This window comes from Cyanobium usitatum str. Tous (assembly GCF_003011885.1).
Classification (GTDB): domain Bacteria; phylum Cyanobacteriota; class Cyanobacteriia; order PCC-6307; family Cyanobiaceae; genus Cyanobium_A; species Cyanobium_A usitatum.
The window spans coordinates 1-109,930 of sequence record NZ_PXXO01000006.1; the positions used below are offsets into that span (position 1 = coordinate 1).

The following is a 109,930-nucleotide window of genomic DNA, read 5'->3' on the forward strand; positions in this document are numbered from 1 at the left end:
GAAGGCAACCAGCAGGCAACGGACGACCTCGGGAAAGCTGCAGATGGGCCAGAGGATAAGAACTGGGGAACGCTAAGTATACATGCATCGTGCAAGACAGCCGACATCACCTATCCGACTGATCTCAAGTTGCTTAATGAGGCGAGGGCCTCAACCGAGCAGATCATTGATGATCTGTACAGCCAACACTCAAAACTTCACATACACAAGCCCAGATATGATCGTGGTAGGGCACGTGCTGCTTTTCTGAATGTAGCCAAATCGAAAAAGCCACGGCGACGCAAAATAAAAGCCGCCATTCGCCGTCAGCTTGACTATCTGCAGCGGAATCTTGATGCCATCGACGCCCTGATCACATCTGGTGCAATGCTTTCGGGCTTGAAGACCCATTGGTGGCACAAGCTTCTTGTGATCAGCGAGCTGCACCGCCAGCAAAGCATCCTGTTGCACTCCAAGACGCGCAGCATGCCCGATCGCATTGTGAACTTGGTTCGGAGACACGTACGGCCCATTGTTCGAGGCAATGCGAGAGCTGCTGTTGAGTTTGGCACCAAGATTAGTGTGTCTGTGCGAAACGGCTTTGCTTTCCTGCACAGGATTAGCTGGGATCCATACAATGAGGCTGAAGACTTAATCCCACAAGCCAAGAAATATAAGCAAGAGTATGGATGCTACCCCGAGCGAATCTGCTCAGATCGCATCTACATCAATACCAAGAGCCGAACTTCTGCACGCGGAACGATATGCGGCTATCTGGTAAGCGATTGGGGAGGCCGCCGAAGAATGCAGAGATCAGTGCTGCACAAAAGCAGCAGCTAAGCGCAGACCAGCGAAGGCGAAACGAAGTGGAAGGATGCTTTGGATCAGGAATGAGAAAGTATTCACTAGATTTGATTATGGCTCGGCTGAGCAAAGGTGCAGAAAACTCGATTTCCATGGCCTTTGTGGTGATGTGCGCAGAGAAGATCCGGAGGCTCCTCCGCCTCTTTTTATCACTATTTTTGCCTGGTTATGCAACTGGAAATGGCCAGGTTGTCTCTGGATGGGACTCAGGAACATTTGGCAGTTTGAAACACACAAATCACTGGCCACTGGATAACCGTGAGTTTGGGCTGCCTACACCCTGCTATTTGGCTGCAATCGAATCCAGCGTGCGGTTCGCCTTTTCAGGAGTCCCCAATTAGCAGGAGCCCAGTACCGACGCAAAGCAAGCGATTTAGCGTGATTGCGATGGCCATGCCCAGACCAGGTCCAACACCAACCTATGGGCTGATTTGGTCGCTGCCAACCCCGGCGTAGTGGCTATTGCCGTTGGGCATCCAGTAACTGAGGTCGTTGTGCCAGAACAGGCGGCCAGGAAGCTGCTGGGTGCTCAGTTTGGTGCTGGCCATCGCAGAGATCAGCTGGCCCATCTCCACTGGCGAAAGATCGGTTTTGATGTCTTCGCCGGCGACTTTCAGCAGTTCCGGTAGCTGGGCTAGGGTGGAGGGATGGGCTAGTTTGGAAAAAACCTTTGCCAGCACTAGTTTCTGGCGCTCCATCCGGCCTAGATCGCCCATTTCGTCATGGCGGAAGCGCAGGAAGCCCTCCAATTGCTCCCCTTTCAGCACCTGCACTCCTGGATAGAGGTCGATGTATAGGTTCTGGGCATTATCTACGTAATACATCCGCTTAGGCACATCAACTTCCACGCCGCCAATGGCATCGGCTAGGTGCTCCACAGCGCGCATATTCACCCGCACATAGCGATCCACTGGAGCATTCAGCAGGCTGGTGAGCTCCTGTTTAAGGGCACCCATGCCGCCAAATGCATAGAGGGCATTGGCTTTAATTACGCCGAACTCGGCCGATTCCACGAAGGTGTCGCGCGGCACCTGGGTGAGCTTGGTGACACCGTCTTTGAGCTGCACCGTGAACATCACATCGGTGTTTTCGCCCACCTTGTCTGTGCCAATCACAAGAACGCGCCGGTTGCTGCCCCCGAATGGGTTGATCAGGCTGCTGAGCTGGCTGGGTCCGTGCAACATGGCTGCCCAAACCCCTGAGGCCATTTGCGGCAGGGGCCCGGCAAGTCCATAGCCCAGGCCGATACCTAGTAAGAAGGCCAGAACTGGCGGTTTGCGTCGTCGAGGATTTGGAGCTGTTTGGGGTTTGATGTTGGTGGTTGGCGCTGCTTGACGCAGCTCGCGACGGTTGCGCAGGTCGGTGACCACAGCCCCGCGGCTGCTTTCGCGTCGGCTGCGACGCGGGCGGGGCTGGGCCTGGCTCATATCGGCTCCTATTCAGCGCACCTTAAGGGCCGGATCCCTGCTGCACCAGGGGGTGAGCGCCGCTTGTTCAGCTGGAGGCCCGCACCTGGATGTGGGCTGCGGCCGTGTCTGCTTTGCGGCGGGCCTCCTCCTCACTGCTGCCGCGGGCCAGGGCTACGCCCATGCGCCGCTGGGGCCGGGCGTGTTGCTTGCCGAAAAGCAGCACCTCCGTATCGGTTTCGCTGAGGGCCTGCGCTACGCCGCTATAGGAGACCTCGGCTCCGTCGCTGTTGGCCAGAATTACCCGGCTGGCAGCTGCTCCCAGGCTTTGGATCGACGGGATCGGCAGGCCCAGCACCGCCCGCAGGTGTAGTTCGAATTCGCTCAGGTTCTGGCCAACCATCGTCACCAGGCCGGTGTCATGGGGGCGCGGTGAGAGCTCGGAGAAAACCACCTCAAGTTCATCTGGCTGACCGGCGCTGCTGCTGGACTTTTTGCATAGGAAAAATTCAACGCCAAACAGGCCGGCGCCGCCCAGGTTGTCGGTGAGGCCGCGGGCCATGACCTGGGCTGCCTCTAGAGCGGCGGCTGGCATCTGGGCTGGCTGCCAGCTGCACTGGTAGTCGCCCCGCTCCTGGATGTGGCCGATCGGCGGGCAGAAGAGCGTTGGCCCTTGCCATTGCTTCACGGTGAGCAGGGTTATTTCGAGCTCGAAGTGCAGGAACTCCTCCACGATCACCAGCTCCCCGGCACCTCGGGCACCCGCCATCGCGTTCTCCCAGGCGGCGGCAATTTCTTCTGGACCCCGCACCACGCTTTGGCCCTTACCCGAGGAGCTCATCACCGGTTTGACCACCACGGGCCAGCCCAGGCCGGCAGCGGCGCTTGCCAGATCACTGGCGTTGCCGGCGTAGGCAAAGCGGGCTGTGCGCAGCCCCAGCTCAGTGGTTGCCAGGTCGCGGATGCGGTCGCGATTCATGGTCACGGCCGTGGCCCGGGCTGTGGGAATCACGCAGATGCCTTCCGCCTCCAGCTGCGCGAGGGCATCAACCGCAAGAGCTTCTATCTCTGGAATCACCAGATCGGGCCGGTGCTGGCGCACCACCGCCTTGAGGGCTTCTGGGTCGGTCATGGCGACCACCTCAGCGACATCAGCCACCTGCATGGCCGGGGCGTTGGCGTAGCGATCCACTGCGATCACCCGGCAGCCAAGCCGCTGGGCTGCGATGGCCACCTCCTTACCAAGCTCACCGCTGCCGAGCAGCATCAAGGTGGCCGGAAGAGTGGCAGGGGTGGGAAAGGTCATGGTGGTCGCCCGGATCGCGGGCAGGACAGCAAGATGGAACTGATCTTTTTGCACACCGGGGCGCGTTGATGGCTTGGCTGTTGGGATTGCCCTTGGGTTTCAGTACGGCTGGGGACGCTGCCAACGGCCTGTTATTTGGCTGGGACATCGCCACCTTGCAGAAATGGGCCCTGATCTACCTAGGTCTTTCATCCCTGGCTTTTGTGGTGGTGTGGCTGGTGGGCTATTTGCGTCGAAACTGATTAGTTCAGCAACGTCAGCTGTCGCACCGGCGATTCCTCGTTGATGAAGCCATAGGCCTCAAATACGTTTGGATCGGGGTGGGTGATGTGCTGGCCATCGCTGTGGCGCTCCAGCTGAAAGCCCTCGCTGGCCATGCGGCGCATCAGGGCAGCGGCCTCCTCGAAGCGGGCAGCCATGGCGGCCAGGCTGGCGCAGTCGGAGCTGAGGCCGGTTTCCTTCCAGGTGAAGTAAGCCATGGGTGATAAGCGAGGGCAGGGCTTAGGGCAACAGCACTAAACCCAATCCCACCAGTAGCAGGCTGGCGAGCCAAAAGCGGATTACGACCACTTGTTCGTTGAGCCCACCAAGCTCGAAGTGGTGGTGCAGCGGCGCCATCTTGAACAGGCGCCGGCCCTGGCCCGTGGCTGGGTCTTTGGTGGCCTTGAACACCCACACCTGCAGGATCACCGACAGCGATTCCGCTAGGAAGACGCCGCCCATCAGCAGCAGGGGCCAGAGGCTATTGGAGAGCAAGGCGACGGCGCTGAGGGCTGCGCCCATGGCCAGCGAGCCGGTGTCGCCCATGAACACTCGAGCCGGGTGGCGGTTGTGGACGAGAAAGCCCAGCCAGCAGCCAGCCAGCGCGGCGCAGAAACCGGCCATAGCCGCATCGCCTTCATGGCCGCGCAGCATCAGCTGCAGCCCCATGCCTGTGAACACCACGGCGCCGCAGCCTGCGGCCAGGCCGTCGAGGCCATCGGTGAGGTTGGTGGCGTTGCTTTCGGCCATAAACACAAACAACCCCAGCGGCCAGATCAGCAAACCGATCGGCAGCACCCAGCCCAGGGGCAGGGCGATGTCGCCGGGAGAGGCCCCACCCAGCCACTGGCCCGCTGCGGCCCAGATCAGAAACAACAGGGCCGCGCCGGCCTGGAGCAGCAATTTTCCCCGGGGCGTGAGGCCCGTGTTGGTGCGGCGGGTGAGGCTGCGCCAGTCATCGATGGCCCCGATCGCCATGTAGGCCAGGGTTACGGCGGCAACAGCAAGCAGGCGGGGATCGCTTGGGCTCAGCAGGCCGCCCACCAGCACCCCCACGGGCACCGCCAGCAGTCCGCCCATGGTGGGTGTGCCTGCCTTGCTGAGGTGGCCCTGGGGCCCCTCTGCGCGAATCACCTGACCGAGCTTGAGCTGCCGCAGTCGCGGCACCCCCCAACCGGTGACTCCAGCGCTGATCAGGCCGGCAACTAGCAGCGGCAAGGTGAGCTGGGGCGCGCCGCTAAGCCAGTCGCACAGCAGACAGGCCAGCAACAACAAACTGCTGAGTAGGGCAGCCGGGGTCGAAACAACCAAGGGAAAGGGACGGCGACCGCCCCAGTTTCCCCTGCGGAACTCAGTCTTCCCAGTCTTCGTCCTGTTGTTCGTCGTCCTTGTTGTAGTCCTCCTTCTCGCCCATCAGGGCGGAAAGCTCCTCCTCTTCCACCGTGCTCACTTCGGTGCTGGCGGTTTCTTCATCCGCCACCAGGCGGCCACTGCTCTCAAGCCAGCTCAGCAGATCGGGCTCATCGCGCAGGGGCAGCACCGGAGCTGGATCGCTGCGCCGGTAGCGGGTCAGCGAGGGATTGATTGTGTCGAGTCGACTGCTGTCACTGGTCGCGAGTGTGCTCATGCGTGCGCCTACCGGTAGCTAGGTCTGGGGCTAGGCCCATACAGACCAATCAGTCACCATAGCTGCAAAGCAAATGCAGCCCTCGAGCCCATGCCCACCAGCAGCCAAAAGGCCAGCCCCCTTGCCGGGGTGCTGAGGGTCTGGGCCCTGGCCCTGGCCATCAGTGCCGCGCTGGCCGCAGCGGGCGAGCGTTGGCCCCAGCCGTTGCCCCTGCAGCAGGGGGTGGTGTGGTTGCTGGTGGGCCTGCCGCCCCTGCTAGTGGGGTTGTGGTTGCTGACCCACTGGTCCCTGCCACACCCCGACAGGGGAGAATCGAGCAACTAAACGCATGGAGAGGCGTTGATGGGTCGGGCGAAGAAGGCGGTGCTGGCCTATTCCGGCGGCGTAGACACCAGTGTCTGCATTCCCTACCTGAAGCAGGAGTGGGGCGTGGAGGAGGTGATCACCTTCGCCGCCGACCTGGGCCAGGGCGACGAGCTGGAGCCGATTCGCCAGAAGGCGCTCGATTCAGGGGCCAGCCAGTCGATCGTGGGTGACCTGATCGAGCCCTTCATCACCGAATTCGCCTTCCCGGCTATTCGGGCTAACGCCCTTTATGAAGGCCGCTATCCCCTCTCCACAGCCCTGGCCCGGCCCCTGATCGCCCGGCGACTGGTGGAGATTGCCCGCGAGGTGGGCGCCGATGCGGTGGCCCACGGCTGCACGGGCAAGGGCAACGATCAGGTGCGCTTCGATGTGGCCATCGGCGCCCTCGCCCCCGACCTCAAGGTGCTCACCCCGGCGCGGGAGTGGGGCATGAGCCGCGAGCAAACCATCGCCTACGGCGAGCGCTGTGGCATTCCCTCGCCGGTGAGCAAGAAATCGCCCTATTCGATCGACCTCAACCTGCTGGGCCGCTCGATCGAAGCCGGCCCCCTCGAGGATCCCAACGTGGAGCCGCCCGAGGAGATCTACGCCATGACCGTGTCAGTGGCTGCGGCGCCGGATCAGGCCCAGACCATTGAGATCGGCTTTGAGCAGGGCAACCCGGTGAGCATCGACGGCCTGCGCCTCGATCCGGTGAGCATGATCCGCCAGGCAAATGCCCTGGCCGGCAGCCACGGCTTCGGCCGCCTCGACATGGTCGAAAACCGGGTGGTAGGTATCAAAAGCAGGGAGATCTATGAAACCCCTGGCCTGCTGCTGTTGATTAAGGCCCACCAGGAGCTGGAGAGCCTCACCCTGGCGGCCGATGTGCTGCGCACTAAGCGCCAGCTTGAGCAGCAGTGGGCGGATCTGGTGTATCAGGGCCTTTGGTATGGCCCGCTCAAGGATGCGCTTGATGGCTTCATGGAGCGCACCCAGCAAACCGTGAACGGCACGGTGCGGCTGAAGTTGCACAAGGGCAATGCCACCGTGGTTGGCCGTAGCAGTGCCAGCCACAGCCTCTATGATCCCGATATGGCCACCTACGGCGCCGAAGATCAATTCGACCACAAGGCTGCCGAGGGCTTTATCTACGTGTGGGGTCTGCCCACCCGCCTCTGGGCGGCCAATCAGCGCCGGCGCTAGGGCTCCTGGTTCGGGCTGAAGCCGAAGGCATGGAGTAGGGCTTGGCGCAGTCGTGGTCTGGCAGGCTTCTGCTGGGGCAGCAGCAGACGCTGGGTACTCGTATCGCTGCCAGGCTGTAACTGCAGCAGGTGCTGGCTCAGGTTGGCGTTGTCGCTGAGCAGCCGCTGTTGCTGGTCGAGCATCGGCTGCAATCGCTGCTGAAATTTGTCTTCAAAGAGGCCGGGTAGGTCTTCGAGCAGGGCCTGCATGGCCAGAAGCTCTTCCCGAGTTTTGGCAAGTTCCTGTTCCAGCTCGTTTTGGCGCTCTTGCTGCTGCTGCCACGAAAAAACCGAAGTGACAGACGGCTGCCACTTCGGTGCTGGTGGTATGGCGTCAGGCTCCATCGGCGGAGATTACGAGCGGGCCCAATTTTTTACAAGCCAGGCCTGTATTAGCTCCGCACCTATCTGGATTCCCAAAGTTAAACTGAATACTCAGGTCAAACTGGGTCCCGGTCAGACGGTGGCTGGTTCCATGGGAGCGGCTTCAGTGCTGGCGCCGGGCAGGGTGCGTGGTGCCGGCATCGGGCCGTCTTGCTTGACGGTGAGATAGCGAATCACATCTTCCGAAAGACGCATGGCCCGCTCCAGCGGACCTACCTGCTGGCCGTCGCCGTTGTGGTTGAGCTGCACATAGATGCCCTCGCGGTGCTTGGCGATGGAATAGGCCAGGCGGCGCTTGCCGCGCATCTGGCAATCCAGCACTTCACCACCGGATTCGGTGACCAGATCGCGGTACTTGGCGACATGGGTTTCCACCTCTTCCTCCGGAATATCCGGACGAAGGATGTACATGGTCTCGTAGTAGGGCTGCGTCATGGTCGCTTCGGGGTTGTCGCCTCAGGAATTGGGGCAGCGGCCGGCGGGCTGATGCCCACCAGCGACGGATCAAACACCTTACAGCTGCATCCGAACGGCTTCCGAGAGGCTGGGAATATCGGCTTCCTTACCCCGCAGGTTTTGCACTACAGCAAACAGCACCAGCACCAAAATGCCGATAAAAACTGTGTTGCTGAGGGTTCTGCCGACGAAGTCCAGGGCGCCGAGCTGCAGCACCTGGAAGGCCAGGCTCACCAGCACCACCACGATGTCGATCAGGATCGCCTGCAGCACGTTGAAGCGGATCACGTAGGGCACCTTGTTGTTGCGCACCACCGCCAGGAACAGCACTAGGAAAAGCACCAGCCCGCCAAAGGGCACCGCCTGCTCCAGCAGGGCGATCGGCAGGATCGGCACCCCAAGCCACTGCAGCGCCGGGAACAGGCCGAACAGCCCCCGACCGAAGGAGAAGGCGTCGCTCCAGGGCAACAGGTAGGCCAGGGCCGCCAGCACTCGCTGCCAGATCGGGGGATCCTGCATGGATGGAGAAACTTCCAGGGCCTTCAGGCTAGGGGCCCAGCTGGGCCAGGGCTGCCGCGCGCATCGCTGCCACCGGCACTTGCTCAAGTCCGCTCCAGCGCCGCAGGGAGGCGGCCCCCTGCTGCACCAGCATCTCCAGGCCATCTAGGCCCCGGCAGCCCCGCTGGCTCGCCGCCAGCAGCAGGGCCGTGGGTCTGGGTGTGTAGATCAGGTCGTACACGGTGGAGCCCGGTTGCAGGGCTTCCAGTTCGCCGGGGCTGAGGGGGCAGTGCCGGGCCGCATCTGGATTGCCGGCAGCAGCCATGCCCACGGGTGTGGTGTTGACCACTAGGTCTGCCAGGGCCAGGGCCTCGGCTAGGGCCGCGCTGCCCTCAGCCCATTCCAGCCCCCGCAGTTGGGGCGCCCAGCTGTGGCAGGTGGCCAGCAGGGCCGCGAGGCGATCGCTGCTGCGGCCTGCCATGGCGATCGAGCTGCAGCCCAGTTCCACCAGGGCTGCCACCACAGCCCGGGCACTGCCGCCACAGCCCAGCACCACCGCTCGCCGCCCCTGCCAGTTCTGCTCAGTGCTGCGTAGGGGAGCCAAGAAGCCCTCCACATCTGTGTTTTCCCCCAGCCAGCCCCCCTGCTGGTGCCGCACCAAGGTGTTCACCGCACCCACCCGTTGCGCCAGGGGCGAGAGGCTGCGGCAGAGGCCAGCCACGGCCTGCTTGTGGGGCAGGGTCACGTTGAGACCGCGGCAGTCAATGGCCTCCAGCCCTTGCACCACCACCGCCAGCTGGTCTGCCCTGGTGGGCATGGCCAAGTACACCCAGTTGAGCCCCAGCTCCGCCAGGGCGGCGTTGTGCATTGCCGGCGATAGGGAGTGGCGCACCGGATCCCCGAGAACCCCAGCAAGGGCAGTGCTTCCGGAGATCGGCTGGGGCATGAAGGTGGGCTGGCTGGCTGGACCTGTTCGGGAACCACCCCTCGCCTGGGATGGCCCCAGCTGCTGAAGATGCTCCCAGTCAGATCCACTCACCGTAAGGAGTTAGTAACCCATGGGCAAGGTTGTTGGCATTGATTTAGGCACCACAAACAGCTGTGTCGCCGTTATGGAGGGCGGCAAGCCCACCGTGATTGCCAACGCTGAAGGGTTTCGCACCACACCCTCCGTGGTGGCATACACCAAAAACCAGGATCAGCTGGTGGGCCAAATCGCTAAGCGTCAGGCGGTGATGAACCCGGAGAATACCTTCTATTCGGTGAAGCGCTTCATCGGACGTCGCGTTGATGAAGTCAACGAAGAATCGAAGGAAGTGAGCTATGGCGTTGAAAAGGCCGGCGCCAATGTGAAGGTGAAGTGCCCCGTTCTCAATAAGCAGTTCGCCCCCGAGGAGGTGAGCGCCCAGGTGTTGCGCAAGCTCGCCGAAGACGCTGGCAAGTATCTCGGAGAGACGGTGACCCAAGCGGTGATCACCGTTCCCGCCTATTTCAATGACTCCCAGCGCCAAGCCACCAAGGACGCCGGCAAAATCGCTGGCCTTGAGGTGCTGCGCATCATCAACGAGCCGACTGCGGCTGCCTTGGCCTACGGCCTCGATCGCAAGAGCAATGAGCGCATCTTGGTGTTTGACCTGGGCGGCGGCACCTTCGACGTCTCCGTGCTCGAGGTGGGCGACGGTGTGTTCGAGGTGCTCTCCACTTCCGGTGACACCCACCTGGGCGGCGATGACTTTGACAAGGTGATCGTTGATTACCTGGCCGCCAGCTTTAAAGCCAATGAGGGCATTGATCTGCGCCAGGACAAGCAGGCGCTGCAGCGTCTCACCGAAGCGGCAGAGAAGGCCAAAATCGAGCTTTCAAGCGCTACCCAGAGCGAAATCAACCTGCCGTTCATTACGGCCACCCCAGAGGGTCCTAAGCACCTCGACCTCACCCTCACCCGGGCCAAGTTTGAGGAGTTGGCTTCCAAACTGATCGACCGTTGCCGCGTGCCGGTGGAGCAGGCCCTTAAGGACGCCAAGCTCTCTTCTGCTGAACTCGATGAAATCGTGATGGTGGGTGGCTCCACCCGCATCCCGGCGGTGCTTGAGCTGGTCAAGCGGGTTACCGGCAAGGACCCCAACCAAACCGTCAACCCAGATGAAGTGGTGGCCGTTGGTGCCGCGATTCAGGGCGGTGTGTTGGCCGGTGAGGTCAAGGACATCCTGCTGTTGGACGTCACCCCCCTGTCCCTTGGCGTTGAGACTCTTGGCGGCGTGATGACCAAGATGATCACCCGCAACACCACCATCCCCACCAAGAAAACCGAGGTGTATTCCACGGCGGTGGATGGTCAGACCAACGTGGAGATCCACGTGCTCCAAGGTGAGCGCGAGATGGCCAGCGACAACAAGTCGCTCGGCACCTTCCGCCTCGACGGCATTCCTCCTTCACCCCGCGGCGTGCCCCAGATCGAGGTCACCTTCGATATCGATGCCAATGGCATCCTCAGCGTCACCGCTAAGGACAAGGGCAGCGGCAAGGAGCAGAGCATCTCGATCACCGGAGCCTCCACCCTCAGCGACAACGAGGTGGAGAAGATGGTCAAGGATGCCGAGACCAACGCTGCTACCGATAAGGAGAAGCGCGAGAAGATCGACCTGAAGAACCAGGCCGAAACCCTCGTTTATCAGTCGGAGAAGCAGCTCGGCGAGCTCGGCGACAAGGTGGGCGCTGAGGACAAGGCCAAGGTGGATTCCTCCTCCGTCAAGCTCAAGGAGGCGATCGCTAAGGAAGACTTCGACACCATGAAGTCTGAGCTCGAGATCCTGCAGCAGGCCCTTTATGCCGCTGGTGCCGCCGTGTACCAGCAGGCTGCAGGAGCTGAGGCAGGCGGCGCGGCCCCTGGGGGCAATGGTGCTGGTGCCGATGCGGCTAGCTCTGCCTCCAGCGACGACGTGATCGACGCTGAATTCACCGAGAGCAAGTGATCAGAATCACTGAGCGCATTTAGGTGATCTTTATTTAGCCCTCCGTAAGGGGGGCTTTTTGCTGGACTCAGGGGCCTGGCTGGTTTGTCAGCCTTGCTCCAGCTGGTCGGCCACCCATTCCGCTGTTGCCGGTGCCAGCAGCACGCCATTGCGGTAGTGGCCGCTGGCCAGCACCAGGCCTGGCTCCAGTTGCTCGAGCAGGGGCGCAGGGCGGCCGATCGGATGGGGCCTGTGGCCCTGCCACTGGCGCACCACTTTGGCCTGTTGCAGCCACTCTGGCGCGGCACCACCTAGCTGTTGCAGGTTGGCGAGGGCGGCCGGATCGGCTTGATCGCCAGGCTCCAGGGTGGCCCCAAGCCAAAGCTTGCCGCTGGCACGGGGCACCAGGTTGAGTCGCTGCCATACCACTGCCCCAGGCCAGGAGAGTGCCCCAGGCCAGGGTCTGGCGCCGTTCCAGTTTGTGGGGAGTGGCAACTCCAGTTCCAGGGCCTGGCCTAACACCGGCTCCATGGGCACCTGGTGGCCTATGTCCGCCAGCAGAGCGGTACTGGCCCCCCCGGCGCTCAGCGCCAAAGCATCCACCTTCAGAAGCTCGCCGCGGCGAGTGTGCACGCTCCAGCCACCGGGGCGTTGCTCGAGGCGCTCAACCCAATCGCAGCAGGTCTGCAGACCCAGCCGCAGGCCATCGGCTAGCAGGGCTGCGAGGGCGGGCCCGGGATCCAGCTGCCCGTCGGCCGGGGAGTAGAGCCCGCCCAGGGCTCCGATCGGCAGGGCTGGAGCCAGGGCGTCAAGCCGGGGCTGGTCCCAGAGCTCCAAGGCAAATCCCTGCTGCCGCCGGCTTGCCACCAACTGGCGCTGGCGCTCCAGTTCCTCAGGCGTGCTGGCCAGCAGCAGCAAGCCGGGCCGCCAGGGCAGCTCCCAGCCCTGGCCCTGCAACTGCTGACGCCATTGGCCCCAGAGCTCCAGGCTGCGTTGACGCAACCGCCAGGCTCGGCCGCTGTTGCGGTGAAACACCTGGGCCATGAGCACCCCCAGGGCCGCCTCGCTGCCTGAGCTGGGGTCGCGCTGGCCGTCCAGGCCAGGATCAATCAGCAAAACTCGGTGGCCACGCTGCAGCAGTAGCCAGGCGCAGGCCCGGCCCACTAAGCCGGCGCCGATTACAGCGATCGAAAGGCGCCTAACGGCTGATCCGACGGGATGGGTCTGCTTAATCAGATCTGCTTGAGGTCTTCCTGCACTTGGGTGGGCAACACCTGGGCATAGAGACCAAAACCGCTCGCCACCTTGATGTAACCCTTACGCAGCTTGTCGCCGTCTTGAAGGCGGGCCGCCTCATCGAGCTGGGCTAGGGCCGTTTTCAGGGCGGTGGCAAGCTTCTCGGCCTCGGGGCGGTCGGCGGGCAGCAGCCTTTGGTTGATGTAGCTCATTTCCCGGCCCACTTCCTGCATGGGGCCGTGGATCAAGTTGGCGGTGAATACCCAGTTGCGTTCATTTACGAGGGCGGCCAACTCGGGCAGGCGGTTGCGGGCTGCCAGGAAGCCCTCGGCTTGGCGCTCGATCAGGGCCATGTCCTCTGGGCTGATGGTCGGCGGCTTCTTGCCCTGGCTGCCGTCACAGGCGCTCAGGCCGAGGCAGAGCACGGTGGCAAGGCAGAGCACCACTAAACGGCGCAGCTGCTGGCCGAAAGCGGTTTGGGTGAAAGCAGTTTTACTGAAAGCAGTTTGGCTGAAAGCAGTGAAAACCGCAGGAATCCGCGCAGAAGCCATCAGCAGGTACCAATACCTTTTCGTGGGCGTGAGTTTATCGGGGCGAGCTGGCTCTTCCGGCCTGTCTGTTGCCCCTCGCAACCTGGCCCTACATGCCGCCGAGGTGCTACCTCTGAACTGACGTTGACCATGGCCATGACTACCGCCACTGCCATCCTGCAGATGATCTGCCCGGATAAACCCGGACTGGTGCGGGAATTGTCTGGCTGGGTGGCGGCTAACGGCGGCAACATCGTGCACGCCGACCACCACAGCGATCAAGGCGCCGGCTTGTTTTTGAGCCGAATCGAGTGGCAGCTTGAGGGTTTCGGGCTGCCGCGGGAGGCGATCTGTCCCACGGCCAGCGCCCTGGCGGAGCGCCTGGGAGGCCAATACAAGGTGAACTTCTCAGATGTGCGCCCGCCGGTGGCGATCTTCGTGAGCAAGCAGGACCACTGCCTGCTGGATTTGCTGTGGCGCACGCGCACGGGCGAGTTGCCGATGCAGGTGCCGCTTGTGATCTCCAACCATCCCGACCTTGGCGCCCTGGCCGAGGAATTTGGGGCCCGCTTTGCCCATGTGCCCATCTCGGCCGCCAACCGGGAGGAGGCTGAGGCACGGCACTTGGAGCTGCTTGCCGAGCACGGCATCGAGCTAGTGATCCTGGCCAAGTACATGCAGGTGCTGACGCCGGCATTTTTGGACAGCTTTGATCCACCGGATGCTTTCCATCGAGTGATCAACATCCACCACTCTTTCCTGCCTGCCTTCCAGGGCGCCCAGCCCTATCACCGGGCCTGGGAGCGGGGCGTGAAGCTGATCGGTGCCACCGGTCACTACGTGACCGAGCAGCTGGATGGGGGGCCGATCATTGCCCAATCCACCGTGCCCGTGGGCCACCGCGATGAGGTCCCCGACCTGATCCGCCTCGGCCGCGACTGCGAACGCCTGGCCCTAGCCCGGGCCGTGCGCTTGCACCTCAAGCGCCAGGTGATGGTTTACCGGGGGCGGACGGCGGTGTTTGCTTGAGGTTCAGGCAGCTTCGCCGAGCGCATCAAGCCTGTGTTTGGCGAGAGTTGCCGCAGGCAGCGGTCCCTCCAGGTGCGCCCAGGGCAGCACCCGCTCGCTGTTCCAGGTGGCGTGGATTACTTCCTCCCAGGCTGGTGGGCTCTCGGGGCCTGAGGTTTGCTCCCGCACCGCCCGATATGCCTGCTTCCAGCCCCCCAGGCTCTCGTGTTTGCCGCGGGCGGCGGCGATCACCGGTGCTAGGCGCCGGTCGCTGCGCGACAGCAGGGCCTGGATCACGCTCCAGCCATAGCTTTCGGGGCGCAGCTCGATGCCCTTGGGCTTGAGCCGCTTGGCCAGCAGCTTGAGTCGCTTGTCGGCTTCGGGCCGCACCCCCTGCCACTGGAACGGGGTGTGGGCCTTGGGCACGAAGCTGCTCACTCCCAGGGTGAGCCTCAGTCCGGGAGTGGCTTTTTTCAGAGCTAGCAGCAGCTCGGCGGTTGCTTCCACATCGGTGTCTTCTTCCGTAGGCAGGCCCACCATTCCGTAGAGCTTCAGGCCCGTGAGCCCGCCCTCCTTGGCGTAGCGGGCTGCTGAGTAGATCTCCTCGCTGCTGAGCTTCTTGTTCACCACCTGGCGCATGCGCTCGCTGCCGCTCTCGATGGCGATCGTGAGCGATTTGCTGCCCCGTTTGGCCAGAATTCGGCCCAGCTCGGCGGTCACGGTGGCGGCCCGCACCGAGCTGACGCTCACCCGCGTGCCTTCAAAGCGGTCCTGGTCGAGCCAGGCCAGCAGGTCGGCGAATTGGGGGTGCTGGGTTACTGAGGCCCCCAGCAATCCAAGGCGTTGGGTGGCGACCAAACCCTTCTCTACCGCTGGGATCAGGCCGTCTTCCAGGCTGGGGGTGCGAAACGGCAGGGTGAGGTAGCTGGCCAGACAGAAGCGGCACAGCTCCGGACAGCTGCGCACCACTTCCACCATGTGGATCGAGGGCCAGGCCGCCTCCGGGGTGATCACAGCCGAGTGGCTCAAGGTGTTGCCGCGCCAGGTCTGCTTGGCCACCGTGGCCGGGATACCCGCTTCTGTTGGCTCCACCGCGAGCAGATCGCCTTCGGGGCTGTAGCGGGGGGCATAGAGGCTGGGCACATAGACGCCGGGTACGGCCGCCAGCTGCCTGAGCCGTTCGGCCCGGGGAGCGTCCCGGCCGGCTTGCAGGGCATCGATGAAGGCTGGCAGCAACAGCTCGCCATCGCCCAGCAACACCACATCAAAAAATGGTGCCAGGGGCTCGGGGTTGGCGGTGAGTACCGGCCCACCGCCGAAAACGATCGGATCGTCGTCGCCGCGCTCGGCCGCCCAGATTGGGATGCGCTGCTGCTCCAGCAGATCCAGCAGCACCGGCCCATCCAGCTCCCAGCTCAGCGACAGGCCAAACAGGTCGCAGTGGCGGTGCGCTGGATCGCCCTGGTCGGTGAATAGGCGGCGTACATCCACATCGGCCCGTTGGGCCAGGGTGGCCCACACCACCTGATACCCCAGGCTGGTGATGCCCACCGTGTAAGTGCTGGGAAAGGCCAGCACGGCACGCAGGGCACCGGCTTCAGCTGGGGCGGGTTCGAACAGCAGGATTTCCTGGTTCAGATGAGACGACGGCTGTAGGCATCCAGCGTCTCACCACGGCAGGCACGACTTACTTACCGGCTAGGGCGGAAAGGGGGCCAAGCAGGCCACTGATGGCGGTGTTGGCATCGGCAGCTGATGGAGTGCCCTTGCTGAAGGTGCCGCTTAAGCCTTGGGCAGCGCTTTCGATGGAGGCCCACTTATCCCCGGCCAGGGGCTTAACCACTGGTGCGGCCTTCTCCCAGATGGCCTGGAAGCCGCCCATGGAGGCTGCGGCACCGGCTAGATCGCCGGAGGCCACCTTGCTTTGGCCCTGCTTGAGCAGGTCGAGCACCGGGGTCACGGCCGGCCCTAGGGCCGGCTGGGCGGCACCCGTGGCAGCGGAGGTGGCGGCGTCCTTGGCGCTCTGGGTGACCTGGTTACAGCCGGTGAGGCTTAGGCCACCCGCGAGGGCTAGGGCGATGCCGCCGGCGAGCAGAGAAATGCGACGCATGGGGATGCTGATCAGCAAGCCTCTGGACCCTAGGGACGTCAGTTAGGCCAGCTGATTTCTCTGGTTCGTTGTACGGGTTGATACCAAACTGCGCCAGGTTGTGCAGTGGACGCAGCCCTATTCCCTCACACCCCCGCCAGCACCTTCGCCTCGTCCTCGGCGCTAAGCACGCGGCCGCTGTCTTCAAAGCCTTCGATCTGGTCGAAGTTGAGGTAGCGGTAGAGCTCAGCGCCGAAGGGATCGATCTTTTCGGCGGCGACTTTCAGGTATTCGTTTCTGGAGGGAATGCGGCCCAGCTGGGCGCACACCGCCGCTAGTTCGGCGCTGCCCAGGTACACCTGGGCTCCGTTGCCGAGGCGGTTGTTGAAGTTGCGGGTGCTGGTGGAAAACACCGTGGTGTTGTCGTCCACGCGGGCCTGGTTGCCCATGCACAACGAGCAGCCCGGCATCTCCATGCGCGAGCCGGCCGCTTCGAAGGTTGCGTAGTAGCCCTCCTGCTTCAGCATCTCCTCGTCCATGCGGGTGGGCGGGCACACCCAGAGGCGGGCGGAGTTCTGCCCCTGGCCTTCGAGCACGTTGGCCGCGGCGCGGTAGTGGCCGATGTTGGTCATGCAGCTGCCGATGAACACCTCATCGATAGGTGCGCCGGCTACTTCGGAGAGGGTTTTGACGTTGTCGGGGTCGTTGGGGCAGGCCAGGATCGGCTCTGTGATCTGATCGAGATCGATTTCGATCACGGCGGCGTACTCAGCATCTGCATCGGCTTCCAGCAGCTCCGGGTTGGCCAGCCAGGCCTCCATCGCCTTGATGCGGCGGGCCATGGTGCGGGCATCGCCGTAACCGCGGGCGATCATGTTTTTCAGCAGTGCCACGTTGCTGCTTAGGTATTCGCTCACCGTTTCGGCGCTGAGCTTGATGGTGCTGCCGGCACAGGAGCGCTCCGCAGTTGCGTCTGTAAGTTCAAAGGCCTGCTCAAGCTTGAGATCGGGTAGGCCTTCGATCTCCATGATCCGGCCGTTGAATACATTTTTCTTGCCTTCTTTGGCCACCGTGAGCAGGCCCTGCTGGATCGCCACGTAGGGAATCGCATTCACCACATCGCGCAGGGTCACACCTGGCTGCAGGGAGCCTGAAAATTTCACCAGCACCGATTCGGGCATATCGAGGGGCATGGCGCCGATGGCCGCGGCGAAGGCCACCAGGCCCGAGCCGGCCGGGAAGGAGATGCCGAGCGGGAAGCGGGTGTGGCTGTCGCCGCCGGTGCCCACGGTGTCTGGCAGGAGCATGCGGTTTAGCCAGCTGTGGATGATGCCGTCGCCGGGGCGCAGGGCCACGCCGCCGCGCGACGCCATGAAATCCGGCAGCTCGGCGTGGGTTTTGAGATCCACCGGCTTCGGATAGGCGGCGGTGTGGCAGAAGCTCTGCATCACCAGATCGGCGCTGAAGCCCAGGCAGGCCAGCTCCTTCATCTCATCGCGGGTCATGGGCCCGGTGGTGTCCTGGGAGCCCACGGTGGTCATCAGCGGCTCGCAACTGCTGCCGGGGCGCACGCCCGCCAGGCCGCAGGCCTTGCCCACCATCTTCTGGGCCAGGGTGTAGCCCTTGCCGGTGTCGGCCGGGGCCACCGGGCGGATGAACAGCTCGCTGGCGGCCAGCCCCAGCTGGGCGCGCAACTTATCGGTGAGCGAGCGGCCAATCAACAGGGGGATGCGGCCGCCGGCGCGCACCTCATCGGTGATCGTGCTGGGCTTGAGCTCGAAGCGGGCCACGATCTCGCCGGCATTCGCTTCGCCGCTCGCCCGCTCGATCGTGCCGGCGTAGGGGCGGATCGTGATCACATCGCCGGAGTTGAGCGCGGACACGTCGCACTCGATCGGCAGGGCGCCGGAATCCTCGGCGGTGTTGAAGAAGATTGGTGCGATCTTGCCGCCCAGGATTACCCCGCCGCCGCGTTTGTTGGGCACGTGGGGGATGTCGCTGCCGGTGTGCCAGAGCACGGAATTGATCGCGGATTTGCGCGAGCTGCCGGTGCCCACCACATCACCCACGTAGGCCACCGGGTGACCTTTGGTTTTGAGCTGGCTGATCAGCTCCAGGCCGCCAGGCATGCGGGTTTCCAGCATCGCCATGGCGTGCAGGGGGATGTCGGGACGGGTGGTGGCGTGGGTGGCGGGGGAGAGATCGTCGGTGTTGGTTTCACCCTCCACCTTGAACACGGTCACGGTGATCTCGGCGGGCAGCTCGGCTTTGGCGGTGAACCACTCGGCGGCGGTCCAGCTGTCGATCACCTGCTGGGCATAGGGGTTGCTGGAGGCCAGCTCCAGCACCTCGTTGTAGGCGTCGTAGACGAGCAGCGTGGTGCTCAGCCCTTCGACGGCGGCACTGGCGATGGCCGGATCGGAGTTGCTGAGCAGCTCGATCAAGGCGCTGACGTTGTAGCCGCCGATCATCGTGGCCAGAAGCTTCACTGCCGTCACTGGGTTCACCAGGGGGCTAGTAGCCGTGCCCTGGGCCACAGCCGCGAGCCAGTCGGCCTTCACGTAGGCCGCCTCGTCCACTCCCGGCGGGATGCGCTCACTTAGTAAGTGCAGCAGGAAGTTTTCTTCGCCGGCGGGCGGTGCGCTCAGCAGCTCCGTGAGTGCACTGGCTTGTGTGGCGCTCAGGGGCAGGGCCGGCACCCCCAGGGCTTCGCGCTCGGCCGCAGCGGCGCGGTAGCTGGGGAGGAAGGTGGCTGCAGACATGCCCGGTCGCGTCGATCTACACCCCATTGTTCTTGGCAGCCGGCCCCTTGGTGGTCGCAATCGCTGCTGACTAGGGTGGAAGGCGACTCCGCGTCGCCGTTCTGACGGCCTCTGGCCCATGACCACCACCACCTCCGATTTGCATGTGGTGGAAACCCGGCCGCTGGTGCCTCCGGCGCTGTTGCACCGCGAACTGCCGATCAGCGATCGTTCAACGGCAACGGTCCAGCAAGCCAGGGAACGTATTAAGGCGATCCTGCATGGCCGCGATTCCCGCCTGCTGGTGATCGTGGGGCCCTGCTCGGTGCACGATGTGGCCGCGGCCCACGAATACGCCGCGGCAATTGCCGAGGCCCATGAGCGTTATAAAGACGCGCTCGAGATCGTGATGCGGGTTTATTTCGAGAAGCCCCGCACCACCGTGGGCTGGAAGGGCCTGATCAATGACCCCCACCTCGATGGCAGCTACGACATCAATACGGGACTGCGGGTGGCTCGCGGCCTTTTGCTGCATTTAGCCGAGATGGGCCTGCCGGCGGCTACCGAGCTGCTCGATCCGGTAGTGCCCCAATACATCGCCGATCTGATCAGCTGGACGGCCATCGGCGCCCGCACCACCGAAAGCCAGACCCACCGGGAGATGGCTTCGGGTTTGTCGATGCCGATCGGCTTCAAAAATGGCACCGACGGCAGTGCCATTACCGCTATCAATGCCATGGAAGCGGCGGCAAAGACCCACCATTTCCTGGGCATCAACCACGACGGTCACGCCGCCATCGTGACCACCACGGGCAATCCCGATGGCCATCTGGTCTTGCGGGGTGGCAAGCGCGGCACTAACTACCACCCAGAGGCGGTGCAGGAAGCCGCTGCTGAGCTGGCTAAAGCCGGTCTGCCGCCTCGGGTGATGGTGGATTGCAGCCATGGCAACTCCAACAAGGACTATCGCCGCCAGGGCGAGGTGGCAGCCCAGGTGGCCGCACAGCTGCGCGCCGGCTCTGGCCACGTGATGGGCGTGATGCTGGAGAGCCATCTGGTGGCTGGTTGCCAGAAGATTCCGTCAGACCTAAGCCAGCTCACCTACGGCCAGAGCATCACCGATGCCTGCATCGATCTGGCTACCACCGCGGAGGTGCTCGAAACTCTGGCTGAGGCGGTGCGCTAGCTCAGCCGTTGCCAGAGCCAGCCGGCCGCCAGCGGCACGGTGAAGTTGTCGAGGCCCCCCACCGCCACCTGCTCCAGCACCACTGCAGTGGCGCTAATGGCCAGCAGGGCGGGCAGCTCTGGGTGGGGCAGGCCAGCCGCGATCGCCAGCTGGCGAACCAGCAGCAGCATGGCCAGGCTGCCAGCGGCCATGGCGCCGGTGCCAACTACGGATTTGCGCTGGCCCCACACCAGCCAGCAAGGGGAGCTCACCAGGGGACCCAGCAGTCCGGCGAGGCCATCACCCACGGCCATCACCAGCACGCCAGCGGCTACGGCAGCGGGTTGCTGTGGCCAAAACTGCAGCAGCAGCAGGGTGATTGAGGCTCCATAGGCGATGGTGCCGTAGCTGGCCCTACCCACATCTTCGATGGCTGGCAGCAGGCGGAAGCGATGGTTCATTGCCGCCAGCAGCGTGATCAGGCCGGCGGCGGGGATGGCGATCAGGCGATCGATGCCGCTGGCCCAGGCGATCGGCACGACGGCGCCGGTGCCGATGTGCACCAACTTGCGACTCCATTCCCGTTGACCATTCCAGCGCCGCCGCACCTGCAGCGCCCCTAGCGCCAACAGGGCCAGCCAGCCAGCAACGGCCGCCACTCCCAGCAGCTGCTGCGACCATCCAGCGGCCATGGGCTCAAGCGGCCTGCTGGTAGTTGCTCATCAGGCGCAGCTTCATGATTGCCTTTGCCTCCAGTTGCCGCACCCGCTCCCGAGACACATTGATCAGCCGGCCAATCTCCGCGAGGGTGAGAGGTTCGGCCCCTTCCAGGCCGAAGCGCAGCTTGAGGATTTGCTGTTCCCGGTCGTTTAGCTGGGAGAGCCAGGTGCCCAGGTGCTCCTTTTGGATGTGCCGGTCCATCGAGTCCAGGTGCTCGTTGCTGGCCGGATCGGCGATCAGTTCGCCCAGGGTGCTGCGATCTTCTTCGCCGCGGGCGTGGGCATCGAGGGAGGCGCAGGGAGCGCTTTGGGCCATCAGCTCTTCGAGGTCCCGCGGGGCTATGTCCATGGCATGGGCAAGCTCGAGGCGATTCGGCTGGCGGCCGAGGCGATGGGAAAGCTCCCGGCTGATCCGCCGCATCTTCGACAGCTTTTCGCTGATGTGAATCGGCAGACGAATCGTGCGGGCGCTGTTGTCGATGGCCCGGGTCATCCCCTGACGGATCCACCAATAGGCGTAGGTCGAAAATTTGTAGCCCATTGCTGGGTCGAACTTGTCAACGGCTCGCTCTAGGCCGATCGCCCCTTCTTGCACCAGATCCAGCAGCTCAAGCCCCTGGTTTTGATACTTTTTGGCAACGCTCACCACCAGGCGCAGGTTGGCGGCCATCATGCGATCACGGGCTCGCTGGGCCATGCGCAGCTGGCGCTTGTGCTTGGGGGTGTGCTCCCCTGCAGGCAGCTCAAGCAAGCGTTTGCCAGCCTGCACGTGGTGGGCCAGCTCAATTTCTTCGGCGGCCGTGAGCAGGGGCACCCGGCCAATGGTGCCTAAATACCAGCCGATTGAATCGGCACTAAGCCGGCCCCCGGCTTTAGGGCCTGTGGCGGCGCGTCCCTTTGCCGAGGCAGATTTGCTAGCTGCAGCATTTGGCGCCATCAATGATGGCGCCTGCTTCGAGACGCTGTTGTCAACAGCGTCTGAAGCGGATTGCAAAGGCGTCCCCACACCCAAGCCTCCGTATTGAATTTGGCCGAAATGTAGCACTGTTGCGTTGGTTGTGACTCCTTGATTTGGAAGATTTCCTGTATGGAATGCTGCAGATCAAGCCATCAAACCACCGCGCCAGCGACGCATCATCTCCCGCTGAACCAGATGTTGTTCGCCTTCGAGCTGTCGTTGACTGAACTTTCCTTGATTGTCCATGTGCCAGGCACTGGTGTCATTCAGGTAGAGATCGATGACCTGCTCAAGCTGATGGCGCAGTTTTGGATCTTCGACCGGGGCTACCGCTTCCACTCGTCTGTCCAGGTTGCGAGGCATCCAGTCGGCGCTGCCGAAGAAAAGTTCGGGTTCGCCGCCATTACCAAACCAAAACAGCCGCGAGTGTTCCAGGAAGCGACCGATCACACTCACAACTTGGATGTTGTCGCTGATGCCCTCTAGTTGGGGTCGCAGGCTGCACATGCCACGCACCACCAGCTCGATCATGACGCCGGCCTGAGAGGCCTCGTAGAGCAGGGCGATGATCGACGGATCCACTAGGGAGTTCATCTTTGCCCGGATATGGCCGCCCCTGCCGGCTTGGGCATGCTCGATTTCGCGGCGGATCAAGCCTTCCATGCGGCTGCGCAGCGTCACTGGAGCCACCAGTAAGCGGCGGAAGCTTTGCTGTTTTGAGAAACCGGTGAGGTAGTTGAACAACTCCACTAAGTCTGCACCGAATTCCGGCCTGGCCGTGAGTAGGCCGATATCGGTGTAGAGGCTGGAGGTTTTGGAGTTGTAGTTGCCTGTGCCTATGTGCACGTAGCTGTTAAGGCGCTCTTTTTCTTTGCGTACTACCAGCAGGATCTTGGTGTGGGTTTTAAGGCCCAGCACGCCGTAGACGACGTGCACTCCAGATGCCTCCAACTGCTTGGCCCACTGGATGTTGTTGTCTTCATCGAAGCGGGCTTTTAATTCAACAAGGGCCATCACCTGCTTGCCGTTTTCGGCGGCCCGGATCAGTGCTGCCACCACCGCTGAATCCTTAGAGGTGCGGTAGAGGGTCATTTTGATGGCCAATACCGAGGGGTCATCGGCGGCCTGGTTGAGGAATTCCTCTACCGATGTGGAAAACAGGTCGTAGGGGTGATGCAGCAGCACATCACCTCGGCGGATCACCGAGAAGATGCTTTCAAACTCCTCCGCCTTGATCGAGCCGTCTTCCAGCTGGCTCTTCTGGGTGCGGGCCAGGGCTGGTGTGGTGCGGCCCTTGTGGGGCTTCTCCTTTAGTTGGGGTAAGGGAATGGCCAGCAGGCTCATCAGATCGTCAAGGCCTAGGGGCCCATTGATCCGGTATACGTCTTCGGCCTCGACGGCGGTGCCCTCCATCAGTAGCTGCACCACCGCTTCCGGCATTTCATCGGCCACCTCCAGCCGCACCACCTCACCGCCGCGGCGACGTTTGCGCAGGCCCTCCTCAAGGGCCTCCATCAGATCGTCGGCCTCTAGGTCGCGCAATTCCAGGTCTGCGTCACGGGTGACGCGGAAGAAGTAGTGACCCTCCACGTGCATGCCTGGGAACAGCAGGCCGAGGTTGAAGGCCACCACCTGCTCCAGAGGCACGGCCGTATAAACGGCTTCGGGTTGCTTGCCGCTCAGATGGGGGGGGATCTGGACGAAGCGGGGCAGGTTTTTCTGCGGCACCTTCACCCGGGCGAATTCCTGTTGACCCGTATCGGGGTCGCGCACCAGGGCGGCCACGTTGAGGCTCAGGTTGCTGATGAAGGGAAAGGGGTGGGAGGGATCCACCGCCAGGGGGGTGAGTACCGGGAAAATGGCGCTCTGGAAGTAGGCGTTGAGCCAATCGCGCTGGGGACCGTTGAGATTGGCGTAGTCGGTGAGGTGAACGCCGTAGTCGGAGAGATGGCTCTTAAGGGAGTGGCGGTAGTGCTGCTGCTGCATTTCCAGCAGGGGGCGCAGCTTGGAGCGGATCGCCTGAAGCTGTTGCTGGGCGGTGAGTCCGTCATCGCTGAGACTGCTCACCCCGGCATCGATCTGGGACTTCAGCGAGGCCACCCTCACCATGAAGAACTCATCGAGGTTGTTGCTGAAGATGGCGCTGAACTTCGCCTGTTCAAGTAGCGGTGTGTGCTCGTCTAGGGCTTGTGCCAGCACCCGGTAGTTGAATTCCAGCCAGCTAAGTTCACGGTTTAAATAAAGCTCGGGTGCGAGCTGGGTTTCAGCCGTTGATTCCGCCATGCCGCATCCTGACTGTGATTAGCGGCAAGGTAGCAATCTCAACTGTCAGATCCGTGTAGTCCTGCTGTCATCGCTGAATTTCGGCCAGGTAGGCCACCGGCCACCAGCAGGGCCACGCCCACAAGCAAGGCGATGCCAAGCCAGAAGGGGCTCTGGCGCCCGGTGGTTTCGTAGGCCAGGCCCGCCAGCGGTGGGCCAACGAAGCTTCCCAGGCTCTGCAGCCCCTGGAGGCTGCCTAGGGCTGCGCCCTGGCCTTCGCTGTCGAGGCGGCGGGAGACCAGGCTTCGCAGGCAGGGGGTGACCAGGCCGGTGCCCAGGGCCAGGATCGCCACGGCGCTGAATACCACTGGTTGGGCGTTGGCCCGGGTGGCCAGGGGAATCAACAGGCAGCCGGCGATCACAAAGCCCAATCCAGCGAGGGTGAGGCGCCATTCGCCGAAGCGTTTCACCAGCGGGCCGATCAGGCCGCCCTGCACCACCGTGGCCACCACCCCCACCACCAGAAAAGCTGAGGCCGCGAGGCCGGGGCCCCAGTTGAAGGCCTGCTTGAAATAGAGCACCAGCACGGCGGTGAAGCCGTTGAAGGCCAGGAAGAAAAGGAAGAAGGCCACGCATAGCCGCCGCACCTGGGGGTTGGTGAACACCCGTTGCAAGGCGGCAAATGGGTTGAGATCCCGTTTGCGCGGCATGGCCCGGCGGGCATCTGGCGGGTGGGTTTCTGGCAGCACGGTGAGCACCAGCACCAGGTTGAGCATGGCTATGGCTACGGCAACCAGCAGCGGCAGGGTGACGTTGATCTGGCCGAGCAGCCCGCCCAGGGCCGGACCAAGAATGAAGCCAAGACCAAAGGCCACCCCGATCAGGCCGAAGGCCTTAGCCCGTTTTTCCGGCGGCGAGATGTCGGCCAGCACGGCGCTGGCTGTGGCGGCGGTGCCGCCGCTCACTCCATCTATCAACCGAGCCCCGAACAGCAGGGCCAGGGGCAACCCGGCGGCCTGGGCGGCGGGCCAGAGGCTGGCCCAGGGCAGGCTGATCGTGAGAGCAAACAGGGCCAGGCCCAGCACCGAGCCCGCCACGCAGACGCTGATTACCGGTTTGCGGCCGTAGTGGTCGCTGAGGGCGCCAATGAGGGGCGTGAAGGCGAACTGAGCCACCGCATAACTACCCGCCAGTAGCCCCAGCACCCGGCCATCGCTGGTGAAGCCCGCCAGCAAAAAGGGCAGCAGCGGAAACACGATGCTTTCCCCCAGCCGGTCGTTTAGCAGGGTGAGGAAGGCGCAGAAGAAGGTGGAGGGGCGGGGTAATGACAAGGGGGGCGCTCAGGGCTTGGGCAAGTTGGGGCAGGGGTTGGGGCCGAACATGCCGCTTAGTTTCTGGCTGCCCATCGCATAGATCTGCTGGGCCTGGGCCGGGTTGCCCTGGGCGCCCTGCAGCTTGCTCGCAAACTCCTGGCAGGCCTGAGCCTGCTGGGGATTGGCGGGCTTGGCGGTGACTGGTGCGGTGACTGGTGCAGGTGCCGGGGTAGCTGGAGCAGCTGCGGTGGGTGCAGGGATGTCGCCACAGGGGTTTTCGCCGAAGGTTTCAACCAGCTTCAGCACTCCCTGCTGGTACACCAGTTGGGCCTGCTGGGGATTGGCGGATGCGGTCTGGAGTTTGACGGCGAATTCCTGGCAGGCCTTGCGTTCCTGGGCGCGGCGCAGCAGCGGGCCGGCCTGGGCGTTGGGTGGCGCCAGGGGTGCGAGGCCGGCGGCCAGGAGCAGCAGGACCGGGATGGTGCGGCGAGCGGTCATCACGAGGGGGAATCGACCCTCACGTTATGGGGGAAGGTGAGGACTTTTGGCGTCGGGCAATCCATGCTTGGGCCTGGCGCTCGGTTTGAGGACGAGGAGATGTCTGCACCCCAGTTGAGCCACCTCAATGCCGCCGGCGAGGTGCACATGGTGGAGGTGGGCGATCGGCCTGCCACTGCCCGTGAGGCGCAGGCCGAGGGCTTTATCAGCATGGAACCGGTCACTCTGGCCCTGGTGCTGGAGGGCCGGGCCCCCAAGGGCGATGTGCTGGCGGTGGCGCGGGTGGCGGCGATCCAGGCTGCCAAACGCACCTGGGAACTGATTCCGCTCTGCCACCCGATCGCACTCAGCGGCGTGAGCGTGGAGCTGGAGCCCGCCGCCGATGGCTTCGGCCTGCGGCTGCTCGCCACCGCCCGCACCATCGGTCCCACCGGGGTGGAGATGGAGGCGCTCACGGCCGTGCAGGTGGGCTTGCTCACCCTCTACGACATGCTCAAGGCCGTGGATCCAGCGATGACGATCGGTCCGGTTCGCCTGCTGCGCAAAAGTGGCGGCCGCAGCGGGGATTGGCAACGGCATGACTGAACCCTTCGGCCCGGAGGGCCTGCCGTTGGAGCTGGCCCGAGAGCGGATTCTGGAGCAGCTGCAGCCCCTGGGGCTGGTGGAACAGCTGCCGTTGGCGGCCTGTCTGGGCCGCATCACCGCTGAACCGGTGCTGGCGGCGGCAGCCGTGCCGGGTTTCCGGGCTTCGATCATGGATGGCTACGCCATCGCCGGATCCGAGCAGCCGCTGGTGGGTGCCCGCTGGCGCCTGCGGGGCACTTCGGCCGCCGGTGCCCCCTATGGCGCGGCCGTGGCAGCGGCTGAGGCGGTGCGGATCCTCACCGGTGCCGTGGTGCCCGCGGGCAGTGGTTGGGTGCTGCCCCAGGAGTTGGTGCAACCGCGCGAGCTGCCCCAAGGTCCCGGCCTGGAGCTGGTGCGCCCGGCCGGTCCTAACCCCTGGATCCGCGGGCCAGAGGAGGAGGCCGGGGCCGGGCAGGAGTTGGTAGCGGCGGGCTGCCGGCTGGGTGCTGCCGAGCTGGGGAGGCTGGCCAGTTGCGGGGTGACCCAGTTGATGGTGACCCAGCGGCCGCGGCTGGGTTTGCTGATCAGTGGTGATGAGTTGTTGCCGCCAGGGAGGCAGCGGGCCCCGGGCCAGATCTGGGAGAGCAATTCGGTCCTGCTTGCCGCTTTGCTGGAGCAGCTGGGTTATGGGGTGACGCAGCAGCGGGTGGTGGCCGATCAGCCCGAGCCCCTGCGCCAGGCCCTGCGGGAGCTCGCCGGCTGCTGCGACGTGGTGGTGAGTACTGGTGGCGTCTCCGCTGGCGACAGCGACTGGATTCGCCAATTGGTGGGGGAGTTGGGGGAGGTGAGCTTCTGGAAGCTGTTCCTCAAGCCGGGGCGGCCCTTTGCCTGGGGAGAGGTGGCCGGGGTGCCATTTTTTGGTTTGCCGGGTAATCCGGTGGCGGCGGCGATCACGGCCCTGCAGTTGCTCTGGCCGGCGCTGCAGCGGTTAGAGGGCGGCGCGATCCAGGTGCTCCCCCGTCTGCGGGTGCGGCTGGAGCAGGGGCTGCGGCGCGGGGCGGGGCGGCCGGAACTGGCACGCGCCCGGTTGGTGGTGGCGGCTGATGGGGGCTTGCTGGCCCGGGTGGAGGGTTCCCAGGCCTCCTCCCGCATCGGCTCGCTGCAGGGGGCCGATCTGCTGCTGGAGATCCCGGCGGAGCTGGGCAATCTTGAGGCGGGATCGCAGCTCTGGGCCCAGCTGCTGCGGTTGCCGATCTTCTGAGCCGCGCGCCGGCCGCGGCCCCAACTGCTCAGCTGGCAGGCAGCACGGAGTAGTGATCCACCACCAGCCCCTTGCGTTGTTCCGGGCGACCTTCCATGCCCCCTGGAAGATCGATCTGGGGCAGGAGGGTGGCTTCAGCCCAGCTCTCGTATTGCGCCTGCCCTTCCCAAAGGGACACGATCATCAGACCCCCTTCCACCTCCGCCACCGTGCGCAGCAGTTGGGCCTGAGGTTGCTCCTTGCCCTCCAGTTGGGCCAGTTCCACTTGGAATTGCTCCAGAGTCGCCCCGGGCCAAAAATTCGCCACCATGTGCATGGCTAGCTCTCCAAGTTTTTGTGCCCATGAATGTGGCACAGACAGCTGGGGTCTGCTGAGTCGCGTACTTCTTCCTGGGCCCGAGCTTCATAGGGGCGTATTGCCCGTGATCCAGCTGCCCACCCCCTGGCTCCACTCCCGTTTCCAGAAGGGGGCTTCGTGCTTGAGGGCCTCCAGCAGCTCCTGGCAGCAGCGCTGGGCCGGGCCGCGGCGATCGGCCGCTACAGCCACCAGCACGATTGCGTCTCCCGGCAACACCAGACCGATCCGATGTATCACCAGCACTGCAGTCGCTCCGTGCTGGCCTGCGGCGGCGGCCGCCAGGGAGGCGATGCAGGCCTCGGTCATGCCGGGGTAGTGCTCCAGCTCCAGAGCTGTGAGGGGCGCGTCGTTGGCGCCGCTGGGGCGCACTCGGCCCACGAAATGACTCTCGGCCGCTGGCCGTATTCCCAGCCGTGCAGCCAGCAATTGATGCCACTCGGCCAGGGCCGACAGCGGCTCGAACTGCTCGGCTTCCAGCTGGATTGCCAACATCGCTTTAACCACCACTGATTGGCGGCAGGAAGGCCAGCTCATCGCCAGCGGCCAGGCTTGAGTCCCAGGTGGCGAACTGCTGATTGATTGCTACCCGCACGCCGGCGGGGGGATTGGTGGGCTGCAGGTTTAGCTGCCGCCAGAGCTGCTCAGGTGTTGGGCCAGCAGTGTTATTTCCCCCAGCGGCTGGGGCTAGCTCGACCAGTTGCTCGCTCCAGCCCATCGCTTCTCGCAAGCCGGCGAAGAGGCGCACCTGCACTTGCGATTCCGGATCGGTGGAGACGGCCATGGCTTGCGGCAGCAGGGTTCGGGCTAAATGATCGCTAGGGAGCTCCTAGCTGCGCCACTCAGAATGCTCCAAACGCCTGAGCCCTGCCCGTGAGCCTCGCCATCGCCCTGCTCACGGTGTCGGACACGCGCACCTTGGCTGAGGACTGCAGTGGTGATGCCCTGCAGCAGCGCCTGGAGGCGGCCGGTCACCGGCTGGTGCAGCGCCTGCTGGTGCCAGACGATCGCTACCAGATCCGCTCCGAAGTGAGCCGCTGGATTGCCGATCCGGCCGTGCAGGTGGTGATCAGCAGTGGCGGCACCGGGCTCACCGGCCGGGATGGCACCCCGGAGGCGGTGGCACCCCTGCTCGATAAGACGATCGATGGTTTTGGTGAGTTGTTTCGGGTGCTCTCCTTTGAAACGATTGGCACCAGCAGCCTGCAGAGCCGCTGCCTGGCGGGGGTGGCTAATGGCACCGTGATTTTTGTGCTGCCGGGTTCCCTTGATGCGGTGCAGACAGCCTGGGACCGGCTGATTGCTGCCCAGTTGAATGCAGATACCCGCCCTTGCAATCTGGTGCAGCTGCTGCCGCGGTTGCGGGAGGTATGAGCCTTGTCCTTAGATGTCAGACAAGACGGGTGTTTTTACTCACCTCTGAACTCAATATGGCTCCTTAGCCTGAATACAGATAGTTGAGGAAAGTGAGATGACTACCTTCCAAGCCCAATCCACCGTTGCTCTGCACGATCTCAAAGAGCTTGTGCGGCGCGATCCTGCGTTTACTGCCGCTTTGCTAGCCACCCGGTCTACCCAGGAGGCCGCTGAGTTGGCAGCCGCCAACCACATCTCCGTCACTCCGGAGGCGCTATGGCGCAATCGGGGCACCTTCATGGCTGGAGGTATGCCCACTTGGCGAGGCTGAAGCTGTTTAGTTATCTATTCAGCCTCCTAGGTAGGCCATTTCGGCGTGTTTGCTGTTGGCAGATTTTGTAGTGTTGCGCTCTTCGCTATAGCGGTCGCTTCGTTGATTCCAGAGGGCGGCTATGGCCAGCTTGAGTTCTGCGGCGCTTGACTCCTCCTTCAGCCATGGCTTGAGATCCAAGCCGCTGCCCGGGGCGGCAAAAAGGCAGGAGTACGCCACGCCATCTGCGGTAACCCGCAGCCGGTTGCAGTCCCCGCAGAAAGGAGCACTCACCGATGCCACTACGGCCAGGCTGCCTCGCCCATCCTGGTAGCGCCAGCGGCTAGCGGTGGCGTGGGCGGTGCGGCCCAGCGGCTCAAGCGGCCAGCTGCTGCCGATTTGTTCCAGCATCTCGGCGGCGCTCAGCACCGCCTCGGACTGCCAGCCGTTGCGGCTGCCCACGTCCATGAACTCGATCAGCCGTAGCTCCAGCCCCCGCTCCCGTGCCAGAGCCGCCAGGGGCAGCACCTGGTCATCGTTGGCGCCGCGATGAATCACAGCGTTGAGCTTGAGGGCGCCGCGGGCGGGATCAAACCCGGCGGCGCGGGCGTGCTCGATCGCCGCCAGCACCGCCGCCAAGGCCCGCTCGCCGGCGGCGGTATCGGCAAGGCCAGTCATGCGAGCAACCGACCCAGCCGTGGTGCCATCGAGGCTGAGGGTGATCCGGTCGAGGCCTGCGGCGCGTAGGAGCTGGGCTCGCTCAGCGGTTAGCAGTAGGCCATTGCTGGTGAGAGCGATCTCGCGCAAGCCGGGACGTTCCGGGTGTGTGGCGCGCAGGGGCTGCACAGCGGCGATCAGCTCCTCCAAGCCCCCGTGCAGCAGCGGCTCTCCGCCGGTGAGCCGCAGGCTGCGGGCTCCCAGGTTCACCGCCGCCCCGATCACCCCTAGCCGTTGCTCCAGCGTCAGCAGGCCCGGTGGCTCCTTGCCATCCGGCAGACAGTATGGGCAGGCCAGGTTGCAGCGGGCCGTGAGCGACAGCCGCAGCACCCCAAGTGGCCGGCCCAGTCGGTCGTTTGGGCGGACGTGGCTGGCTACGGTTTTTGGATGGTTAGTGGCGCTGGCCATGGCCGCAACGCTATAGCTCCAGCCCAGCCCCAGTTACCACTACGGGGCTTCGGGCGCTGCATGCTGCGCCGGCAGGGCTGCGATTTATAAAGAGCGACCTTGCCATACCCCTAGGCTCAGAAAACACCGGCAGTAGCAGCCATGGCGCCTGAGCAATCTGGTTCGCCAGCCGCTTCCCAGTCAAAGGCATCGTCTGAGCTACCGGCCCCAGAAGACGCCGATAGCGGTGGCGGCTGGCCCCTGATCGATGGCTGGGCCCGCGCCACCCTCTCACCCACGGGGTTGCGGCTTTGGCAGACCCTCAACCATAAAAGCGCCTGCCTGAGTTGCGCCTGGGGCACGGGCGGCCAGAGCGGCGGCTTTCGCGATGAACTGGGTGAGCGGCTGCAGCGCTGCCTGAAGAGTGTGGAGGCGATCGGAGCTGAACTGCAGTCCGCGGTGCCAGCGGAGGTGTTTGCAGGCCGCAGCCTGGCCGAGCTGCAGCAGCTCAGTTCCGCCGAATGCGACCAGCTGGGCCGGCTCGATCGACCCCTGATCCAGCGAGCCGGCAGCGACCACTACCAGCCGATCAGCTGGGAAGAAGTGCAAGACATCAGCGCTGCGGCCTTCGCTAGGCCGTCGCCGGAGCGGGTTGCTTCCTACAGCTCTGGGCGCTCCTCCAATGAGGCCGCCTACCTGCTGCAACTGCTGCTGCGGGCCCTCGGCTCCAACAACCTGGCCGACTGCTCTGACCTCTGCCACGCCCCCTCCAGCATCGGGCTCAGCCGGGTGTTTGGCAGTGGCACCTCGATGGTGAGCCTCGAGAGCCTCCAGCAAGCCGATGGTGTGGTGTTGGTGGGCTCCAATGCGCCGGCCAACCACCCGCGGCTGATGAACGAGCTGATCCGTCTGCGGGAGCGCGGCGGCACGGTGATCGTGATCAATCCGGTGCTGGAGGCGGGGCTGCTCAAGTTCGGCTCGCCCGCCTTCCCGATTCGCTCCATGCTCGGCGGCGGCAGCGAGATCGCCTCCCTGTTCCTGCAGCCGATTCCCGGCTCCGACACCGCCGTGTTTCTTGGGCTGCAGAAGGCCCTGCTGGACAGCGGGGCCATCGACTGGGAGTTTGTGAAGGCCCATGCCGATGGTTGGCAGGCCCTGATCGAGCAGATCGAGACCACCAGCTGGGAGGCGATCACGGGCTGTTGCGGCCTTAGCCGCGAGGAGCTCGAGCACACCGCTGCCCGGCTGGCTGCGTGTAAGGCGGTGGTGTTCGCCTGGGCGATGGGCATCACCCACCACGCCAACGGCACCGCCAACGTGCAGGCGATCGCCAACACGGCCGTGCTTACGGGCAACGTGGCCCGGCCGGGGGCGGGCACGATGCCGATCCGAGGCCACTCCAACGTGCAGGGGTTCGGCTCGATGGGGGTTACGGTGAATTTGCGCGAGCCGATGCGGCTGGCGCTCGAGCAGTTGCTCGGCCGGCCCCTTAGCCCCACCCGGGGCTACGACACCCGCGCCCTGATCGAGGCGGCCGCTGCCGGCGCCGTCGATTCCCTGCTGTGTCTGGGCGGCAACCTGTACGGCGCCAACCCCGACAGCCGCCAGGCCCAGGCCGCCCTCGGCCGCATAGACACGATCATCTATCTGGCCACCAAGCCCAACACCGGCCACTTCCACGGCCTGGCGGCGCGCCAGACCCTGCTGCTGCCGGTGTTCAACCGTTTCGAGACGCCCCACCGCACGACAGTGGAATCGGGCAACAACTGGGTGCGCCTCAATGAGCCCGGCAGCACCCATCTGGGCAGCGGCCAGCTGATCAGCGAGGTGGAGTTCTTGGCCGAGCTGGCCCACCGCCTGCACGGCACCGAGCCGATCGACTGGCGGCGGCTGCAGGATCCCGTGTATGTGCGCGAGCTGATCGCCCGCACCGTGCCCGGTTACGCCGCGATCGCCGAGATCGACTCCAGTAAGAAGGAATTCGAGGTGGCCGGCCGGGTGTTCCAGGAGCCCTGTTTCGCCACCGCCACTGGCCGGGCCCAGCTGGCGGTCACGCCGCTGCCCGAGCTCGGATTGCCGAATGCGAATCATTTTGGCGGGCTGGCCGCCGGCGAGCAGGGACTGGTGCTGAACCTGATCACCGCCCGCAGTTACGGCCAGCACAACACGGTTGTCTACAAGCAGGGCGACAGCTATCGGGGCATGCCGCACCGCCAGACGATCCTGGTCAACCCGGAGGATCTGGCTGCCTGTGGGCTGCGGGCCAACCAGCGGGTGACCGTGCAGGGCGAAGCGGGCCAGCTGGATGGGATCGAGCTGATCCCCGGCTCGGTGCGGCCTGGTGCAGCGCTGATGTTCTACCCGGAGGCCAATGTGTTGATGCGGGCGGTGAGCGATCCCGAGAGCGGCACGCCGGCCTTCAAGCGGGTGCCTGTGCTGGTGCGGGCCTGATCGGGATCCATGCAGGGTTGGTGGCTGCTGGCTCTGGGCGCTGTGGCCTTCCTCTATGGCGCAGTGGGCCATGCTGGCGCCTCCGACTACATCGCCGTCCTGGCTCTGGCAGGTCTGCCGGCGGAGCAGATCAAGCCGCTTGCCCTGATCCTGAACACGGTGGTGGCGGCCCAGGGCCGCTGGCAGTTCGTGCGAGCCGGCCACCTGCGCTGGCGGCTGTTCTGGCCGGTGTTGCTGGTCGGCCTGCCGATGGCCTTTCTGGGGGGCTGGCTCGATCTGCCCACGCTCTGGTTTCAGCGGTTGGTCGCACTGGTGCTGCTGGCCGGCCTGATGCTGGCCCGCCAGCCATCTGGGGCCCTGCTGCCGTCCCTGCCGTCCCAGCTGGGCTGGATGGTGCTGCTGGTGCTGCTGGCCGCCTTGAAGCTCCTGGGTTTCGGGGGCTGATGTTGGCGGTAGCGTTTCAGCATGGTCGCCTCCGCTGCCGAGCGTTTCACGCCGCCCCCCATCCCCTGGCGCCATTCCCTGGCGCTGGAGCTGGCTCCTGAGCTGGGTCCGGGGTTGGATCCCCAGAGGTCTGGGGAAGCCTTGGTGCGTCTTTGCGCCGAACCCGATGTGCAGGCGGTGATCGCCTTTGGTTCGCGGGCCAGGGGTGAGGCGCGCCCAGACTCAGATCTGGATCTTGCAGTGATCGTGGGCCAGCCCCAGCTCACGCCGGCCGAGAAGCTGGCCTGCTGGAAGCGCTTCAACCGAGCGCTGGGTCGGCAGGGAGTACCTGTCGACCTAGTGGTGGCGGGCAGCGCTGATGCCGAGCGCCTGAGCGGCTCCCGTTGGCATGTGTTCGGCGATGTGGCTCGTGAGGGCCGGGTGTTGTATGTCGCCCGCTGAAGACGCGCTGCTGCTCCTGGCGATTGTGCGCCGCCATCTGCGCAGCCTGGGGCTGACCCTTGACCCTGCCTATCCAGAAGAAGACTGGGGTTTCACCGCCCAGCAAGCGGTGCAAAAAACTACTCAAGGCCTGGATAGTGCTGGCCGACCGGCGGCCGCCCCGGGTCCATGACCTCGAAGATCTGGTCGCTCTGGCTGGTCAGCAGCTTGACCCCCTTCTGCTTGAGCTGCAGGTGTTTGCGGTGGAGGCCCGCTCCGAGGAGGGGCCCTTCCCGCTCCCCGCACCGAGGCAGGAGCTGTTGGCACTGGTCGAGGCGGAGCTGGAGCGTTGTGAGCGGATTGTGGCGGAGCAGGGCGAATCGGCTGCCTGACTTGGCTTAGGCCATCTGACTTGGCTCGGGCCGGTTCACGTTGCGGATAGCCCGGGGATCCAGCGGCACAGCCTGGCAGGGCAGCGTCGCTAGCCAGCTCTGCAGGCGCCGTTCGCCCCGCTGTACCGCCGCGGCCAGGTGGGCGCGGATCGGTGGGCTGCTCGGATACAGGCCCAGCAATGGTTGCAGCCGCTCACCGTCGTGGGCCAGATGGAGCCTGGTCGGGCTCCCTGTTGCTGCGTCCGCCAGCAGGGTTTGCAGGGCGGCCAGGCTGAGATGCGGCATGTCCACTGGGCAGAGCAGTAGCTGCTCGTTTGGGTGTTGCTGCATCAGCCGGTGCAGGGCCAGCAGCGGCCCCTCCCAGGGTGGTGGTTCGGCCAGGGCCGTCATCGGCGAGCCCGGGGCCAGCTCGAGGGCCAGTTCTTCCGCCAGCTCTAGGTGCGCCCCATGCCGGCTCAGCAGGCTGATCGGCATCTCCAGCTGGGCCAGCATGCGCAAGCTGCGCTCCAGCCAGGTGCCGCCTTCCGGGTGGGGCAGCAGCGCCTTGTCGCCGCCCATGCGCCGGCTTTCGCCACCGCTGAGCAGGCAGGCGCGTAGGGGCAGGCTCACACCAGTAGCCCGAACTCCGCCAGGGCCCGCGGCAGGTTGCGGTGCTCGTGGCCGGGGTGACTGAGCTTGACCAGGGCGAAGCGCTGCAGTTCGTCCAGCTCCGCCCAGCCGCCGCTGCGCAGCTCAAGGTCCAGCTGGGCGCAGGAGGAGGCGAGCACCGCGGGCAGTTGCTCGGCCTGCTGCCAGGGCTCCCCGCAGGGCCGCGGCAGCTCCTTGGCCTGGCCGGCGCTGAGGGCGGCGCTGCGCGCCAGCAGGTTCTCACGCAACACCTCGATGGCGGCGGCATCGTCGGCCCAGGCCAGCAGTTCGCCGCGCTCGGCCTCCCCCAGCTCGCTCCAGTGCTGCAGCTTCAGCTTCACGCCGGCCAGATCCAGCTTGCGCCGCACGGCCATCGGAATGCAGCGCAGGTCGGCGCTGAAGTCGGCCTCGAAGCCGAAGCAGGTGCTGGCCAGGAGAGAGCCCAGGGGAACTGCGGTAACAACTGCCACCATCATGGGGCGCTCCGGCTTGATCCAATGGCCCCATGGCCAGTGATCCCGCCAGCCCGGCCGCCAGTCCAGCTGCCCTAGCCCAGTGCCCCTACTGCGGCGTGGGCTGCGGTCTGGAGCTGAAGCCTCCAGATGAGTCCGGCGGCGCCTGGATCGCTCGCGGCGACCGCCACCATCCCTCGTCGCTGGGTCAGGTGTGCATCAAGGGCGCCACCGTGGGCGAAACCCTGCACCCCAACCGCCTCACCACGCCCCTGTGGCGTGCGCGCATCGACCAGCCCCTTGAGCCGATCAGCTGGCAGCGGGCCTTCACCATCTTGGTGGAGCGCATCCAGGCCACCTTGGCCACCAAGGGGCCGCAGGCGTTGGCGATCTACGGCTCTGGTCAGTTCCTATGTGAGGACTACTACGCAGCCAACAAGCTGCTCAAGGGCGCCCTGGGCAGCAACAACTTCGACGCCAACTCGCGCCTCTGCATGAGTTCGGCGGTGGCCGGCTATGCCCGCAGCCTCGGCTCCGATGGCCCGCCCTGCTGCTACGACGACCTCGATCTGGCCGATCTGGTGCTGCTGATCGGCACCAACACGGCCGAGTGCCATCCGGTGCTGTTCCAGCGGCTGCTCAAGCGCCGGCGCAAGGGGAATGGGCTGCGCCTGGTGGTGGTGGATCCACGGGCCACCGCTACCAGCGATGCCGCCGACCTGCACCTGGCGATCGCCCCCGGCAGCGACCTGGCCCTGCTCTGTGGCCTGGGTCACCTGCTGCTTGAGCATGGCGGTGTGGATCAGGCCTGCGTGGCAGCCCACACCGAGGGTTTCGCCGAGCTGGAGATCCTTTGGCGGGCCTGGCAGCCGGCGCGGGCGGCGGCGGTGTGCGGCATCGCCGAGGCCGACCTGCGCCAGCTGGCTGAGTGGTGGTGCCAAGCCACCGGCGCGCTCAGCCTTTGGTCGATGGGGGTGAACCAGAGCCGCGAGGGCAGCGCCACCGTGGCCGGGATTTGCAACCTGCACCTGGTGAGCGGCCAGATCGGTCGCCCCGGCGCCGGACCTTTCTCGCTTACCGGCCAGCCCAACGCCATGGGGGGCCGCGAGGTGGGCGGCTTGGCCCAGCTGTTGCCCGGTTACCGCGCCGTAGGTGATCCAGCGCACCGGGCCGAGGTGGAGAGCCACTGGGGTTTTGCTGCTGGCTCGATTTCGCCAGAGCCCGGTTTGGCGGTGTGGCAGCAGATCGAGGCGATGGAGCGCGGCGAGCTCGACCTCTGGTGGGTGGCGGGAACCAACCCGCTGGTAAGCCTGCCCAGCCTCGATCGGGTGAGGGCGGCGGTGGCGAACTGCCCGCTGGTGGTGTTGAGCGAGGCCTATGCCGGCACGGAAACCGAGGCGCTGGCCCACCTGGTGCTGCCGGCGGCCCAGTGGAGTGAGAAGACTGGCGTAATGGTGAACTCCGAGCGCCGAGTCACCCTCTGCTCTGCCTTCCGCCAGCCCCCCGGCGAAGCCCGGGCCGACTGGGCGATCTTTGCGGAGTTGGGCCGGCGCCTTGGTTTTGTCGATCAGTTCAGCTACGCCTCCGCTGCGGAGGTGTATGCCGAATTCGTAGCACTCACGGCCGGCCGGCTCTGCGATAGCAGCGGTCTCAGCCACAGGCTCTTGGCCGAGCACGGCCCCCAGCAGTGGCCCTTCCCCGCCGGCACCGCCCCCGGCGTCGGCGCAGCGCGCCTCTATGTGGATCTGGCCTTCCCTACCCCTTCCGGCAAGGCACGCCTCTGGGCTGATCCGCCCCTGGGCTTGGCCGAACCCCCCTGTGACTCCTATCCACTGGTGCTCACGGTGGGGCGGGTGCTGGGCCATTGGCACACCATGACCCGCACGGCCCATGTGGCGCGGGCGCTCAAGGCCCACCCCGAGCCGCTGCTGGAGGTGCATCCAAGCGATGCGGCTCACGCCGGCTTGGTGGATGGGGCCCGGGCCCAGGTGTGGTCGCGCCGCGGTGCGGTGTCGGTGAAGGTGCAAATAACCGATCGCATTCGGCCCGGCACCGTGTTTTTGCCGATGCATTGGGGCGCCTCCCAAGGCGAGCTGGCTTGCGAGGCCAATCGACTGATGCATGAACTGGGCTGCCCGATTTCGATGCAACCGGAGCTCAAGGCAGCGGCGGTGGCGCTGACGCCGGCCTGACCTAATCCACGTCGTGGGCGAAGCGGCGATAGAGAAAATCGAGGGCGTGGTTGCGCAGTTGGCCGTAGCGGGGGTCGACCTGGATCGCTTCGTAGCGGCGCGGCCGCTCGAAGGGCACCTCAAGGATTTCGCCGATGCCGGCGGCAGGGCCGTTGGTCATCATCACGACCCGGTCGGCCAGAAATAGGGCCTCGTCGATGTCGTGGGTGATCATCAACACAGTGGGTTTCTGCTCGCGCCAGATCGCCAGCAGCTCTTCTTGGAGCTCCTCCTTGGTGATGGCATCGAGGGCGCCGAAGGGTTCATCCAGCACCAGCACCGCTGGTGACACGGCCAAGGCGCGGGCGATAGCCACCCGTTGCTTCATGCCTCCAGAGATTTGGCCGGGGCGCTGATCGGCTGCGTTGCTGAGGTGGACCATCTCCAAGTGATGCTCCACCACCTGGCGGCTTGACGCCGGGTCCAGTTCGGGCCGTGCTGCCTTGACCGCGAGTTCCACGTTCTGGCGCACGGTCTTCCAGGGCAGCAGGGAATAGTTTTGAAATACCACCATTCGATCGGGGCCTGGAGATTCAATGGCGGCCCCTTGCATCGTGACGCTTCCGCTTGTGGGATGTAGGAAGCCCGACACCATATTGAGCAGGGTTGATTTGCCGCAGCCTGAATGGCCAATCACGCAAACGAATTCACCGCGGCTCACGGTTAGGTTGATGTTGCGTAGAGCCTCAAACCCACCTGAGCGGCTCTTAAAGACTTGCCCTACTCCTTCAAAATGGAGAAAGGGCTGGTCCTGTCCCGAAGAGAGTGGGCTGATGGGTGGTGGCAGTTGGCTAGTTTCTGGCATAGGTCTAGCTCAGGCAGTGGGAATCAATACGGGTTGTCTGGTGGACGCGGCTGGGAGCTCTGCATGTCCCATAGGTGGAGCCGATCCCTGAAGTTGGGTTTTCAGGTAGGGGATCGGCTCGTCCGCGTTGAAGGGGATGCCATCAGCCAGCGCAAAGGTGGAACGCGGAGCAGGCAAGGCTTGGAAGCCTGCTGCGACCAGGGCTTGATCACAAATATCTTGGCGGTAGGTCAGCGCGAGCAATTCTTGTCTGTTGGTTGGGAATGGGCACCAACCCCAACGGCTGAACTGGGTGAGTAACCAGGTGCCTTCAGAACGATTAGGAATGTGGGCCCGATCGGCATGGAACTGGTTGAATCGCAGGAGTTCAGGGCTCGAATCCCCCAGGCCGGTTTTGAACTGCCGTGTCAGGGCAATGCCGGAACGGGTTCCGAGCCACTGGGGTTGGCTTAGAACGCGTGTCATTTCATCGCGATGATTGCTGTTGTCGCAGCGTGCAGCTGCCTGCATGAGGCCACTGCAGATGGCAACTAGGGCATCGGGATGGGCAGCGGCCCACGCTTCTGATGTGGTGAGCACTTTTTCAGGATGCCCACTCCAGATGTCGAGGTCGGTGGCTAGGACATAGCCATGCCGATCTTCAACGGCTTCAGCAACCCGATAGCGGCCTGCACAAAACGCATCGATGGCCCCGGTTCGCAAAGCCCAAACCATGGCCATCGGTGACAGCATCGTGAACACAATGTGCTCTTCAACATTGAGCCCGCCAGCCGTTAACCAGTGACGTAGTAATAGCTCGGCGATGCCGTGATGTTGAGGGATGCCAATGGTGAAGGGCTTGTCCCTGTCTTGAATCCACTCCACCAAGCTTGCGCGATCCCCAATGCCCTGATCCATGAAATGGCGGGCAAGGCAGAGGGCGTTGCCATTACGGCTGACGGTCATCGGTGTGATGGCCGCCCAGGGAGTTCGCTTTTGACCGGGCCGGTTACCCAGTCCCAGGTTCAATTGCAAAGGGGTGGTGGCTGAGGTGATCGCCATGTCCAAGCCACCTTCTACCAAGCGATCCTCGAGTCGACGCCAGTCGGCGAAGGATTCGGGGATGAGTTGCACCACAGAGGAATCAAACAACTTGCTGTCGATCGCCATCGCCAGGGGAGCGATATCGAGTCCTGGTAAGTAACCCAACCGCACAACTGTGGCTATGCGGCTTGGAGCGGCGGGTGTGGCTGCGGTCACTGCTGTGCGCCGTTCCCGCATCCGCCGTTGTTGCTGCAAAAAACCAATCAGTTCAATCCGTAACTGGTAATAATCGGGATGTTCCATTACCTCGAGCCGTTGCCGGGGCCGAGGTAGGTGTACGTTGAGAATTTGTCCAATTTCTGCTTCCGGTCCATTGGTGAGCATGACCACCCGATCGGAGAGAAGTAGCGCCTCGTCGACGTCGTGGGTCACCATCACGGTGGTGACACCCGCCTCCTGGCAGATCTGCATCAACTGCTGTTGCAGGTTCCCGCGGGTTAGGGCATCCAGTGCTCCGAAGGGTTCATCGAGCAACAGCAGGCGTGGCTGGATGGCCAGTGCTCTGGCAATGGCGACCCGTTGCTTCATACCCCCAGACAATTCGCGGGGATACTTTTCGGCAGCGGTACTGAGGCCAACCGTCTTCAATTGCTTGTCAACTAGTTCTCTGCGTTCTTCCCTGGAGAGATGACGCAGTACGTTCGTTACAGCTAGCTCAATATTTTGTCGAACGGTTTGCCATGGCAGCAGAGAATAGTTCTGAAACACCACCATCCTGTCGGGCCCAGGGGAGGTGACTTGACGGCCATCCATCAAGATCCCACCCTTTGTCGCTAAAGTGAGACCTGCTAGTAGATTGAGCAAGGTTGATTTGCCGCAACCAGAATGGCCGATAAGCGATACGAATTCCCCTTCCTTAATCTCAAGACTAATGTCTTTAAGCGCTACGTACTGACCTCCGTCTTGTAGGGCAAATGTTTGGGTAACATTGTCAATGGTGACCAGTGAAGTCATCTCAGCGTCCACCACCACTAATGCGATCACCCACCATGCCCACCAGGCGATCAAGGATCAGGCCAACAACACCCACATAGAAGATGGCCAGGATGATTTGACTTGTGCTGCTATCCCCACCGGCATTGTAGGCATCCCAGATGAAGAAGCCAATCCCGCCATCGGCCTTCAGCATCTCCGCAGCCACGATGGCAAGCCAAGCCAGACCCACAGAGATGCGCAGGCCAGTAAAAACGTAGGGGGCCGTAGCTGGCAGCAGGATGTCGCGCAGATAACTGCGCTTGCGCAACCTAAGAACCCGAGCCACATTGGTGTAGTCCTGGGGAATTTCGCGGATTCCCACAGCCGTGTTGATGATAATTGGCCAAATTGCTGTGATAAAGATCACGAAGATGGCTGCCGCATCAGCCTGCTGGAGTAGGAGAAGGGAGATCGGTAGCCAGGCCAGGGGCGGCACGGTGCGCAGGACCTGAATCAGGGGATCAAAGCCCCGCCGTAGAAATTCATTCAGGCCGATCGCAAGTCCAGCGGCGATGCCAACAATTGCCGCCATGCTATAGCCAATGACGACCCGTTGAAGGGAGATCAGAATCTGTAGGCCCAATCCCTTTGCCGTGCCGCCATCGTCATAGAAGGGTTGGCTGATGTAGGGGGTCCAGGTTTGGGTTATCACTTGGATCGGCCCGGGGAAGCCATCCGGATTGGGAAGGCACATGAGCTGCCAGAGGGCCAAGGTAAGGCCGATGCAAACCACCGGGGCTTTCAGCTGACGAGCCAAGGGCGAATGCAGCCAAGAGATTCTTGGTCGCCGTGGCTTGCGGCTTTTCGCGAGGGCGGGGGTCATTAAAGGAGCGTGGTTTTAAAGGAAGTCAGAAAGGAGACCCGGCAGGGCCTCCTTGGGATCAGGATCAGCGACCTGTCGGCTTACTTCATCGCCTTGATCTTTTGGCTGTTGAGGTAGGCCTTGGGATTATTGGGATCAAACTTGATCCCATCAAAGAAGGTTTCTACGCCCCTCGAATCGCTAGTGGGAACATCGGTGTAGCCGTTGGCCTTAGCTGCTGCACGCCAGAGGTCAGCTCGGTTTACTTTGTCGACGAGCGCCTTTATATTGGTGCTTGAGGGCAAATAACCCCAGCGGATATCTTCTGTGATGAACCAGGCGTCATGGCTCTTATAGGGGAAAGAGGCATTGCTGGCCCAGAACTTCATCTTGTAGCGGCTGTTTTTCACCACCTTGCCTCTGCCGTAGTCAATGGTGCCCTGGAGACGGGGGAGCAGATCATCAACGCTGGCCTTGACGTATTTGTCTTGGGCAAGCATTTTGGCCAACTCACTAGTGTTGGCTGGGTTGTCGGCCCATTTCTGGGCCTGCTGCACGGCCATCAATAGCCTGAGAGCAGCGTTGGGGTTTTTCTTCACCCAATCTGCCCGCATGGCAAAGGCTTTTTCAGGGTGGTCGCGCCAGAGCTCACCGGTGATGAGAGCCGTGTATCCCAGTTTCTTGTTTACAAGGCGCTCGTTCCATGGCTCACCCACGCAGAAGGTATCCATGGTTCCCGATTGCATGTTTGCAACCATTTGGGGCGGGGGAATCACCACAAGGTTGGCGTCTTTATTGGGGTTGACTCCATTGGCGGCCAGCCAATAGCGCATCCACAGATCATGGGTGCCACCCGGGAAAGTAACAGCAGCTTTGAACTTGTCTCCAGTGGCATTCTTCTTGGCCACGGTTTTGACTAAGACAGGGGCCTTAACGGTGAGCTTATCGCTCAAGAATTCTTTGGATACGGAGATGGCTTGCCCATTCAAATTAAGCCTGGCCAAGAGGTTCATTGGCACCGGCTTTTTGCTTTTGCTGATTGCCCCAGTGGTCAGCAGGTAGGCCATCGGGCTGAGCAGGTGTGCCCCATCAATCCCTCCTCCGGAGCTACCAAGCTCGAGGTTGTCGCGGGTGACCGCCCAGGAGGTTTGTTTTTTGAGCTCCACCCCGGTCATGCCTTGCTTTGCGAAGAAGCCCTTCTCTTTGGCAACAATCAGCGGAGCGGCATCGGTGAGGGCAATAAAGCCCAGGGTTGCCGAGGTGGTTTCCGGCTTGCCCGGTGCAGCGTGGGCGGCGTTGGTGATTAGCAGGCTGGCAATTCCACCCACCTGGAATGCAAGCACCGCTGTTGTGGTGGCTGTGCGAAGCAGAAATTGGCGGCGTGATGCGTTTGTCATTGGTTAAAACTCCGGTTCGGGGCACGAAATAGCCGCCAATCCCTATTGGGTCAGCGGTGCGGAATTTGGGTTGCCTGTTTGATGCCAGCGCAATCACCGGTCACTGAGGGCCTTTTGATTCCCCTCAATGAAATGCGCTGGCGCGAAAGCTCACCAACTCGCTTAGAACAACACACGGCCCGAGCTCGCTCCCGTCGCAGTTGCTACAGATCTGCCATTTGCTGCCGCAGCCGTTCGCCGCTGCGGGCCTGCAGCAGCGCCCGGCTTTGTTCCAGTGCCGCTGGTAGTGAGCTGCAGGCACCGGCCTGCCAAAGGTAGGCGGCTAGGTTCCAGGCCAGCCCTTCCGCCAAGGGCCCCTCGCCTGCTAATGCAGCCAGGGCCTGGTCCCTCCAAGTTTCAAGGCAGACCCAAGCCACTTCGTCTGCCTCAATGCCGTGGTCGCGGGGGTGCATCAAGATCCGCTCGACCTCACCGTTTTGAACTCTGGCCGTAATTCCTGCCCGTGTGGTGGGGAGATCGGTGGATCCTTCCAGCCCTTTAATGGTGAGTACATCGGTTTCGCCAAAGGCGCTGAGGGCTTCCCAGGCCCTCTTTTCTGTGGGGGGGTGCACGAAACCGCTGATCAGCAGGTGTTCCCCTTGGTGTGGGGTCCACAGCAACTCCAAACTGGCCACGGGCGGTCGCTTGCCGATCGCGTCGCGAATGGGGAGAAGGGTTTCTGCCGCTGGAAAGTGATCGGGTTGGTGGGTGAGGGCAAGACCAAACCCGTCTAGCCGCTCTTGGATGGTTTCAAGACTGTGCCCAGACCAGCCAATGCCTATGGATCCAAACAGCTCGGCAAGGGTGATTCCGTATTTCACGGGCATGGGTTTGCCTCCGTGAAGCACCACGGGCAGGCCGGAGGAGGCGAGTACGAGAGCCACAAGGGGAGCCAACGGAGCTGTTCGTGACCTGCCGTCGTATGGCACGCAAAAGCAGAGGGCTTTTTGGCCTTGGGTTTTCAGCTTCGGCCCATGGCGCCGATAGCTATCGAGCATCCCGGTGAGCTCAATCGGGGCGGGCCTGCGAATCCTGTGTGCGATCAGGAAGGCCCCCATTTGGGCATCACTCGCTTCCCCGCTGAGCATGAGGTCCATGGCCTCGCAGGCCTCGTCTCGGTCGAGGCCCGTACTCGTGTGTTCACCGCTGCCTACTTTGGCGATCAGTAGCCGAAATCGCTCCTGGGCCCCACTGAGTTGGCTAGTAGGCCGTTGAACCAACCCTCCGGTAATTGGTAGTGATTGCGACATTGCGGAGGTTGGCGCTCCGGGACTATCACCTGATCTTCCTGTACGGCCAGCTCAAGCCTTATAAAAATGGACCCCCTGGCCAAGCCCAGCAAGATCGAACAGGCCAAGGCAGAGCTTTGTGGCCTGGATCTAGCTCCTCGCTTGGGTGATTTGGCGAGCCAGGGCTGGGAGTCGCTGGACGAGGCAACCCTCACCATCCGGCTGAAATGGCTGGGGATCTTCTTCCGTCCGGTGACCCCGGGGCGCTTCATGGTGCGGCTGCGGCTGCCCAATGGCGTGATCTCAGCCGACCAGCTGGAGCTGCTGGCTGAGGTGATCGATCGTTGTGGTGATCAGGGCAGTGCCGACATCACCACCCGCCAAAATCTCCAACTCCGAGGCCTGCTGCTGGAGGACATGGCGCCCCTTCTGCAGGCCCTGGAGGCTGGGGGTCTGACCAGCCGCCAATCGGGTCACGACAACCCTCGCAACATCACCGGCAACCCGCTGGCGGGCATTGACCCAGAGGAGATCGTCGACACCCGCCCCCTGGTGGAGGTGATTCAGGCGAGGCTGCTGGGGCCGGCCGGTCCCCGCAACCTGCCACGCAAATTCAATGTGGCCGTGGGAGGCGCGCCAGATAGCTTCCTGCTGCACAACGACCTGGCCTTCCTGCCGGCTGAGCACAACGGTCAGCTCGGTTTCACCGTGCTGGTGGGGGGCTTCTTCTCAGCCCAGCGGAACGAGTTGGCAGTGCCCCTGGGCCTGTGGCTGCGGCCTGAGCAGCTGGCCGACTTCACCCTGGCCTTGCTGTGCCATTTCGAGCGCCACGGCAACCGCCAGCAGCGCAATAAGAGCCGGCTGATGTATCTGATCGACCAGCTCGGGATCGACGCCTATCGGGAGGAGCTGGTTGAAGCCTTCGCCGAACCCGTGCACCCCCACGACGGCTCCCACTTGGTAAGTCGTGCCCCCCGCTCAGGACTGGGCGTCCATGCCCAGAAGCAGGAGGGGCTCCACTGGGTGGGTCTGCACGTGCCCATGGGCCGGCTGGACGCGGCTTCGATGCAGGAGCTTGCCGCTTTGGCGCGCACCTATGGCAGCGGCGAGCTGCGTCTCACCGAGGCCCAGAACGCCTTGATCGTTGATGTGCCCTGCGATCGCATCGAGGACCTGCTGGCCGAACCCCTGCTGCAGCGCTTGCGCCCCGACCCCTCGACCCTTCAGGCAGAAGCGGTGAGTTGCACCGGCAACGCCTACTGCAGCTTCGCTTTGATCCCCACCAAGGGCGTGGCCCAGCAGGTGCTCGAAGAGCTGGAGCAGCGCATCGAATTGCCCGAGGCGGTGCGCATGCACTGGACCGGCTGCCCCAATGCCTGCGGCCAGCCCTACATGGGTCAGATCGGGCTGATGGGGGCCAAGGCCCGTAAGGATGGTCAGATGGTGGAAGCGGCCAAGATCTTTCTTGGCGGCTCCATGGGCGCCGAGCCCAAGCTGGCCGAGCTGCATGAAAAAGGCGTACCCCTCAGTGATCTTGCCGATGTGCTGGAGCTGCTGCTGCTGGAGCAATTTGGAGCCCGGCGCCGCGAGCCAGCGGGCTTCTGAGCGCGGAGGGCGGCTTTGAGATCTGCCCTGCCCCAGTGGGAGCCGGCCCAGCTGCCGGCCTGCGGCTCCCCGGATCGCTGGGGCTGGCTGCAACAGCTGCGCAACCAGCCCGAGCTGGATCCTGAACCTTGGCTGCTGGCGCTGGAAAACGGCAGCCTCAGCATCGCCCCAGACCTGCTTGCCGTGCTGGCGGAGCGGCTGGATCCGCCGGCCCAGTTGCGCCTGCTGCGCTGGTGGCGCCAGCAGCCCGATCCGGATCCAGGCTTGCCCAGCCAGGTACTGCGCCACCGCGATGGAGCTAGTGCCGCTTGGCTGCTGGAGCAATTGGCCCCGGGTCCGGTGGCCCTTGGCTTTGCTTTGCCCCTCTCGGCTTTGCCCCAAGTTGTGGCGGCAGCCCTGCTGCCCCTGTTGGGTCACCAGCGCCAGGTTGCGGCTTGGCCCGTGCTGCTGTGCTGGATGCGGGCCCCAATCGCCACCCCATTGCGGCGCGCCGCTCTCGAAGGGGTAGCCCGTGGTTTGTCGGTGTGGCCCCGGTCCCAGTTGGTGGCTGGCCTCAGCGCCCTGGCCGGCGACCTCGATCCCCAGCTGGCTGCCCCGGCGGTGGATCTGCTGGCCCGCTTGCCAGGAGCCCGCCGCGCCTTGGTGCCCCTGCGGCGCTGCGGGCTCGATCCGCGGGTGGCCGAGCGCTTGGGGCGCCGCTTGGCTGCTACGCCGGCCCAACCCCTGCTGCTGGTGGTGCATGGCCGAGCGGGCGGCCAGCTGCCTGCCGAGTTGGTGGCGCTGGCCGCCGAGCTGGAGTGCCGCCGTGGTGCGCCCGTGCGGCTACAGGCCCTTTCGGCTGCGGCGCCGGCTGCGGTGCCGGCGGTGGCGAGCGAGCTGCTGCAGCCAGGTCAGGTCCTCGGCTTGGTGCCGCTACTGCTGCTGCCCGGCGGCCATGTGCGCCACGATTTGCCGGCGATCGTGCGCCATTGGTCGGCTTTCGCCCGGGTGCAGCACTGGCCCTTCCTGGGGGCCTGGCCCCGCTGGCAGGCCGCCCTCGCTAGGGAGCTAGCCGAATTGGCGATGCAGGATTACAAGCCAGCGGCCCGGCCCCTGCTGCTGCATCACCCCCTGGAGGGCCCCCTGGCAGCCCGCTACCTCACCACTTTGGAGCGGCGCACCGGCGCCCAGTGCGTCGCCACTCCATACAGTGCAGAACACCTCGCGGAGCTGAAGCTGACCCTTGCCGCTCCAGACCTTGCCGCTCCAGCCTTGGCCGCTCCAGCACTGCCTCTGGCTCTGGCCGCCAACCGGCTCACCGACCAGCTAGCCGAGCAGGTGGGTCCGCCGTTGCTGCAGCGGCCTGGCCTGCGGCAGCTGCTGCTGGCTGAACTCGAGGCCCTGCCATGAGTGCCCCAGCCCAGCTCGGCACGGTTTACCTGGTGGGGGCGGGTCCCGGTGATCCGGAGCTGCTCACCCTCAAGGCCCACCGGCTGCTGCGGCAGTGCGATGCCCTTGTCTACGACTCCTTGGTGCCGCAGGCCGTGCTGAATCTGGTGCCCCAAGGCTGCGAGCTCCACTTTGTCGGCAAGCGCCGCGGACACCATTCTGTGCCGCAGCCAAGCACCAACGCGGTGCTTGTGGAACTGGCCAGCCGCCATCGCCTGATCGTGCGGCTTAAGGGCGGTGATCCCTTTTTGTTTGGCCGCGGCGGCGAGGAGGCGGCCCACTTAGCCGCCAGGGGCGTGCCGGTGCAGGTGGTGCCTGGGGTAACGGCTGGCATCGCGGCTCCGGCCTATGCGGGCATTCCCGTTACCCACCGCCGCGCCGGCTCCAGTGTCACCTTCGTGACGGGCCATGAGGAGATCGACAAGGGCCGGCCCGGTGTGAACTGGCGCGGCCTGGCCCAGACCAGTGATGGCTTGGTGATCTACATGGGCCTGCACAACCTGCGCCGCATCGCCGAGGAGCTGATGGCGGGTGGCCTGGCGGCCGACACGCCCGCGGCCGTGATTCAGCAGGGCACCGTGCGGGGGCAGCGGCAGTTGATCAGCGTGCTGGGTGAGCTGGCCGACCGGGCTGAGGAGCAGGATTTTGCTTCGCCCTCAATCGTGGTGCTGGGCGAAGTGGTGGCCCAGCGGGTGCCGGTCTGTGCCCCCGAGCCGGCTGATGTGGAGATGCCGATCCCCTTTTGAGCCAAGCCAGATTCCTTGATGGGTAGTGGTTGCGACGGCCGGCCCCCCGGTGGTGAGTTTCATTAGGCCTTGATCTGGCAGCACCCGCTGCTCTTACCCGAATGTCTGCCCTTCCCCTGGCTGGCCCTTCCCGGTCTGCGCCGATGTTTGAGCTGATTCCCTACGAGAAGTTCCGCGATACCCCCGCTGTTCGTTTCTTTGATATCACCGTTGCCAGCTCCAATGCCCGCGATCTGGTGATCCATGCCGGTCCGGCGGTGAGCCCTCCGGATGAGGAGAAGACTGGTGCCTGGCAGTTTTATCTGCACCCCCACCAGGAAGATAATTTGTTGGCCCTGAACGGCGGTCGAACTTTTTACTTGGTCAATTTGGGTTGGAATTATCCGTATCACATTGTTCGCCTAGAAACAGGTGGCGACATCCTGCGCATTCCTCCGGGAACGTTTCACCGCTCCGTTTCTGATCACGATGGTTCGGTGGTGCTTAATCAGGCTGTGCGTGAGGAGGGTGCCAGCGTGGTGCGGGAGTTTCGGGTATACAACAGCCGCCTCATTCCCCGATTATTTGCTACAACTTTTAAAACGGCCCCCCTGCCTAAGTTGCATGGGGTTAGCTGGTAGGCCTTTAGTGAAACTCGGCTAAGTAGTGGGCCATAGCAGCCACCGACATCGGCCGGCTGAATAGGTTGCCCTGACCATGCTTATAGCCGTTCTGCACCAGCCAGGCGCGTTGAGAGTCGGTTTCGACCCCTTCAGCGGTACTTTCCAGTCCTAAATCGGCGCAGAGATTCTGGATTGTTTTTAGCAACTGGTTGCTGGGATTGCTACTGTCATCGATGCGCTCTACAAAGCTGCAATCAACCTTCACCGTGCGCACTGGATAGTTGTGGAGGCGGCTGAGCGAGGAATAACCCGTGCCGAAGTCGTCGATTGCGATGGCAACTCCCAGGCGGCGCAGGGAGTTGAGGAAGATTCCAAGTTCCGAGCCATTGTCATGTAAATAATCCTCGACCAGTTCTACTAGCAGCTGCCAATCTTTTGGCAAGGGGGTGGAGCGGATCAGTTGCAGCAACCGTTGGCGCTGGCCCTCACTTTCCAGCAGTAGGCCGGAGAGATTCACTGAGAGTTGCAGCGGCTGCCCTGGTGCAGCGCTTGCTAGTTCATGGCTGGCTTGGATTGCTTTCTGGATTATCTGAAGATCAAGTTCACCGCTGAGCCCGGCCAGGTGAGATATCGGCAAAAAATTATTGGGCAGCATCATTTCGCCGCTGTCGGTGCGCCAGCGCATCAGGCATTCCAGGCCTACAGGCTTGCCCGTGACGAGATCAACAATCGGTTGCAGGTAGGGGGTGATTTCGTTGCGTCGGATAGCGCGACGTAGATCGGTTTCCACTTGGTAGTGCTGCTGTGCCGCCAGTCGTGCGGGCAGATCGATGAAGTTGAAATTGCTGTTTTTGCTGCGATCGGTGATGGCTATGCGTTGGGCGATGCTGGCGTCAGAGAGTAGAGAATCAACATCGCTATAGTTTTTTTGAAGATTGCAATGCCCATGTTCATTCCCAGCTCTATGTCGCGGTCGTTTAGTTTTAATGGTGCCTCAAGGCTCGCCATGCATCTTTCTGCAACCGCTGTGATAGCACTTTCTTCTGAGAGTTGTGGTAGCACGATTGCTATCTCGTCATCTGAGAAGTAGGCGGTTGATGCTTGAGCAGGTAGACAGTCCCGTAGGCGCTCTAAGCCAGTTTGGATTAGGTTTTTCGCCGCAGCGCTCCCAATGGTGGCGCTGACGCGGGAATACTCCTTGAACTTGCAGCGCGCCAGTGCAAAGCAGGGTGGTTGATCTAGGCCTAGCAGCAGGCTCAGCATCTGCTGTAGCTGCTCCCGATTCATTACTGGATTGATTTCACTAAGCAGCTGGATGCCTGGCTTGACCTGCCCATTTCCCCCTTGGGCCTGCAGTGCTAATTCGGCGGATTGCAGTAGGTGGGCTTCTCGCCGCAGTTCCATTTGGCTAACCACTTGGCGAGCCAGTCGCTCTAGGGAGGTGACCTGCTTAGGTGTAAGGGCCTTCGGTTCGATATCAATGGCGCAAAGACTGCCCAATGCCATGCCGTTGGCGGCGATTAAGGGGAAGCCGGCATAAAAACGGATGCGAGGCTCACCTAATACAAGTGGATTATCGGCAAAGCGATCATCTTCAAGGGCGTCGTTTACAATTAAGGGCCGGCGCTGAACGATTGTGTGGCCGCAAAGCGAAATATTTCTGGGCGTTTCCTTGGGTGCGTCGTCGAGGCCAACGCAAGACTTAAACCACTGACGATTTTCGTCGATAAGGCTTATAACTCCTATTTTTGCGCCAGTAATATCTTGAACTAGGTGGGTGATATCGTCGAAGATTGCCTCAGATTGTGTATCAAGAACGCCGTAGCTATGCAGTTCCTTGAGGCGAGCCGAATCATCTTCGGGTATGGGCGCTTCTTGCACGCGTGCTAGATGTTAAAACCTCACCACAACATTAACTTAGCTGTTCGCATTTTGTCTAGCATGGCGTAGGTCCGCATCCGAGCGGGCTAGCAGGATATCGGGTTTGAGTTCATCCCCCTCCAGGCTGCTGATCCCAGTGGTGATGCTGGTGGGAACAAGTTCCTGCTTGCTTGCCAGCCTCAGCTGGCTTACAAGGGCTTGCAGCTCTTCAGCCATTTCATGGGCTGCAGCTCCATTGCAATCGGTGGCCACCACCACGAACTCATCCCCGCCGCTACGGAATAAGTGGTCGGTGATGCGCAGCCTTTGGCGTACCGCACTGGCCACTCGCTTCAGAACTAGGTCGCCGATTTCATGACCAAAGCGGTCGTTGATATCGGTGAGATTATCAATGTCGATGGTGATGCAGCTGAGGGCTTCGCCGGTGCGGCGGCAGCGTAGGCATTCCTCTTTTAGCCTTAAGAAGAGGACATTGCGATTGCCGCAGCCGGTGAGTATGTCGCTTGAGCTGACCTGTTCGAGTTCGTCGCGAGAGCGGCGTAGGGCCAGGTTTGTCTCTTGCAGATCAAAGGTCAGCAAACGCACTTGCTGGATTCTTTGGTTGATCAACAGCACCATTACGCGCAGTTCGTTGATCAGAGATGGGGCAAGAGTGCTCAGACCGTCTGGGCTAGTAAGCATCGGCTTCAGCAATTTATTGATTTCGCGCTCAAACAATGCCCCAAGCGTCATGCTGGCGGCAGTGCCAAGCAATAGTGTGGTTAGAACGACAACCAGTAGCTGTGAGATTTGATCTTGCATCCGTTTAACAAGTGTGCCTGCTGGCTGCACTACTTGAATCAATACGGATGGTTGACCTGGGCTGGCATGAAGTTGGCTGTAACTCCAGTAGCCATTTACCCATTTCCTCAGCCCGGCCATGGGTTGCTTGGAGATCAGCACCGCTAATTCGCGGGGATGCACATTGGCGCGTCCCCCATCGGTGTAGTCCTTGTCGAGCTGACTGAACAGTTCAGCATCGGAGCTGGTGCTGTTGCCATTGGCCTCGACACGTCGGTAGGCCACATCTCCGCCTGGTATTTCAGACCATGGTTTGGATGCGGCAACAGCCCGATTTACTACTTTTAGATTGTCAAGCTCCGCTTGCTGCATCGCCAGCACTAGCTGGTAGCCGGAGCTCATAGTGATGATTAGGGCTGGCACGGTCATGGTGATCAGCACCAGTCCCACGATTAGCCCCCGCAATGAGATGCCATTGCCGTGCCCCTTGCGGTTTTGCAGCGCGCTGATCACCATGAACAGCACGAATGCAATTGTGGCGTTAAGGACCCCATTGACAACTTGTTTCAACGCGGTGACAGTCACGTTGCTGGGGTCTATTTGAAGTATTAGGCCATAAAAGATGGCTACCATGGGTGCTCCTAGCAGAAGCCAGTAGCTGATCGCCAGGGGGATAACTGCGCCAGTGCTTACTTGATCGTTGCGGCGGCTAAGGCGTTGTAGGCCGAGGGTTAGCCAGGTGATTTCGGCGCTGAAGATCACTACCGCCCAAGGATGGCCCCATGCTTTCCAGGTCACCAGGCTGGCGATGCAGCCCACCGGAATTACCCAGCCGGTGCGCCAGAGCAGCAAGGCCAGGATCGGCAGGATCGAGCCCAGTAGCACTTGGATGCCATAGAAGAGTGGCAGGGGCTGCAGGTTCAGCAGTACCGCCAGGCCTGCCGTAAGGGCCAGAACAAGTCCTTGCCTACGAGTTGGCGGCGCAAACAGCGCGCCCCACGGGGATGGGGCAGGGGAACCAGTTATCGATGCCATTAGGTAAACGTAGTCGTAGTGTCTGTCAGGGTGCGAGATATGAAGTTTTTGGTAAGAAGCCAATCATTTCCTTAGACTCTCTTGGCGTTAAACCCCTTACTGGCTACCCCTTGGCCGGCATGAGTTTGTCGTTTCTTTCCTGGTTTTACGCCAATGGGCATTTGCCTGTCTCCGGGCTTGGGTCGCCAGCTGTTCACTCTGGCTGCAACTGGCTTCGCCTGGGCGGCAGTTGCAGGCTGCGCCGCTAAGCCTGAGGAGGTCAATGTGCCCATATCCAGCTGGCCGGGATATGAGTATTTTTATTTGGCTGAGCGCCGTGGCCTGGCTGAGCGTTACGGCTTTAAATTAACGACATCCCAGTTTGCGGATCCCCAGGAAATTGTTCATTCCTATCTGCGGGGTGAACTTAATGTGGCTCAGCTCACCACTGTGGAGCTTGTCGATATTTGTGAGAAGATTCCTGAACGCTGCCCTGTGGTGGTGCTGATTCTGGATGAATCACGTGGTGGCGATATCATTGCAGCGCGCCATGGCGTAGATACTTTGCAGGACCTCGCTGGTAAGCGTATCGGTACAACCTTTTCATCCCTCGGTCCCTATTTTGTTAGTCGGGCTCTGCAGCGTTCTGGGTTGAGCCTCGATCAGGTCGAGGTCCGTAATATGCCGTTGGCGGAGATGCCCGCTGCCCTGAAGCAGGGCAGCGTTGATGCAGTTGCCTTTTACCCACCGTTTAGTGACTACGCAGCCCGCGATGGCCATTCCAGGGTGCTATTTGACAGCCGGCAAACCCCTGGGGAGATTTTTGATATATTGGTGATTGATCCTTCATATCTTCATAGTAATTCGGTTGTGCTGACTAAATTGGTTAAGGCCTGGCAAGACGCCCACCAACTGGCTCAAGCTCACCCAAAGCAGTCGATAGGGCTAATGGCTGACCGGCAGAAAGTGAGCGCCAAAGAGTTTCAGCAGGCTGAAAACGGCTTGGTTTATTACGGGCTTGCTGAGCAGAAAGTAATGTTGGCTCCCGGCGGTGTGATGGAGCGTAATCTTAAGTCTGTCCAAAAGGTGCAACAGGAGCTGAAGCTGGTGCGGATTGGCGCCCAGCTGCCTTCAGTCACTAACCGCTTAGTGGAAGCTGCCCTGCGATGACAATTCAGCGACCTAGTCACCAGCGTCCCTGGGTTCGGAGTCCTTGGATATCGGGTTTGGTTGGTTTGGTTTCCCTGGCAGCTGTTTTGGCTGCCTGGCGAACCCTGAATTCCCAGTCACGGCTTTCTGTGGCGATTACCAGTTGGCCTGGCTATGAGTATCTGTATTTGGCTGAGCAGCGGCGGCTGGGGCAGCGCTATGGGCTCGATTTGCGGGTGCGGCAATACAACTCCCTTGAGGACCAGCGCTTTGCGTACGGACGTGGAGAAGTTGAGGTTATTGCTACGACGCTTCCAGATGCTGTGGCTATTTGCCAGGAGGTGCCGAAGCGTTGTCCCGAGTTGTTTTTAGTGATTGACGAATCCCACGGTGCGGATGTGATTATCAGCAAGAGCGATATCGGACATGTACGTGGTTTGGTTGGTCAGACGGTGGGGCTGGAGCGCACTGTTCTTGCTGAATACCTGCTTTTGCGAGCTTTTGAAACCAAGCAAGTGCCATTTGACCAGGTGCGCTTCATGCACGAAGGGCCCATCGCCCTTGTTAGCGCGCTGAGTAAGGGCAAGGTTGCCGCGATTGTTACCTATCCTCCCCATGCAAACTCCCTGCGTGAGGATTCTCTCTACCGGGTTCTATTTAGTTCTGCTCAAATCCCCGGGGAGATTGTTAATGTCTTGGCTGTAAATCCTGTTTTTGCTAAGCGCCATCCGGGCATGATTAGGGCACTAGTGCGCACTTGGTGGGCGGCTCAGGCCCTGGCCAGGGCCGAACCAACTTCCTCCCTTGCCCTTATGGCCAAACGTGAGCAGGTAAGCCCGGCAGAGTTTGTCGCCTCAGAGCGCGGCATTCGTTATCTAGGACCAGCCGATCAGTCGGAAATGCTTGCCCCAACTGGCTCGGTAGCGCGCGTGCTTGCCCGCATGGCAGACCAAATGGTTTCGGCAGGGCGCCTTTCGGCCAAGGCGCCACTGCCCATGCCCACCCAGGCTTTTCTGCCAAAGCCTTAAAAAAGAATTACCTTTTTAATGAAATAGTCAAAATCCGCTGATTTTCCTTATAAGTTACGTCTATTGGCTTGGTCTGGAGAATAATTGTCAGGAGTGTCTCTGCTCAAGGGCCGGATTAATCGACAGCTTTGGCTGTTGGTGGCTCTCACAGGGGCTGCTGGATCAGCATTAATGGCTCTTCTTGCGGGATCCTTGGTGCTCTCATACAACGCCAGGGAAATTGAGCGGAGTGCCACCAATTTGGAGCGGATCCTCAGCGCGAGCATGACTGGCTACCGCCCGTTGCACGATCTGCAGCGGGATTTGCAGCGAGCAGCTGTCAATCAGGGCCTAGAGAGCGCCCTAGTTGTAGATGCTCGCGGGGTTGTGTTGGTGGCCTCAAATAATGCCTTGGTGAACCTGCCCCTGCCCCATGTGTTGCAGCTGACCGGTGAGCAGCCTTTGAGGGCGTTATTCACCGATTGCCCTAGTAAAGACGGGGTGGTGAGCTGTCTCAACCAGGACCGGCGCGTTTTTGTAGGTCCCCTGCCCTGGCTTGGTGGCGATTTCTTAGTGACGATGCGGCAGTCACCGCTGGCTCTGGAGGGCCAGGGGGGTGGTTTTGGCGATCGAGCCACGCTGATCACCGTTGTCAACCTGGACGCTCAGCGTAATGAGGCGCTTACTTTTGTGCTGCTGGTGTTTATTGCTGGCACCTTGCCCCTGATCTTTGGCTCCCTGGGTTTGTTGTTGATGCTGCGGCGCCACTTACTGCCCCAGTTGCTCAATATGGCTCAGATTGATGCCCTTTCTGGCATCTTTAATCGCCGAACTTTTATGGAGACTGCTAGAGAAGTGCTCGCTAAGGCGCGGCAAGTGGGTGTGCCTTGCTCCATGGCTTTGATCGATGTGGATCACTTCAAAGCTATCAACGACAACAATGGTCATGAAGTGGGGGACCAGGTGATTCGCCACGTCTCTAAGTTTTTGGCTGAGGCAGGACGCAGCACAGACCTGGTGGGGAGATTAGGTGGAGATGAATTCATAATCCTGTTGCAAAATCCCCGCGACCGAGCTGTGCAGATGTTGGATCGCACTCGTCAGCAGTTGCAGGTGAGCCCGCTGCGCAAGCACGACGGCGGCGTGGTGGAGGTGGAGCTTTCCGTTGGAGTTGCCTCTACGGCAGGTGCCAGCGGCTTCGACTTGGAGTTGTTAATGGCCGCTGCCGATGCCGCGCTTTACGTGGCTAAGGATCGTGGCCGCCATCAGGTGGTTTGTCTGGAAATGGAGGACACCCAATAGCAGGCACCTTATGCCTAGGCGGACTGCATGGTTGCGGCCGGCTCTTGGATGTCTGCCTCAATGCTCCATTCCAGCAGGCTTTCGACGCCATTCGGCCCCGAAAAGCTGCCGGTGACTGCGGCGGTCAGCTCCGGTCTGGAGGAGGTGGCCAAGGTGATGTAGCGATCGTCGATCACGCCTATGCCGCTCGGATCAAAGCCCCGCCAGCCGGCACCTGGCAGATACACCTCGGCCCAGGCGTGCAGGTCGTAGCTGTCCGGCTTTGGTTCCACCAGGTGGTAGCCGCTCACGAAGCGGGCCGGTAAACCCACGCAGCGACAGGCTTCCACCATCAGCATGGCCAGATCGCGGCAGGATCCCACCCTTTCCTTGAGGGTGCGGCCGGCGGGCCAGGCCGGACCCACGTGTCGCTGGGTGTATTTGACCCGGTCTTGGATGATTTCTACCAGCTGTTGCAAAAACATCAGCGCCCTTTGATCGCTGCCCATCAGCGCTTCCTGGGCCATGTCCACCGCGGCTGGGTCGTGCTGGCCGTTGGGTAGCCAGCCCTCCAGGCTGCCGGCCAGGTCACCGTTCAGGTGGCCCACTGGGTAGGGCAGCATCGGTTCGTTGCCCTCCAGGCAAACCTGCAGCAGCGGTGCCGGTTCCGTTTCCACCAGGCTGCTGGCCCGCACTATGAACACATCTGTTGGCCCATTGAATCGGGCCCGCAGGATTTCATCGCCGCTGGCTGCCACCAAGGGGTAGAGCCGCCCAGGCTCCGGCGTCACTACCAGCTGGAAGTCCAGTAGCCGCTGAAAGCCGTGGCCCCGTGGCTTGAGGCAGAACCGGTGCGGACCCAGCAGCACCGGGGCGCTGTAGCGGTAGGTGAAGGTGTGGGTTACGCGGGCACGCATGCGTGGTCGGCGATGAAGTAGCGCTGTTCGATCAGATCATGGAGCCGGTTGAGGTCGCTTTGCAGGCCGTCGATCGACTCGTGCAAACCTCCCGCAATCAGTTCATCGATGCGGCTGTAGCTCCAGCGGGCCAGGGTGAGGCCGCTGAGGCATTCGAGCTCGTCTGGAGCTCCTGGCACCGCCTGGCCTCGCACGATTCTCAAGGTTTCGTGGATGCGCTCCAGGCAGTAGCGCACCGAGCGCGGAAAGATCGGGTCGAGCAGCAGGAAGCTGGCCACCGCCTTGGGTTCGATCGCCTGCTGGCGCGATTGACGGAACATTTGATAGGCCCCAGCGCTGCGCAGCAGGGAGATCCACTGCAGTTCATCGAGCACGCCGCCCACCTCATCAGGTGAAGGCAGCAGCAGGAAGTACTTCACATCGAGGATGCGGGTGGTTTTTTCAGCCCGCTCCAGCACCCGCCCCAGGCGGCTGAATTGCCAGGAGAGGTCGCGGCTGAGGGTGGCATCCGTGATGCCATAAAAAAGTTGGCAGGCCCGGCGGATGTCCCGAAGTTGCTCCTGGGGAGGCTGACCCCAGAACCACTTGTTGTCGAACAGGGTCCAATAGATGTCGTTGAGCTGCTCCCACATTTCGGTGGTGATTACATCGCGGATCTGGCGAGCGTTTTCGCGGGAGATGGCGATGCAGTTCACCACGCTGTTGGGATTGGCCTCGGCCCGCACCAGAAATTCCACCACCTGCTCCGGGCGTCCTTCTGGATAAAGACGGTCGAAGAGTTCCCGATCACCACTGGCATCAACCAGGGGCAGCCAGGGCTCGGCGCTGCCGGGCGGGCAGTCGAGGGCCATCGCTTCGCTCACCTCCACAAACCGGGAGATGTTTTCGGCCCGCTCCACATAGCGGTTGATCCAATAAAGGGAGTCGGCGACGCGGCTCAGCATGGTTGTTCACTCACGATCCAGGTGTCCTTGCAGCCGCCACCTTGGGAAGAGTTGACCACCAGGGAACCGCGGCGCAGGGCCACCCGGGTGAGACCGCCCGGGCTTACCCAGGCTCCCCTGCCGCGCAGCACATAGGGCCGTAGATCCACGTGACAGGGGAACAGTTCGCCCTCGCTCAGCGAGGGCACGGTGGAGAGCTCGAGGGTGGGCTGGGCTACGTAGTTGCGGGGATCGGCCTGGATCTTGACGGCAAACTCGGCGATCTCCTCGCTGCTTGCGTGGGGGCCGATGAGCATGCCGTAGCCACCGGCTTCGGCCACCGCTTTCACCACCAGCTCACTGAGGTGGGCCAGCACGTAGGCCCGGTCATCCTCCCTGGAGCAGAGGTAGGTGGGTACGTTTTCAATTATTGGATCTTCGCCGAGGTAGTAGCGGACCATCTCCGGCAGGTAGGCGTAGATCAGCTTGTCGTCGGCTACGCCGGTGCCTGGTGCGTTGGCGATTGCCACCCGGCCGGCCCGGTAAGCCGCCATCAGGCCCCGCACCCCCAGCATCGAATCGCTGCGGAATACGGCCGGGTCGAGGAAGTCGTCGTCGATGCGCCGGTAGATCACATCCACCGCTTCGGGCCCGGCAGTGCTGCGCATCCACACCCGGTCGTCCTGGCAGATCAGGTCGCGGCCCTCCACCAGCTGGATGCCCATCTGCTGGGCCAGGTAGCTGTGCTCGAAGTAGGCGCTGTTGAACACCCCGGGGGTGAGCAGCACCACCTTGGGGGTATCGGTCCAGGGGGCCAGCTCCCGCAGGGTCTGCAGCAGGTGGGAGGGGTAATCGTCGATGGGTTGCACGGTGCGGCCGGCAAACAGGCTCGGGAACATCCGCTTCATCACCCGGCGGTTTTCCAGGAAGTAGGCCACGCCGGAGGGACAGCGCAGGTTGTCTTCCAGCACTCGCCAGGTGCCCTGGCCATCGCGCACCAGATCCAAACCGGAGATGTGGCACCAGCGGCCCAGGGGCGGCTGGAAGCCCTGCAGTTGGGGTCGCCAGCCCTGGGAGCTCTCCACGTCCTGCCGCGGAATTACGCCGTCGTTCAGGATTTTTTGGGGTCCATAGACATCGGCCAGAAATAGGTCGATCGCCTCTAGCCGCTGGAACAGACCTGCCTCGAGGCGTTGCCAGTCCGCGCTACCGATCAGCCGCGGCAGGGGGTCGAAGGGAAGGATGCGCTCACTCCCCTGGCGGCCCGAGTCATTGAGGCGAAAGGTGGCCCCCAGCCGCCGCAGCAACACTCCAGCGGCCGCGTGATTACGGTTCAGTTCATCGAGGCCCAGCTGGCCCAGGGAGGAGAGCAGGGGCCGCAGGGTGCTGCGGGGTTGGTCAGGTGCACTGAAGTATTCGTCGTAGCCCCGATTTGGTCTGTATTCCCCAAACATGCTCCATCACCTGCCATGGGGGGATCATGTCCACCCGTTGGGTTGACGCCGGTGTGGGTTGATACGGAAGGCCAGCTCCGTCCATGGCCTCTATCTTCCTTCGCCAGTAGGGTGAAGTAATGGCAGCTCCCCGGCGCTTTTGTTATGCCCAGCCATCTCCCTAATCCTGCTGGCGATGCCTCCAGACGGCCTGGTGTCTCCTGGGTAGAACCCTTCGGTAAAGATCCAGGGGGCAATGAGGCCGAAACAATCCTTACTGGGGATGAACACCTAGAAATCCTGGGTCCCGTCGATTGTCAGCGCCGCTATGAAAGGTTGGTGGCGCCTCCCTGTCCTCCGGTGCTGATTCAGCTGCCCAGCCCAGGCAGTGAAGCTCGCACCGAGTGGTTTTATGCCGACATCCTCGACATCAGTCTCGGTGGCTTGTGCCTGCTGATCTCCGGAAACCATGACTTACAGGTAGGTCAAACACTGCAGGTTGATTTCAATGTGCATCGGACCACCGACTTGCATCGGGTGGCGGGTTTTGTGCGTTGGTTTGTTCGCTCCGGCACCTTTACCACCATGGGGGTGGGCTTCAGCGAACCCCTGCCCCAGCTTCCCCAGCTGCTGCCGGAGCGGCGCAATAGCCCGCGCGAACCCAAAGTGGTGGCTGATTAGAGCAAGAAGTAGCGCTGCGCCATTGGCAGCACATCGGCTGGTTCGCAGCTGAGCAGCACCCCATCGGCGAACACCTCATAGGTCTGGGGGTCAACCTCAACATTTGGCAGGGCCGTGTTGTTTTTCATTGAGGCCTTGCCGATGTCGCCGCGGGTGTTGGTCACGGGCACGCAGGGGCGTTTGAGGCCCAGCTGGCGGGGTAGGTCGGCATCGAGGGCTGCCTGGCTCATGAAGGTGAGGCAGCTGGGGGCCAGGGCGGCCCCAAAAGCGGCAAACATCGGCCGGCCGTGCACCGGTCCGGGGGTGGGGATCGAGGCGTTGGCATCGCCCATCTGGGCCCACACGATTGAGCCGCCCTTGATCACCAATTCCGGTTTCACCCCGAAAAAGCCCGGCTTCCACAACACCAGATCGGCCAGTTTGCCCACCTCCACCGAACCGATCTGGGAATCGAGCCCGTGGGCGATCGCCGGGTTGATCGTGGTTTTGGCGATGTAGCGCTTCAAGCGGGTGTTGTCGTTGCGGCCTCCAGATGAAGCGGCGTCTTCGGGCAAGGCGCCGCGCTGCACCTTCATCTTGTGGGCGGTCTGGAAGGTGCGGGTGATCACCTCGCCCACCCGGCCCATGGCTTGGGAGTCGCTGGCAATGATTGAGAAGGCGCCTAGGTCGTGGAGGATGTCTTCGGCGGCAATCGTTTCGCGGCGGATGCGTGATTCAGCGAAGGCCACGTCTTCCGGGATGCGCGGATCCAGGTGGTGGCAAACCATCAGCATGTCGAGGTGCTCCTCGAGCGTGTTGCGGGTGTAGGGGCGGGTGGGATTGGTGCTGCTGGGCAGCACGTTGGCCTCGCCGCAGATCTTGATGATGTCCGGGGCGTGGCCGCCGCCGGCCCCCTCGGTGTGAAAGGTGTGGATAGTGCGCCCGCCGATGGCGCGGATCGTGTCTTCCACAAAGCCCGCCTCGTTGAGGGTGTCGGAGTGGATGCACACCTGCACGTCGAAGCGATCGGCCACCGTGAGGCAGCAGTCGATCGCGGCTGGGGTGGTGCCCCAGTCTTCGTGCAGCTTGAGGCCGCAGGCGCCGGCGCGCACCTGCTCCTCGATCGCTTCAGGAGTGGAGGCGTTGCCCTTGCCGTAGAAGCCCAGATTCACCGGCAGGCCCTCGGCGGCCTGCAGCATGCGGGCCAGGTGAAAGGCGCCCGGGGTGCAGGTGGTGGCGTTGGTGCCGGTGGCCGGGCCGGTGCCGCCCCCCAGCAGGGTGGTTACACCGCTGGCCAGGGCCGTTTCAATCTGCTGCGGGCAGATGAAGTGGATGTGGGTGTCGATTGAGCCGGCGGTGAGGATGTGCCCCTCGCCGGCGATCGCTTCGGTGCCCGGGCCCACCACGATCGTCACGCCCGCCTGGGTGTCGGGGTTGCCCGCTTTGCCGATGGCGCAGATGCGGCCGTCGCGCAGGCCGATGTCGGCCTTGACGATCCCCCACCAATCCAGGATCAGGGCGTTGGTTATGACCGTGTCCACGGCGCCCTGGCTGCGGGGGGTCTGGCCCTGGCCCATGCCGTCGCGGATCACCTTGCCGCCGCCAAACTTCACCTCATCGCCATAGACGGTGAAATCCTTTTCCACCTCCAGAAATAGTTCGGTGTCGGCTAGGCGCAGCCGATCGCCGGTGGTGGGGCCGTAGGTCTCGGCGTAGGCGCGGCGGGAGATGCGGTATGGCATGTGGAAAAGGGTTAATCGAGCGGTCCGTTGACCAGGCCGTTGAAGCCGAAGACGCGGCGCTCGCCGGCGAAGGGCACCAGCTGCACCTCGCGGCTGTCGCCGGGCTCGAAGCGAATAGCCGTGCCGGCGGGGATGTCGAGCCGCAGGCCGCGGGCGGCGTCGCGGTCAAATTTGAGCGCGCTGTTGGCTTCGTGGAAATGGAAGTGGGAGCCCACCTGCACGGGCCGGTCGCCGCTGTTGGCCACAAGCAGCGTTGTCACGGGCCGGCCGGCGTTCAGCACGATCTCACCGGGTTCGGGCAGTAGTTCACCAGGGATCAGGGGGGGCATGGTTTTCGGTGATCAGCGGATCGGGTCGTGCAGGGTCACGAGCTTGGTGCCGTCGGGAAACATCGCTTCGATCTGCACTTCGCTTACCAGCTCCGGAATGCCCTCCATCACCTGTTCACGGCTCAGCCAGGTGCTGCCCTCGGCCATCAGGGCGGCAACGGTCTTGCCGTCCCGGGCGCCCTCGATCACCTGGAAGCTGAGCCAGGCAACGGCCTCGGGGTGATTCAGCTTGAGGCCGCGGTTGAGCCGCCGCTCCGCCAGCAGGGCGGCGGTGACGATCAGCAGCTTGTCCTTTTCCTGGGGGGTTAGGTGCATGGCCCAACTTTGGCAGCTTTAGGGCGCCTTGACCCGTTCAGCCTGAACCCAAGGGCTGTTCCTGGAAGGGCCATACCCGCGGCAGTTCTGGGGCGCTGAGGCCGCGTGCGGCCCGGATCCGGGCCCATACCCTGGTGAACCAAAACCGGGCTGCCTGACTGGAAGGGCCGCGGTAGCGGGCGATCAGGCCCTGATCCAGGGCTCCGCAGGCCAGGTCGCCCTCCAGCCCCTGGCGGTCACTGCGGCAGTTGGCCAGTAGCTGGGCTAGGGCAGCGGCCCCCAGGGGCTGCGGCGCTGCCCACACCAGCGATCCCAGTACCGGTTGGCCCGCCATGCCGTGTTCTGCAGCGAGGCTGGCGCCGCTGATTTCCAGGGGATCCACCAGCTCCCAGCGGCGACCTTCGGGGCCGCGGCGACAAACCTGCAGCCGTGAACGCCAGCAGCCCTGGCCCAGGGTTTCGCCGGCGGCGCTGCGGCCCAGCCGTACGACGTCCATGCCCAGCCAGCTGGCCCCCGCCGCCAGCTCCACCGTGAGGTTCTGCTCCAGCAGTCCGCCGGCAAACAGCACCAGCTCCTGGGGCAGCCATTCCAGGTCGCTGCCGGCTTCAAGGCTGAAGTGCAAACTTTGGCGGGCCCACTGGCCCTGCGGCACCAAACGGGACCGCCCCACCGTGCCATACACTTTCTGGGCCGCCACGCTGGTGAGCAGGGCTTGGCTACCTGGGGCGAGGTGGGCCCGCAGGGTGAGTTGGTCGCCCCCCACCAGGCCGCCGGCGGTGTGCAGGAGGGGCAATTCGCAGCGGCCGTCTACCTGGGGGTAGGCCCGTTGCAATTTCAGAGGGGATGTAGCCCAGCCCTGATGCACCGTGACCGGCGGCTCTCCCGGACTGCCCTGCCGGGCCGTGAACTCCAGCTCAGCGGCGCCGTGCCAGCGGCCTGCCGCAATGGTGTTGGGATGATTCACCAGGCATGCTGTTTAGAGACCATGGTGCACCCGGCGATGGCCAGCTCCGAGCCTGCTGACCGGCCTTTGGTGCTGCGTGAGCGCGGGCTGGCCGCCAGCCCGGGGGCCGTTCCTGCCTTGGTGCTTGCCCTTTCGGCGGTGGAGCGCACCCAGCTGCGGGGGTTGCGTTGCACAGCCTGTGGCAGGCAGGTGCTGCTGCAGCTGCCCCGGGGGGCAGCCCTGGAACCTGGTGAGTGGCTGGCCGCCACGGTTGCTGAACCGCTGGTCCAGGTGCGGGCGGCTGCGGAGGAGCTGTTGCAGGTGCGCAGCGCCGATCCCCTGGCCCTGCTCCAGGCCGCCTATCACCTTGGCAATCGCCACGTGGCCATGGAGATTAGGGCTGGTGAGTTGCGCCTGCTCGCCGATTCCGTGCTGGCCCACCTGCTGGAGCATCGCGGCCTGCAGGTGGGCCAGCTGCAAGCTCCCTTTCAGCCCGAGTCCGGTGCCTACGGCCCCATCCACGGCCACAGCCATAGCCATGACCACTAGCCGGTTGCGCTTGTTTCAGCTGATCAGCCCAGCGCTGCCGGTGGGGGCCTTCAGTTATTCGGAGGGCTTGGAGGTGCTGGTGCAGCGCGGGCTTTTGCTGGACGGGGCTGGGGTCAGGGCCTGGCTGGAGGCTGAGCTGCAGCGCGGCACCTTGGTGCTGGAGGCGGCCAGTTTGCCCGGTTTGCTGGTGGCTGAGGCAGCCGAATTGCGCGAGCGCGATAGCTGGTTGCTGGCCCTGCGGGAGGCGGCGGAGGTGCGCGCCCAGCAGCGCCAGATGGGCGCTTCGCTGCTTGGGCTACTAGCCGACCTCGGCTTCAATCCGCCCGCCTTGAACCTGGCCTGGCCGGCAGCCTTTGCCCTGGCGGGCCGCGCCTTGGAGGTTGGCGCCACCGAGCTGGTGGAGGCCTATTTATATGGCTGGGTGGCAAACCAGCTCAGTGCGGCGTTGCGGCTGGTGCCTCTTGGGCCTACCGAGGCCCAGCGCCTGCAGCTGGGTTTGGCGCCTTTGATTGCCAAGCGGGCCCTCGAACTGGCGGCTGCCGATCCCGATCAGCTCTGGAGCGGTGGTGTGGGTGCGGGTCTGGCCCAGTTGCGCCACGTCGAGCTGTACTCCAGGCTGTTTCGCAGCTGAGCGGATCGGATGAGCAAGCTGCGGGTGGGCGTGGCCGGGCCGGTGGGCTCGGGCAAAACCGCCCTGGTGGAGGCCCTCTGCCGGCGGCTGCGCGATCGCCTGCAGCTGGCGGTTGTCACCAACGACATCTACACCCAGGAGGATGCCCAGTTCCTCACCCGAGCTGGGGCCCTTGAACCCGAGCGCATCCGCGGCGTCGAAACCGGTGGCTGCCCCCACACCGCCATCCGCGAGGACTGTTCGATCAACCGGGCGGCGGTGGCCGAGCTGGAGGCGGCCTTCCCCGATCTGGATCTGGTGCTGGTGGAGAGCGGTGGCGACAACCTGGCCGCCAGCTTCAGCCCCGAGCTCGTGGACCTCTGCATTTATGTAATCGATGTGGCCGCCGGCGACAAAATCCCTCGCAAGGGCGGCCCGGGGATCACCCGCTCAGACCTGCTGGTGATCAACAAGATCGACCTGGCGCCCATGGTGGGAGCCAGCCTCGAGGTGATGGCAGCCGACACCGAACGCATGCGCCCTGGGCGCCCTTGGTGCTTCACCAACATCCGCAGCGGCGAAGGACTTGAGGCGGTAGAGAAGTTTTTGTGGGCCCAGCTGCCCTAATTGGCTTGCTTTTTAGGGAACCGTAGCAACCACTACAAAGCCAAAGTGTGACTACTGGATACCTTCCACCTACCGCTAAATCGCAGCGGGACATTCAGCGGTTTTCCGTAGGAGTTTTTATGAAGTCTTTCCTGATGCGCAAAACCACCATGCGTTATGTCGCTGGTGCTACGGCGATGGCAGCCAGCCTTTCGCTGGTGGCCTGCGGCGGCGGCGGCGAAAAAGCCTCTGGCGATTTCGACGGTGAAGTGAAGGTGGGGATTCTGCATTCCCGCTCCGGCACCATGGCCATCTCCGAAAACACGGTGGCTGAAGCTGAGTTGATGGCGATCGAGGAGATCAACGCCAAGGGCGGGATCACCATCGATGGCAAGAAGCTGAAGATTGTTCCCGTCGAAGAGGATGGTGCCTCTGATTGGCCCACCTTCGCTGAGAAAGCCAAAAAACTGATCGATCAGGATCAGGTGGCTGTGGTGTTTGGTGGCTGGACCTCAGCTAGCCGCAAGGCGATGCTGCCTGTGTTTGAGGCCAAGGATCACTTCCTCTTCTATCCGATCCAGTACGAAGGTCAGGAGTGCTCCAAGAACATCTTCTACAGCGGTGCTACACCCAATCAGCAGGCTGAGCCGGCTGTCTCCTGGCTGCTCAAGAACAAGGGCAAGGACTTCTTCCTAGTGGGCTCCGATTACGTGTATCCGCGCACCGCGAACACGATCATGAAGGAGCAGCTCAAGGTTGAGGGCGGCAATCTGGTGGGTGAGGACTACCTGCCGCTTGGAAACACCGAGGTGGCTCCGATCATTGCCAAGATCAAGCAGGCCCTGCCCAAGGGTGGCGTGATTGTCAACACCCTGAACGGTGACAGCAACGTCGCCTTCTTCAAGCAGATGAAGGCTGCTGGCATCACCCCTGCCAATGGCTACTCGATCATGAGCTTCTCAATTGCTGAGGAGGAGGTTGCGGCAATTGGCCCCGAATATCTGGAAGGCACCTATGCGGCCTGGAACTTCTTCCAGAGTCTCGACACCCCGGCTTCCAAGAAGTTCACTACTGATTTCAAGGCCAAGTACGGCGAGAATCGGGTCACCAACGACCCGGCTGAATCCGCCTACAACATGGTCTACCTCTGGGCCGCTGGAGCGGAGAAGGCCAATAGCGTTGACGACAACGCAGTACGCAAGGCGCTAATCGGTGTGACTTTCGATGCCCCCCAGGGCAAGATCGAGGTGCAGCCCAATCACCACACCACCGAGCTGGTGATGATTGGTGAGGTCCAAAAGGACGGCATGTTCAAGATCATCGAGAACAAGGGTGTGCTCAAGCCGATTGCCTGGAACCAGTTTGTTCCCGAAACCAAGGGATACACCTGCGATTGGACCCAGGATCGTCCTGATGCTGGCAAGTTCAAGATGTGAGCCTTCGGCTTTCCTATTGACTTCAGGTGGGGGGAGCTTAGCTCCCCCTTTTCACTTCGTTTTTCTTTTTCTTTCCCTTGCCGAGCCCTGTTGGGCGCCATGGATCTTCTTTACGACACACTCTTCAATGGCTTAGCCATCGGTTCGGTGCTGGTGCTGGCCGCCCTTGGCTTGGCCGTAGTCTTTGGCTTGATGGGGGTCATCAACATGGCCCACGGCGAGTTGATGATGCTCGGGGCTTACACCACCTTCGTGGTGCAAAACCTATTTAAAAATGGCCCTCTGGCGGGTCTTTTCCCCATCTACATTTTGGTGGCGATACCGCTTGCTTTTTTAGTGAGTGGTTTAGCTGGCTTGCTGCTAGAAAAAACCGTGATTCGGCGCCTATATGGCAGGCCGTTGGAAACTCTCTTGGCAACTTGGGGGGTAAGCCTGATTTTGCAGCAATTTGTGCGCTCCGTGAGCAGTGCTTTTGTTGTGGGGCTTGTGGTGGCCGTGGCCCTGGGGTTGCTAGCACCACGGCTGTGGCCCAGCTCCTGGGCTCAACGGCGCTGGACCCCATTGCTTGCAGTGGCTAGCTGGGTAATTTCTGGCCTAATTGGCATCATCTTGGCTAACGGGCTAGGTGGTGTTCGGGTGTTGGATCAGCCTTGGTTTAGCGCTCGCAACCTAGACGTCACTGCTCCGCTTTGGTTGCGGGGTTCGGTTGAACTTGGCGGTGTAAATATGCCAACGGCACGCTTGTTCATTGTTGCTCTTACGGCGATTGCCCTTGTGGCGGTCCATTGGTTTCTGCAGAAGAGCGTTTGGGGGATTCGCATCCGGGCCGTTACCCAAAATCGTTCGATGAGCGACTGCCTGGGGATTCCCACCGAAACCGTCGATGCGCTCACCTTTTTGGTGGGATCGGGCCTTGCTGGAGTGGCTGGAGTGGCTGTGACTTTGCTTGGCTCGGTGGGCCCAAACCTTGGCGGCAACTACATCGTTGACTGCTTCATGGTGGTGGTGTTGGGTGGGGTTGGCAAACTTCTCGGCACGGTTGTAGCGGCCCTGGGTATTGGAGTGCTCAGCTATGTGATCGGCTCTGGCTCCCTACTGCTGCTCTGGCCAGCTATGCCAGCTGGCCTCAATGAGCTGATCACATTTTTTGCCACCACCTCGATGGCAAAGGTGCTCGTGTTTGCTCTGATCGTCGTGTTCCTGCAGTTCAGGCCCGCTGGCCTGTTCCCGCAGAAGGGACGGCTGGTGGAGGCCTGATCCATGGCGAAATTGCGCACCTGGTTGCCGTGGCTGCTGCTTGTGGCAGCAGCGTTGATCTTGCCGGCGATCTTGCCGCCGTTCCGGCTCAACCTGCTGGGTCGGTTTTTGTCCCTGGGAATCGTGGCCCTGGGTATAGACCTGATCTGGGGTTTTACTGGCATGCTTAGCTTGGGTCAGGGCATCTTCTTTGCCCTAGGTGGCTATGCCATTGGCATGCATTTGCAGCTTTTGTCTCTGGCGCCTGGAGAGTTGCCTGAGTTTTTCGGGCTTTATGGCGTTAAGCAGCTCCCTGTTTTTTGGCAGCCATTTCAGTCTTTTGTGTTTACGGGCTTGTGTGTTTGGGTGTTGCCCGCCTTGGTGGCAGGTGTGCTTGGTTATTTAGTTTTTCGCAACCGCATCAAGGGGGTCTACTTTTCGATTCTTACCCAGGCGGCCCTGCTGGTCTTTTTCAACTTTTTTAATGGCCAGCAGAAGTTGATTAATGGCACCAACGGCCTCAAAACTGATACCGCGCGGATCTTTGGGGAGCTCGTGGGCAGTGATGCCATGCAGCGCAACCTTTTCTGGCTCACTGTGGTGTTCGTGATGGCTGCGTGGTTGCTCTGCCGCTGGCTCACCCGTGGTCGCTTTGGCGATGCCTTGATCGCCATCCGCGATGACGAGCCGCGCCTGCGCTTCACCGGCTACAACCCCACGGCTTACAAAACCCTGGTGTTTGCCATTGCCGGAGCCATGGCTGGCGTGAGCGGTGCCCTCTACACCGTGCAGTCCGGCATTGTGTCGCCCCAATACATGGCAGTGCCTTTCTCTATTGAGATGGTGATCTGGGTGGCGGTGGGTGGCCGCGGCACCCTGATTGGAGCAGTGCTTGGTGCCGTGTTGATCAACTACGCCAAGAGCCTGGTGAGTGAACAACTGCCGGAAACCTGGCTGTTTATCCAGGGTGGTTTGTTCCTATTGGTGGTCACGGCGCTGCCTGATGGCTTGGTGGGTTGGTGGCGTCAGGGTGGCCCGCGCCATATCAAGGCCATGGTTGGCTGGCCAGCATTGGCGCCCACTTATCCCGGCTTGGATCTCGACCCTGCGGCGCAGGCGGAGCGCCAGGCCTTTAGGTCCGATCTTCCTCCCGGAGGTGCCCCATGACTGCGTCTATTGCGGTCCCTTTGGTCGCCCCGTTGCTGGAGCTACGCGGTGTCAGCGTCAGCTTCGATGGTTTTTGGGCCCTCAACGATCTCAACCTCTCCCTGGCACCCGGCGAGCTGCGGGCTGTGATCGGCCCGAATGGTGCGGGTAAAACCACCTTCCTTGATGTGATCACAGGCAAGGTGCGCCCCACCAAAGGCGACGTGGTGTTTCGAGGGCGCTCGTTGTTAGGCATCGCCGAGCACCGCATCGCTCGGCTCGGAATTGGGCGCAAATTTCAGACCCCGCGCGTTTACCAAAACCTCAGCCCTCGCCGCAATCTGGAGCTGGCTGTTAAGGGCAGCCACTCACCTTTCAATCTGCTACTTGGCAGCCTCGATAGCCGTCAACGCCAGCGGGTTCAAGAGTTGCTGGCGGTGGTTGGTCTCGAGGCGCATGCCTCCCGGCGGGCCGGCAGCCTTTCCCACGGCCAGAAGCAGTGGCTTGAGATCGCCATGTTGCTGGCCCAAGACCCTTATGTGCTGCTGGTGGATGAGCCGGTGGCCGGCCTTTCCGAGGAGGAGACCGAGCGCACCGGTGCTTTGCTGCGCAGCCTTGCGGGCGACCACACCGTGCTGGTGATCGAACACGACATGGATTTCATTCGAGAGCTCGATTGCCCTGTAACCGTGCTGCATGAGGGTCACGTGCTCTGTGAGGGCACGATGGAGACGGTGCAGAGCGATCCCCGCGTGATCGAGGTTTATCTCGGCGTTGAGGACGACGTATGACTGCTTCTGCCACCATGACAACCCAACCCCAGGGCGAGGCCAGCCGCTTGCTAAGCGTGCGCGGGCTCAACGTCTATTACGGGGAGAGCCATATTCTCCGCAACGTGGATCTATCGATCGCGCCAGGTCAGATGGCCTGCCTGATCGGGCTCAATGGAGTTGGCAAAACCACCCTGCTCAAGTCGATCATCGGCCTGGTGCCCCAGCGCAGCGGTTGCATTGAGCTGGCAGGCAGCGACTGCGGCGGCCTAGCCCCCCACCGCCGCGCCCGGGCGGGCATTGGCTATGTGCCCCAAGGGCGGGAGATCATCCCCCAGCTCAGCGTGCGCGAAAACCTGCTGCTGGGTCTGGAAGCCCTGCCGGGGGGTATGGGTCGCCATCGCCATATCGACCCGCTGGTGTTTGAGCTATTCCCGGTGCTGGAGAAGTTTCTGGCTCGCCGTGGCGGTGATCTCTCCGGTGGTCAACAGCAGCAGCTGGCCATTGCCCGGGCCCTGCTTGGCAAGCCCCGTCTGTTGCTGCTCGATGAACCCACGGAGGGCATTCAGCCCTCGGTGGTGCTCGACATCCAGCGGGCCGTGAGCCGCATCATTCGAGAGACTGGCATCTCGGTGTTGCTGGTGGAGCATCACGCCAGTTTTGTGCGCCAATCCGACTGTTATTACGCCATGCAGAAGGGCGGCATTGTGGCCAGTGGCGCCACGGCCGATCTCAGCTCGGAGATGATCCAGCGCTTCTTGAGCGTTTGAGGCTATAGATAGGATGATCAAAGTCAGCTAGAAATCTGATGCGTCCTTCCCTTGTGGCGGTCTTCGCGGCCGGTCTGTGCAGCACCACCCTGGTTGCCGGTTTGGCTCCAGTCCAGGCCCAAACCTGCCAGTTCCTGGCGCCAGTGGGTGGCGACGGTACCACCAACATCATCACCAAAACGATTGGTGCAGGCAATCCCTTTGGCCGCCCCAACTGGAACACCGATTTCTTCGTCACTCAGCCCTACGGCAGCTACAAGTTCTTCTTCACCGCCAACTCCTCGGTGAGTGCCACCTACCCCATCCAGGGCTATCTCAAGTTCACTGACGGCTCCAGCTTGCAGGTGATCAATGAGTCGTTTGCACCCCAGATGGGTACCGGCCGCATGTGGGGCCCCTTCCCCGCCATTCCCGGCAAAACCGTGAGCCAGCTCAACTTCAAGATTGGTGCCAGCGCAGACCAGGCGGCCACTGGTTTCACCTATCGCATTTCCACCATGGGTTGCAACTGAGGTAGGCGGGAGCTGGTGGCGATCGGAAATACCATCAGGGCCCAGATAGCTAGCGCAGCCAGCTGGGCTAAAAGGCCCAGCGGCACGCAGGTGATGGCCACGATGCCGCCGAGATACAGAAACCACCAAAGTCCATGACGTAGGTGCTGGCGATCGGCCAGGGCAAACAGCCCGGCCGGCACCAGCACGATCAGGCTGGCTCCTCGCAGGGAGCTGGTGCCGCACCAGCTGATCGCCCAGGTGGCCAGCACGAAGGCGGAGCTGCACCAGACACCGGCCCAGGGCAATCGGTAGGCCCGCTGGGCATCGGGCAACTGCCGGCGCAGGGCTATCAGGCTTACCGGGCCCATGGCCAGGGCGATCATCAAGGTGGCGGTGAGGAAGCTCACCACGGTTTGCCAGCTGGGGCCGCTGAGCAGCATCAACACCCCCATCGCCAGGCTCACTAAAGGGCGACTGAGGGTACGCCTGGCGGTTGAGCCGCCCAAAGTTGCTGGGCAGCAGCCTGCAGCGCCCCATCATCCAGCTCACCCGCGCCGAGGCGCCCATGTAGGCCATGGCGGTGGCACTGGGGGAGATCACCGCATCTAGCAGCAGCAGCCGCGCCACCCAGCCCAGGCCCAGGCCCATGGCCAGGGCCACCAGGGGTCCGCCGTGGGCGGTGAGCTCAAGTCGCGCCCAGCCGCCAGCCAGCTGGTCGGGGGGGATCGATACCAGGAAGGCCAGCTGCAGGATTAGGTAGATGCCAAGGGAGATGGCCAGACCAAGGGCCATGGCCAGGGGCACGGTGCGCTGGGGACGGCGGGTTTCGCCGGCCAGATCCATGGCGGTGCGAAAGCCCAGCAGCGAAAACAAAATCCCGCCGCTACTGATCGCCGTCACCATGCCCTGCAGGGTTTCGCCCGGGGGTAGGCGGCTGGCGGCGAGATTGCCCCAGTGGCCTGAAGCCAGCATCAGCGTGACCGAGATCACCAGGGGTACGGCCAGTTTCCAGGCGGTGAGCCCGTCGATCCAGCGGGCTAGCCAGCCCACCCCTGCCAGGTTGATCCAGGCCAGCAATGCCAGCAGGGCCGTGGCCAGGGCTAGGCCCGGAGCGCTAAGCACCTGGCCGCTGCCGCCATCGGCCGTTAGCCAGGGGAAGCTGCTGGCCAGGTATTGCATCACCGCCAGCACCTCGATGGTGGGCAGGGCCAGGTAGGCGATCCAGGCGCTCCAGCCGCCGATGAAGCCGGCGGTGCGGCCGTGACTGAGCAGGGGGATCTGGGCCAGGGCGCCGGAACTGCTCACCAGGGAGCCCAGTTCGGCAAATACCAGGGCCAGGCTGAAGGCCAACATTCCGCCCAGTAGCCAGGCGCCGAGGGCTGCTGGGCCGGCACTGCGGGCGGCGTAAAAGGGGGCAAACAGCCAGCCTGAGCCGATAGTGCTCGTCACCACGGCCAGGGTGAGGCTGCGCAGCCCCAGCTGGCGCGAGAGTTCGGAGGTGGTCATCGCCGGGTCATGGGCTGGCCTGCAGGAGTTGTCGCCAGAACGTCTCCGCCTCCTGGCTGCCGCAGCCAGATGGAGCGGGATTGGCTATCGGTCGGGCGCCCAGGTGGCTGATCGGCCGGCAGCCCAGGCTATTCAGCAGCAAAGCACCTGCACTGTTCTGTAGGTCGTCCTCGTTGACCGGGGCTTCAGTGATCAGGCCCCGATCCAGACCCCGCTGCCGCATCACCCCCGGCAGGCAGCCGCTGCTCAGGGGCGGGGTGATCCAGGAGCCCCCGCGCCACACCAGCAGATTGGCGCTGGTGCCGCAGCAGAGGCCGCCGGCGGAGCTGGCCAGCAGGGCGTCGTCGGCGCCTGCCTCCAGGGCCTGGCGGCGGGCCTGGATCGAGGCCCCGTAGGCGAAGCTCTTGCAGCGGCTCAGCAGGCTGGTGGCGCTGCGGGTTTCGGTGGCACTAACGATCACTCGCACCGGCTCAAAACACGGTTTGATGGCACTGAGCTGCAGCCAGAAGCTGGGGCTGCAGTTGCTGGGCGGGTCGATGCCCCGTGCACCGCTGCCGCGGCTCCAGTTGAGTCGCAGGGCGCCGCTGCTGCCCAGAGCCGTGCCGATGCCGCTGCGCTCGATCGCTGCAGCGATCAGGGGCTGCACGGTCGCCGCTCCTGGCGGTGGCGGCAGCCCCAGCAGCGCCGCCGAGCTCTGCCAGCGGCCCAGGTGTTCCTCCAACAGCCAGGCGTGACCTGCCTCCACCAGCAGGGTTTCAAACAGGCCATCGGCCAGCTGCAGGCCCCGATCGCTGATCGGCAGGGTCAGGGTCTGGGGCGTCCCCCAGCGCCCCTGCCCCGAGCCGTCGCCCAGCCAGGCGATCGGGGCGCTCATGCCAGGGCCTCCAGCAGCGGCTGCAGTTTCCAGCCCAACTCCTCGGCTTCGGCGGCGGGGTCGGAATCGGCCACGATGCCGCAGCCGGCGTGGGCCCGTAGGCGCTGGCCGCGCAGCAGCAGCGAGCGGATCAGGATGTTGCTGTCGAACTGGCCGTCGCTGCCAATCCTGAATAGGGAGCCGCAGTAGGGCCCCCGCGGCACCGGCTCGAGGCCATGCAGGCGCTGGCAGGCGCGGATCTTGGGGGCGCCGGTGATCGAACCGCCTGGCCAGCAGGCCCGCAGCAGGTCAATCGTGTCGAACCCCGGCTCCAGCTGGCCCCGCACCACGGAGGTGAGGTGGTGCACCTGGCGGTAGCTCTCCAGCCCTACCAGCTGGGACACCTGGATCGAGCCTGGCTTGCACACCCGGCCCAGGTCGTTGCGCAGTAAGTCGACGATCATCACGTTCTCGGCCCGGTCCTTGGGGCTGGTCACCAGGTCGGCGGCGGCGTCGGCATCGGCGTCGGCATCGCCATGGCGCGGCCGGGTGCCCTTGATCGGCCTGGTTTCCACCTGGCCGCCTTCCCCCACCCGTAGGAATCGCTCCGGCGAAGCCGACAGCACCGCCTCCCCCGCCGCCGCTCCGCCGGCGATCGCCAGGCCGCCAAACGGGGCGGCGCATAGCTCGCGCAGGCGGCCGTAAAGGCCTAGGGGATCGGCGGGCCTTAACAAGGTGTGCTCGCAGCAGGCGGTGAGATTGGCTTGGAAAAGATCGCCGGCGGCGATCCAGGCCAACACTTGCTTCACCTGGGCGGCAAAGCGCTCCGGTGGGGTGTGCCAGTGCCAGGAGGCTGGCGCGATCGCGGCCGGGGCTTGGCTCGCTGGCGCGGTGCCTAGATCAAGCCGCTCCAACAGGGCAGCGAAGCTGCTTAGCCGCGCTGGATCTTGACCCTCCAGCCACTGCTGCTGGCTGCCATGGTCAAACACCAGCACCGGGTCGTGGCGGGCGGCCCAGAGCAGGGCCATGTCGGGCGACTGCCAATGGGGTGCCGGCTCCACCCAGGCCCCGGCTTCGTAGCTGAGCCAGCCCATCCAATGGCCGCCGCCAGCGGCCAGATCGGCCAGCAGCGCAAAGGGATCACTGGCTCCGCTCTCCCCCGGTAGGCCGCGGCAGATGCGCTGCTCCAGGGGCGCCAGGCCGAGGCGGCTGCAGGGGCCCTGGGCGCTGCCATCGCTATCGAGCCACACCAGACCTTCCCTGCCCAGCTCGGCCGCCAGGGCTTGCACCAGGGGCCAGGGATCCCGCCAGGGCAGGGGGTGATGCAGGATCTCGCGGTGGCGGGGCGGGCTCATACCCCGGCTTCCAGCAGGGCGGCATCGCGGATGCGGCAGCTGTCGCACACGCCGCAGGGCTGCTCGCCGCCCTCGTAGCAGCTCCAGGTGCGCTCGATCGGCACGCCGAGCCGCCGGGCCTCTTGCACGATCCTGGTTTTGCTCCAGTTCACCAGGGGTGCCCAGAGCTGGGCGGCGTGGCCTTCGCGGCCGGACTTGCTGGCCAGCTCAGCCAGGGTCTGGAAGGCTTCGAGGTAGTCGGGACGGCAGTCGGGGTAGCCGGAGTAGTCGACAGCATTCACGCCCAGCACCAGCTTCTGGGCGCCGCGGGCCTCAGCCAGGCTCAGCGCCAGGGCGATGAACACGGTGTTGCGTCCCGGCACATAGGTGCTTGGGATCACGCCCGCCTCAACCCCGGCGCTGGGCACGGCGATGGCGGTGTCGGTGAGGGCGGAGCCACCCCAGGCGGCCAGGTTGACGGCGATGGTGTGGTGTTCAGCCAGCCCCAGGAGCGGTGCCAGTTCGGCCGCGGCCTGCAGTTCGCGGCGATGGCGTTGGCCGTAATCCAGCGACAGCCCGATCACCTGATAACCGGCTTCGATCGCCAGGGCCGAGGCGGTAGCCGAATCCAGGCCGCCGGAGAGCAGGGCGATGGCGAGGGGTGGGGCAGGCATGGGTGCGGCAGACACGGCTACTGGGCTGGCGATGGCGTTGAGGCGCTTGTACAGAAGTACATCTTCCCCAATGCCAGCGCCGCTTGCGGCCGCCACGATGGCCATAACAGCGCATATGTGGATATGGATTTGGCCAGGGGCATCAAGAACGCAGCGCTTGTTTTGCTGCTGGCTGCGGCGCCCGTCTCGGCGGTTCCGCGGCTGGATCTTTCCAGTTACCCCAAAGTCGCTGCCGGCGACCGGCGCTGGGTGATTCAGCTGCCGGGGGTGCTGCCCCTCAACCCCGATTCCACCATGTCGTCAAACTCCGCCGACTGGCGAGTGCAGTTGTTGGTGGGACAGATGGTGCAACTGGATTGCAATCGCCAGATGTTCGGCGGCAAGCTCCGCGCCGTGAAACCCGCCCAGAAAGGTGGCCCGGTGATCTATCGGGTCACGGATGTGGGGCAGTTGGCCTCTACCCGCATGGCCTGTCCGGCGGACCAGCCGCGTCGCCTCGGCTTTGTGCCGATGGCCGGTAAGGCGTTTGTGGTGCCTTACAACGCCAGCCGCCCGATTGTGGTCGATGCCCCTCGGCCGCTGGAGCTGCGCTGGCGGCTGTGGAAGGCGGAAAGCCTGGAGCGCCCGGCGCAGCTGCAGTGATCAGCGCAATCCCAGCAACTTGTGGCTCTGCAGGCTGAGCCGCCATTGGGGGTTGCGGCGCACGTAATCGATCGCCAGGGCCTGGCCGGCTGGGGAGTCCCAGCCTGGTTGCAGCAGCAGCTCGGGGCCAGGACTCCCGCCGCGCGCCTCCCGGGCTTGGACGGCCATGGCTGCGGCAAAGGCCAGATCGGCGGCCTCGTGCACCACCACCTTGAGCTCCTGGCAGGCGGCAAGCAGCTCGGTGCTGGGAGGGCGGTGGCGCTTAGGCGAAAGGGTGATCCAGGCGAAGCGGCCGCTGAGCTGATCCACGCCGCTGGTTTCCAGGTGCAGGGGCAGGCCTGAGGGCTCCAGGGCCTGGCAGAGCAAGCCAAGGTTGTGGTGCAGCGGTTCGCCGCCGGTGATCACAACAAAAGCGGCACCGGCTTCGGCGGCGGCCTCGGCCTCGCCAGCCAGCTCAGCCAGGGGGCGCTGGGGGTGCAGATCGGCAGGCCAGGAGTGTTTGGTGTCGCACCAGGGGCAGGCCACCGCGCAGCCCCCCAGGCGGATGAAGAAAGCGCTGCGGCCGGCTTGCAGGCCTTCACCCTGGAGGGAGTGGAAGGTTTCCACTACTGGCAGGGCAGTTGCTGGCAGCGAATCGGCGGCCAGGGGCTGGGACACCGGGCTGAGGGGAATGGAATTGCCTGATTGGTCTAATGCTTGGCGTTCCGTTTGGTTTGGAGTGCTTGCGTGCAGGCAAGCCCGGGCTAATGGAGTTTTATTTGCATCTGCTTGCATTCAGGACTGGACAGCACGGGGCAAATCCATCAAATTGTATTGATATAATAATTGACATCTGTTGGAGGGTTTTGCGCAATCGCGCAGATTCGTGCAAATGTTTTATTCTTTGTAAATCTCTCAAAGACAGGCTTATTCATGTCGGTTGAGTCTCAAGAGAGTCCCGCGGTTTCATTCGAAGACTTGGCCCGCCTCGGCTTGCTTGAGCCCTATATTCGAGCCAATCTGCTGGCCTTGGCGGCTAGCGATGTTGCACTCAGCGATGAGCAAATAGATGCGGCTAGGCAGGCTTTTTGTCGTCAGCATCAAATCCGCGACGCCGAGGCCCTCAAGGCCTGGGCAGTAGCCCACATGCTCAGCCCTGCTGCCCTCGAGGCGCAGATGCGACAGTCCCTGCAGCTGCAGCTCCTCTGCCAGGGCGACTTTTCCGCCAAGGCGGAAGCTCGCTTTCTGCAGCGCAAGAATCAACTCGATCGTGTCGTCTACAGCCTGCTGCGCCTCCGCGATGGTGGTCTCGCCCGCGAGCTCTATTTGCGCATTGATGATGGCGATGCCAATTTTGCCGATTTAGCCGCCCGCTATGCCGAAGGACCTGAGCAGGCAACCCGCGGCATTGTTGGCCCGGTGCCCCTCACCCAAGCCCACCCTGCCTTGGTAGATCGACTGCGCACCGCTCCCCCTGGCGTAGTGCTTGAGCCCTTCCAAATCGAATCGTGGTGGCTGGTGGTGCGGCTCGAAAGCCTCACTTCCGCCACCTTCGACGAGGCCACCGCCGCCCGCATGGCCGAAGAGCTGTTCGAGCAGTGGATCTCCGAGCAGGTTGAACGACGTCTCGTGGACCTGCGGCCCCTGTTGGAGAAACGCGTATCCGCCGATGCGAGCCAGAAGACCACCCTAGGCTCATCATGAGTTCCATGGACGATTCCGCCCCTTCTCAGCTGCCTGCCCATCCCGCCTTTGCCGGGTTGTCCCACTCCAGCGCCGAGCGTTTGCAGCAGCAGCTCAGCCGGCGTCAGTTTGCTGTTGGTGATCCCCTTTGCCTTAGGGGCTTGATCCCCTCTGAGATCCTGCTGCTTCAATCCGGCACAGCTCGCTTGCTGGTGCGGGATCAGGGCCGCCTTCGCACCGCAGAAAAGCTGGGACCGGGCAGCTTTGTGGGCCTGGCCTCCCTGTTGCGAGCTGCTCCCTGTGAGGAGGTAAGTGCGGGCTCCGAAGTGGAAGCCCTGGTGCTGGCCGATTCCCTGATCCTGGAGTTGCTGGCCAGCGAACCCTCCTTTGCCCAGTGGTGTGGCTCCCATCTATTCACCGCTGAATTGGCAGCCTTACTGGCCCTGCTGCTTGAGCAGCACCCCCAGGCCGGCACTTCGCTCCAGGAGTTGCTGGATCAGGCCCGCCCCCAAGCTCGATTGGTTGCGCCTGAGCCTTCGGCCCTAGCCGCCCTGCCGATTGAGTTCAGCTTGCTGGCCGCTAGCCACAACCTGATCGATCACCCCCTCGGGGCAGCGCTAAATCCGCGCCAGGGTGTGCCGGCTGCCACCCCACCACTACCGCCACGCCTGATCGCCCTGCCTGCGGAGCTGCTGGCGCCGGTAGCTCCAGTGCTGGAAGCCGAGCTGATGCCGGAGGGCTCTGGCAGCTCCGGCCAACCTGGCGGCTCCAATCCGCCTTTGGCTTCAGCCCTTGATCTGGGCCAGCGGGATCGCACGGCCCTGCAACTGCTGCGCGGCAACGGCCCCCTCGAGGAAACCCTCGCCTGTTTCCAGATGTTGGCGGCGGAGCTCAAGCTGCCCTTCCGGCGCGATGCGATCGAGAAGATCCTGCGCGATGTGTTGCGCCGCGGCCAGACGCCGGACCTGCAGCTCTGCGGCAATCTTGCCGCGATGATGGGTCTGCACGTAAGCGGCGTGCGGGTGCCTGCCAACCAGGGCACGCGCCTGCAGACCCCGGCCCTGATCCCCTGGCAGGGCGGGTTTGCCGTGGTGCGGGGCGCCAATGCCCGCGGTTTGCTGCTGGCCTCCCCGCGGCAGGGTTGGGTGGAGATTCCCCCCGACCAGCTTCCCGAGGCCTTCCCCGATGGCATCGATGTGCTGATGCTGGAGCGCAGCTCTGCCACCCCCGAGCAGCGCTTTGGTTTTGCCTGGTTCTGGCCGGCTTTGCAGCGCTACCGCGGCATCCTCACCCAGGTGCTGATCGCCTCCTTTGTGGTGCAGCTGTTCAGCCTGGCCAACCCTCTGCTGATTCAGGTGATCATCGACAAGGTGATCAACCAGCGCAGCCTCGATACTTTGCAGGTGCTGGGCTTTGCCCTGGTGGTGGTGACCTTGATGGAGGGTTTGATCGGCGCCCTGCGCACCTTCCTATTCAGCGAAACCACTAATCGCATCGACCTGCGCCTAGGCGCCGAGGTGATCGACCACCTACTGCGGCTGCCGCTCAATTACTTCGACCGCCGTCCCGTGGGCGAACTCGGTACCCGTATCGCTGAGCTGGAGAAGATCCGTAATTTCCTCACCGGCCAAGCGCTCACCACCCTGCTCGACACTGCCTTCTCGGTGATCTATATCGCCGTGATGCTGATCTACAGCTGGCTGCTCACCTTGATAGCCCTGTGCGTGCTGCCGATTCAGATCGGCCTCACCGTGCTGGGGGCTCCCCTCTTTCGCCGTCAGTACCGCGATGCGGCCCAGGAGAACGCCCGCACCCAGAGCCACCTGGTTGAGGTGCTCACCGGCATCCAGACGGTGAAGGCCCAGAACGTCGAGATGATCAGCCGCTGGAAGTGGCAAGACCTCTACGGCAAATACATCTCCCGCACCTTTGAAAAAACAATCACCGGTACGGCCCTTAACGAAACCTCCCAGGTGCTGCAGAAGCTCTCCCAGCTGCTGGTGCTCTGGGTAGGGGCCTCTTTGGTGCTTTCCGGCGACATGACCCTGGGCCAGTTGATCGCCTTCCGGATCATCTCCGGCTACGTCACCCAGCCTTTGCTGCGGCTCTCTTCGATCTGGCAGAGCATCCAGGAGCTCAAGGTTTCCTTTGAGCGCCTTGCCGATGTGGTCGATACCCCGGAGGAATCAGACGAGGCTGATAAGCAGAAGATTCCTCTGCCGCCCATCGCCGGCGAGGTGCGCTTTGACGACCTCTGCTTCTCCTTCACCCCCGGCGGGACCCAGGTGTTGCGTCACATCGACTTCACAATCGCAGCAGGCACCTTTGTGGGGGTGGTGGGTCAGAGCGGTAGCGGTAAGAGCACCCTCACCAAAATGCTGGCACGCCTCTATTCACCAGGTAGCGGCCGGATCCTGATCGACAACTACGACATCGACAAAGTTGAGCTTTACTCGCTGCGGCGCCAAATCGGCATCGTGCCCCAGGAGCCCCTGCTATTCACCGGCACGGTGGCAGAAAATATTGCCCTCACCGATCCCGATGCCAGCAGTGATGCGATCGTGCAGGCGGCACGTCTGGCCTGCGCCCATGATTTCATCATGGAGCTTCCTGCGGGCTACAGCAGCAATGTGGGCGAACGCGGCGCCGGCCTTTCCGGCGGCCAGCGGCAGCGGCTGGCCCTCGCCCGCACCCTGCTCTCCCAGCCCCGGCTGCTGGTGCTTGATGAAGCAACTAGCGCCCTCGACTACGACACCGAGCGCCGCGTTTGCGACAACTTGCTCGACAACCTCAAGCACTGCACCGTTTTCTTTATTACCCACCGGCTCTCCACCATCCGCCGCGCCGAGCTAATCGTGATGATGCACGAAGGAGCCATCGTGGAAACGGGCACCCACGATGAGTTGATGGAGCGCCGCGGTCGCTATTACGCCCTATACCGCCAGCAGGAGGTCAACTGATGTCGATTGTGCGCCGCGCCCAAAACGCTATTGAGCGCCGGGTTCAGACCAGCCATGAGGAGATGGCGCTGCAGCAGTCGCGCTTTTTAGCGCGAGCTATCACCTGGGCCTTGCTGGGCACCACAGCTGCTGGCCTGGCCTGGCTGGCCTTAGCCAAAACCGACGAGGTGGTTGTCGCCTCTGGCAAGCTCCAGCCGATCGGCGATGTCAAAACCATCCAAATGCCGGTGGGTGGTGTGCTGGAAACCATGCTGGTCAAGGACGGTCAGCGGGTCACCCAGGGCCAGGTGCTGCTGCGCCTCGATAACGAGGCCACCATCGACCGTCAGGCGAGTTTGCGTACCACCATCACCGCTAAGAAGGCCCAGCTGCGTCTCAAGGAGGTGGAGCTGGCTCGCTATCTCAACCTCAACGACACCGAGCAGACGGTTACACGGCAGAACCTCGTGCTTGAAACCGAAATCCTGCAGCGGCTTGAGGGCCTCAAGGCAGTTGGGGCCTCTGCCGAGTTGCAGTATTTGCAACAGCGCAACAAGGTGCGTGAGGTGGATGGCGAGATCGCCAAGCTCAAGGTAGATCGCTTGCGTCAAACTGCGATCATCGAGCAGGCTCTGGAGCAGGTCAAAGGAGAGCTGGCCGATCTCGGTAGCAAGCTCACTGAGCTTCAGGTCAATATCCGCTACCAGGATGTGCGTTCCCCTGTGGATGGGGTGGTGTTTGATCTCAAGCCCACCGGCCCAGGTTTTGTGGCCCAAGGCAGTGAGCCGGTGATGAAGATTGTTCCCTTTGATGCGCTCCAGGCCAAGGTGGAGATTGAGAGCAGCGATATTGGTTTTGTGCGAGTTGGTCGCCCTGCCGATATCAGCATCGATTCCTTCCCGGCCACAGATTTCGGAGTGCTGCTTGGCACCGTTAAGCGCATTGGCTCCGATGCTTTGCCCCCAGATGAGCGCAATCAGACCTATCGCTTCCCAGCCACGATTGCACTAGATACTCAGCAGCTAAAGCTGAAATCTGGCAAGAGCCTGCCTTTGCAAGTGGGTATGTCACTTACGGCCAATATCAAACTGCGCAAGGTAACATACCTGCAACTTCTGCTTGGAGAATTTAAAGATAAAACAGACTCCCTTAAGCAAATCTAGTTAATTTCGGTTGCCAATTTGGTTGAGTGAAATGGTCAATTCTGATGATCTTGCTGGGGCAGGCGCTGCTGGGCGGCCTCAATCAAGCCGCGAAATAGGGGGTGAGGCTTGCCGGGGCGGGAGAGAAATTCGGGGTGATATTGGCAGGCTGTAAAAAATGGGTGGCTCTGTAGTTCAATTAATTCAACTAAGCGGCCATCAGGCGAGGTGCCGCTGATTGTGTAGCCCGATTCGGTGAAGAGGCTGCGGTAAGCGTTGTTGAATTCGTAGCGGTGGCGGTGGCGTTCGTATACAACTTCGTCGCCATAAAGGCGATGAGCCATCGTGTCTGCAGCTAGGCGGCAGGGGTAAACGCCCAGTCGCATCGTGCCGCCCAGATCAACTACGTCCTGTTGCTCAGGCAGTAGGTGGATCACCGGATGGGGCGTGTCGGCATCAAGTTCGGCGCTGGTGGCACCGGCCAGGCCCGCCTGGTTGCGGGCCCACTCGATCACGGCGCACTGCATGCCCAGGCACAGGCCCAGGAAGGGCACCTGCTGTTCCCGTGCCCAGCGGATTGCAGCCACCTTGCCGTCTACGCCTCGGTTGCCGAAGCCGCCGGGCACCACCACCGCATCCATGCCGGCCAGCAGAGCTTCTGCGCCCTGGCTTTCGAGCTGCTCGGCGCATACCCAGTGCAGATCAAGCGAAGCATCCCGATCCAGGCAGGCGTGGCGCAGGGCCTCCACCACCGATAGATAGGCGTCGTTGAGCTGCACGTACTTGCCCACCAGCGCCACCTTCACCGACGGGCCGGGGTGGCGCAGTTTGGTTACCAGCTCCTGCCAGCGGGCCATGTCACTTTCAGCGTTGCTGAGCTGCAGCACATCGAGCACCTCGCGGCAGAGCCCCTCCTGTTCCATCGCCAGCGGCACCGCGTAGATGCTGTCGGCGTCTAGGGCCTGGATCACGGCCCGCTGCGGCACGCCGCAGAAGCCACCGATCTTGCGGCGCAGCTCGTCGCTCACGGGCCGGTCGCTGCGGCACACCAGCACATCGGGCTGGATACCGATCGAGCGCAACTCCTTTACCGAGTGCTGGGTGGGCTTGGTCTTGAGCTCGCCCGAAACGCCAATGAAGGGCAGCAGGGTGACGTGCACATAGGCCAGGTCTTGACGGCCCACATCGCCCCGGAATTCGCGTATTGCCTCAAGAAACGGCAGCGATTCGATGTCGCCCACCGTGCCGCCGATCTCGCCAATCACAACGTCGGCATTGCTGTTGGCGGCTACCCGATGGATGCGCTCGCGGATTTCGCGGGTGATGTGGGGGATCACCTGCACGGTGCCGCCGTTGTAGTCGCCGCGGCGCTCCTTGTTGATCACCGACTGGTAAATCGAGCCGGTGGTCACGCTGTTGAGGCGCGACATGGCGGTATCGGTGAAGCGTTCGTAGTGGCCCAGATCCAGATCGGTCTCGGCGCCGTCCTCGGTGACGAACACCTCACCGTGTTGGTACGGGCTCATCGTGCCCGGGTCCACGTTCAGATACGGGTCGAGCTTGAGGATCGAAACGCTGTAGCCGCGGCTCTTGAGCAGGCGCCCCAGGCTGGCGGCCACGATGCCCTTGCCGATGCTCGACACCACGCCGCCGGTGACAAAGACGAACTTGCTCATATCCCGGTGGCTGCCCCTTCAATGTACCGGGCGCTGCCTGCGGGGGCTGGCTGGGTTCGGCGGTCACGCCCGCTGCGCGGGCAACACCGCGCTCACCGCAGCCAACCCCGCAGGAGCTACATGCGTTCTGGGGGCTGGTTCGGGTGTTACAAGGATCGGCCCGGCCTGCTGAGGCTGCTTGGTCCGCTGGGGTGCTTGGTGAGAGGCCGGTATTGCCCGCGCAGCGGGCGCCGACTGGCCGACGCCAGGCACCCCAGCGGATTACGCCTCCAGCAAGCTGCGCAGCATCCAGGCGGTCTTCTCGTGGATCTGCAGCCGCTGGGTGAGTAGGTCGGCGGTGGGTTGGTCGTTGGCCCCATCGGCGGTGACCATGACGCCGCGGATGGTGCGGGCGACCGCCTCGTGGCCGAGGACCAGCTCGCGCACCATCTCCAAGGCTGCCGGGATGCCCTGGCTTTCGGCGATTGAGGAGAGCTGGCCATAGGTGGCGCCGCCAAAGGGGGCCGGGCAGCCAAGGGCGCGGATGCGCTCGGCGATGGCGTCTAGGGCGTTCCAGAGCTCGGTGTACTGCCCCATAAACATCAAGTGCAGGGTGTTGAACATCGGCCCGGTGACGTTCCAGTGGAAGCCGTGGGTTTTGGCGTAGAGCACGGTGCTGTCGGCCAGCACGCGGCCCAGGCCTGTGGCGATCTCCAGCCGCTGGGCTTCCGGGATGCCGATGTCGATCGCAGGTGCAGCGGTTGCCATGGCGACTTATCCGTAGTGACTTCGTTTTAGCCCGGATTGCTTGGGTTAGTCGAGGCTTCCCAGATAATCCTTCACGCGGCAGCGATTCTGGGGTTGGCGCAGTTTCAGCAGGGCCCGAGATTCGATCTGCCGCACCCGCTCCCGGGAAAGCTGCATGGCAGCGCCGATTTCAGTCAGGCTGCGGGGAGTGTCGTCTACTAGCCCGAAGCGTTGACGGATCACCTCGGCTTCGCGGCTGCTCAGGTCTTCAAGCAGGGCCTCGAGGTCGTTGTGCAGCTGCTCGCGGGTGAGTTCCTGCTCAGGTGTGCTGTGGCCGTCTTCCAGCAGATCGCCGAGCTGCATGTCGTGTTCCTTGCCCACCCGGGCCTCCAGGGAGACGGGTTTGGGCAGCTGCAGCAGTGTTTCGCGGATCAGCGCTTCGCTGAGATTCAGCTCCTGGGCGATTTCAGCCACGCAGGGCAGGCGGCCTAGCCGGGCGCTGAGTTCACGCTGGGCCCGTTTAATTCGGTTGAGCTTCTCCGTGATGTGAACCGGCAGCCGGATCGTGCGGCTCTGGCTGGCAAGGGCCCGGGTGATGCCCTGGCGAATCCACCAGTAGGCGTAGGTGCTGAAGCGAAACCCCCGGGTGGGGTCAAAGCGCTCCACGGCCCGCTCCAGTCCCAAGGTGCCCTCCTGGACCAGATCCAGCAGGTCCATGCCCCGGCGCTGGTACTTCTTGGCCACTGACACCACCAGTCGCAGATTGGCCTGGATCATCCGCTCCTTGGCCCTTTTGCCGCGGTGCAGGGTCAGCCGTCGCTCTTTGTCGGCCAGTTCGTCTTTGCCCGGTTGGTCTTTGTCTGGATCGCCCTCGCGCAGTAGCTGTTCTCGCCGCTGCACCAGCCGGGCCAGGGTGAGCTCCTGCTCCTGGGTAAGCAGGTCCACCCGGCCGATGTCCTGCAGGTAAAGCCGCACCGGATCGGTGCTGGTGGGGGTGTGGGGCACGCCCAATGGACTAGTGGTGCTTCACCGTTGCTGCGCTGGGCAGCTGCGGCGCCAAATGCCCCGTTTTGTTTTGGCTTTCAGCTTTCGTCTTCTTCGCTCCAGGTGCTGGCCACATGCAGTTCGTCGAGTTGTTTGGTGGCCACACCGCCAGGGGCGCCGGTCATCAGGCAGCGGGCCTGCTGGGTCTTGGGGAAGGCGATCGTGTCGCGGATCGATTCCTCGCCCGCCAGCAGCATCACGATCCGATCTACGCCGTAGGCCAGGCCGCCGTGGGGTGGGGCACCCATGTCGAGGGCGTCCATCAGGAAGCCGAACTGCTGGTTGGCCTCCTCCAGGGGCAGACCAATGGTTTGCAGCACCTGGCGCTGCAGGGCCGAATCGTGAATGCGCAGCGAGCCGCCGCCCAGCTCGAGGCCGTTGAGCACCAGGTCGTAGGCCTGGGCGCGGGCCGTGGGCAGGGTGTTGGCCCAGGCGGCGGGATCAGTGCCGAGATCCGCGCTGTTGGGGGCACAGAAGGGATGGTGCAAGGCCTCTAGGCGGTTTTCGCCGGCGTTGAACTCAAACATCGGGAAATCCACCACCCAGAGGAAATTCCACTGGTCGTTGTCACGGTCGGCCGGCACCAGGCCAAGCTCGCGGGCCAGAAATTGGCGCACCCGATCGAGGGCCTTATTCACCGTGGCGGTATCGCCCGCGCCGAACAGAAGCAGGGTGCCGGGGGTGGCACCGGTGCGGGCCAGCAGTTCGGCTTTTTTGTCTTCTGTGAGGTTGTCCTTGATGGCGCCGATCGTGTCGATCTCGCCGTCTTCGCGCACCCTGATGAAGGCCAGGCCGCCTGCCCCAGCCTTTTGAGCCTCGCTGAACACATCGCCGCCGGGCTTGATGCGCACGTTGCTAATGGCGTCGTTGCCGCCGGGCACGGCGATGCACTTCACGGAGCCGCCGGCGGCCACTGCGCCGCTGAATACCTTGAATCCCATCTCGGCCACCAGGTCGGAGACATCGGTGAGCTCCAGGCCGTAGCGGGTGTCGGGGCGATCGGTGCCGTAGCGGGCCATGGCCTCGTGCCAGGTGAGGCGCGGGAAGGGACGGGGCAACTCCACCCCTTTCACGGCCTTCCAGATCGAGGCGATCAGGGCCTCGTTGAGCTCCAGGATCTGCTCCTGGTCCATGAAGCTCATTTCGATGTCCAGCTGGGTGAATTCCGGCTGGCGATCGGCCCGCAGATCTTCGTCGCGGAAGCAGCGGGCCACCTGGTAGTAGCGCTCCAAGCCGCCCACCATCAGCAGCTGCTTAAACAGCTGGGGCGACTGGGGCAGGGCAAACCACTCCCCACCGCACACCCGGCTGGGCACCAGATAGTCGCGGGCGCCCTCGGGGGTGGAGCGGGTGAGCACCGGGGTTTCCACCTCGATAAAGCCCTGGTCTTCCAGGAAGCGGCGCATCGCCTGCACGGTGCGGTGGCGCAGGCGCAGGTTGCTGTTCATGCGCTCGCGGCGCAGGTCGAGGTAGCGGTGGCGTAGCCGCAGCTCTTCGCGGGTGTTCTCCTCGTCGTGCACCGACACGGGGAAGGGCAGGTTGCCCTTCACGGCGTTGAGCACGGTGATGGCGCTGGCCAGCACCTCGATGCGGCCGGTGGCCAGTCGGTCGTTGATGGCATCGGCCGGTCGCTCCCGCACCTTGCCGGCCACCTGAATCACCGTTTCGTTGCGCAGGTGCTCCGCTATGGCGAACATCTCGGCGCCATTGTCGGGATCGACAGTGATCTGCACGCTGCCGCTGCTGTCGCGCAGGTCGACAAAAATCACGCCGCCGTGGTCACGACATCGGTCTACCCAGCCGCAGAGCTGCACGGTCTGGCCGCTGGCGTCGTGACGCAGGTCGCCGCATCCGTGGCTGCGCATGCTGAGATCCGGAGTGAATGGGCGATTGTCCCACCCGGTGGCGTCAGCGCTTGTAGAAGGGACGCCTCACCACCAGCGCTGGCTCGGCCTTGCCGCGAATCTGCACCGCCAGCTCGGTGCCCAGCTTGGCGGCGCTGGCTGGTACGTAGGCCAGGGCGATCGCTTCTTCGAGGCTGGGTGACCAGCTGCCGCTCGTGATGTGCCCCACCGGCTCACTAGCCACTGGAGCCCCGGCAGCCAGCACCGGGTAGCCATGGCGGGCGATGGCGCGGCCCTGCAGCTTCAATCCCACCAGGCGCCGCTGGACCCCCGCGGCGCTTTGGCGCTCCAGCACCTCGCGACCAATGAAGGCTTTGGGCATTTCCAGGTGCACCAGCCAGCCCAGGCCTGCCTCCAGGGGTGTGGTGTGCTCATCCAGCTCGTGGCCGTAGAGGTGCATGGCCGCTTCCAGTCTCAGGGTGTCGCGAGCGCCGAGGCCGCAGGGGCTGACGCCGCTGGCCAGCAATTGGTCCCATAGGAGCAGGCCGTCTGGCCGGTTCAGCAGCAGTTCGAAGCCGTCTTCGCCGGTGTAACCAGTGCGGCCCACAAAGGCGCTGGCGCCAGCCAGTTTCAGCTCCCGGTGGCCGAAGCGGGGCAGGCCGCTCAGGTCGGTACCCGCCAACTCCTCCAGCCGGGCCGCTGCCTCCGGGCCCTGCAGGGCCAGCAACACGCCATCGCTTTTGCGATCTTCAACACTGATGCCCTGGGGCTCCAGCTGGCTGCGGATCCAGGCCGTGTCGTTTGCGGCGCAGGCGGCATTGATCACCAGCAGCAGTTCGTGGCACTGGCCATCTGCCTGCCAGCCCCGGTCGTAAACGATCAGGTCGTCGCGGATGCCGCCCCGCTCGTTGAGCAGCACTGAGTAGCAGGCCTCGCCGGGGCCAATGCGAAACAGGTCGGTGGGCACCAGAGCCTGCAGGGCTTCTTTGGCGCCTGCGCCCCGCAGGGTCAGCACCCCCATGTGGGAGATGTCGAAGATGCCGCAGCGGCGCCGCACGGCCTGGTGCTCTGCCACCAAGCCCTCAAATTGCACGGCCATCTCCCAGTCGGCAAAGGGCACCATCCGGCCACCCGCGGCTTGGGCGGCTTCAAACAGGGGGGTGCGTTTTAAGCCCATGGCCGGATCCTATGCAGGCCTGCGGAATCAATAAGGAACCTGGAAGATTCGCTGTATTCGCTACCACTTTGATCAAAGGTCCATAACTTGAGAGACCAGATCTCTCCCTTGGATGGGTCAGCGCCCTTGCTGCCGCAGCTGCCGCCATTGCGCCCCACCCAGTGGCGCTGAATTCGGCTGGTGTCAGCTGCGCCAGTTGCCGATCCATCCCGAATTGGCGCTGGAGCTGTGGTGCCACCACTGGACGGCCCGGCCGCCGCGGCTGCCTGCGATTAATGCGGCAGCAGCAGCTGGGGGGACACCAGCACCTGCCCAGCCGAACCAGCAGCTCAGCCTTGAATCAGCCTTTGGCAAAAGCTAAAGTAAATCCGTAATTCGTCCTGGATTCAGGGCTTATTTGGCTTTTGTGCTCGCCATAGCTAGGCGCCGTGGGCGGCATAGCTCTATTAAGGGCATGTGGTTTCGATTAGGGGGTGGAGGAGCATGGTTGCTTCGGTAACGTTCACGACCTCGCTGGAGCTGCTGGCGGCTCAAGTGGATTGCGAAGTTCTCACCCTGCCCACCGGCTCCAAGGTGTTTTCCAGGGGCTCCCGGGCCGACTCGATTTATGGGGTGCGCCGCGGCATCATCGAAGTGATCGGCGAGAGCGGCGAGAAGCTTTGCTATCGCCCTGGAGAGCTGTTCAGCTATCAAGACATCCTTTGGCGCGACGGCATTTATCGCAACGAAGCCGTGGCCCGTACCCCCGTTGAGATTCTGCGGCTAGATCGCCTGCGCTTCTTGAACCTGCTCCACAACCACCCGACTCTGGCGGTGTTACTGATCAGCCAGCAGCACGAGCGCCTGCGTGAGCAGCGCACCAGCGGCACCTGCTGCTACTGATCGGCTCTCGGCATTAACGGTCGAGCAGAAACAGCAGGCTGCGCACCACCTTGGCGGCCAGCACGCTGCTGACGCCGGTGGCATCCAGCATCGGCGCCAGCTCCACCACATCGGCGGCCACCAGGTTGTGGTGGCGCAGCTCCTCCACCAGGGCAGCGAAATCCCGCCAGAGGAAGCCGCCGGGCTCCGGGGTGCCGGTGCCGGCCATCACCGCTGGATCAAACCAATCCAGATCCACTGTGAGATAGAGGGGCTTGCCGCGCAGGGGCTTGAGCGCCTCGGCCATCTGCTCGATCGCCACCAGCCGGCCCGACTGCCGCAGCTCGGAAAATTCCTCACGAGTGCCGCTGCGGATGGCGATCTGCAGCAGCTGCTGGCTGGGCAGCACCTCCAGGCAGCGGCGCATGGCGCAGGCATGGCTGTGGTGGGCGCCGAGCCATTCCTGGCGCAGGTCGGCGTGGGCATCGAGCTGCACCAGCACCAGATCGGGGTGCCGGGCCGCCACGGCCGCCACGGCGCCGGAGCTGATCGAGTGCTCGCCACCGAGCATCAGGGGTTTGAGCCCCAGGGCCAGAACGGCTTCAGTGGCGGACTTCACGGCCGCCACCACCGGTTCGGGGGCGCCGAAGGGGATCTCCACCGCGCCAAGATCGGCGATGGCCAGCTCCTCCAAGTCGCGATCGAGCTGGGGGCAGTAGCTCTCCAGGCCGCTGCTCACCTCGCGGATCGCCGCCGGCCCGAAGCGGGTGCCGGGGCGGAAGGAGGTGGTGCCGTCGTAGGGCACGCCAAACAGACCCACCCGGCAGCCGGCGGGGTCGCGCTGGCTGCCCATGTAGATGGCGCCGTCTGAATCAAACAAATCCGTGTCAAAGAGATCCGTGTCAAACATCAGCCCAGCTCCCGCTCGATGGCGGCGGGCACAGCATCAAAGGCGCCGCGCTGCCAGCGGGGGGACCAGATCTCACAGCCACAGTCGACGGCCGCGGCGCGGGCGGGATCCGGCTGCAGGTAGCGACGGCCGTCTGTGGCGGCGAACGTCCAGCTCCACCAGCCGCTGGGGTACATGGGCACCCAGCCATACAGCGGATCGGCGTGGCCGAACACCTCACGGATCAGCTTCACCGTGTCGATATGCACCTGGCGGAAGGCCTCGGGTGATTCGCTCTGGGTGGCGAACACACCGCCGGGCCGCAGGATGCGGCGGCAGTGCTCGAAGAAGGCGCGGTTGAACAGGCCCTCGGCCGGGCCGGCGGGGTCTGAGCCATCCACGATCACCACGTCGTAGCTGGCTTCAGGGGCATTGGCGGCCCAGGCGATGCCGTCGCCAACGGTGAGGTGGAAGCGGGGGTCACTCCAGCAGCCGCCGCCGATGCTGGGCAGGTACTGCTGGCTCCACTCCACCACCAGGCCGTCGATCTCCACCAGGTCGAGGTGCTGCACGCCAGCGTGGCGCAGGCACTCGCGGGCGGTGCCGCCATCGCCGCCGCCGATCACCAGAACCCGCTCGATGCGCTCGGCGCTGCAGAGGGCCGGATGCACGATCGCCTCGTGGTAGTGCCGCTCCTGGCGCTCGGCAGTCATCCAGCAGCCATCGAGCAGCAGGCCCTTGCCGTAGCGCTGGCTGTCGATGATCGTCACCTTTTGGAAGGCTGAATCCTGTTCAGCGACCACCGTGCCCTCCAGGCCATAGCGCACGCCGTCGAAGACCTCGTCGATCCAGCCCATGGCCAAAATTTCGCAGACTCCAGCCTTGCGCATCGCCGGTGTGTTGGCCGTGACAGGCTGATTTCTTGGCTCCCCCGAATCCTTGGCTCCCCCGAATCCATGGCTCCCCTGCGACCCACGGCGGATCTGCGGCTGACCCCAGCGCTGGTGATCGGCGCCGCCGAGCTGGCCTGGCGTTTTTCTCGCTCCTCCGGCCCCGGCGGCCAAAACGTGAACACCACCGATTCACGGGTGGAGCTGGTGTTTGATCTGGCGGCCTCTGCGGCGCTGCCGCCCACGATCAAGGCCCGGGCCCTGGGGAGACTGGAGGGAAAGCTGGTGGAAGGTTGTGTGGTGATTGCGGCCAGTGAGCACCGCTCCCAATGGCAAAACCGGGTGGCGGCCCAGCGGCGCCTAGTGGAGCTGCTGCAGGAGGCGATCAAGCCGCCGCCGCCACCGCGTCGGGCGACTCGGCCCACCCGTGGTTCTGTGCAGCGGCGTCTGGCGGCCAAGAAGCAGCGCGGTGCGATCAAGGGGCAGCGGGGGTCCCGTCCTCAGCTGCCGGAGGACTGAGCTGCCGGAGGATTGAGGTGTTGGCTGGGTGTCCCTAAATCTGTACAAGTTGTACGGAACCTGCGAGGCTGTTGCGGTTAAGGCTCAGCAGCCTTGCGTTGGCGTGTTTTCAGCGCGTATCTCGGCCTTGGCCTGTTGCCAGAGGCCTTCCAGCTCGCCGATGCTGCGGCCCTTTAGGTCGCCATCCAGGGCTGCTTCCACCCGGGAGAAACGATCGAGGAAGCGGCTGTTGGTGCCCGCTAGGCCGGCTTCCGGTTCGATGCCGCACCAGCGCGCCACGTTCACCAGGGTGAACAGCACGTCGCCCAGCTCTTCCTGGGCATGGCGGCGATCCCCGGAGGCCACAGCTTCCTTGAGCTCGTCGAGCTCCTCGTGCACCTTCGCCCACACCCCTGCCATGTCATCCCACTCGAAGCCGGCCGCGGCGGCTTGCTTGGAGATCGTCATGGCGCCGGCTAGGGCTGGCTGGCCGCGCACCTTGCCGGCCAGCCGATCGCTGAGCGGGCTGGTAGAGGCGGGTTGGGGTTTTTCTGCGGCCTTGATCTCCTCCCAGCTGGCCGGCTCGCCACCGCCAAACACATGGGGATGGCGGCGCACCAGCTTGGCTCTGATGCCTGCAGCGATCTGGGCCAGATCAAAGCTGCCTGCCTCGCTGGCGATCTGGGCGTGGAGCACCACCTGCAGCAGCAGGTCGCCCAGTTCCTCCGCCAGGTGGTGATCGTCGCCCGAGCGGATCGCATCGGCCACCTCGTGGGCCTCCTCCAGCACGTAGGGCACCAGGGAGGCGTGGGTTTGCGCCAGATCCCAGGGGCAGCCGCCCTCGGGGTCGCGCAGGCGAGCCACCACGGCGACTAGCTCAGCTAGGGCCTCAAGGTGGGCTGGGGTCTGGGGTTGGGTGTTCATCGGCGGCGGCGGCGGCGCAGCAGGCGGGGCAGGCGCGGCATCGGGTCGCCATCTTGGATCAGGTGCAGCCAGCTGCTGGCCTCCAGGCCTACCAGGGCGGCCAGCAGCAGCGGACGCTCGCCCTGCCAGAGCGCCTGGGCGGTGGCCAGGAGCTGCTGGGGTGCTGGCCCACCGAGGGGTTGCAGCAGCAGGCAGCTCACCAGCAGCAGCGCCGCCAGGTAGGCCAGGCGCCCGCTGGTGCCCAGCAGGGGGCTGTGGGAGATCAGGGAGCGATGGCGCAGCAGGTTGCGGTAGGGCCACCAGAGCAGCCGCAACGGTCCCCAGCGGCGGGTGGGGTTGGAGCGGGTGTCGAGGTCGGGGGAGAGCAGCAGGCCGCCTAGCAGAAAGCTCAGGCCGGCCACGCTCACCCCCGCCAACCCCAGCCAGGGCCACCACAGCAGCCCAAAGGGCAGGCTCAGGAGCCAGGTGGCTCGGTCATGGCTGCGGCCGCTGGCCATCGATCAGCGCCCGGGTGGGCCGATGGGCCGCAGCCGCTCACCGCTGCCATCGCCCGTTCGCCAGCGCCGGTTGATCCAGTAGTACTGCTCCGGATAGGCCTGAATCAGGGGTTCGTGCCAGCGGGCTACGGCGGCAAGCTGGTCGCTCAGGGCGGCGGCACCCTGGCCGGGCCATAGCGGTGCGCCAAAGATCAGTCGAAAGCGGCCGTTGGCTTCCCGCACCTGGGCCACGGGAAACAGGGGGCAACCCGATTTTTGCGAAAGGGCCGCAGGCCCTTTGACGAAGTTGGTGCTCAGGCCGAGGAAGTCGACCTGCACTTCGCTGTTGCGGCTGTAGAGGTCGGTCATCACCACGAGGCTGCCGCCGCGGTGCAGACAGCGCAACATCGACCTGGCATCGGCCTGGGGAATCCAGTTGCAGTAGCTGTTGGCCTGGCGGGCCCGGTTGAGCAGCTCGTCGCTGTACGGGTTGCGGGCGGGTCGGTATACGACAGATGGGGTGTCCAGCTGTTCGCTCAGCCAGCGCAGCCCCAGATCCCAGCAACCCAGGTGCAGCGATCCCACGATCACCCCCTGGCCCTGGCGATGCAGCCGCAACAGTTCGTCGAGCCCCTCCCCCTCAGCGCTGATCAAGCAGGCGTCAACCGGTTGGATGATCGATTCGAGGCAGGAGAGAAAAAAGCTGTTGATCGACTGCTCGGCGATGGCTTCCCGCTCGCCCTGGCTGAGCTGCTCGCCATAGACCCGCGTCAGGTTGGCGATCGCCGTGGTGTGGCGCCGCCGCAGCCAGGGCCTGGCTAGCCGGTGGGCTTGGGCAATGCCGCGGCTCATGCTGCTGTGGGAGCGCCCCCGCAGCGCCAGCAGCAGCAGCCGCACCCCGAGGGCCTCCAGTTGCCAGCGCAGCTTGCGTTGAAGTGGGGCCTGAGCCATGGGGTGTATTTTGCCTACACCGCGCGATTAGCTCAGCGGTAGAGCGCCTGCCTTACAAGCAGGATGTCGCTGGTTCGAACCCGGCATCGCGCATTTCTGGGGCTCTCCATATGGGGGCGTCAGCCTTCTGGGAACAGCAGGCTGGCGAGTTCGTCGGCATCTACGTCGTAGACACGGGCGAGGCTGGTTTCGATGGCGCTGGTCACTTCGCCGGGCAGAAAGCGCATGGCGTTGAGGGCGTCGTCAGCGATCTCGTCGGTGAGCAGGGTTTCTTCGCCGCCGAGCTTTTCGTCGTTGATCACCGCCATTACCCAGCTCTGGTAGGCGTACACGAGATCGCTGAACTCCAAATCGGGGTCGTTGAAGTCGAGGGCCATGGGTGGGGCAGTCGCATGCCAGTGCAGTCTGCCGGCAGCTGGGCAGGATGGCAGGCATGAATGCCATAAACCTGCAGGCAACCCTGTTTGATTTCGCCATTGGCGAGTTGGTGCGGCAGCACCGTGAGAGCTTTCAGCCGCTCTGGACTGCTGATAGCTGGGCCAAGCTGCTGATCTGGTTGGCGCTCAATTGCGGTTGCAGCGGTGATCGTGACTCGCTGGAGGCCTATGCCGAGGCGCTGGGGCCAGGGCTCACCGGCCGCATGCGGCGAATTTTCTTTGAGCGCGAGCTGGAGGATTTGGAGCTGCGGGTGCTTGCCGATCCCGCCGAGCCCCAGGTGTTGGTGCTGCCCCTAGGGCCTGCTGGCCCCCTGGATCATGGGCGGGTGGTAGCGGCTCTGGAGCGGCTGGGTCTGCTGGCAAGGGTCGCGGCGGAGCCGCAGCGCTGGCAACAGTTGGAGGCGGCCCTGGCCCTTCCCTGGCAGGAACTCTTCTGATGAACCTGCTTGGTACCTATCGCAATGCCGGCTTCGAGGCCCTCGCCGATGGGGTGATGGCTTTTTATGAGCGCCGCGTTGACCTGCGGCGGGCCGGGGTGGCCTTTGGCCCTGGCGGCAAAACTGAGCCCGCCAAAATTTCCACCGACATCAGCCTGGTGGCTATCGACCGCTCCGATCCTGAGGCCTTCGCCCTGGCGGAGGTGATCCTGCGCGGCGTCACGGCTGGGCTGGAGCGCTACCTGCAGGAGCGCGGCCTCTTTCGCCAATGCTGCCCGGAGCAGGAGCTGTTTGTGAATCCGATCTTCAACCTGCAGCGCTACGCCCCTGGTGAGGGTTTCAAGCGCTGGCACTGCGACTGGACAATCAGCGACGAAGCCACTGAACCGGTGCACAGGGTGCTGGCCTGGATCCTCTATTGCAACGACGTGCCCAACGGAGGCACCGAGTTTCATTGGCAGGCTCACCACGAGCCGGCTGAGCGGGGCAAGCTCGTGATCTTTCCGGCTAGCCCCTCCCACATACACCGAGGCAGGGTGAGCGAGGAGCACACCAAAACGATCGCTACCGGCTGGATCAATGCCGGCAGCTATCAGAATTACCTGGGCCGGCTAGCTCAGGCCTGATCTGCAAGCTGCCAGGTTTTGGCGGCCCAGGCCAACTCACCCACATCCCAGCCGAGGTTGTCGAAGTTCAAAGCCTTTCATTAACGGACTTACGGGTCCAGGCGGAGTGCGAGCCCCCGACTTGTGTTCTGCAATACCTCTCCAGGGAGGGGGAGATCTGTGCCAGTCGCTTTGATGGAATAAATTTTGGAGGCTGCCCCCCGCCAAATCAAAAGGTTACCGCTTATTGGGTTTTCTATTAAATGGTGTGCTCACAGATTTTAAGGAAAGCGAGAAAATACCTGCCGAATTAGCAACCTCTCTCCAGTCGCTGAATCTCGAGATTCAGGCCATTCGGGTCTATAATCCAGATGCCCAAGTTGCTAATGCCCTCGCCGCGGTAACTGGCCTTGGCCAGTCCTTGCTGGATTGGTTGAAGGAGCGGATCATTACGGAGCAAGTGCTGGCGCGCCACACACAGACCCATGCAGAGGTGGTGCTTGCTGCGGTGCAGATCAAGGGTGACGCATCTACGTTGAGGGGAAGGCTTATGCAGGATTTAGCAGTAGTACTTGCCAAGGTTAATCGGGTGCAGGCCATCCGAGACACCTCATTTGTGCCGCTTGTTTACTGGATGGCAGATATAGCTGCAGTGCTTCTGTTCGCGGGCTTGGTGATGGCGCGGACGGAAAGTCTTTCTGAAGCGGTCTGTTTTCTGGCCGCAATTTCTTTTGTTGTTATTTTATTGTTGCGCTTGATTGACGATATTGATAATCCCTTTGGGCTGTCTGATGTAAATTCGGCAGAGAATGTGTCGATAGAATTGTTGGAAAAAGCAGTCGAGCGTCTTAGGGCTGGCGCTAAGTGAATTCATTGGTGTGATGGCGCTCGGGTGGCCATTGCATGGAATATTCCACATGCTGTGGGAAAGGAATTTCAATGCTGCTATCGCGGAAGGCCCGCCAGATCGCCTGATTTACCTCGCTACAGATGCCCACGTTGTCCATTGGGTTGGCAATCCAGAAGCGCAGGCAGTAATTAATAGCGGAGTCGCCGTAGTTCAGCAGTAGGGCTTTGGGTGCTGGCTGGGGAAGCACCCGTGCCACTTCGAGAGCTGTGGCCTCGAGCAGGGTAATCACTTCTGCTGGGTTGTGGTGATAGGCGGCGCCAATGCTTACCTGGCTGCGGCGCATGCGGTCGCTGGCGGTGTATGTGGTCGCCGCCTCCGTGAAGAAGGTCTGGTTGGGGATCAGCAGCTCGGCGTTGTCGCGGTCGCGCCACAGCAGGGTGGCCCGCAGGCCCAGCTTGCGCACCTCGCAGGGATCGCCATCGACCATAAGCACCTCGCCGGGCCGCACGGAGCCCTCAAACAGCAGCCAGAGGCCACTGATGAAGTTGGAAAATACCTCCTTGATGCCGAAACCCAGGCCCACCGAAAGGCCACCTGCCACGGCGATCAGGGCGGTGGTGTTGAGGCCCAGGTGCACCCCCACGGCCACCAGGCCCAAGCCCACCACGGCGTAGCGCAGCATCAACTCCAAGGCTTTGCGGCTGCCATCGCTGGTTGCCAGGGCCCTTTGCATCAGCCAGGCCACGCCCGCTGCCGGTGGCCCCGAGCCCACCAGCACCAGGTAGGTGATCAGGGCGGCATTGAACAGCCTGCCCGCATCGATGGGCACACCCAGCACGCTGCCCAGGGGGGCCACGGCCAGATCACTGATGCTGTCGACGGTGGTGATCAGCAACAGGGCCGCCAGCAGCAGATAGCCAGGTCGCAGCAGGCGGCTGTCGAGTTGCTGCGCCGTTTTCGCGCCGAGGCAACGTTGCAGCAGCGGCTGCAGCTGGTTGAGGCCGTACCAGCCCAGCCAGAGCACTCCCAGCTGGCCGCTGAGTCCGTAGGGCAGCCCCAGGAGGGCCAGCAGCAGGCAGCTGGCCGCCAGCACCACAAGCGCCAGGGGGGTGTATCGCTGAGTCCGCAGTCGCGGAAGCCAGTTTCGGCGCGCCGCAAACAGCCGCAACACCATCAGCCCGATCGCCACACCCAGTTGCAGCAGAACGGTGGGCCGCTCCAGATAGCCCAGCCAGCCCAGCACCTCCAGCAACAGCTCTCTCATGGCCGGTTCCGCAGGATCGCCACCAGGCTCTGGCCGGCCGTGGTGGGCTGCATCTCTCCAAACACCAACGTGGTGAGCAGGGTCTGGATCTCGGCCATCCGGGGATCGTTGCTGTGCATCAGCTCCGCCAGGGTGTTGGTTTGGTGGCCCTGCTGGGCCGAGGTCACCATGGCGCTGAGCACTGCCGAGCTGCTCACCGGCACCCCCACGAAGCGGTTGGCGGGCAGCACCACCTGGGAGTCCAGGGTGAGACTCCTCTGGCTCAGGGGGTTCACGCTGAAGCGGCTGAAGGCCAGGGCCCGCTCGCGGCTGCTGTGGCTGGTATTGGTGCCGAGGGCCAACACCCGCAGCTTGTTGATCGGACTGGGATCACCCCCCTCGCCGCGAGGCAAGGGCGCAACACCGAGCCCATCCCCCAGGGCCTTGCGCAGCCGCGGTATGGACGCGCTGCGGCAGGGGAACCAGTCGAGGCGGCCCGCCTGGAATTCCGCTTCCGCTGAGGACTGGCTGGCGTAGAAGGTAACGCGCTGTTGGCTGTTGGCGTTTTGCAGCCAGGTGAGCCAACGCTCGATCGCCTGCTGCTGGGCCCCGCTGGGTTGCCTGCCGGCTGCGGCTGTATCGATGGCGTCGACCGCACCAAGGCTGCCGACTGTCCAGAAGAGGTTGTAGGCCTCCATCGTGAGGCCCACGGGATACCCCTTGGCACTCGTGTCAAGCAGCTGCTCCAGGGTGGCTGGTGCGGCGGGCAGTCGCCGGCGGTTGAAGCAGGCCAGCTGGGTTTGCACCAGAAATGGCAACCCGGCCAGGTCTCCGGAGGGGGTGCGCAGCCGATTGAGCACCTGGGGACCGAATTGGTTGAGATCTACCCCGGTTTGTGGGTAGGGCGCGATCACTCCCGCCTTCAGCAGCCGCACGGCCGTGTCCCCGTTGAGGAGTAGCAGATCGGGCCCCAGCCCGGCCCGGTTGCGGTGCTGGATCACCCAGGCCAGTTGTTTCTCGGGGTAAAGGCTGACTTGAAAGCGGGTGTTGGGGTGAAGTTGTCTGTAGCCATCCTCCAGTTGGCCCAGTCGCTGCCGGGTGTCGGTGCGCAAGTTGGCGTCTATCTTCTCGTCGGGGTTCACCTCCATCCCGAGGTACATCACGTTGGGCAGCCCATCGCTGGCGCGGCAACCGAGCAGCAGCAGCGAGGCCAGCACGGGTACGCAGCGCGATGCCACCCGTCGTGTCGCCTGTGAGGGGGCCCGGGGATGCGGCATTGCCTTGCTCTACGGCCTAATTATCCCTGGCCTCAGCCCGTTTTGCGACCATGGCTCGAGTGCCTGCTGCCACCGCCGTGACCGAGCTGTCTGCCCCAGCCCCTGAAGCGGCTCTGCCCAAGACCTACGACCCGGTGGGCACGGAAAGCCGCTGGCAGCAAGCCTGGGAGAGCAGCGGTGCCTTTCACCCGGATCCTGCGGCACCGGGTGAGCCCTTTTCTGTGGTGATTCCGCCGCCGAACGTGACCGGCAGCCTGCACATGGGCCACGCCTTCAACACGGCCCTGATCGACACGATCGTGCGCTTTCAGCGCCTGCGCGGCAAAAACGTGCTCTGCCTGCCGGGCACCGACCACGCCTCGATCGCCGTGCAGACGATCCTCGAGAAGCAGCTCAAGGCAGAAGGCAAGCGCAAGGAAGATCTGGGCCGTGAGGCATTTCTCGAGAAGGCCTGGGACTGGAAGGCGGAGAGCGGCGGCACGATCGTGGGCCAGCTGCGCCGCCTGGGCTACTCGGTTGATTGGCAGCGCGAGCGCTTCACCCTCGACGCCGGCTGCAGCGCCGCCGTGATCGAGGCCTTCAACCGCCTGCACGAGCAGGGGCTGATCTACCGGGGTGAATACCTGGTGAATTGGTGCCCAGCCTCGGGTTCGGCGGTGAGCGATCTGGAGGTGGAGATGAAGGAGGTGGACGGCCATCTCTGGCATTTCCGTTATCCGCTCAGCAGCGGGGCCGGCTTCCTGGAAGTGGCCACCACCCGTCCCGAAACCCTGCTGGGTGACACGGCCGTGGCGGTGAATCCCAAGGATCCGCGCTACACCGATCTGGTGGGCCAGACCCTCACCCTGCCCCTGGTGGGGCGACAGATTCCGATCGTGGCCGACGACCACGTGGATGCGGAGTTCGGCACCGGCTGCGTCAAGGTGACCCCAGCCCATGACCCCAACGACTTCGCGATAGGCCAGCGCCACAACCTGCCGCTAATTACGGTGATGGCCAAGGACGGCTCGATGAACGAAGCGGCCGGCCGCTTCGCCGGCCTGGATCGCTTCGAGGCTCGCCAAGCTGTAGTGGCGGCCATGGAGGCGGAAGGTTTCCTTGTGCGTGTGGAGGACTACCGCCACAGCGTGCCCTTCTCCGATCGCGGCAAGGTGCCGGTGGAGCCCCTGCTCTCCACCCAGTGGTTTGTCAAAACCGAGCCCCTGGCGGCCCGCTGCCGTGAGGCCCTCGAGAACGCCGATCCCCGTTTCGTGCCGGAGCGCTGGAGCAAGGTGTATCGCGACTGGCTCACCGACATCCGCGACTGGTGCATCTCCCGTCAGCTGTGGTGGGGCCACCGCATCCCCGCCTGGTTTGTGGTGAGTGAAACGGGCGGTGTGATCACCGACAACACCCCCTATGTGGTGGCCCGCGGTGAGTCTGAAGCCATGGCGAAGGCGGAAGCCCAATTTGGCGGCGGCACCCACGCCCATCCCGTGGTGCTGGAGCAGGACCCCGACGCCCTCGATACCTGGTTTTCCAGCGGCCTCTGGCCCTTCTCCACCCTGGGCTGGCCCGATGCCGATGCTGCCGACCTGGAGCGCTGGTACCCCACCAGCGTGCTGGTGACGGGCTTCGACATCATCTTCTTCTGGGTGGCCCGGATGACGATGATGGCCGGAGCCCTAATGAGTGGACGGGAAGGTTCTGGAATTCCTTGGATTCCCTTCAAAGACGTGTACATCCACGGCCTGGTGCGGGATGAACAGAACCGCAAGATGAGTAAGTCCTCTGGCAACGGCATCGACCCGCTGCTGCTGATTGAGCGCTACGGCGCCGATGCCCTGCGGTTTGCCCTGGTGCGTGAGGTGGCCGGTGCCGGCCAGGACATCCGCCTCGATTACGACCGCAAATCCGACACCTCCGCCACGGTGGAGGCCTCGCGCAACTTCGCCAACAAGCTCTGGAACGTCACCCGTTTCGCCTTGATGAACCTGGGGGGCGAGACGTCCGCTTCGCTGGGCGAGCCGGATCCGGCGGCGCTGCAGCTGGCGGATCGCTGGATCCTGTTGCGGCTGGCGCGGGTGAACCGCGAAACCGCGGAGCGCTATGGCAACTACGGCTTGGGCGAGGCGGCCAAGGGGCTTTATGAGTTCGCCTGGAACGAGGTGTGCGATTGGTATGTGGAGCTGATCAAGCGGCGGCTCAATCCAGGTGAAAACCCGAGCCCAGCAGCCCTTGCCGACCAGCGCACCGCCCGCGCCGTGTTGGCCAAGGTTCTTGGCGAGTTGCTGGTGATGCTGCATCCGCTGATGCCGCACCTGAGTGAGGAGCTGTGGCACGGCCTCACTGGCCAGCCAGAGAGCAGCTTTCTGGCCCTGCAGAGCTGGCCGGCACTTGATCAGGCCGCTCTAGACGACCAGCTTGAGGCCCAGTTTGCCGAGCTGATCGAGGCGATTCGGGTGGTGCGCAACCTGCGGGCTTTGGCGGGGCTCAAGCCCAGCCAAAGCGCGCCGGTGTCGTTTGTGACTGGCCGCGCTGAGCTGGCAGCCCTGTTGCAGGAGGCCAGCCCCGACATCACGGCCCTCACCCGAGCCGAGAGCGTGGCGGTGCTTAGCCCCGAGCAGGCCGAAGCTGCTCCGGCCGCCAAGGCCCTGGCTGGCGTGAGCGGTGAGCTGCAGGTGTTGTTGCCCATCGAGGGCCTGGTGGATCTCGACGCCCTGCGCGGCCGCCTGGAGAAGGACATCGCCAAGGCCGATAGGGAGATCAAGGGCCTGGCGGGTCGCCTCGCCAATCCCAACTTTGCAGATAAGGCCCCGCCTGAGGTGGTGCTGGAGTGCAAGGCAAACCTGGCCGAAGCTGAAGCCCAGGCGGACCTGGCCCGCAGACGGCTGGGGGATTTGGGCTGAGCCTCGGGCTCAGGCGCTCGCCACCAGTCGGCCGTCCTCCAGGTTCACCACTCGGTCAGCGATATCGAGGATCTTGTTGTCGTGGGTCACCATCACGATCGCGGCGCCGTGGCTGTCGGCCAGCTGCCGGAACAGGTCGACCACATCGCGGCCGGAGGTCTTGTCGAGGGCTGCGGTGGGTTCATCGGCCAGCAGCAATCGGGGGCTGGGGGCTAGGGCGCGGGCGATCGCCACCCGCTGCTTCTGGCCGCCGGAGAGTTTCTCGGGGTAGTAATGCACCCGTTCCCCCAGTCCCACGTGGCCCAGCATGGCGGCGGCGCAGTCATCCATCGCCAGCCGGCCTTGCCCCAGCCAGACGGGGCTGACCTCCAGGCCGAAGCGCACGTTCTCCAGGGCCGTCAGGTAGGGCAGCAGATTGTGGGCCTGGAAGATGAAGCCGGCCTGGCGCCGCAGCCGGGTCAGGGTGGTGTTGTCGGCCTCCAGCAGCTCTTCACCCAGCACCCGCAGGCTGCCGCTCTGGGCGGCCCGCAGGCCGCCGAGCATGGTCAGCAGGGTGGTCTTGCCCGAGCCGGAGGGGCCGGTGAGGATCACGATCTCGCCAGCATGCACGCTCAGGTTGATGTCGGTGAGCACCTGCTTGGCGGTGTCCCCCTCGCCGAACCAGTGGTTCAGATGCTGCACCTTGATCCGCAGCTCGCGCCCGGTGTGATCGGGTGAGCCGGCTGCAGTGTCCAGCGGCCCCATCAGAAGATGTCGGCGGGATCAAGCCGCCGCAGCTTGCCGGTGGCCAGCCAGCCCGATCCGGCCGCCATCGTCAGGGTCAGGGTGAACACCGCAACGGCTCGCTGGGCGGTCATGGCGATCAGCAGCGAGGTGGAGTTGGCCAGCACGGCATAGAGCCCGATCGCCAGCACCAGGCTGGGCACGAAGGCCAGGGCAGCCAGCAGCACCGATTCCTGCACGATGATGCCGACGACGAAGCGATCGCTATAGCCCATCGCCTTCATCGTGGCGTATTCCGGCAGGTGATCACTGACGTCGGAATAGAGAATCTGGTAGACGATGATCGCGCCGACGATCAGGCCCACCAGCACCCCCAGGTTGAAGATCAGACCGAAGGAGGTGTTGTTGCGCCAGTGGTCCACCTCCACCGCCTCCAGCTGCTGGAGGGTCAGCACCCTGACCGATGGATCGAGAAAGCTCGCCAGGGTGGCCTGCACCTGTTCGCGGCTGACGCCCGGTTGCAGCTGGATCACGCCGAGCTGGATGTCATCACTGCTCTGATCGGGGAACCAGGTTTTGAAGTTGCTGGCCGACGTCAGCAGGTTGATGTCGGCGGCGAAGGTGAGGCCCATGGTGAACAGGCCGTTGACCACGGCCCGCTTGCCGCGTAGCTCGGTGTCGTAGTAGCCGTCTTTGGCCACGATCCGGGCCACTGGACCGGCCGCCTCCTTGGAGAGGGTGTCAAAGAACAGGCCATCGGGACGCAGTAACTTGCCGCGATCGGCCTCTAGTTCGGGGATGCGTAGGGCTGGATTCTCCGGCGCCAGACCAAAAATCAGGGCCTGCTTTTTCTCGCGACTGTCGCGGTTCAGCCAGTCGGTCTTGCCGATGTACAGCGGTGTCACCGCTTCCACCCCCTGCACCCCCAGGGCCTGCATCAGGCGGCTGCGCGGCAGGTTGAGCGGTTCGCCCAGGTTGGTGTAGCGGCGGCTCACCATCACCAGCTCGCCATTGAGGCGTTGCAGCGGCCGCTTCTGGCTGGCGTACAACCCGCTGGCCAGCCCCAGCTGGAAGAACACCAGCACGTTGGCGAAGCTGACACCGGCAATGGCGGCGAGCAACCGCATGGGCCGATGGCTGGTCTGCCGCCAGGCCAGGGGTGTGCGGCGCAGCGCGGCGAATGGGTTCATGGCGCGCCACTCAGGACGCGATCCCGGGCCGCCTTCTGGTCAGCCTGCTGGGCCGCGGTCAGCGGGGCGAACAGCACATTGACCTGCAGGTAGTTCAGATGGCTGGCGAGGGCCGACTCCTGCGGGGTAAGGCCGATCTTCACTGCCAGCACTCGCCGGTCCAGGTTCTCGCCGGCCTGGCCACTGAACACGGTCTGACGGCTGACCTCCCGGGCAATCTCCACCACCTGGCCCTCCACCTTGCGGCCCTTGAAACCATCCGCACTGAGGCTGGCCTTCTGCCCCAGGGCGATCATCGGCCGATCGCTCTGATAAACCTCGGCGATCACGCCCATGCGGCTGCTGTCGCCCATTTCCAGCAGGCCATCCTCACCAACCTTGTCGCCGGGGCGGGCATGCACCTTGAAGACGGTGCCGGAGAACGGCGCCAGCACCGTGGCCTTGGCCCGTTCGGTCTTGTCCTTGTCCAGGGATGCCCGGCTGGAACGCAGTTCCTCCACCAGGGTTGCCTTGGTGGCGATCGCTTCGGCCAGCTGAGCCTTGGCGCTGCTTTCGTCAGCCTGCAGCTTTTCGACCCGGTTGGCGCTGGTGGCCCCTGCGGCGAACAGTTGCTCGGCCCGGCGTGCCTCGGCACTGGCCTGGCGCAGGTCGGCCTTGTAGCGGGCGATGACGCTGTCCTGGGCGGCCAGCTTGCTCTCGGCCACGCGGATCTCCGCCTCGGATTGGCGCACACTGCTCTCCAGGGTGTCGATGCTTTCGAGCACCGCCAGAGGTTGGCCTTTACGCACCTCCTGGCCTTCCTTCACCAGGATCTCCCGCACCCGGTCATTGCTCAGGGAACTGGGCACCGACACCTGGCTGATGCCGCCCAGGGGCTCGATCCGGCCCAGGGCGGACACCTGGCGGGGCAGCAGCGGTACGGCCTTCCGCGCTTCGACCTGCTTCTGCTGGCGTTGCTGCCACAGGCGAGTGCCGAGGCCGGCAAGCAGCACCAGGGCGAGCAGGGCCGCCACCACCTGCCAGGGTCCGCGGCCCCCCTTGCGACCCGTCGGAGTGCGCATTGTAATCGTTGGATGTGTCCTCGCCTGGGCCGGTTATAGGGCGCCGGGCTGGCTCTGCCCACCGCTACGGTTCGTTCATGGATGGATTGGCACTGCTCGACCAGCTGCTGCCCGCCCTGCGCTCCCCCCTCGGTGCCCTGGCGTTCGTGCCGCTCTATGCGCTCTGGGTGACCCTGCTGCTGCCAGGGGTATGGGCTTCGATGCTGGCTGGCGCCCTGTATGGCACCTGGTGGGGCAGTTTGATCGTGTTTGTAGGGGCCTGCCTGGGGGCCGAGGCCGCTTTCCTGCTCGGTCGTACCTGGTTGCGCAATTGGGCCCGCCGGCGGCTGGCGGCGGTGCCGAAGCTCCTGGCGATCGAGCAGGCGGTGAGCCGGGAGGGGCTGAAGCTGGTGCTGCTAACCCGCCTCTCGCCGGCCTTTCCCTTCTCCCTGCTCAATTTCGCCTATGGCCTCAGCGAGGTGAGCCTGCGCGACTACTCGATTGGCTTGATCGGCATCCTGCCCGGCACGATCCTGTTTTGCGGCCTGGGCGCCTTGGCCGGCGATGTGGCCCGCTTCGGCGAAGTGCTCTCCGGCGAGGCCGATGCCGGCACCTGGGCTCTGCGCATAGGCGGCCTGCTGGCCAGCGTCGCCAGCGTTTGGCTGGCTGGTAAGGCGGCGCAGCGGGCGCTTCAGGGGGGTGATCCACCGGCCTGATCGGGATCGGTAAGCCGCCAGTTGCGAAGGGCCGCAATCAACACAAAACAGGCCAGGCGAAGCCGTGCCAGCACGCCGGGGCGGGCGGCCAGCTCGGTGAATTTTGCTCGGCCGCATTCGGTTTTGATCCAGCGGAAGACGTTGGGGGCGGAGTCAGTCACGGGCTGGCCTGTGGGGCCAGAGACAGAGCCCGTGGGCGAGGGCAAGGGGTGGACGACCAGAGGCGGTCTAGATAATTGAGAAGTCGTCGGCTGCAAGGTCAACCCTGTTCTTAAAGAGAGTAAAGGCACCTCCGTTCGCGCCAAATCCACCACCCGAGCCGTTGCTGTTGAAGAACAGTTGTTTTGAGCTGGTTTCGTAGACAATCGAGGCATTCGATGCAGCTGCTGCATCGATGCTTGAGACGGTGGCAAACTCTCGAGAAATGCTGAATCCGTTGCCTTTGGCACTTGCAAGTCCGAATGAAGAAGCGCTGAGCGAGATTCGATCTCCTTGTCTGGGCTTGAAGTCGACAATGAAATCCCGGCCCTCTGAGCCGACGTTAAACAGCCCTCGCTCGCTTGAAAAAATAAACTGATCTGCACCCTTGCCTCCTTTAAGCCTGTCATTGCCTTCGCGGCCCCATAAAGAGTCATTGCCGCCGCCTGCCTTGAAGCTGTTGGAGCCCGAGTTGCCAATGATCGCGTTGTCGCCGGAATTGCCGCTGGCATTGATGTCGTTGGAGCCTGTCAAGATCACGGTCGACTCTCTGGAATTCCGGGGGAGCTTTAACGATGTGCCAACCTCCACAGGGATGCCGATCGTGATCTGTTTGATCGATGGAGCCAAAGGCTGGCCAGTGATGGGATCCGGTTGGGGAGCCGGTTGTGGGGCCGGGACAGGAACCGGTTGGGGAGCCGAGACAAGATCCAGCTGAGGAGAGAAAACTGCGGCGGCTTTGCTATCACTGAAGGCCAGTTGCAGGTCGATGCTCGCCAGCTGCTCTGCGGTGAGATCAAGCGGAGCGGTGGCCCTGAGGGTGGTACCCGAGGTGGTGATCCATTCGGGGCCCTTTACTTTCAGCAGCTGCAGAGTGTCGCCATCAAGATCATTGACATGGATGCTGAGATCACTGATGAGCTCAGCCCCACGCCTGAGCTCGAGGGTGACGGGTCCGGCTTTCAGCTCCGGTGCGGAGTTGATTGATACATTGAAGCCTCGCAGCAGCGCTTTCACTTCGGCCCACTTTCCTGAGGGGGCCACCCCGTCGATCAGCAGTTCGTCGATACCTGGTGCGTAGTCGAGAATTTGCAGAGCCCCAGCGCTGCCGGTCTCGGAGGAGTCGATCAGGAAGCTGTCCCGTTCCAGGTCCACTAGGGCCGTGAAAGGCGAGAGGCCGAGGGCGGCGGAGCCCGTAAACAGTTTTCCGCCGATCACTCGATCGTTCAGCGCTCGCAGGAAGAACCGGTCGGAACCGGCTCCCCCCACCAGAAGATTGTCGCCCTGGCTGTCGGTGTTGAAGATTTCGTCGCTGCCACCAGCTGCCTCGATCTTTGAACCCACCCCGACGAAGATGCGATCGCCGGCTTCCGAACCCAGCAACGAGACGTCGGCCAGCTGAACGCCGACCCGGGGCAGGGTGGCGAAGGTGTACGGGTCGAGCAACGTCTGGCCACCGTTGATGTCGACAGCCATGCCGAACACCAGATCGAGCTCTCGCCAACCCGATTGCCAAGTAATCTGCGGAGTGGATTCGGGTTGAATAGAGAGCTTGAAATCGCTAGCGGCAACCACGGTTTCCGTGGCCCACTGGGACAGGCCGGAAACAGGATTCACCCCATCCAGGAACTGGAACGTTCCGACCGCCTGCTCCTTGGTCACCGCGAGATCCAGGAAGCCGCGGCGGTTCAGATCGGCATACTTCAGGCCGCTTACATAGCCGCGGAATAGGCCATCGAGGCCATCCACCGAAGGGTACTTATCACGGATGTAACCGTCTGCACCGGGAAAGTATTTTTCAAGCCCTGGGGACGTGACTCCTGGGGTGGCAAATTCCACACCCGCCACCGTGCCAGCTGGCTTGCTGCCAGGGGCCATCGTGTCGAGCACACCAGCCCAGGCGTTGTGGGTGTCCCCGGCAAGGCTAATTAGGCGCTTGCCTTGGGCGAGGGCGGTTTGAAGGATGGTTTCCCGCTCGACGCCGTAGCCATCCCAGGCATCAAGGTTGTAGGGAATTTTGCCGCCTTCAGCGAACAGGGCCTGCTCGGCCGCCGAAAGCTCAGCAAAGGCGGTGCCGGTGGCTAGTTTCTGCAGCGGAGCAGCATATTTGTCCAGCAGGCTTAGATTACCGGCGTTCAAAAGCAGCTCGGCGGGCACCGCCATCGACTGCATCAGCACCTGCTGGCCGAGCACCTGCCAGGCAGCCTTCGATTGGCCCATCTGGCCTTGCAACCAGGCCAGCTGGGTATCCCCAATCAGATCCCTGTTTGGATCTCCCCAGGCTTTCTGCACGGCGGCAATTACCAGCTCCTGGGTAACGACGGGTGCCAGGGAAGGGGCGAAGGCCGCGATCGCCTGTTGGCCTACGGGAGGGGTAACTCCAAGCCTCGTGGCGTAGGCGGTCAAGTCTGTGGGGCTTGCGATGATCGCGCCAATGCGGGCCTGCACAGCTGCCGCGTCTGGATAGTCGAGTTGCTCATCCCTGGCCGTTAGCCGGGTTTCGAGCACATGCAGATCCAGGACATCCCCAAAGTTGAAGGAGCGGTAGCCCTGGGTCAGGGGTGTGCTGGCATCACCTTTGTCGACGCCTTGACGCAGCAGTGGTTCGCGGATCGGCAGCCACTCGTAGTAGGCCTTGAGGGCAGCATCACGGCGCGCGATCCAGTCACCTTCTGTTCCAGGCTGGTGGTTTTGGGCACCACCACTCCAGCTGTCATTCGCTGTTTCGTGGTCGTCCCAAATCGCGATCAGGGGCGCTGCGGCGCGCAGGGCCTGGAGGTTTTGATCGGTGTGGTACTGGGCATACCGCTGGCGGTAGTCGTCGAGGCTGACAATCTCGCGGTTCGGCAGGAAGCCCCGATCCGTGGCGGCGTCCTCGGCGGCTCCATAGCCTCCGGGGCCATATTCATAGATGTAGTCGCCCAGGTGCACCAGCGCGTCGTAGGGATTGACGGCCTGGATGGCGGCGGCACGGCCGTAGGCCGCAAAGGTATCCGCGGCGGGGAAGTTGGCGCAAGAGAACACGGCCAGGCGCACCGCGCCGCTATCGACAGGCAGGGTCTTGGTTTGCCCCGCCAATGAGGCCACATCCCCGACGCGAAAGCGGTAGTAATAGGTGGTGTCTGCCTTGAGACCGTCGGCCTCAACCTTCACCGTCCAGTCGCGGCTGGCACTGGTGCTGAATGTGCCGCTATCGACGATCGAACCGGGCTCAAAGCCAGGGCTGAGGGAGGCCTGCCAAGTCCCGTCAATTTGCTCGTTATAGCCTTGGGGCGGTGTGATCCGAGTCCAAAGGATAACTGAATTGGAATAGGGATCACCCGAAGCCACGCCATGGTTAAAAGCAACTAATGGTGATGGCATAGTCCGGATGACCTCAATGTTGGTGGTTGTGTTAGCCGAGGCCTAGAATTGGCCTGAGCCCTAAATATGGTGGAATGCCTAAAGCTGGGGGATCGGTTTGAAGCGCTCCGCCTGCCTTAGACATTCCTTGGGAAAGTGATCCTGATCGGCTGGCTAAGAGCGAATCAGGACCACAAAATCGACAGGCCCAATCAGCTCAGGTTTGTTAGACCAGCGAAATTGGACTGGTTGTTCAGCACGGAAGCGCTCATGTTAGTGAAGTGGCCCAGCTCGGTTGTGCCCATATTCAAGAGGGTGTCGCCGCCCACTTGGGTGAAGCTGAGGGCGCTGAAAGCAACTCCGCTGAGCCCCACCTTATCTTCACCGGCCTTGAAGTCCATCACGAACTGCTTAGCGGCAGGCTTATCACCAGGTGCGCTAATCAGCCAGAACTGGTCGGAGCCAGCGCCACCGTTGAGGTAGTTGGTGCCAGCACCGTCAAGGACGTTGATGATGTCGTCACCCTTGCCGCCGAGAACACGGTTGCCACTCGTGCCGACATAGAAGATGTCAACACCGGCCCCTCCGTCAAGACGGTTGTTGTCCAATTTAATAGCCCACAAGGTGTCGTTACCAGAGCCACCGGTGATCACGTCCCGCGCATTGGCATACACCGTGTCGTTTGCTGATCCAGCAAAGATCAGGTTTGAATGACCGTCGACGATGGCGATGTCAATTTCGTCTTCACCAGCCCCGGTAAAGACGGTATCCATAACTCCGTCAAAGCTCGTCATCTCCATGCTCTTGTCGTCGCCGCTTGTACCGGTTTTGGCCTCGTCGAGTCCCAGATCCACGGTGTACTGGAATATCTGACCGCCGTAATCGGCTTTGACATCCTTGACCTGGCCAGAGGACTCACCACCCATCTGCACGACGCCGATGAATAGCTGCTCGGAGAGGGGAATCTCATTGGCAATGGTTTGCGCCTTGTTGCCCTGCAGCTCTTCAGTGGTGTAGAAGTTGCCTTCGGCATTCCTGGCAACCAGGGCGGTGACGTTCCAGGAACCCGAGAACTCAGCACCTGTAGCGTTGGTAAAGGCCCCTTCCATTGCCGCCACCTTCGCCTTGGCGCGGGGGTTGTCAGCACCACCAGCGATGGCCAGCAGGTCGCCGGTACCTTTCTCCTTCAACGCCAGGGTCGTGGAATCGAGCGACAAAACGTATTTGCGCTCACCGGCCACGTTGCCAGAGTCTTCATCAACGATGAGGAAGTCTCCGTCGTCGTTCTTGACCCAGATCAGACCGTCTGGTGCAACGGCTTTGGCCGCAGGGGCGCTGCCACCGAGGTGCAGGGCTGCGGTCTTGCTGCCGTCGAGGTTGTTTTTGCCAACGTGAGCTTCACCAGCGCCGTTGGTGTCCAAGGTGAGCGCACCTTCAATGGCGGGCAGCACCCGGTTGACATTAACAGACAGGAACTGGGGCAGAGCGCCATTAGCTGCTATCAGCTCCTGGCTGATCGTGTTGGTGAGATCAAAGCCGAGGATGCCGCCTGATGCGGTCATGTTTTGGACAAACCGCACCTTGCTGGTGTCAGGATCGACCGCCGAATGCTCGATCTTGCTGTCAGCGGTGAAGAACTTGTAGCCAGTGGGTTGTTCAGCTGCTTTCTCCCAAAGGTTCATATCGGTGTCTTTGACAGCCTTCGGCTTGTCGAAGCCTCCCCACTGATAGGAAGTGCCATAGAAACGACCCTGGATGTTGTCTGGA

At 63.4% G+C, this 109,930-nt stretch carries 108 protein-coding genes, 1 tRNA gene and 1 pseudogene (1 of these 110 cut by a window edge); 46 read left to right on the forward strand and 64 right to left on the reverse strand.

What is annotated here, in order from left to right; all coding sequences use genetic code 11:
* Both C7K55_RS13745 and C7K55_RS14230 read left to right on the forward strand, forming a co-directional pair.
* Positions 1-819 (forward strand): annotated as a pseudogene (locus tag C7K55_RS13745) (hypothetical protein); the annotation flags it as partial.
* On the forward strand, positions 744-1,184 hold the full coding sequence (locus C7K55_RS14230; RefSeq protein ID WP_161956130.1) for a transposase: 441 nt from the start codon (positions 744-746) through the stop codon (positions 1,182-1,184). The pseudogene C7K55_RS13745 and the gene C7K55_RS14230, both read left to right, overlap by 76 nt.
* Positions 1,185-1,262: 78 nt before the next feature.
* Here C7K55_RS14230 and C7K55_RS06285 read toward each other — a convergent pair whose 3' ends face one another.
* Positions 1,263-2,270 (reverse strand): LCP family protein, encoded by a 1,008-nt coding sequence (locus tag C7K55_RS06285; protein ID WP_106502583.1) that lies wholly within the window; start codon positions 2,268-2,270, stop codon positions 1,263-1,265.
* Between the two features lie 67 nt (positions 2,271-2,337).
* Complete coding sequence (purT, locus tag C7K55_RS06290) at positions 2,338-3,555, reverse strand: formate-dependent phosphoribosylglycinamide formyltransferase (RefSeq protein WP_106502584.1); 1,218 nt, start codon at positions 3,553-3,555, stop codon at positions 2,338-2,340.
* Between the two features lie 68 nt (positions 3,556-3,623).
* On the opposite strand from purT, the gene C7K55_RS06295 reads away from it, so the two are divergent.
* Complete coding sequence (locus C7K55_RS06295; RefSeq protein ID WP_193486212.1) at positions 3,624-3,797, forward strand: cytochrome B6; 174 nt, start codon at positions 3,624-3,626, stop codon at positions 3,795-3,797.
* Here the strand turns inward: C7K55_RS06295 and C7K55_RS06300 are convergent, their stop codons facing one another.
* The 3 genes from C7K55_RS06300 to C7K55_RS06310 are packed head-to-tail and all read right to left on the reverse strand — an operon-like array spanning position 3,798 to position 5,443.
* On the reverse strand, positions 3,798-4,034 hold the full coding sequence (locus tag C7K55_RS06300; protein ID WP_106502585.1) for a hypothetical protein: 237 nt from the start codon (positions 4,032-4,034) through the stop codon (positions 3,798-3,800).
* A gap of 22 nt (positions 4,035-4,056) precedes the next feature.
* Entirely contained in the window at positions 4,057-5,127 is a 1,071-nt protein-coding gene (mraY, locus tag C7K55_RS06305) for a phospho-N-acetylmuramoyl-pentapeptide-transferase (RefSeq protein ID WP_106502586.1), read from the reverse strand.
* 40 nt (positions 5,128-5,167) lie between these two features.
* Complete coding sequence (locus tag C7K55_RS06310; protein WP_106502587.1) at positions 5,168-5,443, reverse strand: DUF3134 family protein; 276 nt, start codon at positions 5,441-5,443, stop codon at positions 5,168-5,170.
* Between the two features lie 90 nt (positions 5,444-5,533).
* Here C7K55_RS06310 and C7K55_RS06315 point away from each other — a divergent pair, with 90 nt between their 5' ends.
* Both C7K55_RS06315 and C7K55_RS06320 read left to right on the forward strand, forming a co-directional pair.
* Entirely contained in the window at positions 5,534-5,767 is a 234-nt protein-coding gene (locus C7K55_RS06315) for a hypothetical protein (RefSeq protein ID WP_106502588.1), read from the forward strand.
* A gap of 18 nt (positions 5,768-5,785) precedes the next feature.
* Positions 5,786-6,994, forward strand: a complete 1,209-nt coding sequence (locus C7K55_RS06320) for an argininosuccinate synthase (protein WP_106502589.1) — start codon at positions 5,786-5,788, stop codon at positions 6,992-6,994.
* On the opposite strand, the gene C7K55_RS06325 is transcribed toward C7K55_RS06320, so the two are convergent.
* The 4 genes from C7K55_RS06325 to C7K55_RS06340 all read right to left on the reverse strand — a co-directional run bounded on the left by C7K55_RS06325 (position 6,991) and on the right by C7K55_RS06340 (position 9,316).
* Complete coding sequence (locus C7K55_RS06325) at positions 6,991-7,377, reverse strand: hypothetical protein (RefSeq protein ID WP_106502590.1); 387 nt, start codon at positions 7,375-7,377, stop codon at positions 6,991-6,993. The two genes, C7K55_RS06320 and C7K55_RS06325, sit on opposite strands and share 4 nt — an antisense overlap.
* A 111-nt stretch (positions 7,378-7,488) precedes the next feature.
* Positions 7,489-7,851: a 30S ribosomal protein S6 gene (gene rpsF / locus C7K55_RS06330; RefSeq protein ID WP_106502591.1), complete on the reverse strand. Its 363-nt coding sequence runs from the start codon at positions 7,849-7,851 to the stop codon at positions 7,489-7,491.
* Between the two features lie 78 nt (positions 7,852-7,929).
* Positions 7,930-8,535: a Tic20 family protein gene (locus tag C7K55_RS06335; RefSeq protein WP_106502592.1), complete on the reverse strand. Its 606-nt coding sequence runs from the start codon at positions 8,533-8,535 to the stop codon at positions 7,930-7,932.
* Complete coding sequence (locus C7K55_RS06340; protein ID WP_106502723.1) at positions 8,420-9,316, reverse strand: shikimate dehydrogenase; 897 nt, start codon at positions 9,314-9,316, stop codon at positions 8,420-8,422. Before C7K55_RS06340 ends, C7K55_RS06335 begins: the two co-directional genes overlap by 116 nt.
* Before the next feature lie 112 nt (positions 9,317-9,428).
* Between C7K55_RS06340 and dnaK the strand changes: the two genes are divergently transcribed.
* Complete coding sequence (gene dnaK / locus C7K55_RS06345; RefSeq protein ID WP_106502593.1) at positions 9,429-11,342, forward strand: molecular chaperone DnaK; 1,914 nt, start codon at positions 9,429-9,431, stop codon at positions 11,340-11,342.
* Between the two features lie 87 nt (positions 11,343-11,429).
* Here dnaK and C7K55_RS06350 read toward each other — a convergent pair whose 3' ends face one another.
* Both C7K55_RS06350 and psbQ read right to left on the reverse strand, forming a co-directional pair.
* Complete coding sequence (locus C7K55_RS06350) at positions 11,430-12,557, reverse strand: NAD(P)/FAD-dependent oxidoreductase (protein WP_106502594.1); 1,128 nt, start codon at positions 12,555-12,557, stop codon at positions 11,430-11,432.
* Complete coding sequence (gene psbQ, locus C7K55_RS06355; RefSeq protein WP_106502595.1) at positions 12,554-13,108, reverse strand: photosystem II protein PsbQ; 555 nt, start codon at positions 13,106-13,108, stop codon at positions 12,554-12,556. Before psbQ ends, C7K55_RS06350 begins: the two co-directional genes overlap by 4 nt.
* 135 nt (positions 13,109-13,243) lie before the next feature.
* Between psbQ and purU the strand changes: the two genes are divergently transcribed.
* Positions 13,244-14,116, forward strand: a complete 873-nt coding sequence (purU, locus tag C7K55_RS06360) for a formyltetrahydrofolate deformylase (RefSeq protein WP_106502596.1) — start codon at positions 13,244-13,246, stop codon at positions 14,114-14,116.
* A gap of 3 nt (positions 14,117-14,119) precedes the next feature.
* On the opposite strand, the gene C7K55_RS06365 is transcribed toward purU, so the two are convergent.
* The 3 genes from C7K55_RS06365 to acnB form a co-directional block, all read right to left on the reverse strand.
* Entirely contained in the window at positions 14,120-15,673 is a 1,554-nt protein-coding gene (locus C7K55_RS06365) for a B12-binding domain-containing radical SAM protein (protein ID WP_193486216.1), read from the reverse strand.
* A 109-nt stretch (positions 15,674-15,782) separates the two neighbouring features.
* On the reverse strand, positions 15,783-16,205 hold the full coding sequence (locus tag C7K55_RS06370; RefSeq protein ID WP_127431993.1) for a hypothetical protein: 423 nt from the start codon (positions 16,203-16,205) through the stop codon (positions 15,783-15,785).
* Positions 16,206-16,330: 125 nt separating this feature from the next.
* Entirely contained in the window at positions 16,331-18,946 is a 2,616-nt protein-coding gene (gene acnB / locus C7K55_RS06375; RefSeq protein ID WP_106502599.1) for a bifunctional aconitate hydratase 2/2-methylisocitrate dehydratase, read from the reverse strand.
* 118 nt (positions 18,947-19,064) lie between these two features.
* On the opposite strand from acnB, the gene C7K55_RS06380 reads away from it, so the two are divergent.
* Entirely contained in the window at positions 19,065-20,111 is a 1,047-nt protein-coding gene (locus C7K55_RS06380) for a 3-deoxy-7-phosphoheptulonate synthase (protein WP_106502600.1), read from the forward strand.
* On the opposite strand, the gene C7K55_RS06385 is transcribed toward C7K55_RS06380, so the two are convergent.
* From C7K55_RS06385 to C7K55_RS06405, 5 genes are all read right to left on the reverse strand, one after another.
* Complete coding sequence (locus tag C7K55_RS06385; RefSeq protein WP_106502601.1) at positions 20,108-20,782, reverse strand: diacylglycerol/polyprenol kinase family protein; 675 nt, start codon at positions 20,780-20,782, stop codon at positions 20,108-20,110. The two genes, C7K55_RS06380 and C7K55_RS06385, sit on opposite strands and share 4 nt — an antisense overlap.
* A gap of 4 nt (positions 20,783-20,786) precedes the next feature.
* On the reverse strand, positions 20,787-21,815 hold the full coding sequence (locus tag C7K55_RS06390) for a sigma-70 family RNA polymerase sigma factor (protein WP_396094838.1): 1,029 nt from the start codon (positions 21,813-21,815) through the stop codon (positions 20,787-20,789).
* Between the two features lie 96 nt (positions 21,816-21,911).
* Positions 21,912-24,050, reverse strand: a complete 2,139-nt coding sequence (ppk1, locus tag C7K55_RS06395; protein WP_106502603.1) for a polyphosphate kinase 1 — start codon at positions 24,048-24,050, stop codon at positions 21,912-21,914.
* Positions 24,051-24,088: 38 nt separating this feature from the next.
* Positions 24,089-25,360, reverse strand: coding sequence for an MFS transporter (locus C7K55_RS06400; protein WP_106502604.1), 1,272 nt, complete (start codon positions 25,358-25,360; stop codon positions 24,089-24,091).
* 9 nt (positions 25,361-25,369) lie between these two features.
* Positions 25,370-25,840, reverse strand: coding sequence for a hypothetical protein (locus C7K55_RS06405; RefSeq protein ID WP_106502605.1), 471 nt, complete (start codon positions 25,838-25,840; stop codon positions 25,370-25,372).
* Positions 25,841-25,939: 99 nt separating this feature from the next.
* Between C7K55_RS06405 and moaC the strand changes: the two genes are divergently transcribed.
* Both moaC and C7K55_RS06415 read left to right on the forward strand, forming a co-directional pair.
* The gene (gene moaC / locus C7K55_RS06410; RefSeq protein WP_106502724.1) at positions 25,940-26,425 is read left to right on the forward strand and encodes a cyclic pyranopterin monophosphate synthase MoaC; all 486 of its coding nucleotides are present in this window, start codon (positions 25,940-25,942) and stop codon (positions 26,423-26,425) included.
* The gene (locus C7K55_RS06415) at positions 26,418-27,665 is read left to right on the forward strand and encodes a molybdopterin molybdotransferase MoeA (RefSeq protein ID WP_106502725.1); all 1,248 of its coding nucleotides are present in this window, start codon (positions 26,418-26,420) and stop codon (positions 27,663-27,665) included. The genes moaC and C7K55_RS06415 overlap by 8 nt, the downstream gene beginning before the upstream one ends.
* 28 nt (positions 27,666-27,693) lie before the next feature.
* Here C7K55_RS06415 and C7K55_RS06420 read toward each other — a convergent pair whose 3' ends face one another.
* From C7K55_RS06420 to C7K55_RS06430, 3 genes are all read right to left on the reverse strand, one after another.
* Positions 27,694-27,975 (reverse strand): hypothetical protein, encoded by a 282-nt coding sequence (locus C7K55_RS06420; RefSeq protein ID WP_106502606.1) that lies wholly within the window; start codon positions 27,973-27,975, stop codon positions 27,694-27,696.
* A 93-nt stretch (positions 27,976-28,068) separates the two neighbouring features.
* Positions 28,069-28,557 (reverse strand): molybdopterin synthase catalytic subunit, encoded by a 489-nt coding sequence (locus C7K55_RS06425; protein WP_241518225.1) that lies wholly within the window; start codon positions 28,555-28,557, stop codon positions 28,069-28,071.
* Complete coding sequence (locus C7K55_RS06430) at positions 28,520-28,804, reverse strand: MoaD/ThiS family protein (protein WP_106502608.1); 285 nt, start codon at positions 28,802-28,804, stop codon at positions 28,520-28,522. The genes C7K55_RS06425 and C7K55_RS06430 overlap by 38 nt, the downstream gene beginning before the upstream one ends.
* Before the next feature lie 89 nt (positions 28,805-28,893).
* Between C7K55_RS06430 and moaB the strand changes: the two genes are divergently transcribed.
* Together moaB and C7K55_RS06440 are read left to right on the forward strand one after the other, a co-directional pair.
* Positions 28,894-29,394, forward strand: coding sequence for a molybdenum cofactor biosynthesis protein B (gene moaB, locus C7K55_RS06435; RefSeq protein ID WP_106502609.1), 501 nt, complete (start codon positions 28,894-28,896; stop codon positions 29,392-29,394).
* Positions 29,395-29,491: 97 nt separating this feature from the next.
* Positions 29,492-29,707 carry a hypothetical protein gene (locus C7K55_RS06440; RefSeq protein ID WP_106502610.1) on the forward strand — a complete coding sequence of 72 codons (216 nt, stop codon included), beginning with the start codon at positions 29,492-29,494 and terminating at the stop codon, positions 29,705-29,707.
* Positions 29,708-29,725: 18 nt separating this feature from the next.
* Here the strand turns inward: C7K55_RS06440 and C7K55_RS06445 are convergent, their stop codons facing one another.
* On the reverse strand, positions 29,726-30,811 hold the full coding sequence (locus C7K55_RS06445) for a GTP 3',8-cyclase MoaA (RefSeq protein WP_106502611.1): 1,086 nt from the start codon (positions 30,809-30,811) through the stop codon (positions 29,726-29,728).
* 141 nt (positions 30,812-30,952) lie between these two features.
* On the opposite strand from C7K55_RS06445, the gene C7K55_RS06450 reads away from it, so the two are divergent.
* From C7K55_RS06450 to C7K55_RS06465, 4 genes are read left to right on the forward strand one after another with little or no spacing between them, the layout of a single operon-like run.
* Positions 30,953-33,241, forward strand: coding sequence for an FdhF/YdeP family oxidoreductase (locus tag C7K55_RS06450; protein ID WP_106502612.1), 2,289 nt, complete (start codon positions 30,953-30,955; stop codon positions 33,239-33,241).
* 9 nt (positions 33,242-33,250) lie between these two features.
* The gene (locus C7K55_RS06455; protein ID WP_241518226.1) at positions 33,251-33,685 is read left to right on the forward strand and encodes a TSUP family transporter; all 435 of its coding nucleotides are present in this window, start codon (positions 33,251-33,253) and stop codon (positions 33,683-33,685) included.
* A gap of 21 nt (positions 33,686-33,706) precedes the next feature.
* Entirely contained in the window at positions 33,707-34,126 is a 420-nt protein-coding gene (locus tag C7K55_RS06460; protein ID WP_106502613.1) for a nucleotidyltransferase family protein, read from the forward strand.
* A gap of 59 nt (positions 34,127-34,185) precedes the next feature.
* On the forward strand, positions 34,186-34,497 hold the full coding sequence (locus C7K55_RS06465; RefSeq protein ID WP_241518227.1) for a HEPN domain-containing protein: 312 nt from the start codon (positions 34,186-34,188) through the stop codon (positions 34,495-34,497).
* A gap of 6 nt (positions 34,498-34,503) precedes the next feature.
* On the opposite strand, the gene C7K55_RS06470 is transcribed toward C7K55_RS06465, so the two are convergent.
* Together C7K55_RS06470 and C7K55_RS06475 are read right to left on the reverse strand one after the other, a co-directional pair.
* Positions 34,504-35,106 carry a molybdenum cofactor guanylyltransferase gene (locus C7K55_RS06470; RefSeq protein WP_241518228.1) on the reverse strand — a complete coding sequence of 201 codons (603 nt, stop codon included), beginning with the start codon at positions 35,104-35,106 and terminating at the stop codon, positions 34,504-34,506.
* Entirely contained in the window at positions 35,103-35,597 is a 495-nt protein-coding gene (locus C7K55_RS06475; RefSeq protein ID WP_106502726.1) for a nitrate reductase associated protein, read from the reverse strand. Before C7K55_RS06475 ends, C7K55_RS06470 begins: the two co-directional genes overlap by 4 nt.
* A 32-nt stretch (positions 35,598-35,629) precedes the next feature.
* Between C7K55_RS06475 and C7K55_RS06480 the strand changes: the two genes are divergently transcribed.
* Complete coding sequence (locus tag C7K55_RS06480) at positions 35,630-37,768, forward strand: molybdopterin oxidoreductase family protein (protein WP_106502614.1); 2,139 nt, start codon at positions 35,630-35,632, stop codon at positions 37,766-37,768.
* A gap of 1 nt (position 37,769) precedes the next feature.
* On the opposite strand, the gene C7K55_RS06485 is transcribed toward C7K55_RS06480, so the two are convergent.
* From C7K55_RS06485 to C7K55_RS06505, 5 genes are all read right to left on the reverse strand, one after another.
* On the reverse strand, positions 37,770-38,612 hold the full coding sequence (locus C7K55_RS06485) for an ABC transporter ATP-binding protein (RefSeq protein WP_106502615.1): 843 nt from the start codon (positions 38,610-38,612) through the stop codon (positions 37,770-37,772).
* Between the two features lie 9 nt (positions 38,613-38,621).
* The gene (locus tag C7K55_RS06490; RefSeq protein ID WP_241518229.1) at positions 38,622-40,703 is read right to left on the reverse strand and encodes an ABC transporter ATP-binding/substrate-binding protein; all 2,082 of its coding nucleotides are present in this window, start codon (positions 40,701-40,703) and stop codon (positions 38,622-38,624) included.
* Positions 40,651-41,493 carry a nitrate ABC transporter permease gene (gene ntrB, locus C7K55_RS06495; RefSeq protein WP_106502616.1) on the reverse strand — a complete coding sequence of 281 codons (843 nt, stop codon included), beginning with the start codon at positions 41,491-41,493 and terminating at the stop codon, positions 40,651-40,653. The genes C7K55_RS06490 and ntrB overlap by 53 nt, the downstream gene beginning before the upstream one ends.
* A gap of 80 nt (positions 41,494-41,573) precedes the next feature.
* Positions 41,574-42,869, reverse strand: a complete 1,296-nt coding sequence (locus C7K55_RS06500; protein WP_106502617.1) for a CmpA/NrtA family ABC transporter substrate-binding protein — start codon at positions 42,867-42,869, stop codon at positions 41,574-41,576.
* Positions 42,870-43,072: 203 nt separating this feature from the next.
* Positions 43,073-44,158 (reverse strand): anthranilate phosphoribosyltransferase family protein, encoded by a 1,086-nt coding sequence (locus tag C7K55_RS06505; RefSeq protein WP_106502618.1) that lies wholly within the window; start codon positions 44,156-44,158, stop codon positions 43,073-43,075.
* Positions 44,159-44,224: 66 nt separating this feature from the next.
* Here C7K55_RS06505 and C7K55_RS06510 point away from each other — a divergent pair, with 66 nt between their 5' ends.
* The 4 genes from C7K55_RS06510 (at position 44,225) to C7K55_RS06525 (ending at position 48,536) form a co-directional block, all read left to right on the forward strand.
* Positions 44,225-45,742 carry a ferredoxin--nitrite reductase gene (locus C7K55_RS06510; protein ID WP_106502619.1) on the forward strand — a complete coding sequence of 506 codons (1,518 nt, stop codon included), beginning with the start codon at positions 44,225-44,227 and terminating at the stop codon, positions 45,740-45,742.
* A 15-nt stretch (positions 45,743-45,757) separates the two neighbouring features.
* A complete protein-coding gene (locus C7K55_RS06515) occupies positions 45,758-47,131 on the forward strand; it encodes a CbiX/SirB N-terminal domain-containing protein (protein WP_106502620.1) in 1,374 nt (457 codons plus the stop codon).
* Positions 47,128-47,916, forward strand: a complete 789-nt coding sequence (gene cobA, locus C7K55_RS06520; protein ID WP_106502621.1) for a uroporphyrinogen-III C-methyltransferase — start codon at positions 47,128-47,130, stop codon at positions 47,914-47,916. Before C7K55_RS06515 ends, cobA begins: the two co-directional genes overlap by 4 nt.
* A 143-nt stretch (positions 47,917-48,059) precedes the next feature.
* Positions 48,060-48,536, forward strand: coding sequence for a redox protein (locus C7K55_RS06525; RefSeq protein WP_106502622.1), 477 nt, complete (start codon positions 48,060-48,062; stop codon positions 48,534-48,536).
* A 4-nt stretch (positions 48,537-48,540) separates the two neighbouring features.
* On the opposite strand, the gene C7K55_RS06530 is transcribed toward C7K55_RS06525, so the two are convergent.
* The 3 genes from C7K55_RS06530 to C7K55_RS06540 all read right to left on the reverse strand — a co-directional run bounded on the left by C7K55_RS06530 (position 48,541) and on the right by C7K55_RS06540 (position 52,214).
* On the reverse strand, positions 48,541-49,308 hold the full coding sequence (locus tag C7K55_RS06530) for an EAL domain-containing protein (protein WP_161956132.1): 768 nt from the start codon (positions 49,306-49,308) through the stop codon (positions 48,541-48,543).
* 80 nt (positions 49,309-49,388) lie between these two features.
* Complete coding sequence (locus C7K55_RS06535) at positions 49,389-50,399, reverse strand: GAF domain-containing protein (protein ID WP_106502624.1); 1,011 nt, start codon at positions 50,397-50,399, stop codon at positions 49,389-49,391.
* A 36-nt stretch (positions 50,400-50,435) separates the two neighbouring features.
* A complete protein-coding gene (locus tag C7K55_RS06540; RefSeq protein WP_106502625.1) occupies positions 50,436-52,214 on the reverse strand; it encodes a GGDEF domain-containing protein in 1,779 nt (592 codons plus the stop codon).
* 177 nt (positions 52,215-52,391) lie between these two features.
* Between C7K55_RS06540 and C7K55_RS06545 the strand changes: the two genes are divergently transcribed.
* From C7K55_RS06545 to C7K55_RS06555, 3 genes are all read left to right on the forward strand, one after another.
* The gene (locus tag C7K55_RS06545; RefSeq protein ID WP_241518230.1) at positions 52,392-53,363 is read left to right on the forward strand and encodes an ABC transporter substrate-binding protein; all 972 of its coding nucleotides are present in this window, start codon (positions 52,392-52,394) and stop codon (positions 53,361-53,363) included.
* 128 nt (positions 53,364-53,491) lie between these two features.
* Positions 53,492-54,370: an ABC transporter substrate-binding protein gene (locus C7K55_RS06550; protein WP_206603484.1), complete on the forward strand. Its 879-nt coding sequence runs from the start codon at positions 53,492-53,494 to the stop codon at positions 54,368-54,370.
* A gap of 171 nt (positions 54,371-54,541) precedes the next feature.
* Complete coding sequence (locus C7K55_RS06555) at positions 54,542-55,651, forward strand: GGDEF domain-containing protein (protein WP_106502628.1); 1,110 nt, start codon at positions 54,542-54,544, stop codon at positions 55,649-55,651.
* 14 nt (positions 55,652-55,665) lie between these two features.
* Here C7K55_RS06555 and C7K55_RS06560 read toward each other — a convergent pair whose 3' ends face one another.
* From C7K55_RS06560 to C7K55_RS06570, 3 genes are read right to left on the reverse strand one after another with little or no spacing between them, the layout of a single operon-like run.
* Complete coding sequence (locus C7K55_RS06560; protein WP_106502629.1) at positions 55,666-56,547, reverse strand: transglutaminase family protein; 882 nt, start codon at positions 56,545-56,547, stop codon at positions 55,666-55,668.
* Positions 56,532-57,491, reverse strand: a complete 960-nt coding sequence (locus tag C7K55_RS06565; RefSeq protein WP_106502630.1) for an alpha-E domain-containing protein — start codon at positions 57,489-57,491, stop codon at positions 56,532-56,534. Before C7K55_RS06565 ends, C7K55_RS06560 begins: the two co-directional genes overlap by 16 nt.
* Positions 57,485-58,924: a circularly permuted type 2 ATP-grasp protein gene (locus C7K55_RS06570; RefSeq protein WP_106502631.1), complete on the reverse strand. Its 1,440-nt coding sequence runs from the start codon at positions 58,922-58,924 to the stop codon at positions 57,485-57,487. Before C7K55_RS06570 ends, C7K55_RS06565 begins: the two co-directional genes overlap by 7 nt.
* 144 nt (positions 58,925-59,068) lie before the next feature.
* Between C7K55_RS06570 and C7K55_RS06575 the strand changes: the two genes are divergently transcribed.
* Entirely contained in the window at positions 59,069-59,584 is a 516-nt protein-coding gene (locus C7K55_RS06575) for a PilZ domain-containing protein (protein ID WP_106502632.1), read from the forward strand.
* Here the strand turns inward: C7K55_RS06575 and ureC are convergent.
* Genes ureC through C7K55_RS06595 form a run of 4 tightly spaced genes read right to left on the reverse strand, consistent with a single transcriptional unit; the run spans position 59,581 to position 62,913 of the window.
* On the reverse strand, positions 59,581-61,305 hold the full coding sequence (gene ureC, locus C7K55_RS06580; RefSeq protein WP_106502633.1) for an urease subunit alpha: 1,725 nt from the start codon (positions 61,303-61,305) through the stop codon (positions 59,581-59,583). The two genes, C7K55_RS06575 and ureC, sit on opposite strands and share 4 nt — an antisense overlap.
* An 11-nt stretch (positions 61,306-61,316) precedes the next feature.
* Positions 61,317-61,634 carry an urease subunit beta gene (locus tag C7K55_RS06585; protein WP_106502634.1) on the reverse strand — a complete coding sequence of 106 codons (318 nt, stop codon included), beginning with the start codon at positions 61,632-61,634 and terminating at the stop codon, positions 61,317-61,319.
* Positions 61,635-61,646: 12 nt separating this feature from the next.
* The gene (locus C7K55_RS06590) at positions 61,647-61,949 is read right to left on the reverse strand and encodes an urease subunit gamma (protein WP_106502635.1); all 303 of its coding nucleotides are present in this window, start codon (positions 61,947-61,949) and stop codon (positions 61,647-61,649) included.
* Between the two features lie 37 nt (positions 61,950-61,986).
* Positions 61,987-62,913 carry an urease accessory protein UreD gene (locus tag C7K55_RS06595; protein ID WP_396094839.1) on the reverse strand — a complete coding sequence of 309 codons (927 nt, stop codon included), beginning with the start codon at positions 62,911-62,913 and terminating at the stop codon, positions 61,987-61,989.
* Between the two features lie 36 nt (positions 62,914-62,949).
* On the opposite strand from C7K55_RS06595, the gene ureE reads away from it, so the two are divergent.
* The 8 genes from ureE (at position 62,950) to urtE (ending at position 70,015) form a co-directional block, all read left to right on the forward strand.
* Positions 62,950-63,441 (forward strand): urease accessory protein UreE, encoded by a 492-nt coding sequence (gene ureE, locus C7K55_RS06600; RefSeq protein ID WP_106502730.1) that lies wholly within the window; start codon positions 62,950-62,952, stop codon positions 63,439-63,441.
* Positions 63,431-64,072 (forward strand): urease accessory protein UreF, encoded by a 642-nt coding sequence (locus C7K55_RS06605; RefSeq protein ID WP_106502636.1) that lies wholly within the window; start codon positions 63,431-63,433, stop codon positions 64,070-64,072. Before ureE ends, C7K55_RS06605 begins: the two co-directional genes overlap by 11 nt.
* A 9-nt stretch (positions 64,073-64,081) precedes the next feature.
* Positions 64,082-64,678, forward strand: a complete 597-nt coding sequence (ureG, locus tag C7K55_RS06610; RefSeq protein WP_106502637.1) for an urease accessory protein UreG — start codon at positions 64,082-64,084, stop codon at positions 64,676-64,678.
* Positions 64,679-64,797: 119 nt separating this feature from the next.
* Positions 64,798-66,093 (forward strand): urea ABC transporter substrate-binding protein, encoded by a 1,296-nt coding sequence (urtA, locus tag C7K55_RS06615; protein WP_396094840.1) that lies wholly within the window; start codon positions 64,798-64,800, stop codon positions 66,091-66,093.
* A gap of 99 nt (positions 66,094-66,192) precedes the next feature.
* A complete protein-coding gene (gene urtB, locus C7K55_RS06620) occupies positions 66,193-67,350 on the forward strand; it encodes an urea ABC transporter permease subunit UrtB (protein WP_106502638.1) in 1,158 nt (385 codons plus the stop codon).
* A gap of 3 nt (positions 67,351-67,353) precedes the next feature.
* Positions 67,354-68,496, forward strand: a complete 1,143-nt coding sequence (urtC, locus tag C7K55_RS06625) for an urea ABC transporter permease subunit UrtC (RefSeq protein ID WP_106502639.1) — start codon at positions 67,354-67,356, stop codon at positions 68,494-68,496.
* Positions 68,497-68,516: 20 nt separating this feature from the next.
* Positions 68,517-69,266: an urea ABC transporter ATP-binding protein UrtD gene (gene urtD, locus C7K55_RS06630; RefSeq protein ID WP_106502640.1), complete on the forward strand. Its 750-nt coding sequence runs from the start codon at positions 68,517-68,519 to the stop codon at positions 69,264-69,266.
* Positions 69,263-70,015, forward strand: coding sequence for an urea ABC transporter ATP-binding subunit UrtE (gene urtE, locus C7K55_RS06635; RefSeq protein ID WP_241518232.1), 753 nt, complete (start codon positions 69,263-69,265; stop codon positions 70,013-70,015). The genes urtD and urtE overlap by 4 nt, the downstream gene beginning before the upstream one ends.
* 23 nt (positions 70,016-70,038) lie before the next feature.
* Here the strand turns inward: urtE and C7K55_RS06645 are convergent, their stop codons facing one another.
* Genes C7K55_RS06645 through queC form a run of 4 tightly spaced genes read right to left on the reverse strand, consistent with a single transcriptional unit; the run spans position 70,039 to position 74,876 of the window.
* A complete protein-coding gene (locus C7K55_RS06645; RefSeq protein ID WP_315856796.1) occupies positions 70,039-72,015 on the reverse strand; it encodes an APC family permease in 1,977 nt (658 codons plus the stop codon).
* A 7-nt stretch (positions 72,016-72,022) separates the two neighbouring features.
* Positions 72,023-72,889 (reverse strand): aminotransferase class IV, encoded by an 867-nt coding sequence (locus C7K55_RS06650; RefSeq protein WP_106502643.1) that lies wholly within the window; start codon positions 72,887-72,889, stop codon positions 72,023-72,025.
* On the reverse strand, positions 72,886-74,223 hold the full coding sequence (locus C7K55_RS06655) for an anthranilate synthase component I family protein (RefSeq protein WP_106502644.1): 1,338 nt from the start codon (positions 74,221-74,223) through the stop codon (positions 72,886-72,888). Before C7K55_RS06655 ends, C7K55_RS06650 begins: the two co-directional genes overlap by 4 nt.
* Positions 74,220-74,876: a 7-cyano-7-deazaguanine synthase QueC gene (gene queC / locus C7K55_RS06660; protein WP_106502732.1), complete on the reverse strand. Its 657-nt coding sequence runs from the start codon at positions 74,874-74,876 to the stop codon at positions 74,220-74,222. The genes C7K55_RS06655 and queC overlap by 4 nt, the downstream gene beginning before the upstream one ends.
* Positions 74,877-74,999: 123 nt before the next feature.
* On the opposite strand from queC, the gene C7K55_RS06665 reads away from it, so the two are divergent.
* Complete coding sequence (locus tag C7K55_RS06665; protein ID WP_106502645.1) at positions 75,000-75,518, forward strand: ecotin family protein; 519 nt, start codon at positions 75,000-75,002, stop codon at positions 75,516-75,518.
* On the opposite strand, the gene C7K55_RS06670 is transcribed toward C7K55_RS06665, so the two are convergent.
* Complete coding sequence (locus C7K55_RS06670; RefSeq protein ID WP_241518233.1) at positions 75,519-76,175, reverse strand: 7-carboxy-7-deazaguanine synthase QueE; 657 nt, start codon at positions 76,173-76,175, stop codon at positions 75,519-75,521. It lies immediately after the preceding gene.
* 255 nt (positions 76,176-76,430) lie between these two features.
* Between C7K55_RS06670 and C7K55_RS06675 the strand changes: the two genes are divergently transcribed.
* Genes C7K55_RS06675 through C7K55_RS06685 form a run of 3 tightly spaced genes read left to right on the forward strand, consistent with a single transcriptional unit; the run spans position 76,431 to position 81,282 of the window.
* On the forward strand, positions 76,431-77,201 hold the full coding sequence (locus C7K55_RS06675) for a peptidylprolyl isomerase (RefSeq protein ID WP_106502647.1): 771 nt from the start codon (positions 76,431-76,433) through the stop codon (positions 77,199-77,201).
* Positions 77,202-77,206: 5 nt separating this feature from the next.
* Complete coding sequence (locus C7K55_RS06680; RefSeq protein ID WP_396094841.1) at positions 77,207-80,140, forward strand: ABC transporter transmembrane domain-containing protein; 2,934 nt, start codon at positions 77,207-77,209, stop codon at positions 80,138-80,140.
* Positions 80,140-81,282: an HlyD family secretion protein gene (locus C7K55_RS06685; RefSeq protein ID WP_106502649.1), complete on the forward strand. Its 1,143-nt coding sequence runs from the start codon at positions 80,140-80,142 to the stop codon at positions 81,280-81,282. The genes C7K55_RS06680 and C7K55_RS06685 overlap by 1 nt, the downstream gene beginning before the upstream one ends.
* A 35-nt stretch (positions 81,283-81,317) precedes the next feature.
* On the opposite strand, the gene C7K55_RS06690 is transcribed toward C7K55_RS06685, so the two are convergent.
* The 5 genes from C7K55_RS06690 to gcvT all read right to left on the reverse strand — a co-directional run bounded on the left by C7K55_RS06690 (position 81,318) and on the right by gcvT (position 87,728).
* Entirely contained in the window at positions 81,318-82,937 is a 1,620-nt protein-coding gene (locus C7K55_RS06690; RefSeq protein WP_106502650.1) for a CTP synthase, read from the reverse strand.
* 261 nt (positions 82,938-83,198) lie between these two features.
* Entirely contained in the window at positions 83,199-83,684 is a 486-nt protein-coding gene (locus C7K55_RS06695; protein WP_106502651.1) for a Dps family protein, read from the reverse strand.
* Positions 83,685-83,729: 45 nt separating this feature from the next.
* Positions 83,730-84,668 carry an RNA polymerase sigma factor, RpoD/SigA family gene (locus C7K55_RS06700; RefSeq protein WP_241518234.1) on the reverse strand — a complete coding sequence of 313 codons (939 nt, stop codon included), beginning with the start codon at positions 84,666-84,668 and terminating at the stop codon, positions 83,730-83,732.
* 77 nt (positions 84,669-84,745) lie between these two features.
* The gene (gene aspS / locus C7K55_RS06705; protein ID WP_106502652.1) at positions 84,746-86,572 is read right to left on the reverse strand and encodes an aspartate--tRNA ligase; all 1,827 of its coding nucleotides are present in this window, start codon (positions 86,570-86,572) and stop codon (positions 84,746-84,748) included.
* A gap of 43 nt (positions 86,573-86,615) precedes the next feature.
* A complete protein-coding gene (gcvT, locus tag C7K55_RS06710) occupies positions 86,616-87,728 on the reverse strand; it encodes a glycine cleavage system aminomethyltransferase GcvT (RefSeq protein WP_106502653.1) in 1,113 nt (370 codons plus the stop codon).
* A gap of 112 nt (positions 87,729-87,840) precedes the next feature.
* Here gcvT and C7K55_RS06715 point away from each other — a divergent pair, with 112 nt between their 5' ends.
* Together C7K55_RS06715 and C7K55_RS06720 are read left to right on the forward strand one after the other, a co-directional pair.
* Positions 87,841-88,089 carry a hypothetical protein gene (locus tag C7K55_RS06715; protein WP_106502654.1) on the forward strand — a complete coding sequence of 83 codons (249 nt, stop codon included), beginning with the start codon at positions 87,841-87,843 and terminating at the stop codon, positions 88,087-88,089.
* A gap of 122 nt (positions 88,090-88,211) precedes the next feature.
* Positions 88,212-88,610: a cyclic nucleotide-binding domain-containing protein gene (locus C7K55_RS06720; RefSeq protein WP_106502655.1), complete on the forward strand. Its 399-nt coding sequence runs from the start codon at positions 88,212-88,214 to the stop codon at positions 88,608-88,610.
* 13 nt (positions 88,611-88,623) lie between these two features.
* Here C7K55_RS06720 and speB read toward each other — a convergent pair whose 3' ends face one another.
* On the reverse strand, positions 88,624-89,499 hold the full coding sequence (speB, locus tag C7K55_RS06725) for an agmatinase (RefSeq protein ID WP_106502656.1): 876 nt from the start codon (positions 89,497-89,499) through the stop codon (positions 88,624-88,626).
* The gene (speE, locus tag C7K55_RS06730) at positions 89,499-90,335 is read right to left on the reverse strand and encodes a polyamine aminopropyltransferase (protein WP_106502734.1); all 837 of its coding nucleotides are present in this window, start codon (positions 90,333-90,335) and stop codon (positions 89,499-89,501) included. Before speE ends, speB begins: the two co-directional genes overlap by 1 nt.
* A 99-nt stretch (positions 90,336-90,434) precedes the next feature.
* Here speE and arfB point away from each other — a divergent pair, with 99 nt between their 5' ends.
* The gene (gene arfB, locus C7K55_RS06735) at positions 90,435-90,887 is read left to right on the forward strand and encodes an alternative ribosome rescue aminoacyl-tRNA hydrolase ArfB (protein ID WP_106502657.1); all 453 of its coding nucleotides are present in this window, start codon (positions 90,435-90,437) and stop codon (positions 90,885-90,887) included.
* A gap of 84 nt (positions 90,888-90,971) precedes the next feature.
* On the opposite strand, the gene mazG is transcribed toward arfB, so the two are convergent.
* The 3 genes from mazG to C7K55_RS06750 are packed head-to-tail and all read right to left on the reverse strand — an operon-like array spanning position 90,972 to position 93,217.
* Positions 90,972-91,790 (reverse strand): nucleoside triphosphate pyrophosphohydrolase, encoded by an 819-nt coding sequence (gene mazG / locus C7K55_RS06740; RefSeq protein WP_106502658.1) that lies wholly within the window; start codon positions 91,788-91,790, stop codon positions 90,972-90,974.
* On the reverse strand, positions 91,787-92,287 hold the full coding sequence (locus tag C7K55_RS06745) for a DUF2227 family putative metal-binding protein (protein WP_106502659.1): 501 nt from the start codon (positions 92,285-92,287) through the stop codon (positions 91,787-91,789). Before C7K55_RS06745 ends, mazG begins: the two co-directional genes overlap by 4 nt.
* A gap of 3 nt (positions 92,288-92,290) precedes the next feature.
* A complete protein-coding gene (locus tag C7K55_RS06750) occupies positions 92,291-93,217 on the reverse strand; it encodes a lysophospholipid acyltransferase family protein (protein ID WP_106502660.1) in 927 nt (308 codons plus the stop codon).
* 21 nt (positions 93,218-93,238) lie between these two features.
* On the opposite strand from C7K55_RS06750, the gene C7K55_RS06755 reads away from it, so the two are divergent.
* A tRNA-Val gene (locus C7K55_RS06755) sits at positions 93,239-93,310 on the forward strand.
* Positions 93,311-93,336: 26 nt separating this feature from the next.
* Here the strand turns inward: C7K55_RS06755 and C7K55_RS06760 are convergent.
* The gene (locus tag C7K55_RS06760) at positions 93,337-93,594 is read right to left on the reverse strand and encodes a hypothetical protein (protein ID WP_106502661.1); all 258 of its coding nucleotides are present in this window, start codon (positions 93,592-93,594) and stop codon (positions 93,337-93,339) included.
* 47 nt (positions 93,595-93,641) lie between these two features.
* On the opposite strand from C7K55_RS06760, the gene C7K55_RS06765 reads away from it, so the two are divergent.
* The 3 genes from C7K55_RS06765 to C7K55_RS06775 all read left to right on the forward strand — a co-directional run bounded on the left by C7K55_RS06765 (position 93,642) and on the right by C7K55_RS06775 (position 95,564).
* On the forward strand, positions 93,642-94,091 hold the full coding sequence (locus C7K55_RS06765; protein ID WP_106502662.1) for a protein phosphatase: 450 nt from the start codon (positions 93,642-93,644) through the stop codon (positions 94,089-94,091).
* Positions 94,091-94,717, forward strand: a complete 627-nt coding sequence (locus tag C7K55_RS06770) for a 2OG-Fe(II) oxygenase (protein ID WP_106502663.1) — start codon at positions 94,091-94,093, stop codon at positions 94,715-94,717. Before C7K55_RS06765 ends, C7K55_RS06770 begins: the two co-directional genes overlap by 1 nt.
* Before the next feature lie 226 nt (positions 94,718-94,943).
* On the forward strand, positions 94,944-95,564 hold the full coding sequence (locus C7K55_RS06775; RefSeq protein WP_106502664.1) for a hypothetical protein: 621 nt from the start codon (positions 94,944-94,946) through the stop codon (positions 95,562-95,564).
* Here the strand turns inward: C7K55_RS06775 and C7K55_RS06780 are convergent.
* Positions 95,557-96,810, reverse strand: a complete 1,254-nt coding sequence (locus C7K55_RS06780; protein ID WP_106502665.1) for a mechanosensitive ion channel family protein — start codon at positions 96,808-96,810, stop codon at positions 95,557-95,559. The two genes, C7K55_RS06775 and C7K55_RS06780, sit on opposite strands and share 8 nt — an antisense overlap.
* A complete protein-coding gene (locus C7K55_RS06785) occupies positions 96,807-98,066 on the reverse strand; it encodes an extracellular solute-binding protein (RefSeq protein ID WP_106502666.1) in 1,260 nt (419 codons plus the stop codon). The genes C7K55_RS06780 and C7K55_RS06785 overlap by 4 nt, the downstream gene beginning before the upstream one ends.
* A 50-nt stretch (positions 98,067-98,116) precedes the next feature.
* On the opposite strand from C7K55_RS06785, the gene C7K55_RS06790 reads away from it, so the two are divergent.
* A complete protein-coding gene (locus C7K55_RS06790; protein WP_106502667.1) occupies positions 98,117-100,954 on the forward strand; it encodes a valine--tRNA ligase in 2,838 nt (945 codons plus the stop codon).
* A gap of 9 nt (positions 100,955-100,963) precedes the next feature.
* On the opposite strand, the gene C7K55_RS06795 is transcribed toward C7K55_RS06790, so the two are convergent.
* From C7K55_RS06795 to C7K55_RS06805, 3 genes are read right to left on the reverse strand one after another with little or no spacing between them, the layout of a single operon-like run.
* A complete protein-coding gene (locus tag C7K55_RS06795) occupies positions 100,964-101,698 on the reverse strand; it encodes an ATP-binding cassette domain-containing protein (RefSeq protein WP_106502668.1) in 735 nt (244 codons plus the stop codon).
* Complete coding sequence (gene devC / locus C7K55_RS06800; protein WP_106502669.1) at positions 101,698-102,867, reverse strand: ABC transporter permease DevC; 1,170 nt, start codon at positions 102,865-102,867, stop codon at positions 101,698-101,700. Before devC ends, C7K55_RS06795 begins: the two co-directional genes overlap by 1 nt.
* Positions 102,864-103,928 (reverse strand): efflux RND transporter periplasmic adaptor subunit, encoded by a 1,065-nt coding sequence (locus tag C7K55_RS06805; protein WP_106502670.1) that lies wholly within the window; start codon positions 103,926-103,928, stop codon positions 102,864-102,866. Before C7K55_RS06805 ends, devC begins: the two co-directional genes overlap by 4 nt.
* 77 nt (positions 103,929-104,005) lie before the next feature.
* On the opposite strand from C7K55_RS06805, the gene C7K55_RS06810 reads away from it, so the two are divergent.
* Positions 104,006-104,623 (forward strand): TVP38/TMEM64 family protein, encoded by a 618-nt coding sequence (locus C7K55_RS06810; RefSeq protein ID WP_106502671.1) that lies wholly within the window; start codon positions 104,006-104,008, stop codon positions 104,621-104,623.
* On the opposite strand, the gene C7K55_RS06815 is transcribed toward C7K55_RS06810, so the two are convergent.
* The 3 genes from C7K55_RS06815 to C7K55_RS06825 all read right to left on the reverse strand — a co-directional run.
* Positions 104,599-104,784: a hypothetical protein gene (locus tag C7K55_RS06815; RefSeq protein WP_106502672.1), complete on the reverse strand. Its 186-nt coding sequence runs from the start codon at positions 104,782-104,784 to the stop codon at positions 104,599-104,601. The genes C7K55_RS06810 and C7K55_RS06815 overlap by 25 nt on opposite strands.
* Positions 104,785-104,851: 67 nt before the next feature.
* Positions 104,852-108,151, reverse strand: coding sequence for an alkaline phosphatase D family protein (locus C7K55_RS06820; RefSeq protein WP_161956136.1), 3,300 nt, complete (start codon positions 108,149-108,151; stop codon positions 104,852-104,854).
* Positions 108,152-108,375: 224 nt separating this feature from the next.
* On the reverse strand, positions 108,376-109,930 hold the 3' portion of the coding sequence (locus C7K55_RS06825) for a choice-of-anchor I domain-containing protein (RefSeq protein WP_106502674.1). 3,926 nt of this gene lie beyond the right edge of the window; 1,555 of the gene's 5,481 nt are visible here — the last part of the coding sequence; its start codon lies beyond the right edge, outside the window — the gene reads right to left on this strand; its stop codon occupies positions 108,376-108,378.

Excerpts from the sequence above, each read along its gene's own strand:
- C7K55_RS06780 (WP_106502665.1), bottom strand. The coding sequence starts at position 96,810 with ATGAGAGAGCTGTTGCTGGAGGTGCTGGGCTGGCTGGGCTATCTGGAG.
- C7K55_RS06765 (WP_106502662.1), top strand. The coding sequence starts at position 93,642 with ATGGCAGGCATGAATGCCATAAACCTGCAGGCAACCCTGTTTGATTTC.
- C7K55_RS06285 (WP_106502583.1), bottom strand. The coding sequence starts at position 2,270 with ATGAGCCAGGCCCAGCCCCGCCCGCGTCGCAGCCGACGCGAAAGCAGC.
- C7K55_RS06340 (WP_106502723.1), bottom strand. The coding sequence starts at position 9,316 with ATGCCCCAGCCGATCTCCGGAAGCACTGCCCTTGCTGGGGTTCTCGGG.
- psbQ (WP_106502595.1), bottom strand. The coding sequence starts at position 13,108 with ATGGCTTCTGCGCGGATTCCTGCGGTTTTCACTGCTTTCAGCCAAACT.
- C7K55_RS06405 (WP_106502605.1), bottom strand. The coding sequence starts at position 25,840 with ATGACCGCTCGCCGCACCATCCCGGTCCTGCTGCTCCTGGCCGCCGGC.
- C7K55_RS06415 (WP_106502725.1), top strand. The coding sequence starts at position 26,418 with ATGACTGAACCCTTCGGCCCGGAGGGCCTGCCGTTGGAGCTGGCCCGA.
- C7K55_RS06325 (WP_106502590.1), bottom strand. The coding sequence starts at position 7,377 with ATGGAGCCTGACGCCATACCACCAGCACCGAAGTGGCAGCCGTCTGTC.
- C7K55_RS06585 (WP_106502634.1), bottom strand. The coding sequence starts at position 61,634 with ATGCCCCCCCTGATCCCTGGTGAACTACTGCCCGAACCCGGTGAGATC.
- C7K55_RS06645 (WP_315856796.1), bottom strand. The coding sequence starts at position 72,015 with ATGACCACCTCCGAACTCTCGCGCCAGCTGGGGCTGCGCAGCCTCACC.
- C7K55_RS06380 (WP_106502600.1), top strand. The coding sequence starts at position 19,065 with ATGACCACCACCACCTCCGATTTGCATGTGGTGGAAACCCGGCCGCTG.
- purT (WP_106502584.1), bottom strand. The coding sequence starts at position 3,555 with ATGACCTTTCCCACCCCTGCCACTCTTCCGGCCACCTTGATGCTGCTC.
- C7K55_RS06455 (WP_241518226.1), top strand. The coding sequence starts at position 33,251 with ATGCAGGGTTGGTGGCTGCTGGCTCTGGGCGCTGTGGCCTTCCTCTAT.
- C7K55_RS06445 (WP_106502611.1), bottom strand. The coding sequence starts at position 30,811 with ATGGCCAGCGCCACTAACCATCCAAAAACCGTAGCCAGCCACGTCCGC.
- C7K55_RS06770 (WP_106502663.1), top strand. The coding sequence starts at position 94,091 with ATGAACCTGCTTGGTACCTATCGCAATGCCGGCTTCGAGGCCCTCGCC.
- C7K55_RS06420 (WP_106502606.1), bottom strand. The coding sequence starts at position 27,975 with ATGGTGGCGAATTTTTGGCCCGGGGCGACTCTGGAGCAATTCCAAGTG.
- C7K55_RS06655 (WP_106502644.1), bottom strand. The coding sequence starts at position 74,223 with ATGAGCCCGCCCCGCCACCGCGAGATCCTGCATCACCCCCTGCCCTGG.
- ntrB (WP_106502616.1), bottom strand. The coding sequence starts at position 41,493 with ATGACCCCCGCCCTCGCGAAAAGCCGCAAGCCACGGCGACCAAGAATC.
- cobA (WP_106502621.1), top strand. The coding sequence starts at position 47,128 with ATGAGTGCCCCAGCCCAGCTCGGCACGGTTTACCTGGTGGGGGCGGGT.
- C7K55_RS06715 (WP_106502654.1), top strand. The coding sequence starts at position 87,841 with ATGGGTCAGCGCCCTTGCTGCCGCAGCTGCCGCCATTGCGCCCCACCC.
- ureG (WP_106502637.1), top strand. The coding sequence starts at position 64,082 with ATGAGCAAGCTGCGGGTGGGCGTGGCCGGGCCGGTGGGCTCGGGCAAA.
- C7K55_RS06460 (WP_106502613.1), top strand. The coding sequence starts at position 33,707 with ATGGTCGCCTCCGCTGCCGAGCGTTTCACGCCGCCCCCCATCCCCTGG.
- aspS (WP_106502652.1), bottom strand. The coding sequence starts at position 86,572 with ATGCGCAGCCACGGATGCGGCGACCTGCGTCACGACGCCAGCGGCCAG.
- C7K55_RS06425 (WP_241518225.1), bottom strand. The coding sequence starts at position 28,557 with ATGAGCTGGCCTTCCTGCCGCCAATCAGTGGTGGTTAAAGCGATGTTG.
- C7K55_RS06385 (WP_106502601.1), bottom strand. The coding sequence starts at position 20,782 with ATGGCCGCTGGATGGTCGCAGCAGCTGCTGGGAGTGGCGGCCGTTGCT.
- C7K55_RS14230 (WP_161956130.1), top strand. The coding sequence starts at position 744 with ATGCGGCTATCTGGTAAGCGATTGGGGAGGCCGCCGAAGAATGCAGAG.
- C7K55_RS06760 (WP_106502661.1), bottom strand. The coding sequence starts at position 93,594 with ATGGCCCTCGACTTCAACGACCCCGATTTGGAGTTCAGCGATCTCGTG.
- C7K55_RS06745 (WP_106502659.1), bottom strand. The coding sequence starts at position 92,287 with ATGGCCAGCGGCCGCAGCCATGACCGAGCCACCTGGCTCCTGAGCCTG.
- acnB (WP_106502599.1), bottom strand. The coding sequence starts at position 18,946 with ATGTCTGCAGCCACCTTCCTCCCCAGCTACCGCGCCGCTGCGGCCGAG.
- rpsF (WP_106502591.1), bottom strand. The coding sequence starts at position 7,851 with ATGACGCAGCCCTACTACGAGACCATGTACATCCTTCGTCCGGATATT.
- C7K55_RS06310 (WP_106502587.1), bottom strand. The coding sequence starts at position 5,443 with ATGAGCACACTCGCGACCAGTGACAGCAGTCGACTCGACACAATCAAT.
- C7K55_RS06605 (WP_106502636.1), top strand. The coding sequence starts at position 63,431 with ATGACCACTAGCCGGTTGCGCTTGTTTCAGCTGATCAGCCCAGCGCTG.
- C7K55_RS06665 (WP_106502645.1), top strand. The coding sequence starts at position 75,000 with ATGGATTTGGCCAGGGGCATCAAGAACGCAGCGCTTGTTTTGCTGCTG.
- C7K55_RS06690 (WP_106502650.1), bottom strand. The coding sequence starts at position 82,937 with ATGAGCAAGTTCGTCTTTGTCACCGGCGGCGTGGTGTCGAGCATCGGC.
- C7K55_RS06510 (WP_106502619.1), top strand. The coding sequence starts at position 44,225 with ATGGACCCCCTGGCCAAGCCCAGCAAGATCGAACAGGCCAAGGCAGAG.
- C7K55_RS06790 (WP_106502667.1), top strand. The coding sequence starts at position 98,117 with ATGGCTCGAGTGCCTGCTGCCACCGCCGTGACCGAGCTGTCTGCCCCA.
- C7K55_RS06300 (WP_106502585.1), bottom strand. The coding sequence starts at position 4,034 with ATGGCTTACTTCACCTGGAAGGAAACCGGCCTCAGCTCCGACTGCGCC.
- dnaK (WP_106502593.1), top strand. The coding sequence starts at position 9,429 with ATGGGCAAGGTTGTTGGCATTGATTTAGGCACCACAAACAGCTGTGTC.
- queC (WP_106502732.1), bottom strand. The coding sequence starts at position 74,876 with ATGCCTGCCCCACCCCTCGCCATCGCCCTGCTCTCCGGCGGCCTGGAT.
- arfB (WP_106502657.1), top strand. The coding sequence starts at position 90,435 with ATGGCTCCCCTGCGACCCACGGCGGATCTGCGGCTGACCCCAGCGCTG.
- mazG (WP_106502658.1), bottom strand. The coding sequence starts at position 91,790 with ATGAACACCCAACCCCAGACCCCAGCCCACCTTGAGGCCCTAGCTGAG.
- C7K55_RS06560 (WP_106502629.1), bottom strand. The coding sequence starts at position 56,547 with ATGCGTGCCCGCGTAACCCACACCTTCACCTACCGCTACAGCGCCCCG.
- ureE (WP_106502730.1), top strand. The coding sequence starts at position 62,950 with ATGGCCAGCTCCGAGCCTGCTGACCGGCCTTTGGTGCTGCGTGAGCGC.
- C7K55_RS06475 (WP_106502726.1), bottom strand. The coding sequence starts at position 35,597 with ATGGTGGCAGTTGTTACCGCAGTTCCCCTGGGCTCTCTCCTGGCCAGC.
- C7K55_RS06680 (WP_396094841.1), top strand. The coding sequence starts at position 77,207 with ATGGACGATTCCGCCCCTTCTCAGCTGCCTGCCCATCCCGCCTTTGCC.
- C7K55_RS06525 (WP_106502622.1), top strand. The coding sequence starts at position 48,060 with ATGTTTGAGCTGATTCCCTACGAGAAGTTCCGCGATACCCCCGCTGTT.
- C7K55_RS06370 (WP_127431993.1), bottom strand. The coding sequence starts at position 16,205 with ATGCGTCGCATTTCTCTGCTCGCCGGCGGCATCGCCCTAGCCCTCGCG.
- C7K55_RS06555 (WP_106502628.1), top strand. The coding sequence starts at position 54,542 with ATGGCTCTTCTTGCGGGATCCTTGGTGCTCTCATACAACGCCAGGGAA.
- C7K55_RS06650 (WP_106502643.1), bottom strand. The coding sequence starts at position 72,889 with ATGAGCGCCCCGATCGCCTGGCTGGGCGACGGCTCGGGGCAGGGGCGC.
- C7K55_RS06450 (WP_106502612.1), top strand. The coding sequence starts at position 30,953 with ATGGCGCCTGAGCAATCTGGTTCGCCAGCCGCTTCCCAGTCAAAGGCA.
- C7K55_RS06785 (WP_106502666.1), bottom strand. The coding sequence starts at position 98,066 with ATGCCGCATCCCCGGGCCCCCTCACAGGCGACACGACGGGTGGCATCG.
- C7K55_RS06430 (WP_106502608.1), bottom strand. The coding sequence starts at position 28,804 with ATGGCCGTCTCCACCGATCCGGAATCGCAAGTGCAGGTGCGCCTCTTC.
- devC (WP_106502669.1), bottom strand. The coding sequence starts at position 102,867 with ATGAACCCATTCGCCGCGCTGCGCCGCACACCCCTGGCCTGGCGGCAG.
- C7K55_RS06335 (WP_106502592.1), bottom strand. The coding sequence starts at position 8,535 with ATGGCCTGGAGATGCTGGTGCAGCAGGGGGCCGCCTCCCTGCGGCGCT.
- gcvT (WP_106502653.1), bottom strand. The coding sequence starts at position 87,728 with ATGGGCTTAAAACGCACCCCCCTGTTTGAAGCCGCCCAAGCCGCGGGT.
- C7K55_RS06540 (WP_106502625.1), bottom strand. The coding sequence starts at position 52,214 with ATGGCATCGATAACTGGTTCCCCTGCCCCATCCCCGTGGGGCGCGCTG.
- C7K55_RS06720 (WP_106502655.1), top strand. The coding sequence starts at position 88,212 with ATGGTTGCTTCGGTAACGTTCACGACCTCGCTGGAGCTGCTGGCGGCT.
- C7K55_RS06485 (WP_106502615.1), bottom strand. The coding sequence starts at position 38,612 with ATGCCAGAAACTAGCCAACTGCCACCACCCATCAGCCCACTCTCTTCG.
- ppk1 (WP_106502603.1), bottom strand. The coding sequence starts at position 24,050 with ATGGCGGAATCAACGGCTGAAACCCAGCTCGCACCCGAGCTTTATTTA.
- C7K55_RS06750 (WP_106502660.1), bottom strand. The coding sequence starts at position 93,217 with ATGGCTCAGGCCCCACTTCAACGCAAGCTGCGCTGGCAACTGGAGGCC.
- C7K55_RS06675 (WP_106502647.1), top strand. The coding sequence starts at position 76,431 with ATGTCGGTTGAGTCTCAAGAGAGTCCCGCGGTTTCATTCGAAGACTTG.
- speE (WP_106502734.1), bottom strand. The coding sequence starts at position 90,335 with ATGGGCTGGATCGACGAGGTCTTCGACGGCGTGCGCTATGGCCTGGAG.
- C7K55_RS06295 (WP_193486212.1), top strand. The coding sequence starts at position 3,624 with ATGGCTTGGCTGTTGGGATTGCCCTTGGGTTTCAGTACGGCTGGGGAC.
- urtC (WP_106502639.1), top strand. The coding sequence starts at position 67,354 with ATGGCGAAATTGCGCACCTGGTTGCCGTGGCTGCTGCTTGTGGCAGCA.
- C7K55_RS06685 (WP_106502649.1), top strand. The coding sequence starts at position 80,140 with ATGTCGATTGTGCGCCGCGCCCAAAACGCTATTGAGCGCCGGGTTCAG.
- C7K55_RS06505 (WP_106502618.1), bottom strand. The coding sequence starts at position 44,158 with ATGTCGCAATCACTACCAATTACCGGAGGGTTGGTTCAACGGCCTACT.
- C7K55_RS06440 (WP_106502610.1), top strand. The coding sequence starts at position 29,492 with ATGACTACCTTCCAAGCCCAATCCACCGTTGCTCTGCACGATCTCAAA.
- C7K55_RS06805 (WP_106502670.1), bottom strand. The coding sequence starts at position 103,928 with ATGCGCACTCCGACGGGTCGCAAGGGGGGCCGCGGACCCTGGCAGGTG.
- ureC (WP_106502633.1), bottom strand. The coding sequence starts at position 61,305 with ATGCCATACCGCATCTCCCGCCGCGCCTACGCCGAGACCTACGGCCCC.
- urtE (WP_241518232.1), top strand. The coding sequence starts at position 69,263 with ATGACTGCTTCTGCCACCATGACAACCCAACCCCAGGGCGAGGCCAGC.
- urtB (WP_106502638.1), top strand. The coding sequence starts at position 66,193 with ATGGATCTTCTTTACGACACACTCTTCAATGGCTTAGCCATCGGTTCG.
- C7K55_RS06565 (WP_106502630.1), bottom strand. The coding sequence starts at position 57,491 with ATGCTGAGCCGCGTCGCCGACTCCCTTTATTGGATCAACCGCTATGTG.
- C7K55_RS06810 (WP_106502671.1), top strand. The coding sequence starts at position 104,006 with ATGGATGGATTGGCACTGCTCGACCAGCTGCTGCCCGCCCTGCGCTCC.
- speB (WP_106502656.1), bottom strand. The coding sequence starts at position 89,499 with ATGTTTGACACGGATCTCTTTGACACGGATTTGTTTGATTCAGACGGC.
- C7K55_RS06320 (WP_106502589.1), top strand. The coding sequence starts at position 5,786 with ATGGGTCGGGCGAAGAAGGCGGTGCTGGCCTATTCCGGCGGCGTAGAC.
- C7K55_RS06590 (WP_106502635.1), bottom strand. The coding sequence starts at position 61,949 with ATGCACCTAACCCCCCAGGAAAAGGACAAGCTGCTGATCGTCACCGCC.
- C7K55_RS06575 (WP_106502632.1), top strand. The coding sequence starts at position 59,069 with ATGCCCAGCCATCTCCCTAATCCTGCTGGCGATGCCTCCAGACGGCCT.
- C7K55_RS06315 (WP_106502588.1), top strand. The coding sequence starts at position 5,534 with ATGCCCACCAGCAGCCAAAAGGCCAGCCCCCTTGCCGGGGTGCTGAGG.
- C7K55_RS06570 (WP_106502631.1), bottom strand. The coding sequence starts at position 58,924 with ATGTTTGGGGAATACAGACCAAATCGGGGCTACGACGAATACTTCAGT.
- moaC (WP_106502724.1), top strand. The coding sequence starts at position 25,940 with ATGTCTGCACCCCAGTTGAGCCACCTCAATGCCGCCGGCGAGGTGCAC.
- C7K55_RS06500 (WP_106502617.1), bottom strand. The coding sequence starts at position 42,869 with ATGACAAACGCATCACGCCGCCAATTTCTGCTTCGCACAGCCACCACA.
- C7K55_RS06695 (WP_106502651.1), bottom strand. The coding sequence starts at position 83,684 with ATGGCAACCGCTGCACCTGCGATCGACATCGGCATCCCGGAAGCCCAG.
- purU (WP_106502596.1), top strand. The coding sequence starts at position 13,244 with ATGACTACCGCCACTGCCATCCTGCAGATGATCTGCCCGGATAAACCC.
- C7K55_RS06795 (WP_106502668.1), bottom strand. The coding sequence starts at position 101,698 with ATGGGGCCGCTGGACACTGCAGCCGGCTCACCCGATCACACCGGGCGC.
- C7K55_RS06480 (WP_106502614.1), top strand. The coding sequence starts at position 35,630 with ATGGCCAGTGATCCCGCCAGCCCGGCCGCCAGTCCAGCTGCCCTAGCC.
- urtA (WP_396094840.1), top strand. The coding sequence starts at position 64,798 with ATGAAGTCTTTCCTGATGCGCAAAACCACCATGCGTTATGTCGCTGGT.